The 115343-nt window shown below is 46.3% G+C and carries 76 protein-coding genes, 1 tRNA gene, 7 pseudogenes and 1 CRISPR repeat array (2 of these 85 cut by a window edge); of the genes and pseudogenes, 45 read left to right on the forward strand and 39 right to left on the reverse strand.

Features of this window, described 5'->3' with window-relative positions:
- On the forward strand, positions 1-551 hold the 3' end of the coding sequence (locus tag D0A34_08175; GenBank protein UNU18853.1) for a CTP synthase. The gene continues 1108 nt to the left of window position 1, outside the view; 551 of the gene's 1659 nt are visible here — the last part of the coding sequence; the start codon falls outside the window, past its left edge; its stop codon occupies positions 549-551.
- 479 nt (positions 552-1030) lie between these two features.
- Positions 1031-1453 (forward strand): hypothetical protein, encoded by a 423-nt coding sequence (locus tag D0A34_08180; protein UNU18854.1) that lies wholly within the window; start codon positions 1031-1033, stop codon positions 1451-1453.
- 149 nt (positions 1454-1602) lie between these two features.
- Here the strand turns inward: D0A34_08180 and D0A34_08185 are convergent, their stop codons facing one another.
- The 4 genes from D0A34_08185 to D0A34_08200 form a co-directional block, all read right to left on the reverse strand.
- Entirely contained in the window at positions 1603-2490 is an 888-nt protein-coding gene (locus tag D0A34_08185; protein UNU18855.1) for an ROK family protein, read from the reverse strand.
- 224 nt (positions 2491-2714) lie between these two features.
- Positions 2715-3419, reverse strand: coding sequence for a tetratricopeptide repeat protein (locus D0A34_08190; GenBank protein UNU18856.1), 705 nt, complete (start codon positions 3417-3419; stop codon positions 2715-2717).
- Between the two features lie 142 nt (positions 3420-3561).
- Entirely contained in the window at positions 3562-4785 is a 1224-nt protein-coding gene (locus D0A34_08195) for a murein transglycosylase (GenBank protein ID UNU18857.1), read from the reverse strand.
- A complete protein-coding gene (locus D0A34_08200; GenBank protein UNU18858.1) occupies positions 4778-5032 on the reverse strand; it encodes a hypothetical protein in 255 nt (84 codons plus the stop codon). The genes D0A34_08195 and D0A34_08200 overlap by 8 nt, the downstream gene beginning before the upstream one ends.
- A gap of 230 nt (positions 5033-5262) precedes the next feature.
- Here D0A34_08200 and D0A34_08205 point away from each other — a divergent pair, with 230 nt between their 5' ends.
- The 3 genes from D0A34_08205 to D0A34_08215 all read left to right on the forward strand — a co-directional run bounded on the left by D0A34_08205 (position 5263) and on the right by D0A34_08215 (position 9893).
- Positions 5263-5457, forward strand: a complete 195-nt coding sequence (locus D0A34_08205; protein ID UNU18859.1) for a hypothetical protein — start codon at positions 5263-5265, stop codon at positions 5455-5457.
- 136 nt (positions 5458-5593) lie between these two features.
- Entirely contained in the window at positions 5594-5833 is a 240-nt protein-coding gene (locus tag D0A34_08210) for a hypothetical protein (GenBank protein ID UNU18860.1), read from the forward strand.
- 748 nt (positions 5834-6581) lie between these two features.
- Entirely contained in the window at positions 6582-9893 is a 3312-nt protein-coding gene (locus tag D0A34_08215; GenBank protein UNU18861.1) for a carbamoyl-phosphate synthase large subunit, read from the forward strand.
- Between the two features lie 100 nt (positions 9894-9993).
- Here the strand turns inward: D0A34_08215 and D0A34_08220 are convergent, their stop codons facing one another.
- Complete coding sequence (locus D0A34_08220) at positions 9994-10233, reverse strand: hypothetical protein (protein UNU18862.1); 240 nt, start codon at positions 10231-10233, stop codon at positions 9994-9996.
- Positions 10234-10540: 307 nt separating this feature from the next.
- Between D0A34_08220 and D0A34_08225 the strand changes: the two genes are divergently transcribed.
- From D0A34_08225 to D0A34_08260, 8 genes are all read left to right on the forward strand, one after another.
- Positions 10541-11203, forward strand: a complete 663-nt coding sequence (locus D0A34_08225; GenBank protein UNU18863.1) for a VWA domain-containing protein — start codon at positions 10541-10543, stop codon at positions 11201-11203.
- Between the two features lie 183 nt (positions 11204-11386).
- The gene (locus tag D0A34_08230) at positions 11387-12160 is read left to right on the forward strand and encodes a protein phosphatase 2C domain-containing protein (GenBank protein ID UNU18864.1); all 774 of its coding nucleotides are present in this window, start codon (positions 11387-11389) and stop codon (positions 12158-12160) included.
- Positions 12161-12198: 38 nt separating this feature from the next.
- Positions 12199-12957 (forward strand): hypothetical protein, encoded by a 759-nt coding sequence (locus tag D0A34_08235; protein UNU18865.1) that lies wholly within the window; start codon positions 12199-12201, stop codon positions 12955-12957.
- 149 nt (positions 12958-13106) lie between these two features.
- A complete protein-coding gene (locus D0A34_08240) occupies positions 13107-13799 on the forward strand; it encodes a hypothetical protein (protein ID UNU18866.1) in 693 nt (230 codons plus the stop codon).
- Between the two features lie 353 nt (positions 13800-14152).
- The gene (locus tag D0A34_08245; protein UNU18867.1) at positions 14153-15919 is read left to right on the forward strand and encodes a ribonuclease III; all 1767 of its coding nucleotides are present in this window, start codon (positions 14153-14155) and stop codon (positions 15917-15919) included.
- A 264-nt stretch (positions 15920-16183) separates the two neighbouring features.
- Positions 16184-18298: a DNA-binding protein gene (locus tag D0A34_08250; protein UNU18868.1), complete on the forward strand. Its 2115-nt coding sequence runs from the start codon at positions 16184-16186 to the stop codon at positions 18296-18298.
- Positions 18299-18690: 392 nt separating this feature from the next.
- A complete protein-coding gene (locus D0A34_08255) occupies positions 18691-19089 on the forward strand; it encodes a transposase (GenBank protein UNU18869.1) in 399 nt (132 codons plus the stop codon).
- Positions 18975-19637 carry an IS630 family transposase gene (locus tag D0A34_08260; protein UNU18870.1) on the forward strand — a complete coding sequence of 221 codons (663 nt, stop codon included), beginning with the start codon at positions 18975-18977 and terminating at the stop codon, positions 19635-19637. Before D0A34_08255 ends, D0A34_08260 begins: the two co-directional genes overlap by 115 nt.
- 31 nt (positions 19638-19668) lie before the next feature.
- Positions 19669-21531: direct repeats of the CRISPR family, unit length 37 nt; unit sequence GCCGCAATTAACCTAACTCCCTATCAGGGATTGAAAC.
- Between the two features lie 51 nt (positions 21532-21582).
- Here D0A34_08260 and D0A34_08265 read toward each other — a convergent pair.
- On the reverse strand, positions 21583-22683 hold the full coding sequence (locus D0A34_08265; GenBank protein ID UNU18871.1) for a MerR family transcriptional regulator: 1101 nt from the start codon (positions 22681-22683) through the stop codon (positions 21583-21585).
- 436 nt (positions 22684-23119) lie between these two features.
- Here D0A34_08265 and D0A34_08270 point away from each other — a divergent pair, with 436 nt between their 5' ends.
- From D0A34_08270 to D0A34_08280, 3 genes and pseudogenes are all read left to right on the forward strand, one after another.
- Positions 23120-25054, forward strand: a complete 1935-nt coding sequence (locus D0A34_08270; GenBank protein UNU18872.1) for a heavy metal translocating P-type ATPase — start codon at positions 23120-23122, stop codon at positions 25052-25054.
- Between the two features lie 499 nt (positions 25055-25553).
- The gene (locus tag D0A34_08275; protein ID UNU22219.1) at positions 25554-27620 is read left to right on the forward strand and encodes an elongation factor G; all 2067 of its coding nucleotides are present in this window, start codon (positions 25554-25556) and stop codon (positions 27618-27620) included.
- 89 nt (positions 27621-27709) lie between these two features.
- Positions 27710-27832, forward strand: a pseudogene (locus tag D0A34_08280) (LysR family transcriptional regulator).
- Positions 27833-27842: 10 nt separating this feature from the next.
- Here the strand turns inward: D0A34_08280 and D0A34_08285 are convergent.
- The 5 genes from D0A34_08285 to D0A34_08305 all read right to left on the reverse strand — a co-directional run bounded on the left by D0A34_08285 (position 27843) and on the right by D0A34_08305 (position 33991).
- Entirely contained in the window at positions 27843-28247 is a 405-nt protein-coding gene (locus D0A34_08285; GenBank protein ID UNU18873.1) for a HEPN domain-containing protein, read from the reverse strand.
- A 1-nt stretch (position 28248) separates the two neighbouring features.
- The gene (locus tag D0A34_08290) at positions 28249-28620 is read right to left on the reverse strand and encodes a peptidase (GenBank protein UNU22220.1); all 372 of its coding nucleotides are present in this window, start codon (positions 28618-28620) and stop codon (positions 28249-28251) included.
- Positions 28621-28934: 314 nt separating this feature from the next.
- The gene (locus D0A34_08295; GenBank protein UNU22221.1) at positions 28935-32033 is read right to left on the reverse strand and encodes a tetratricopeptide repeat protein; all 3099 of its coding nucleotides are present in this window, start codon (positions 32031-32033) and stop codon (positions 28935-28937) included.
- Between the two features lie 477 nt (positions 32034-32510).
- On the reverse strand, positions 32511-33605 hold the full coding sequence (locus tag D0A34_08300) for an ArsA family ATPase (protein UNU18874.1): 1095 nt from the start codon (positions 33603-33605) through the stop codon (positions 32511-32513).
- 185 nt (positions 33606-33790) lie between these two features.
- A complete protein-coding gene (locus tag D0A34_08305; GenBank protein ID UNU18875.1) occupies positions 33791-33991 on the reverse strand; it encodes a DUF2862 domain-containing protein in 201 nt (66 codons plus the stop codon).
- A 208-nt stretch (positions 33992-34199) separates the two neighbouring features.
- Here D0A34_08305 and D0A34_08310 point away from each other — a divergent pair, with 208 nt between their 5' ends.
- The 3 genes from D0A34_08310 to D0A34_08320 all read left to right on the forward strand — a co-directional run bounded on the left by D0A34_08310 (position 34200) and on the right by D0A34_08320 (position 37817).
- Complete coding sequence (locus D0A34_08310) at positions 34200-34472, forward strand: hypothetical protein (GenBank protein UNU18876.1); 273 nt, start codon at positions 34200-34202, stop codon at positions 34470-34472.
- Positions 34473-34660: 188 nt separating this feature from the next.
- Positions 34661-35767 (forward strand): iron dicitrate transport regulator FecR, encoded by a 1107-nt coding sequence (locus D0A34_08315; GenBank protein ID UNU18877.1) that lies wholly within the window; start codon positions 34661-34663, stop codon positions 35765-35767.
- A 235-nt stretch (positions 35768-36002) separates the two neighbouring features.
- Complete coding sequence (locus D0A34_08320) at positions 36003-37817, forward strand: adenylate/guanylate cyclase domain-containing protein (GenBank protein ID UNU18878.1); 1815 nt, start codon at positions 36003-36005, stop codon at positions 37815-37817.
- Positions 37818-37960: 143 nt separating this feature from the next.
- Here D0A34_08320 and glsA read toward each other — a convergent pair whose 3' ends face one another.
- Positions 37961-38887 carry a glutaminase A gene (glsA, locus tag D0A34_08325; protein UNU18879.1) on the reverse strand — a complete coding sequence of 309 codons (927 nt, stop codon included), beginning with the start codon at positions 38885-38887 and terminating at the stop codon, positions 37961-37963.
- A gap of 525 nt (positions 38888-39412) precedes the next feature.
- Here glsA and D0A34_08330 point away from each other — a divergent pair.
- Positions 39413-39754 (forward strand): hypothetical protein, encoded by a 342-nt coding sequence (locus D0A34_08330; protein ID UNU18880.1) that lies wholly within the window; start codon positions 39413-39415, stop codon positions 39752-39754.
- Here the strand turns inward: D0A34_08330 and D0A34_08335 are convergent.
- Together D0A34_08335 and pap are read right to left on the reverse strand one after the other, a co-directional pair.
- Positions 39751-40743 (reverse strand): YdcF family protein, encoded by a 993-nt coding sequence (locus D0A34_08335; GenBank protein UNU18881.1) that lies wholly within the window; start codon positions 40741-40743, stop codon positions 39751-39753. The two genes, D0A34_08330 and D0A34_08335, sit on opposite strands and share 4 nt — an antisense overlap.
- Positions 40744-41096: 353 nt before the next feature.
- Positions 41097-42584 (reverse strand): polyphosphate:AMP phosphotransferase, encoded by a 1488-nt coding sequence (gene pap / locus D0A34_08340; GenBank protein UNU18882.1) that lies wholly within the window; start codon positions 42582-42584, stop codon positions 41097-41099.
- A 705-nt stretch (positions 42585-43289) separates the two neighbouring features.
- Here pap and D0A34_08345 point away from each other — a divergent pair.
- Both D0A34_08345 and D0A34_08350 read left to right on the forward strand, forming a co-directional pair.
- The gene (locus tag D0A34_08345; protein ID UNU18883.1) at positions 43290-44249 is read left to right on the forward strand and encodes a GNAT family N-acetyltransferase; all 960 of its coding nucleotides are present in this window, start codon (positions 43290-43292) and stop codon (positions 44247-44249) included.
- Positions 44250-44490: 241 nt separating this feature from the next.
- Positions 44491-44715, forward strand: a pseudogene (locus D0A34_08350) (IS630 family transposase).
- 261 nt (positions 44716-44976) lie between these two features.
- Here D0A34_08350 and D0A34_08355 read toward each other — a convergent pair.
- From D0A34_08355 to D0A34_08390, 8 genes and pseudogenes are all read right to left on the reverse strand, one after another.
- Positions 44977-51987: a DUF4347 domain-containing protein gene (locus D0A34_08355; GenBank protein ID UNU18884.1), complete on the reverse strand. Its 7011-nt coding sequence runs from the start codon at positions 51985-51987 to the stop codon at positions 44977-44979.
- A gap of 128 nt (positions 51988-52115) precedes the next feature.
- Positions 52116-52536 (reverse strand): annotated as a pseudogene (locus D0A34_08360) (sulfotransferase).
- Positions 52537-52837: 301 nt separating this feature from the next.
- On the reverse strand, positions 52838-53737 hold the full coding sequence (locus tag D0A34_08365) for an ABC transporter ATP-binding protein (protein ID UNU18885.1): 900 nt from the start codon (positions 53735-53737) through the stop codon (positions 52838-52840).
- 125 nt (positions 53738-53862) lie between these two features.
- On the reverse strand, positions 53863-54636 hold the full coding sequence (locus tag D0A34_08370) for an ABC transporter permease (protein ID UNU18886.1): 774 nt from the start codon (positions 54634-54636) through the stop codon (positions 53863-53865).
- 250 nt (positions 54637-54886) lie between these two features.
- Positions 54887-55930 (reverse strand): hypothetical protein, encoded by a 1044-nt coding sequence (locus tag D0A34_08375; GenBank protein ID UNU18887.1) that lies wholly within the window; start codon positions 55928-55930, stop codon positions 54887-54889.
- Positions 55931-56436: 506 nt separating this feature from the next.
- Positions 56437-57306: a hypothetical protein gene (locus D0A34_08380; GenBank protein UNU18888.1), complete on the reverse strand. Its 870-nt coding sequence runs from the start codon at positions 57304-57306 to the stop codon at positions 56437-56439.
- Between the two features lie 208 nt (positions 57307-57514).
- A complete protein-coding gene (locus D0A34_08385; protein UNU18889.1) occupies positions 57515-58540 on the reverse strand; it encodes an ABC transporter permease in 1026 nt (341 codons plus the stop codon).
- 208 nt (positions 58541-58748) lie between these two features.
- Positions 58749-59093 carry a hypothetical protein gene (locus D0A34_08390; GenBank protein UNU18890.1) on the reverse strand — a complete coding sequence of 115 codons (345 nt, stop codon included), beginning with the start codon at positions 59091-59093 and terminating at the stop codon, positions 58749-58751.
- A 602-nt stretch (positions 59094-59695) separates the two neighbouring features.
- Between D0A34_08390 and D0A34_08395 the strand changes: the two genes are divergently transcribed.
- Positions 59696-63148, forward strand: coding sequence for a PAS domain S-box protein (locus D0A34_08395; protein ID UNU18891.1), 3453 nt, complete (start codon positions 59696-59698; stop codon positions 63146-63148).
- Positions 63149-63194: 46 nt separating this feature from the next.
- On the opposite strand, the gene D0A34_08400 is transcribed toward D0A34_08395, so the two are convergent.
- Both D0A34_08400 and D0A34_08405 read right to left on the reverse strand, forming a co-directional pair.
- The gene (locus D0A34_08400) at positions 63195-64262 is read right to left on the reverse strand and encodes an ABC transporter permease (GenBank protein ID UNU18892.1); all 1068 of its coding nucleotides are present in this window, start codon (positions 64260-64262) and stop codon (positions 63195-63197) included.
- Positions 64263-64415: 153 nt separating this feature from the next.
- Positions 64416-65549 carry an AI-2E family transporter gene (locus D0A34_08405; GenBank protein ID UNU18893.1) on the reverse strand — a complete coding sequence of 378 codons (1134 nt, stop codon included), beginning with the start codon at positions 65547-65549 and terminating at the stop codon, positions 64416-64418.
- 424 nt (positions 65550-65973) lie between these two features.
- Between D0A34_08405 and D0A34_08410 the strand changes: the two genes are divergently transcribed.
- Positions 65974-67761, forward strand: a complete 1788-nt coding sequence (locus D0A34_08410; protein ID UNU18894.1) for an efflux RND transporter periplasmic adaptor subunit — start codon at positions 65974-65976, stop codon at positions 67759-67761.
- 442 nt (positions 67762-68203) lie between these two features.
- On the opposite strand, the pseudogene D0A34_08415 reads toward D0A34_08410, so the two are convergent.
- Positions 68204-71945: pseudogene (locus D0A34_08415) on the reverse strand (ATPase).
- A 777-nt stretch (positions 71946-72722) separates the two neighbouring features.
- Here D0A34_08415 and D0A34_08420 point away from each other — a divergent pair.
- The 5 genes and pseudogenes from D0A34_08420 (at position 72723) to D0A34_08440 (ending at position 78762) form a co-directional block, all read left to right on the forward strand.
- A pseudogene (locus D0A34_08420) lies at positions 72723-73105 on the forward strand (HEAT repeat domain-containing protein).
- A gap of 135 nt (positions 73106-73240) precedes the next feature.
- Positions 73241-73312 (forward strand) — tRNA-Gly (locus D0A34_08425).
- Positions 73313-73366: 54 nt separating this feature from the next.
- Positions 73367-74314 (forward strand): rhodanese-related sulfurtransferase, encoded by a 948-nt coding sequence (locus D0A34_08430; protein ID UNU18895.1) that lies wholly within the window; start codon positions 73367-73369, stop codon positions 74312-74314.
- Positions 74315-74572: 258 nt separating this feature from the next.
- Complete coding sequence (locus D0A34_08435) at positions 74573-75229, forward strand: glutathione S-transferase (GenBank protein UNU18896.1); 657 nt, start codon at positions 74573-74575, stop codon at positions 75227-75229.
- A gap of 197 nt (positions 75230-75426) precedes the next feature.
- The gene (locus D0A34_08440; GenBank protein ID UNU18897.1) at positions 75427-78762 is read left to right on the forward strand and encodes a helicase; all 3336 of its coding nucleotides are present in this window, start codon (positions 75427-75429) and stop codon (positions 78760-78762) included.
- A gap of 160 nt (positions 78763-78922) precedes the next feature.
- Here the strand turns inward: D0A34_08440 and D0A34_08445 are convergent, their stop codons facing one another.
- The 5 genes and pseudogenes from D0A34_08445 to gatB all read right to left on the reverse strand — a co-directional run bounded on the left by D0A34_08445 (position 78923) and on the right by gatB (position 84632).
- Positions 78923-80155, reverse strand: coding sequence for a pentapeptide repeat-containing protein (locus tag D0A34_08445; GenBank protein UNU18898.1), 1233 nt, complete (start codon positions 80153-80155; stop codon positions 78923-78925).
- Positions 80156-80271: 116 nt separating this feature from the next.
- A pseudogene (locus D0A34_08450) lies at positions 80272-80901 on the reverse strand (Uma2 family endonuclease).
- Positions 80902-80981: 80 nt separating this feature from the next.
- A complete protein-coding gene (locus D0A34_08455) occupies positions 80982-81557 on the reverse strand; it encodes a Uma2 family endonuclease (protein ID UNU18899.1) in 576 nt (191 codons plus the stop codon).
- A gap of 43 nt (positions 81558-81600) precedes the next feature.
- Complete coding sequence (locus D0A34_08460; protein ID UNU18900.1) at positions 81601-82767, reverse strand: tetratricopeptide repeat protein; 1167 nt, start codon at positions 82765-82767, stop codon at positions 81601-81603.
- A gap of 374 nt (positions 82768-83141) precedes the next feature.
- Positions 83142-84632, reverse strand: coding sequence for an Asp-tRNA(Asn)/Glu-tRNA(Gln) amidotransferase subunit GatB (gene gatB, locus D0A34_08465; GenBank protein UNU18901.1), 1491 nt, complete (start codon positions 84630-84632; stop codon positions 83142-83144).
- A gap of 542 nt (positions 84633-85174) precedes the next feature.
- Between gatB and D0A34_08470 the strand changes: the two genes are divergently transcribed.
- The 7 genes from D0A34_08470 to D0A34_08500 all read left to right on the forward strand — a co-directional run bounded on the left by D0A34_08470 (position 85175) and on the right by D0A34_08500 (position 99862).
- A complete protein-coding gene (locus D0A34_08470; protein UNU18902.1) occupies positions 85175-88450 on the forward strand; it encodes a PAS domain-containing sensor histidine kinase in 3276 nt (1091 codons plus the stop codon).
- Positions 88451-88821: 371 nt separating this feature from the next.
- Complete coding sequence (locus D0A34_08475; GenBank protein ID UNU18903.1) at positions 88822-92031, forward strand: EAL domain-containing protein; 3210 nt, start codon at positions 88822-88824, stop codon at positions 92029-92031.
- An 887-nt stretch (positions 92032-92918) separates the two neighbouring features.
- Positions 92919-94577 carry a group II intron reverse transcriptase/maturase gene (gene ltrA, locus D0A34_08480; protein UNU18904.1) on the forward strand — a complete coding sequence of 553 codons (1659 nt, stop codon included), beginning with the start codon at positions 92919-92921 and terminating at the stop codon, positions 94575-94577.
- A 338-nt stretch (positions 94578-94915) separates the two neighbouring features.
- Complete coding sequence (locus tag D0A34_08485; GenBank protein ID UNU18905.1) at positions 94916-96505, forward strand: glycoside hydrolase family 57 protein; 1590 nt, start codon at positions 94916-94918, stop codon at positions 96503-96505.
- Positions 96506-97169: 664 nt separating this feature from the next.
- Entirely contained in the window at positions 97170-97952 is a 783-nt protein-coding gene (locus D0A34_08490) for an ABC transporter permease (protein UNU18906.1), read from the forward strand.
- A gap of 225 nt (positions 97953-98177) precedes the next feature.
- On the forward strand, positions 98178-99041 hold the full coding sequence (locus tag D0A34_08495; GenBank protein ID UNU18907.1) for an aldo/keto reductase: 864 nt from the start codon (positions 98178-98180) through the stop codon (positions 99039-99041).
- A 158-nt stretch (positions 99042-99199) separates the two neighbouring features.
- Complete coding sequence (locus D0A34_08500) at positions 99200-99862, forward strand: GIY-YIG nuclease family protein (GenBank protein ID UNU22222.1); 663 nt, start codon at positions 99200-99202, stop codon at positions 99860-99862.
- A gap of 96 nt (positions 99863-99958) precedes the next feature.
- Here D0A34_08500 and D0A34_08505 read toward each other — a convergent pair whose 3' ends face one another.
- The gene (locus tag D0A34_08505) at positions 99959-100807 is read right to left on the reverse strand and encodes a DUF3598 family protein (GenBank protein UNU18908.1); all 849 of its coding nucleotides are present in this window, start codon (positions 100805-100807) and stop codon (positions 99959-99961) included.
- 18 nt (positions 100808-100825) lie between these two features.
- Here D0A34_08505 and D0A34_08510 point away from each other — a divergent pair, with 18 nt between their 5' ends.
- The gene (locus tag D0A34_08510; GenBank protein ID UNU18909.1) at positions 100826-101635 is read left to right on the forward strand and encodes a hypothetical protein; all 810 of its coding nucleotides are present in this window, start codon (positions 100826-100828) and stop codon (positions 101633-101635) included.
- 206 nt (positions 101636-101841) lie between these two features.
- Here D0A34_08510 and leuS read toward each other — a convergent pair whose 3' ends face one another.
- Entirely contained in the window at positions 101842-104400 is a 2559-nt protein-coding gene (gene leuS / locus D0A34_08515) for a leucine--tRNA ligase (protein ID UNU18910.1), read from the reverse strand.
- Between the two features lie 27 nt (positions 104401-104427).
- Between leuS and D0A34_08520 the strand changes: the two genes are divergently transcribed.
- Positions 104428-104634 carry a hypothetical protein gene (locus D0A34_08520; GenBank protein UNU18911.1) on the forward strand — a complete coding sequence of 69 codons (207 nt, stop codon included), beginning with the start codon at positions 104428-104430 and terminating at the stop codon, positions 104632-104634.
- Between the two features lie 16 nt (positions 104635-104650).
- On the opposite strand, the gene D0A34_08525 is transcribed toward D0A34_08520, so the two are convergent.
- Together D0A34_08525 and D0A34_08530 are read right to left on the reverse strand one after the other, a co-directional pair.
- The gene (locus D0A34_08525; protein UNU18912.1) at positions 104651-105415 is read right to left on the reverse strand and encodes a Uma2 family endonuclease; all 765 of its coding nucleotides are present in this window, start codon (positions 105413-105415) and stop codon (positions 104651-104653) included.
- Positions 105416-105515: 100 nt separating this feature from the next.
- Entirely contained in the window at positions 105516-106112 is a 597-nt protein-coding gene (locus D0A34_08530) for a leucyl/phenylalanyl-tRNA--protein transferase (GenBank protein ID UNU18913.1), read from the reverse strand.
- A 46-nt stretch (positions 106113-106158) separates the two neighbouring features.
- On the opposite strand from D0A34_08530, the gene D0A34_08535 reads away from it, so the two are divergent.
- Positions 106159-106488, forward strand: coding sequence for a hypothetical protein (locus tag D0A34_08535; GenBank protein ID UNU18914.1), 330 nt, complete (start codon positions 106159-106161; stop codon positions 106486-106488).
- Positions 106489-106627: 139 nt separating this feature from the next.
- On the opposite strand, the gene D0A34_08540 is transcribed toward D0A34_08535, so the two are convergent.
- From D0A34_08540 to rseP, 5 genes are all read right to left on the reverse strand, one after another.
- Positions 106628-106930 carry a 30S ribosomal protein S14 gene (locus tag D0A34_08540; protein ID UNU18915.1) on the reverse strand — a complete coding sequence of 101 codons (303 nt, stop codon included), beginning with the start codon at positions 106928-106930 and terminating at the stop codon, positions 106628-106630.
- Between the two features lie 180 nt (positions 106931-107110).
- Positions 107111-107443 carry a type II toxin-antitoxin system RelE/ParE family toxin gene (locus tag D0A34_08545; GenBank protein ID UNU18916.1) on the reverse strand — a complete coding sequence of 111 codons (333 nt, stop codon included), beginning with the start codon at positions 107441-107443 and terminating at the stop codon, positions 107111-107113.
- Positions 107443-107694 (reverse strand): hypothetical protein, encoded by a 252-nt coding sequence (locus tag D0A34_08550; protein ID UNU18917.1) that lies wholly within the window; start codon positions 107692-107694, stop codon positions 107443-107445. The genes D0A34_08545 and D0A34_08550 overlap by 1 nt, the downstream gene beginning before the upstream one ends.
- Before the next feature lie 131 nt (positions 107695-107825).
- A complete protein-coding gene (gene nth, locus D0A34_08555; GenBank protein UNU18918.1) occupies positions 107826-108503 on the reverse strand; it encodes an endonuclease III in 678 nt (225 codons plus the stop codon).
- Positions 108504-108710: 207 nt separating this feature from the next.
- Positions 108711-109805, reverse strand: a complete 1095-nt coding sequence (gene rseP, locus D0A34_08560) for an RIP metalloprotease RseP (protein UNU18919.1) — start codon at positions 109803-109805, stop codon at positions 108711-108713.
- A 24-nt stretch (positions 109806-109829) separates the two neighbouring features.
- On the opposite strand from rseP, the gene D0A34_08565 reads away from it, so the two are divergent.
- From D0A34_08565 to D0A34_08590, 6 genes and pseudogenes are all read left to right on the forward strand, one after another.
- Positions 109830-110063: a hypothetical protein gene (locus D0A34_08565; GenBank protein ID UNU18920.1), complete on the forward strand. Its 234-nt coding sequence runs from the start codon at positions 109830-109832 to the stop codon at positions 110061-110063.
- A complete protein-coding gene (locus D0A34_08570) occupies positions 110060-110737 on the forward strand; it encodes an ATP-dependent Zn protease (GenBank protein UNU18921.1) in 678 nt (225 codons plus the stop codon). Before D0A34_08565 ends, D0A34_08570 begins: the two co-directional genes overlap by 4 nt.
- Before the next feature lie 115 nt (positions 110738-110852).
- Positions 110853-111407, forward strand: a complete 555-nt coding sequence (locus D0A34_08575) for a hypothetical protein (GenBank protein UNU18922.1) — start codon at positions 110853-110855, stop codon at positions 111405-111407.
- A 59-nt stretch (positions 111408-111466) separates the two neighbouring features.
- Positions 111467-112025: pseudogene (locus tag D0A34_08580) on the forward strand (Uma2 family endonuclease).
- 213 nt (positions 112026-112238) lie between these two features.
- Positions 112239-113669, forward strand: coding sequence for an MFS transporter (locus D0A34_08585; protein ID UNU18923.1), 1431 nt, complete (start codon positions 112239-112241; stop codon positions 113667-113669).
- 1037 nt (positions 113670-114706) lie between these two features.
- Positions 114707-115343, forward strand: the 5' end (the start) of a protein-coding gene (locus D0A34_08590) for a polysaccharide biosynthesis tyrosine autokinase (protein ID UNU18924.1). It continues 1721 nt past the right edge of the window; only the first 637 of its 2358 coding nucleotides appear in the window; it begins with the start codon at positions 114707-114709; its stop codon lies off the right edge, out of view.

Raw genomic sequence — 115343 nt, forward strand, 5'->3', positions numbered from 1 at the left:
CCAAACACCATAAAATACCCTTTTTGGGATTGTGTTTGGGGATGCAGTGTGCTGTGATTGAATGGGCGCGCAACATCGCCCAACTAGAGGATGCCAACAGCGCTGAATTTAACCCAGATACCGCAAATCCGGTAATTAATTTATTGCCAGAACAGCTAGATGTAGTTGATTTGGGCGGTACAATGCGACTGGGTTTATATCCGTGCCGTGTCAACCCAGACACCCTCGCTTTCAAACTTTATCAGAAAGAAGTGATTTATGAGCGGCACCGCCATCGGTACGAATTTAACAACGCCTACCGCAATCTTTTCTTAGAATCAGGTTATGCAGTCTCTGGGACATCTCCCGACGGCCGATTGGTAGAAATGATCGAATTGCCCAACCATCCCTTTTTCATAGCCTGTCAATTTCACCCCGAATTCCAATCTCGACCTAGCGCCCCCCACCCCTTGTTTCAGGGGTTTATCGAGGCGGCGAGCGTGCAGGGAAATCAGGATTTTTTAGAAGCTCCGGGGCGCGACTTGGTGGCCGGGAAACTTGCAGGAAACTGATCTCATCTCATGTTCGAGCGATTAGTTCTGATATATTAGATGTCTGTAGGGGCGGGTGAGAGTACACAATATTCAAATCAGGCAGACAATGGATCGTACTCTCACCCGCCCAACCCAACAATCGGATTTGATTGGGGTCGCACTTACCGGACATGATATCGGGCAGCATTCTCAACCAGTGAAAAATCTCACCCCTGAGCCCTAGCATAGGGGTTGGGAGAGAGTACCCGAAGGGAGAAGGCAAAAGGCACAAGGTAGAAGGCAGAAGGCAGAGGGTAAAAATGCTCATATTTTTACTTAACTTTTTAGCTTTGATTTCAAAGGTGATACCAGTTAAAAAAAAATGCAACTTTAGGCAAGTTCCAAACCCTGATAGTCATCAGTCATGCCCAATCTAAAATCTACAATCTAAAATCTAAAATGGTATGAGTTGTCAAACTATCCTAAAATACCAGGAAACACAGGTTTGAGGAGGCTTTGTGGCTTATTGGAGCAAAATTACTTATGAGAAAAGTACATACATAATTGACCTTGACACTATTAGTGCTTTTTCTAGCGAACTGGATAACAAGCGTCTCACATTTTGGCTGCCTAATAGCAGTCAGCCGATTATCCTCAATCCCCAAGGGAATTATGAGGCTTACAAGCAAGTTCTCGATTACCTCAAAAAAACCCTTGATCGCAATTCAAGAGGATCGTGGATTAAAATTCATTATGACCGCAAAGAATTTGCGATCGATATGAGTCGAATTAGCTCTTTTGCTTGCGAACAAAACGGTCGGCTAAGCTTTTGCCTGCCTGACAGCGCAACTAATATTGTTATCCTCCGCCAAAGCAACCCGGAGGCTTATCAAGAAATTCAGGAATACATTAAAAAGACGACTGGGCAATCTCTGCCATGAAAAGTCATTAGTCATTGAAGGATAAAGGGAGACTCTGTTTAGTAACTTCTCACATTCATTTAATTTTTTTTAGGTAAAATGCTTAGGTTGCACCGTAAGTTTAGATATGAAAAAAGCGCAGTAAAATGCGCTGCCTTTTTAAATTTTAACTATTGAGCAAGCTGCCAAGCTAATTTGGCTGCCCCTACCATGCCTGCTTGATTGCCCAATTCAGCAACCAATAACTGCAAATCTTCGCGAGAACTCGGCAGAACCCGCCGCTCAATTTCTTCTCGAACCTGCGGCAAGAAAAATTCAGAACCTGCACTAATTCCACCGCCGATAATAATAGCTTCCGGCGTCAAAATATAAATGAGACTTGCCAAACCGATACCCAGATAGCGCCCGTAATTTTGCCAATATTCTAAAGCTTTGGCATCTCCCGACTTGGCTAAATTTGCTAATTCTACAGGTTCCAAACCCGTTTCCCGGCGAATTGCTTGCACCGAAACGTACTGTTCTAAAGAACCGCGATTGCCACTGTTGCACTCCGGGCCGTCGGGATTTATAGTAATCAATCCTAGTTCTCCGGCCGCGCCTTGATGACCTACAAATAGTTTGCCGTCTAGGATAACTGCACCGCCGACTCCTGTACCTAAAGTTATTAAAATTAGGTCTTTAAAGTGCCTTCCTGCGCCCAACCAAGCTTCTCCCAATCCGGCACAGTTGGCATCATTTGCTAACATGGTCGGCAGTCCGGTTTTAGCTTCCACCCAGTCAGCGAGGGGGACGTTATGCCAGTTTTTGAGGTTAATTGCTACTCTCGCTATTCTGCCAGCGGCGTCTGCGGGGCCGGGAGTGCCGATGCCGATCGCACTTACAGCATTTTCCACCGGATTCAGTTGTAAAATAGCATCGGTCATTGTAGCTAAAACGGCTTCTGGCGTTGCCGGTTGAGGAGTTGGGACAGTTAAGGATTGATGACAAATGCCGTCTTCGCTAAATCTGCCGAGTTTAATTGCGGTTCCGCCTAAGTCAATGCCGATTACTTGTGTCATTCGATGTGGGTTTTGGATGCAATAAGGTGGGACTAACTTTAATAGTATAAACCTATTGTATGTGCGCCTAGCACAGCTTATAAATTAAGTTTGTAGTGAGGACTGAAGTCCTCAAACTTCTCTTTTAAATGTATGATAATTAGCCACGCAAACGATCATTAATTATTAATAGTATCATGTCGAGCGCAATACCTCGTAAAAATTGTATATAAAAGCGAGTTCGCCTATTTAATTTCGCCTAACTTACGTTGCGCTACCTCTCGGTTGTGCAAAGCATCGTGGTAGTCTGGTTTGAGAGCAATTGCCTGGTTATAAGATGCGATCGCTTCTTCAAACCGTCCTAAATTATACTGCTCATTACCTCGATCGCACCACGCCTCAGCCTCTATATTAACTTCCGATTCTGCCTCCGCACCCTCAGCGCCTCTGCGGTTCACTTCCCCAGAAAAACCCAAACCATCCCCAACAAACACCGCCTCAATCACCTTCCCCTTTGTATCCTCCTCCTCAACCTCCGGCAGCGGAAACCGTGTCAATATCTCCCGCCCAATTTGCCTCGCAACCTCTGACAATTCCCCGCTGCCAATTCTACCTAACAATACCAGCCGCTGCGCCAATTCCTGAAGCGATGCCACGGCATCTGTAGCAGCGGTGTCATCATGTTCGCCCTCTAACAATCTTTTCCCAAACCGTCGCAACCAAGCAGCCAATTCACCATCTTTAAGGCGTTTTGCGATCAAGAATCCCGCTACATCCCCTCGACTCCAGCCGGCATTCACCCCTTCCAGGATTTCCATGAATTTCGACTCGTATTCCGCGTCAGTTAAGGTTGGGCGGATGGTGGTATTTTCTGGCGGGGTGGGTGGGGTTTGGGTTCCCAATATTCGCTGAATTAGTCGTTTGAAGAATTGCCAAATTTTGTTTAGCATTTGTGCGGTTTGGAGGGTGGCTATGGTCTATTTTATAGCAATTTACATAGAGATTGTCGGCGATAATATCTGTAGGGACACGGCGCCTTGCCGTGTCCGGGATTGCGACGCACAGCAAACAATCACATGAAGTAGAATTAATCTACTTTAAAAGCGGATAATACAGTTCTCCTGTTGAGTTGATATAACCGGCCCTATCGCCCGCTAAATCCCCCGTTCCCATAAATACGTCAACTCTCCCCGCACCTTTGATTGCACCGCCAGTATCTTGATCCAAAACGTACCGATTCACGGCATTTTGTTCGAGTTGTCCCGCCGCATTCGGATAAGGGAGTTTTGTACTAATTAATGCTAGTGCGCCGGGGGGCATTAAAGCTTTATCGGTGGCGATCGACCTTTCGGCAGTTACTGGCACTCCAATGCTTCCTGTGGCTGGAACTCCGTTAGTATCCCGGAAGAATACAAAGCTTTCATTTTTCGGCAAATATTTGTTCATATCTGCGGGAAAGTTGGTGAAATATTCCCTTAGTTTCGGCAAATTTAACTCTTCTAAAGTAAACTTTCCGTCTTTAACTAATTCTCGCCCGACTCCTGTATAACTGTGACTGGTTTTGCCTGCAAAACCGACTGTCATGACGCTACCATCTGTTAGCTGCAATCTCGCCGAACCTTGGACATGCACGAGAAATGCTTGGAAGCGATCGCGCAACCAAACTAATTCTAATCCCCGCAGCAATCCTTTACTTGCCTGCAAAGCATCTTCGCCTTCTAATTGCAATCTTGTCGGGTGAGGTTTCGGCCAAGATGCCATGTTTGGCGGCATCCGGTACAGGGGATAACGGTATTCGGAATTAGGCGTGCGAGAGGCTGCATAAGTCGGCTCGAAATAACCTGTAAATGCAACTGTTCCTTTGCCATCTTTGCCCGTGGATTTGTAAAATACAAATTCGCGCTTGACCGATTCCTGAAGTTGTGCAGGAGTGGTGGAACTGACAACTAATTGGCGAAATCGATCGAGGGAACGGCGGACTCGATCGCGCGTAACTCCTGCTACTGGATAGCGGCTGTAAGCAGTGGCGGCGGCCGATGTATTGAGATAGCGGAGGCTGTTGTCGATCGACCTTAACAGCAATTCCCGATCGCCCGGTTTGCCATTTTCGCCCCAGATTTGAGCGTCAAACGCGATCGACTCCAATTCACTCGCTTGTAACTGATTTACACTAATGGGTTGCAGCGACGGAACTGCAACGGCGGGCACCGAAAAAGCGATCGCCAAAACGCAACAGGCGATGGCTAATAGCTGATAGCGAAAAATCTTGCTCAATTTCCAATCTTTCCTACTCAATTGATACTTTTCCTTATTCATCGTATCGTTCGACGCTAGAAGTAAATACCGGTTCTACCCGAATTGCGAGAACGCTGGTAGGCCGAACTACCATGTATTCGCCTTGAATATTTTTGATCGGGACATTAACAAATTCTGACGAATCTTGTTTGGGAACCAGAGTTTTATACCACTGTTGAAAATCTTGCAGCGTTGAAAAACGGATTTCTTCGCGGTGGCCGCCTTCAAGCAGCAGGTGCACGGAATATTCGCTGGGAGTTCTAGGCATAGGAGATAGGGAGAGTTGTTGGAGTACAATCTAAAATCTAAAATCTAAAATTGATGTGGTTGCCCTCAAGCAACAGGTGCAGGGAATATTCGCACTTGTGTTCTAGGCATATCTTTATTTTTGATTTTTGATTTTAAACTTTTGGAACGATTCCATATTTTACCTCTTCCTCGGCGCATTCCCTCATCTAGTAGGTTGGATTGAAGGAGAGGGGGAGAGTGGGACAGTTGTTGGAGAAAAATCTCAATCTAAAATCTAAAATCCAAAATCTTAAATCGATTGACGGCGGCCCCCCTATGCGGCTACGCTGTGAAATTAAGGTTGCTTTGCTTGCAGAGGAGGCAGCCCGCGTCGCTCAAAAATCTAGTTGCACTCCCTCCGCTTTGCTCCGCCCAAAGCTGCTACCAACAGCAATGGACAGCTAACCGCCAAACTGAGTAAGCAGTATGGAGGCTAATTGAGAATCTTAACATTCTCTGTAGCCGCCCTGCTCTGTGTTAACGTGCGGGGCGGCTGGGTTTTTGGGTTTTCCTAGAAAACCAAAAACCAGGAGACCATATTATGTCACAGGAATTCGTACCTGACGATAACTTGTCCGATCGTCCAAATGACGACTCAGCAGTATCCGAACAGGAAGTCGTGCGGATAACGGTTGTCGGTTCCCGCGCCGCCGTGTTAGAAACCATCCACACCTTGGACCGACTGGGATTTGCCCAAGTCGGCGATTGGAGCCCGCCGCAGCGAGGTGCAAAGCCGGGACAAGTGATTAGCGTACTCATTCGCCGATCGCGCAAAGCCTAAAAATAGGCTGAAATACGCTAGGGAAACGACACCGTGCCTTTCCTCCTGTCAACAAACACGTTAAACCCTCAGTCCGAGAGGGGTTGAAACCCCTTCCTCAAAACTCAAGTCCTCGCTATGAGGACTCAGAAGAACACTTTTAAACTCATTAGTCCTCTTGAGAGGACTTTAGCTATGAGACAGGGAATTCATTCCCTGGCGGACTGACGGGCGGGTGGGAGGACTGGCGGACGATGGGCTTAAGTTGACACGCTTTGGATACGGCCCGGCCGTGTCCTCCATCGCCGCGTCTACATGGCTGGATCTCTGATTGTCACCTCTTCGGAGGGCGATGGCGTCCCGCCCCGCAAGCTACGGGAAATTTCATCATCCAACCCGGTTAATTCTACCCGTTCCCCACAGTCAAGACAGGCCTTGGCTGAAGTCTCTACAATGATTAATCAGGCGGAATACAGGGATTGTGTATTTTAGAACACGATTTGACTGCAACACTTAAAATAGTCTTGATTTACCGATCGACCGCACCCTTTTCTCATCAATATTTCTGGTTAGCTGGGGGTGTCTGTCAGCCGGAGTTGCGAGGTTCTGCTTCCAAAATGCTGAGAATGGTGCACAATTTCAAATTAACAACAAAACTTGCACTATTTTGAGTAAGCTTTGGGGGGAACAGCTCAGAAAGCCTGTTTCTAAGACTGAGGCAAAATATCAAATTAATCCTCCACTTTGTCCAATTACTAATTACGAACCTATGCCCCGTCGTCAAGACTTAAAAAAGATTCTTCTCATTGGTTCCGGCCCAATTGTTATCGGTCAAGCGTGCGAATTTGACTATTCAGGAACACAAGCTTGCAAAGCTTTGCGAGAAGAAGGTTTTGAAGTAGTGTTGGTCAATTCCAACCCTGCAACGATTATGACCGATCCGGAAACTGCCGATCGCATTTACATCGAACCTCTAACGCCAGCCATCCTCGAACAAATCATCGCTAAAGAAAGACCTCAAGCAATTTTACCGACAATGGGCGGTCAAACGGCGCTAAATTTAGCAGTTGCCGTGGCTAAAAATGGCGTCTTAGAAAAGTACAACGTCGAGTTGATTGGTGCTAAGTTGCCAGCAATTGAAATGGCAGAAGATCGGCTATTATTTAAGGAAGCGATGGCGCGAATTGGGGTCGCCGTTTGCCCTTCGGGAATTGCCAACACTCTCGACGAAGCCAAAGCCATTGGTCACCAAATCGGCAGTTATCCGTTAATTATTCGTCCTGCTTTTACAATGGGAGGCACGGGAGGCGGCATTTCTTACAATCAAGAAGAGTTTGAAGAAATGGCCCAAGGCGGGATTGATGCCAGTCCAGTATCGCAAATTTTGATCGAACAATCTTTGATTGGTTGGAAAGAGTACGAACTGGAAGTAATGCGGGATTTGGCAGATAATGTGGTGATTATTTGTTCGATCGAGAATCTCGACCCGATGGGCGTCCACACCGGCGATTCTATCACCGTCGCCCCGGCGCAAACTCTTACAGACAAAGAATATCAGCGCCTACGGGATGCTTCGGTGAAAATTATTCGCGAAATCGGAGTTGAAACCGGCGGTTCCAATATTCAATTTGCCGTCAATCCTGTCAACGGAGATTTCATCGTTATTGAAATGAATCCTCGGGTTTCCCGTTCCTCCGCCTTGGCCTCGAAAGCAACTGGTTTCCCCATTGCAAAAATGGCGGCAAAATTAGCGGTAGGTTACAGCCTAGACGAAATTTCCAACGATATCACCAAGAAAACTCCGGCGTCTTTTGAACCGACAATTGACTACGTAGTGACGAAGATTCCCCGATTTGCCTTTGAAAAGTTCCCTGGTTCCGAACCGACTCTGACAACGCAAATGAAGTCTGTTGGGGAGGTAATGGCGATCGGGCGCAGCTTCAACGAATCCTTCCAAAAAGCGCTGCGGGGATTGGAAACAGGCCGCGCAGGTTTCGGGTGCGACAAACCGGAAAAGTTGCCGAGTTTGGAACAAATTCGCGCCGGATTGCGGACGCCAAATCCCGATCGCATTTTTACAGTTCGCCACGCGATGATGATGGGAATGTCGGTGGAAGATATCTTCGAGTTCACAGGAATCGATCCTTGGTTTTTGGATAAAATGCAGGAATTGCTGGAAACTGAGAAGTTCTTGAAACGAACCCGGTTGGATCAGTTGACAAAAGAGACAATGTTTGAAGTAAAGCAGTTGGGATTTAGCGATCGCCAAATTGCTTACGCCACCAAAACATCGGAAGATCAAGTCCGCGCTTACCGCAAACAGTTAGGCGTAGTGCCGATTTACAAAACAGTCGATACCTGTGCCGCTGAATTTGAAGCGTTTACACCGTATTATTATTCCACCTACGAAGCGGGAGCGGCAATTTGGGACTTGGGCGATGAAGAAAAGAAGATTTCGCCTGTGGGCCACAGTCTGGCGCCGGAGTCGGAAGTTTTGTCTTCTACCAAGCGAAAAGTGATGATTTTAGGTGGCGGGCCGAACCGGATCGGCCAGGGAATTGAGTTTGATTACTGCTGCTGTCACGCTTCCTATTCCCTAGGAGAAGACGGCTTTGAGACAATTATGGTCAACTCAAACCCCGAGACGGTTTCGACGGATTATGATACGAGCGATCGCCTGTATTTTGAACCGCTAACAAAAGAAGATGTTCTCAACATCATCGAAGCCGAAAATCCAGAGGGAATAATTATCCAGTTTGGCGGCCAAACGCCGCTGAAATTAGCGCTTCCTTTACAAAAAGCTCTGGAAAATCACCCCGATGTACAAACAAAAATCTGGGGAACTTCGCCGGATTCCATTGATACTGCAGAAGACAGGGAGCGATTTGAAAAGATTCTGCGGGAGTTGGATATTCAGCAAGCTGCTAACGGTTTAGCCCGTAGTTTTGAGGATGCTTTAATAGTAGCTCAACGGATCGGTTATCCGGTAGTGGTGCGGCCGAGTTACGTGTTGGGCGGGCGAGCAATGGAAATTGTTTATTCCGATACGGAATTGGAACGTTACATGACCTATGCCGTCCTAGTAGAACCCGATCATCCGATTTTAATTGATAAGTTTTTGGAGAATGCGATCGAGGTGGATGTCGATGCGATCGCCGATGTTACTGGCAATGTGACGATCGGCGGTATTATGGAGCACATCGAGGAAGCGGGAATCCACTCCGGCGACTCTGCTTGTTCTATCCCTTACCAAACGCTTTCTGATGCAGCTTTGGCAACTATCCGCCGCTGGACAGTAGAATTAGCAAAATCCCTGAAAGTAATCGGGTTGATGAATATTCAATTTGCTGTTCAAGGGGAACAAGTTTTCATCTTGGAAGCTAATCCGCGAGCTTCTCGAACAGTGCCTTTTGTGTCCAAGGCGATCGGGGTTCCCTTAGCAAAAATGGCGTCGCGAGTCATGTCTGGCAAAACTCTAGAAGCTTTGGGTTTTACTGAAGAGATTATACCCATTCATGTTTCGGTAAAAGAAGCAGTATTGCCCTTTGCGAAGTTCCCGGGAGCTGATACCTTGTTAGGGCCAGAAATGCGCTCAACCGGCGAAGTAATGGGAATTGACACCGATTTTGGCAAAGCCTTTGCCAAAGCTCAACTCGGCGCGGGGCAAATGATGCCGCTGTTTGGAACCGTGCTGGTTTCGATGCGCGATCGCGACAAACTAGCAGTTGTACCCGTTGTCAAGGAATTCTTAGAATTGGGTTTCAAAGTAGTCGCAACTCACGGGACACGCAAAGTTTTGCAAGAGCAAGGTTTAGAGGTAGATTTGGAATTGAAAATGCACGAAGGGCGGCCGAATTTGTTGGATTCGATCAAGAATGAGAAAATTCAACTAATTATCACCACACCTTCGGGCGAAGAATCCCGAGCCGACGGAATCTTTATCCGCCGCACAGCTTTGACTTACAAAATCCCGATTATTACGACAATAGCCGGTGCCAAAGCGACAGCAGCGGGAATTCGATCGCTCAAATCCAACCCGATGGAAGTAAAAGCAATTCAAGACTATTACCCGCAAATCTAGACTGCGAAACACTCAAATGTAGGGTGTGCACCGCGCACCTTACCCACAACGTAGGGTGCGCACCACCAAAACCTAAACGTAGGGTGCGCACCACCACAACCTAATCTGCATCAGAATCTAAAGCTCCGCTAGACAGCATCAACCTCGGCCAAACTAACAAGAAAAAACTCATCCAAGCTAATAAAGGAATCGCGACTAAAACAGTTATCCAAACAGTTTTAAATAAAAACCAACTACCGCTAATCAGACTCGTGCCAGTCAAAAGAATCGACCAAGGCTGACACCACCAAGGTTTGTAATTCCAAGGATTAATAGCTTTTTTTTCAGAAACAGATTTCATATTTTAAGTTAGCTTTATTGAACAAAAAAAAGGCTCGAAGGTGAATTATTGCCTGACTGTGGGAATTATAAGATTGAACCTGACTTGGCAGTTCGGCGATTTGTCGATCGTACCACGGCAAGCAGCTACTTTCTGTTTTTTGACCGCAGGTATCCTATTCTTTAATCAAAAAGAGAAAATCGAAAATCGATTGAGGTAAATGGTAAAATGCGATCGCCCTAGCAATTTGCACTTAAATTTGTTACTGACTTGATAGAGTAAAGTAACAAACCTAGAAATCGAGCCATTCCCAGGTCAACCCCGAACCATGAGACTAGACGAAGCCGTAGAATTTGCCGAAAACCCAGAGCCACGCTGTCCCTGCGTCCTTCTGCTGGACACCTCCGGCTCCATGCAAGGCGCACCCATAGATGCCTTGAATGAGGGGCTGGAAATCTTTAGGAATGACCTAATTAAAGATGAACTAGCTAAAAAGCGAGTCGAAGTCGCGATTATTTCATTTGACAATCATATCAAAGTCGTGCAAGACTTCGTGACCGCCGACCAGTTCGAGACGCCACTGCTGACAGCTCAAGGACAAACCCACATGGGCGCCGGCATTCAGCAAGCGCTAGACACCATTGCCGCCCGCAAATCCGAATACCGCAACAACGGCATTACCTACTACCGCCCGTGGGTATTTATGATTACCGACGGCGAACCTCAAGGCGAATCCGACGATGTTGTGGAAATAGCAGCACAGCGGATTAAAGAGGAAGAAACTAACAAGCGCGTGGCATTTTTTGCAGTCGGAGTGGAAGGTGCTAATATCCCCCGTCTCGCGCAAATTGTCGAGCGCACGCCTGTAAAATTGAAAGGATTAGACTTTAGAGAGATGTTCATCTGGCTGTCGGCTAGTATGCAGAGAGTTTCTCACTCAAAAATTGATGAACAAGTAGCACTGCCGCCACCCGGATGGGGAACAGTTTAGTCATTAGTCATTAGTCCTTAGTCATTGGTCATTAGTAAGTGACAAGCGGTAAGGTGTGGTGTGCATCGCCCTACATAATAAGTAAGGTGTGGTGTGCATCGCACTACATAATTAGGGATAAATAAACCCGCCCTGACTTTGCATAGTTGTGAATTTACGAAGTTTTGAATTAAAGAGTTATAAATGCAGAATTCATCCTTTAATTGGCAAGTTGTAGCGGCATCGGTGATAGGTACGAGCCACGAAAAAAGATCGCAGCCCTGTCAAGATGCCCACTGCTGGCGTCTCTTGCCGAACGGTGTTTTGGTAGCCGCAGTTGCCGACGGCGCGGGCTCGGCAGCACTCGCAGAAGTTGGGGCGAAAATTGCTGTGGAAGCGGTTGTAGAAACGATTTGCGGGCAACAGGAAAGGCTGCCTCAAAATGACGACGAATGGCAGGTATTCTTAACAGCATCACTGCAAGTCGCGCGGACACAGGTGGAAGCAGAAGCGGCAGTGCGGGAAGTGGCTGCGAGAGATTTAGCCTGCACTTTAATTGCTGTTGTTGCTACGCCGGAATTAATCGCAGTTGCTCAAATCGGCGACGGTGCGGCGGTAGCAGGTGACAGTGCAGGAAATGCGATCGGCCTGACTGTACCTCCCTGCGGCGAATACATCAACGAAACCATTTTTTTGATTTCGCCGAATGCAATAGAAACAGCGCAATTTCAGGTACTGCGGGAAAAACTGCGACACTTGGCCGTGTTTTCCGACGGCTTGCAAATGCTAGCTCTCAAAATTCCGGAAGGCACGCCGCACGGGCCGTTTTTTGCGCCTTTGTTTCGGTTTTCTGGCGAGTGGAAAGAAGAAGAAGATGCGAAACAGCAGTTAGAGTCATTTTTGCGATCGCCCCGCGTTTCCGAACGCACCGATGATGACTTAACATTATTGTTAGCAACTTTTTCGAGTAATGTCTGATTTGTTCAAATCCACTTACAAAAGCCGGATAACAAATTATGACTACTCAACGAATTAGTGCCATAAACTTGTTGCGAGACACCTTTGCTCTTGTGGGCGCTATATACCCAGCCCTGTTCAGGATAAACTCTCCCCATTTGATATATTTCGTGGTGAATACTTTTGGCGGAGATGCCATGCTGAATATTTATGGTATGACTCAACATGAACTAGAGGCAGCAAGTGTTTGTTGGGGCATTTTTTACTGGTTTTTGGCAGTTCCTTTCTTGTTTGGAGCTACTACTTTCTACACTTATCGAAGTTTTACTGGAAATCAAGTAACTGTGATTGCTGCTTTTATTCAAGCAAAAAAAAGATTGCTAAAACTTGTTGAGGTTTATTTATTGTCTGTGGTGCTGATTTTTACAGTCATTACGTGGTGTCTGCGGGGTTTTCCTTTGGTATGGTTAATAATTATACAAATAATACTAATTCCGGGGCTTTATGTGTCATACCGCTTAATGTTTTTATTATATGCTATCGTCATTAATAACAATTCGGTGCTGGAAAGTTTTAAGAGCAGTTGGCAATTAACTAAAAGGCGCTGGTGGTTGGTATTTCGCTCGATGTTACTGATATATTTGGTATTTTTGGTGCCAGTAAGATGGATTTCTGAATTAATCGGTTTAAGATGGCCAAATTTGCTAGGAACTCAGCTTGTCGGTAATGTACTGGGATTTATAGCCGGACTACTGATTAATGTTTATTTGGTTTTATTGTACCAGCGCCTGCGGGAATCAGCAGCAGCTACTCAATAGACATCTCCTCAAATAAAGTTAAGGGCTGGCAGGATACTTACCCACAAAAATTTTGCGATATGTCTAATGAGCGGTGAAAATTTGGCGCGGTTCTATAATAAAATCGAGGTGTCAACAATTCTGGTTTAGTTTGTACAGTAGGTCGTCATTTGCAAGCACAAGAGATTAAGGATCAGCTCAACTCCCTAATTAGCGACGCAGATCTAATAGATCCGAGTTTAGCGAGAAGATTGGATGAAATCAATCGCTGGGTGAAAGATGTTAAACCCGGTTCGCTAACTGCTAAGAAATTTGTGATGGCTTTTTTGCTGCAGCTTATCCGAGATTCTCAGGTTTGGCTGGCCGTTCAATCTCTACCTTCGGAAAGAGAACAAAAAGCCGCGTTTGAGTTAATGACGCCGGGGGAAAGGTATTGGTACAGCTATCTATTTCCTAAATGGCTGAGCGAAACCGATCGCAAATTTTACATCTGGAAACAAAAACTGAAAGCTGGTAAATTCGATCCGGCTGACGATCTCGTCATTCGAGCGATCGCAGCCCGAATTGTCGATCGCCAAGGCACTGTTTTTTATCGATATGTTGCCGATCTTTCTATGGCAACCGATTCCATCGTTAGCAACCGCCAACAGCAGCCCCTCTGCATTCAAGTGACTACTCTTTCGGATGAGTTCTCTGAACAAAAATATCACAATTGGCAACAAACTCTTCAAGATTGGGGGATTGACAGAGGATTATTTTTAAGTTATGATAAAAATGATGCAAATTTCTTGAACCAGTTAGTTAACATTGCATTATATAATAGTGATAATTTGCCTGCAGGTCGTTACCTCAAGTTCCCGTAAATCAAGCAGATATGCTGCTGAGAATACTTCGACTGCTCCCAACTCGGTGAAAAAGAAATTTTGACTAACTCACATATTGCACCATTCTCGACAATGCCAAAAAGCTAGTACCCAGCCAGATTCCCGCACAAGGGAAAACAGACTAAAATTATTCCTCCCCCTTTTCTGGTTCCGGGAGGGGTCTGCCAGACGGTGGCAACAGGTGCTTGATACGAAGGCTAAGCAACGGGAAGATTTACCGCAGCAATAAATCTTGTGAAATAACTAGCAACTCGGCCTAAATTGAATTGAGATTTGATTTAATCGCCGTGAATAGTTGGAAATAAAATCAAATTACATCAAAATCAAATACTATGACTGTACAAGGTACGAACGCAGTTGAAAATAACTTGCAGAAAGTCTGGGAAGAATTGGAAGCCGCCAGAATAATGCAGGATGACTGGATGAATTACGGGGTAGATTTTGTAGATTTGTATGTGGAAGATGCTGGCGGTGATTGGTTGGAAAAGTGGGGAAAATGTGAAGAAGAATTAGAGCTAATAAAAATTAAAAAGGTAGATATTGAAGCAGTCAAGACAGCGATCGACATTTCCAGCTTTCAGCAGACAAAATTGCTGGAAATCGCCTTGAATTGCCGTTACAATACCAGCGATTACCCCGATCGCCCCGAGGAGTCTCCCGCTTGGCAAGAGGTTAAGTACAAACGGCTGTCACTCTTAGGCGGAGCGATTTTCGGTGCAGTTGTTACCGATTACCTGTACCGCGAATATCCAGAACTCGCTCCCGATGCTATCTCAACTTTAAAAGCTCGTTTAGCAGACCCGAAAAAGCTGGCGGAATTTGCACAAAATTTGAAATTAAACCAACTAGATTGGCGCGTCTGGAATCGGAAAAAAACAGACGAAAGCGAGTACAATAGATTGCTTTCGGAGACTTTTGAGGCTTTGTTTGGCGCGATTTACTTGGAGTTAGACCGCGATTTTTTCCGTGGGGAAAACTGGCTGATTCAGCACTTGATTGAACCAAATGTTAGCCAGCATCTGGATCTAACTCAGCGGCGACAAATGGGGCTAGAAAACGAGGTGAAACGGCGGGAAATCCTGGGTGCGGATATTCTAGATGCGATCGCGATCGACTATTTGTATCACCGCTTTCCCGAACGCAACAGCAGCCAGCTAACTCGCTGGAAAAATATGTTAGTGGCCAAAGAGATTTTCCCCAAAGACTTTAAGGCCAAATTAGGCAGTCATTACCTAGAGTTGGAGAGCAATTTCTCGCGTACCCGCGACTGGTTGGTGGATAACTTTATCAAAAGCGCAGTTGACGAACTGCTAGAGGAAAGCGACACTCAACCCGAATATCTGATTGATAGTGCCAACCCTGACTCGCTGCCAGAATTGGTCAGCCGGATTACCGACAAAAAGTGGAAAAATGAATTTGTGAGAGTTGTCAGCATTTTGCAACCGGCTGACGAAATTTTGCTGCTGATGCAACAAAAATTAGACAGTATGGCGGCTAAAGATGAAACCTTGCAGCAGTTGCTAATCTGGGCAAATCACAAGTCTCAGTTAGTGCAAAGGAATTTTAAACCAGTCGAAATTCGCGCTTTTTATGTTGCCTTAGTTTGCGTCCTCGATTTGGCTTTGACTCGCGTCCTCGATCCGAGTTTGAAGTTTGATAGATCGAAAGTTCGCAAGTTTCGGAATTGTTTGGCAAAAGCTGGAAAAAAGGTAGAATTTGCGGATGTTAACGAGTGTCTGAAATTTGCTTGTGATAATGATGTGGCGAGTATGTTGGTTGGCATTTTGGCGCTGGATATTGAACCAGAACTTAAACAAATGCTGGCACAATTTCAGACTCAGATGCCTGATTTGCAAAACTGGAAAAAGTGGCGCAAAGAGTGCGGTTGCAGTTGGCTGGCAAAATTCAAAACAGCGATCGGCTACAATCGAGACTTTCGCCCCCAACAGAAAACTTTGCTGAAACAGTATTACTATGCCCAAAACTTGCTGGTGGAATGCCTCAACAGCGATAATTGTCAGGTGACACCGGCCGTCAGACAAAAAATTGAGGATAAAATGTTGTTATTGTCGGTGGATTTGAAGCTGGTTCACATTTAATTTTGATAGCGCGGACGGGCGGGGCGCCCATCCCACCAATGGACGGACGGGCGGGACGCCCATCCCACCAATGGAAACAGGGCTTACCCACTCCCACCCAAGAAACCGGGTTTTTTACCGAATCTGCGGGCTGCAACGCGTCTTTTGGTGAAAAACCCGGTTTCGACGCACCGGTGCCTAAGTCCTAACAAAGGTAAGATTTAATGGGCAAGTCAAGTTTATTGAGTGATGGCTTCCAAATCCTGTATCCCATAACGGAATTCTATGCAGTTGCAGCGCCAATTTAGCGGACAACTGATTGCGATCGACACCAAAACCGCGATCGCCAGTGGCGGTGAAGGTCGCATCTACCCGATCGCCCAAGACTCGTCCCTTGTAGCAAAAATCTACCACAAACCGACAGACGAAGACGGCGACAAACTCACAGTCATGTTCAGTATGCCGCCGGATGCGCCGATCGCCGAACCCGGGCACGCTTCCATTGCTTGGCCGATCGATTTGCTGCATACTGTCGGCGGGCGAGAAAAAATCGTCGGTTTTGTGATGCCGCGCGTCAACAAAGTGATGCCGGTACACACTTTCTACACTCCCAAAACCAGGCGCGAACAAAAACCGCTATTTAGCTATCTTTACCTCCACCGTACCGCCAGAAATCTCGCCTCGGCTGTAAACGCCCTCCACGTCAGGGGTTACGTCATCGGCGACGTGAACGAGTCGAACATTCTCGTGACGGATACGGCGTTGGTAACGCTGGTAGACACGGATTCGTTTCAAGTCCGCGATCCTTATACGGGTTACGTTTATCGGTGTCCCGTGGGGAAACCGGAGTTTACGCCCCCGGAGTTGCAGGGGCAGACTTTCCGCGATATCGATCGAGCTCCAGAGCACGATTTGTTCGGTTTAGCGGTATTAATTTTTCAATTGCTGATGGAAGGTACGCACCCGTTTTCGGGAGTTTATCTCGGTAGCGATGAACCACCGCCTTTGGAAGCGAGAATTCGATCGGGCCATTTCCCCACAGGTACGAAGCGGATTCCCTACCGCCCGATGCCGGCTGCGCCTCCTTTTGAGATGCTGCATCCGCGGCTGCGGCAGATGTTTATCCGCTGTTTTGAGGAAGGGCACGGCAATCCTTCGGCGCGCCCGGATGCGAAAACTTGGGTGAATGCGATTCGGGAAGCGGAAGATGCTTTGGTAACTTGCAGCAAAAACACTCAGCATAAATACGGAAATCATCTCAGTCGGTGCCCTTGGTGCGATCGGGCAAAACTCCTCAAAGGGCGCGATCCGTTTCCTTCGCGGCAAGCAGTCAGCAACGGATTGCACTTGCAGCCCGCGAAAACCAAGCGTAAAAAGCCCCAACCGCCCGTCGTGACGCAGCCTGCGGTGCGCCGGCAACAGCCCTCCACGGGGCTGCCGCGCCCCCTCGGCCAGTACGCAGTGCCCTTGCTGCCGATGCCGATGTCTCCTCGGAGTCGGACTCCGGCGCCTCGGGTTCCTGTGGGCAAGTTTGAGCGCATTTTTCAGGATGCTGCTTGGGGAGGTGTTTGGGGCAGTTTGTGTTTGGCGGCGATCGGGGGGATTTATTCGGTAATAGCTGAGGGCGGCGGCGCTATTTTGGGGGCGATTTTTGTTGGTACGATTTGGGGCTGTTTTTTTGGGATGATGTGGGGGGTTTTTACTTTGGCGCCGAATCAGATGTGGCGGAAGTGGGGCGGAGTTTTGGTGGGGGCGGCTTGGGGCGCTTTTTTGTTGGCGGCGATCGGCGGTGCGGTGTTTGGCGCGATTAATAGCACTCCGGGAATCGGGGAGAGGATTTTGGCTGGGGCGGGGGTTGGTGCTGTCTGGGGCTGTGTTTGGGCGAGTTTTCGGCCTCCTCTGGCGCTGCCGGCAGGGAGGGTGTGGGGCCGGCGCGGAGGGTATTTGGGGGCGGTCTGGGGCTCGTTTGTGGGGACTCTGGCTGGTGTTTTGTTGGGGGCTGGGTTGGTGGTTTGGCAGCAGTACGGTGTCCAGATGCGGCCGGTGAATGAGTTTGCGGGTTTGTTGCTGGGTGTGGCGATCGTGGCGGCTGGTGTGGGTTCTGTTGGAGGTGTGCTTTCTGGGGGTTTGTTGGGTTTGTGCGGGTTTTCGCCGAAGCTGCCGATTTCGTTTCAGCCTTCGGGGGTGAAGGGTGGGACTTTGGGGGCGATTTGGGGCAGTTTTTTGGGGACTTTTGCGGGTGCTGTGTTGGGGGCGGTGGTGTCTGCGATGTTTCCGGCTGTTAGCGCTGGGGTGCCGGTGCAGTTGGGGCCCGTGGCGGGGGCGATCGTGGGGGCTGGCTTGGGGGCGATTTGGGGGGTGGTTTCGGGTACTGTTTGGGGGGCTTTGGGCAAGTGGTGATCGGGTTGATGTGTGTTTTTGGGTGGAAAATGCGTCTATGCGTAGGTGTAAAAATCGAGGTGTTAAATTTGGGGACTATAATGTAAATCCTGTAAGGGTTAGAGGCACTTCAACCAATAAGATGGTGGTAGACGCAATCGCTGAAATTTATGCAGGATAAGGGTTTGATGACTGTCTGAAAATTCTGGTATTGACAAGTCGAAGGCTGAAATGGTACTTTTGTTTTACGTAGACGTAACTGAACCTTGAAAACCAAATACAGCAAAGCTTCTGGAACGGGCGGCCGCAATTAACCTAACTCCCTATCAGGGATTGAAACTTTAAGATGGAATCACATACAGCACTTTGCTTAACAGTTAGGTACAATAGTAGAGGTGGTAAGAAAGAAAAAAATGAAACCCTACTCCCTAGATATGCGTCAAAAGATTGTTGACACTTACGAGGCAGGTAACACCTCTATTCGGCAAGTAGCAGAAAGATTTCAAGTCAGTAAAAGTACCGTACAAGCCCTACTAAAGCGAAAAAAAGAGACAGGAAGATTACTCCCTAGTCAGGCAAAGGGCGGTAAACCGAGTTTACTGTTTGGTCACGAACAACAGATTGAAGAGATGGTAGCCCAGTATCCAGATTACACACTAGCGGAATACTGTGAGTATTGGCACGAAAAAACAGGAGTATGGTTGAGCGAGAGTGCGATGTGCCGATTCCTAAAAAAGCAGCAACTCACTTTGAAAAAAAAACACTACGCAGCAGTCAAGCCCATAAAGAAATTAATCAAAATCAGCGAATAGAATATTGGAAAAAAATCCGAGATGTCGCACCAAAAGATCTGATATTTTTGGACGAAATGGGCGTATTGCTAGGGATAATGAGATCCAGAGCTAGAAGTAAAAAGGGAGAAAGAAGCTACGATATCAAGCCATTTTATAGAGGAAGTAGGGTGACAGTAATTGGTGCAATAACCAACAAGAAGGTCATCGCCATGAAAACAATGAAACAATCAATGAATGGAGAAGAGTTCAAGAAATTTGTGCAAGAACAATTGGTTCCCAAATTATGGAAAGGAGCGGTATTAGTTATGGATAATTTGAAGGCACACAAGGTAGAAGGTGTGGAAAAAATGATCGAAGCAGTGGGAGCAAGAGTAGTGTATTTGTCACCGTACTCACCTGAGTTTAACCCCATCGAACATTTATGGTGGGAATTAAAGGCATGGCTCAGGAGATTTGTACCTCGAAGTGTACAGATTGTGGAAAAACTATTGGAATTGGGTGTGAAATTATGTTCAAGTAAGCAAATCGAAAATTATTTTGCTCACTGCTGTTACTGTACCTCTTAGTCACGCAAAGTGCTGTAATGGTAGTGATTTTGCCGCAATTAACCTAACTCCCTATCAGGGATTGAAACCAAATGCAATTTGTGCAATCTCAATGTCATCCAAGCCGCAATTAACCTAACTCCCTATCAGGGATTGAAACCCACCCCAAAGCTTTGATTCTACTAACTGGAGAAGCCGCAATTAACCTAACTCCCTATCAGGGATTGAAACGGAAAAAATTTCAAGGTAGTCTCTCAGATATCGAGCCGCAATTAACCTAACTCCCTATCAGGGATTGAAACAAGAGCCGTCAAAGGAGCTAGCCACAAAACTAAAGCCGCAATTAACCTAACTCCCTATCAGGGATTGAAACGCGCAATTGCTTAGCCAGTGGCGGATCTCTAAGAGCCGCAATTAACCTAACTCCCTATCAGGGATTGAAACCTAGCAGATCAAAGGCTTGCTGGGATTTGTCCACGCCGCAATTAACCTAACTCCCTATCAGGGATTGAAACAAGCAATTTTCGGATGTGCCCAGGGGAACGATTCAAGCCGCAATTAACCTAACTCCCTATCAGGGATTGAAACGCGCCCGTGGCAACACCACCCAAACCAAAAGCGGCAACGCAAGCCGCAATTAACCTAACTCCCTATCAGGGATTGAAACTTGAAAGAGGCTAGCGGTTTCAGCTTCGACGGCTCTAGCCGCAATTAACCTAACTCCCTATCAGGGATTGAAACATGTGGAAAAAATCGCCCTCTACGCCGCGAGTTTCGCCGCAATTAACCTAACTCCCTATCAGGGATTGAAACGTACCTTCATTTGACTCCCTCTTCGCTTTTATAAAAGCCGCAATTAACCTAACTCCCTATCAGGGATTGAAACAGTATCCTCCAGCGGGGCGATCGCCTTTACCTTCGCCGCAATTAACCTAACTCCCTATCAGGGATTGAAACAAAAAATAAGTACATTAATGAGTCGGCTGATCTATTGCCGCAATTAACCTAACTCCCTATCAGGGATTGAAACCCATACTTTGGCGACAATTTTGTTGTGGCGGTAGTTGGCCGCAATTAACCTAACTCCCTATCAGGGATTGAAACAGCAGGCCTAGAACTGGTTGTAGACACGATCAAGCGCCGCAATTAACCTAACTCCCTATCAGGGATTGAAACAACAGGAATTTGCAAGATGGTCCTGGTATTGAGCGCCGCAATTAACCTAACTCCCTATCAGGGATTGAAACCGAAATTTCGGACACTTTCGAGAGGCTCATGGGGCCGCAATTAACCTAACTCCCTATCAGGGATTGAAACGCGCAACTGCAGCTCGAACTTGCAAAAAAGCCTGAGGCCGCAATTAACCTAACTCCCTATCAGGGATTGAAACATTGACTCTCAAGTTGCCTGGAACAAAGCGGTGGCAGCCGCAATTAACCTAAGCCGCAATTAACCTAACTCCCTATCAGGGATTGAAACAAAATTCGCAGCGGTCGGCGATCGGGCAAACCTACAGCCGCAATTAACCTAACTCCCTATCAGGGATTGAAACCGAATCAGTCAGCGGGTTGCGCGGGGCGAAAATTGCCGCAATTAACCTAACTCCCTATCAGGGATTGAAACTTAAATGGGGGGCGGTTTGCAACCAAGAGTAATTGCCGCAATTAACCTAACTCCCTATCAGGGATTGAAACGTAAGTCAGGCGATCGCGGCAACCGTAAGCTCGGATAGCCGCAATTAACCTAACTCCCTATCAGGGATTGAAACTCTGGTGCTACTGTCGCACCCGCAGAAGGCGATATTGCCGCAATTAACCTAACTCCCTATCAGGGATTGAAACCGTCGGTGTCGTTTCGGCGATCGCACCAAGCGTCAAAGCCGCAATTAACCTAACTCCCTATCAGGGATTGAAACGAATAAAAGAGTAAAAAACAAATTAAGCCACGATAAACCTAAATTCCATCTTCACTTAAGATGACAGTGACAATTCGGCTTTTCAATCAAAGACTCAACCAAAGCATTCAAAGCAACCGCCGCCAACAACCCGCCGCCAAAAGTCCCCACAGTCGTAATATAAGCAACGCCCGATCGCACTAACCGCCGTTTCGCCACCGGAGAATGACTAAAACCGATCGGCATACCAATTACCAAAGCCGGTTGCAGTTGCCCACTCTCGATCGCCTCGCAAACCGCCATCAGCACAGACGGCGCATATCCTATCACCAATATACATCCTTTTTCCAGTTTCAACAACTTTTTAAACCACTCACCCTGCTGCCAGAATTCCTGTTCCGCTTCCGCCGCAGCATTGATGTGCGGGTCATCAATTAAAGTTGCAATACTTGTTCCCAAATGCGCCAATCTTGTCCCATCCAAAGCCGCAAAAACAGGCGGCACATCAGCCACAATTTGACACTGATTTTTCAAAGCTTCCCGCGCGGATTTAATCGCCGTTTCGCTCAACTTCACAAACGGCAGCAGCGAACAATCTCCGCAAGCTAACACCAGTTTAGAAAGCAAGTCTACCTCAATTTCCGAGCGATCGGCCAAATCCGGCAACAAATGCTGCAACGACTCCCCAAAATCCTCCGGGTGAGTGTGCGCCCCCGCATCCCAACCCTCCCAAAGTTGTTCCAACTCATCCAACCCCCCCTCAGTTTCCGCCTGCAACAGCCTTAATTGCGCCAGGGCGTCCGCTTGCACCGCTTGACAGGAAATATCCCGTCCCAGCAATCCTTCCAGCGCCGAAGCCGTTTCTCTGAGGCGAACAATTTGCTGAATAACCGACAGATATTGCCGTTGCAGAGTCGCCATCAGCGCGTCAGGCGAAGCATCCGCGTCTGTTTCTAATAGTTTGCGGATGTGAGACAGTTGAAAGCCTTGCTGCTTGAGTGCGACTATTCTTTGCAGTCTTTGCACATCGCTGCGGGTATACAATCTGTAGTTAGAGGTCGATCGTACCGCCGGAGATAGCAGCCCCAAAGCGTGATAATGTCGCACCATCCGAGGGGTAATTGTGCCTTTTACCGCTTCTGTAAGTTGTTTGATTGTCAGGTATTCTTGCATTGAATTTTTGGATTTTGGAATTGTATATTTGCTTCTCGAATTCACCCAGAGTCCTAGGAGTGAATCAATTCCCCGTCTCATAGCAGAAGTCGGTTTTAACTCACATTTTGCACCAATATCAATTACTTGTTTAGGAACAGGCAAGATGCCTGTTCCCCAAGAGATCAATTTTATTGTGGAACAGGCATCTTGCCTGTTCTTGAGAATGGTGCAACATCTCAGTTAAAACCGACTAAAACATTAAATTCAATTCTCAGCTATCTTCAGTCCTCTTTCAGAGGACTTGCGCTATGAGACAGGGAATTCATTCCCTGTCGGACTCTGGGACTCAACGAGGGGCGAGTTGATGCTGGATTTATTTGGGTTTCACTCTTGACATTGACATTAATGTCAAGGTTTAGGGTAAAGGAGTCATCTACCAAATCAAATTTCCCCAATGACTCCCAATTCCCTCCCAATCTCTCGCCTCTGGCGCGTCGCCGCAGAACATCCCGACGCTTTAACAGCCGCCCTGTGCGGAATTCTAGTAATCTTGGGTTCGCTAGCCCTGCAATTCGGCTGGCTGGGTGTAGCCGTATTAATCTTGCCCGCAGCTTATGTTATCGGCGGCTATTCCAGTACCCGCGAAGGCTTAACTACGCTTTTTCAAGAACGCGAATTAGATGTAGATTTGTTAATGATTGTGGCTGCTTTGGGCGCCGCCGGTTTGGGGCTATGGCGGCAAGAATATCATTTAATTGTTGACGGTGCGGTGTTGATTTTAATCTTTGCAATTAGCGGCGCGCTTGAAGGTTATGCTATGCAGCGGACTGAACGCAGCATCCGCAGTTTGATGAGCTTGACTGCGGATACAGCTAGGGTGGTAATGTACGGCGGGGAACGGGAAGTTGCGATCGACAAATTGGAAATTGGCGATTACATTTTAGTCAAGCCCGGAGAAATCATCCCCACAGATGCGATAATTATTGAAGGCTACAGTGCGATCGATCAAGCCTCGATTACCGGCGAATCGATGCCCGTGGAAAAAACCAGGGGCGATGAAGTCTATGCAGGTACAATTAACGGTGTCGGCGCGCTGAAACTCGAAGTTCATAAAACTCCAGAAAGCAGCTTGATTCAGCGAGTAATTCGCCTGGTTCAAGAAGCGCAAACAGCAGCGCCGCCTTCTCAAATGTTTGTGGAAAAATTCGAGCGCGGTTATGCTAAATTAATTGTCGGTTTAGGCTTGCTTCTGGCAACTTTGCCGCCCTTTGTTTTGGGCTGGAATTGGGAAGAGACAATCTATCGGGCGCTGATTTTCCTAGTAGTCGCGTCCCCCTGCGCGCTGATGGCTTCGATTATGCCGGCGCTGCTTTCGGGAATTGCTAACGGGGCGAGACAGGGGATTTTGTTTAAAAGTGGCGCGCAATTAGAGATGATTGGTAAAGTCAGGGCGATCGCCTTTGACAAAACCGGAACTCTCACCAGGGGAAAACCTGAAGTTATCCAAATTGTACCAGCAGCCGGATATACTGAAACAGAAGTTCTGCAATTGGCTGCTGCTTTGGAAGCTCATTCCGAACACGCGATCGCCTCTGCAATTGTCAGCGCCGCCCAGCAGCAACAGTTACAATTGTCAACCGCTACCGATGTACAAGCAAAAATCGGTCAAGGAATTGTCGGCAAAGTCAACAATCAAATCATTGCCATTGGTAAAGCCGAATTTGTCGAAGCAACTTCCGAATTGACTCAAATCAGCCAGCAGTTGCAAGCCGAAGGTAAAACCGTTGTTTGGGTGGCAAAAGGCGATGGCTTACGCCCCGCTACGCTACGACTTTTAGGAATCATTGCAGTAGCAGATACCCTCCGCCCCGAAGCAGCAGCAACGGTAAAACGCTTGCAAAAATTAGGTGTAGAACATATAATTATGCTAACTGGCGACAACGAGCAAACAGCTCAACACATTGCCCGCCAATTAGGCATCACTGAAGTGTACGCCGAACTTTTGCCAGAAGACAAAGTGCAGGCAATTAAACAACTGCAAACCCAGTATCAAACTGTAGCAATGGTGGGAGACGGCATCAACGACGCCCCCGCCCTCGCTCAAGCTTCGGTGGGAATTGCGATGGGTATTTCCGGGAGTGATGTTGCTTTAGAAACTGCTGATATCGTATTAATGGCAGATAAGTTAGAGCAACTAGCTAAAGCAATTAGCTTGGGCCGCCGCGCTCAAAATGTTGTCAAACAAAACATTGTTTTTGCACTCAGTTGCATTGTGCTGTTATTAGCGGCTAATTTTTTCGGAAATATGACCATGCCTTTCGGCGTCATCGGTCACGAAGGCTCTACAGTAATAGTAACCTTAAGCGGTTTGCGACTGCTGAGAAATTAGCCACGAAAAACCGCTAAAATCGAGGCAGAGCAAGAGTGAAATGCGTTCTCAGGCAGAGTCCATTGGTGACACTTTAACGTTAAACTAACCGTCTCTCTTGTTTATATCGAAGCCTAGATCCCCCCTAACCCCCCTTCTTAAGGGGGGGACAAGATTCTTCTCAAAGTCCCCCTTCTTAAGGGGGATTTAGGGGGATCGAGACTCAACAACAAGCGACATTTATTATGAGCTTCAGTCTTAAGCTGTTACCAATTGGCAGAGCCTGGGAACGAGAATCCGATCCGCGTTCATCTGCGGTTAAAACTTCAAAATATTAAGAAAAAATACAATTGTGTTTTTGTCACTCAAAATACGCTAGCGTCAAAAGTATTGAATCATACCAAAATCTGAAATTGCTCGAACCTGCAATAAAAATTAACCTCGAAAAAGTCTAGAAAATGGTATAGAACTGATTGCACCAAGAGCAATGGAAAACCAGTTTTCTGTTGGAGGCAAAGATATGAACGAAAAAGTCATTGGGGCCACGCGGAACGTTGCAATTGTTGGCCCTTATTTAAGCGGTAAAACCGCACTGCTCGAAAGTTTGCTGTCGGTGACAGGGACAATTACCCGCAAAGGAAATGTCAAAGATGGCAACACAATAGGTGATAGTTCGCCGGAAGCGCGCGATCGCCAAATGAGCGTAGAAGTAAACGCCGCCACCGCTGAATATGAAGGCGTCCGCTTCACATTTCTCGACTGTCCGGGCTCTGTAGAATTTGCCCAAGAAACTTACAATGCGCTGATTGGTGTGGATGCGGCGATAATTGTTTGCGAACCCGTTGCCGATCGCACTTTAACCCTCGCACCCCTGTTTAAATTCCTCGATGATTGGGAAATTCCCCACCTAGTTTTCATCAACAAGATCGATCGAGCTTACACAGACGAAACTACTTGCGGCAGCAACTTCACCGAGGTGATCGACGCGCTCAAATCCGTTTCCAGTAGACCGATCGTACCTCACCAATATCCGATCGGCAAAAACGAACAAATCATCGGTTTTATCGACTTAGTAACCGAACAAGCTTACCACTACCATCCGGGCGCCGCCGCAGATCCCGTCCCGCTTCCAGAACACCTCAAAGCACAAGAAAGCGCAGCGCGGCAGCAAATGCTCGAAGAATTGGCGAATTTTGACGACCATTTACTCGAAGAATTGCTCGAAGAAATCAATCCCGACGCCGAAGAAATTACCCGCGATTTAAAGATGGAATTAGGCGCAGATTTAATTGTGCCAGTATTCATCGGCATCGCCGAACAAGATTTCGGCGTGCGGCCTCTGCTGGAAGCTTTGCTGAGGGAAGCGCCGACACCGGAAACTACAGCCGATCGCCGCGGTCTTATACAAAGTGAAAACAAAGTTCTGGCTCAAATCCTCAAAACCTATTACACGCCCCAAGGAGGCAAACTATCGTTAGTGAGAATGTGGCGGGGGACGCTGGCAGACGGAGCAATTTTGAACGGCGTTCGAGTTAACGGTTTGTACCGCTTGACCGGCCAGCAAACGCAAAGTTTGCAGTCTGTCAGCGCCGGGGAAATTGTGGCTGTGGGAAGGCTAGAAGGCGTGAAAACAGGCGATACGCTGGCGATCGACCGATCGGAAGAATTGCCAAAAGCCGAAATCATCCCACCTGTCTACGCACTGGCGATCGTCCCAGAAAAGCGCAACGATGAAGTTAAGCTGAGCTCGGCTTTAGCTAAATTGCTAGAAGAAGACCCATCTTTAGTCTGGGAACAGCACGGCGACACTCACGAAATTATACTTTGGGGTCAAGGCGAAATCCACCTGAAAGTAGCTTTAGACAGGTTGCGCCGCAAGTATAACTTGCCGATGGTAACTCACTTACCGCAAGTGCCGTACAAAGAAACCATCCGCAAACCAGCATCTTCCATCCACGGGCGCTACAAACACCAAAGCGGCGGGCACGGACAGTTTGGCGACGTGTACCTCGACATTCAACCGCAGCCCCGCGGAGAAGGTTTCACCTTTAGCGACAAAATAGTCGGCGGCGTCGTCCCAAAACAGTATATTCCCGGCGTGGAAGTGGGAGTGCGCGAGTATTTGGACCGCGGCCCGCTGGGTTTCCCGGTGGTAGACGTAGCGGTGACGCTGACGAACGGTTCCTACCATTCAGTGGACAGTTCCGAACAAGCTTTCAAGCAAGCCGCGCGTTTGGCGATGCAGGAGGGAATGACCAAGTGCGAACCGGCATTGCTGGAGCCGATCGCCAAAGTTGAAATTTGCGCTCCGAACGAGTGTACATCAAAGGTGTTGCAGTTGGTCAGCGGACACCGCGGCCAAATTCTCGGCTACGAAGGTAAACAAGACTGGAAGGGATGGGATGCAGTTTCTGCTTATTTGCCGATCGCCGAAATGCAGAATTTGATCGTTGAATTGCGATCGCAGACAATGGGAGTCGGATTTTTTAATTGGGAGTTCGATCGATTGCAAGAAGTGCCGGAACCTTTAGCTAAGCGGGTTTTGCTAACGACTGGCGGCAATGGAAACGGTAACGGTAAAAGTTAAGTAATTGTCTTAAAAAACCCGGTTTCTTGAAGAAACCGGGTTTTTGCACGAGTTGCCATTAAAATTTATTGGGAGCAATTCCCATTTACCTCACATCTTGCACCATTCTCAAGAAAAGGCAAGATGCCTGTTCCACAAAGAGTGAATTTTCTTGTGGAACAGGCATCTTGCCTTTTCATAAAAAGCTTATTGAGAAGGGTGCAACATCTCAGATTTACCGGATTATTGAGTTAACTTACTTAACGCTGTAATAATATTCTCAGCTAGCATTAACGCAGTTCTCGCTTCTCTTTGTAAGTTAAACATAGTATCTTCATAATCAGCTTTATTCCTAAGTTCTCTCAATCTGCTTAAATTTTCACCTATTTTGACCATATTTTTCAGTTGAGTGGGGTGGTATATAAATTCTTTTGCTACATATTGATGTTCGTTGATATCGCGATTCTTACGAAAAAGTCTTGGGTCTTTTTCAATGTCGCGCAAGTAATTTCGCGCTAGGCAAAATGTCGAATAGTATGCTCTACTTATCGCCGATCGCAACTTGGCTTCCCTGTTACCTGAACAGTCACTATTTGTGGCAGCTAATTCTTGAGCTAAATTCAAATATTCAGACCAATCAAATCTCATTTTATTCCCATTCAAGCCTAATATGTAAATCATTTTTGGGGGCAGCTCTTTTAGCTTCGAGCCACCAACTATCATCAAGGATGTTTAACTTTGCAAAAGCTTCCTCGACTTCGAGTTTGGTGTAAATGGTAATCCACAGCGATCGCCAGTTTGCAATTTCTGGATCTGTTTTCACTTCCAAGCCTAATCTTGCCGTAGGAAATATCGCTAGAATGCGATCGTAACCTTCCAAAATCAAAGGTGCGATCGCTTCTTGTTCCATGATGATTTGAAAACTTTCTATAGGGTTTTCAACCGCGTACAGGCTTTTGATTTTATTAAAAGATGCAATTAAATTGTCAAAGGCTTTAGCTATTTCAGAGGGATTTTCCATTTCTTCAGGCGGCTGAGAAAAGGAAGGGCTTAAATTTGCAGCATTGGTGCTGTAAATGCTGTCACTTGTCTCGTTGTAGCGTTTGTCTTTTGATTTTGCTTGGTACTGCTCTTTTAAGTCGAGGCGTTCTTTTGTGTAAATTTCGTTCAGAGTGTTGTTTTGTTCTGCTAATTTTTCTAAAGCCAATATCTGACGACTTATATTCTCTTCCAACTCGCCAAGCTGGACAGATGAATCTAGTTTAGCTAAAGCAGCGCCAAGGGCTTGCAGACTAATAATATCTCTTGCTTTCATAATAATCGATGGTTTGGAAGTTAGGGATTAACTTTACCAGTAATTGTGAAACCTGCCCAGTGGTAGAGATCGGCATAAGGAGGTTTGTCAGATTCAATTTTAGCACGCTCTCTGCGGATGAGGTTAGCTTCGTCTCTCAAATCTTGACTGCAACCGGAATTGTCTTTAATTATTTCAGACAATTCGAGATACCAGTTGGATAGTTCGCTGTAAGTAATAGTTCGGAGCCATTTTTGCGCTTGTTTAAGGGCTAGTGCCGGATGCAACTTATTTTGGCAACGCTGTTCGTTGAGAATTTGATAGAACCGAATCATCATTAAAGCGCTAGATATCTCATCAACTATCCAAAGAGTGCTGAGGGCGTAAACAGCACCCGCAGCTAAAAAGCTGCTGGCTAAACCGACAAATTCATCTATCAGTTCTTCTTTTCCTGTTATGCCAGTTTCGCAAGCGGAAAGGCAGACTAGATAATAGCTTTTCAAATCGAATTTGGCGATTTCTTGTGAAGTTAGGGGCTGTTTGTTTTTCAGGATTAGCGCTGACTGGGACGGCTGTTTTGTGTTGTGGTAGGCGTGACCTGTAAAATGGAATATGTCAGCAGTTTGTTGCAGAGCTTCTTTAAGATTGTCTGTGGTAGCTTGTGAACTGGAGATGGTATTGCAGTTAAGGTGAAAATTCGCGATCGCGGGCGCTTCTATTTCAGCAAAAAGTAATGGATCTGGGCTTTCTACCAACAGCAGAGACATTGAATGTGAGGGTTGTCTGTCTAGTCTGTCTATCCCAACTTGGATGCTGGGCAGATAAGTGATAGTGAAAAGATTATCGGAGAATAAAATGTGCAGTGGCAGCAGGTGCAAGTCGCGGTGGGGAATTAAGATTAAGTGTTGGATATTGGTGAGGTGCGTACAAATTTCGGGAATTTTGAGGATGTCAGCGAGTTGTTGCAATTGCGCTGTCATTGACTCGCGCCAGGGATGGGATTCTTTGTTTTGCTGTTTGCTGGTAGTTTTGCCGTAATTTTGATAGCTGGTTTTCCACTTTTTCAGCCATTTTTCTAAACTCTGACTGTTGTCCTTTGGGAATAAGTCGCACAGAGGTGTGGCGAGCACTTCAAACTTTTCTAGGGTAATGATAAAAGCAGTCAGGGAAACTGGGCTCAGATGCCAGTAAATAATCGCCGTTTCGGTGGTGTTTGCCAGGAAGTCTCGGATTTGGGGATAAGTCGGGCTTTCGGTGCGGTTTTGCCAACCTGCGCGCATCCATTGCAGGCAAAAGTTTTTCCGCAATTCGGCTTTTTCCAGTGCATTTACCTTGTCGCCAGACTGAACGAGGGTATCGACTTCTAACTGGTAAAGTCCGGCAAATTTGCGCTGGAGTCGCAGTTTTATGTCCGGGTGAGTGTCATCGTCTAAAATTAATTGTTCTAGCAGGATAGTAGCTTCGTTAAGGTACTCGCTAGCTTTGGGATCTCCCAAACTACGACAGACGGTAATTAAGTCTTGCAATACTTCTAAATAAGTTTCTGGGATCAGGGGTGATTTCAAGAAGTCGCGGGCTTGTTCGTAGCTGGCTTTGGCTTTGTGGAAAGATTCAAAATAAGTGGCTGTTTGTTTGCCATGTTGGTAATGTGCCTGGCCTTTTCGTTGGTGCAATGTGCCACAAGCGAAACGATAGTCACGGTTGCTAGGCTGATATTTCTGTAAGCCTTCATCCCAGTTTTGAATAGCTTCACTGTAGCGCCCTAAGTAGAACAATGCCGAACCTCGATTGGCCCAAGCTTGCCAGAATTGATTGCCTGTAATTTCTAAGGCTTTGTCGAAGGCTGCGATCGCCTCACTGTTGCGGCCCAAACCTCTTCGGGCACTGCCCAGCCCGTTCCAGGCAATGTGGAATTTGGGATCAATTTCTAAGGCTTTCTCGTAGGCTGCGATCGCCTCACTGTAGCGGCCCAACTCTCCTAGGGCATTGCCCAGCCCGTTCCAGGCAAAGTGGAATTTGGGATCAATTTCTAAGGCTTTCTCGTAGACTGCGATCGCCTCACTGTAGCGGCCCAAAGCATTTAGGACATTGCCCAGCCCGTGCCAGGCAAAGTGGAATTTGGGATCAATTTCTAAGGCTTTCTCGAAGGCTGCGATCGCCTCACTGTAGCGGCCCAAATCATTTAGGGGAGCGCCCAGCCCGTTCCAGGCATGGTGGAATTTGGGGTCAATTTCTAAGGCTTTCTTGAAGGCTGCGATCGCCTCACTGTTGCGGCCCAAAGCATTTAGGGCATTGCCCAGCCCCTTCCAGGCAATGTGCGCTTTGGGGTCAATTTCTAAGGCTTTCTCGAAGGCTGCGATCGCCTCACTGTTGCGGCCCAAAGCATTTAGGGTAATGCCCAGCCCGTGCCAGGCAATGTGCTCTTTGGGGTCAATTTCTAAGGCTTTCTCGAAGGCTGCGATCGCCTCACTGTTGCGGCCCAAAGCATTTAGGGTAATGCCCAGCCCGTGCCAGGCAATGTGCTCTTTGGGGTCAATTTCTAAGGCTTTCTCGAAGGCTGCGATCGCCTCACTGTTGCGGCCCAAATCATTTAGGGGAGCACCCAGCCCGTTCCAGGCATGGTGGAATTTGGGGTCAATTTCTAAGGCTTTCTCGAAGGCTGCGATTGCCCCTTTTAAATTTCCTGCATAATAGCGCTCGACTCCTTGGTTATATAATTCTATAGCCTCTTGACTGATTTCTATTTCTATTGATTCTGACTCCGAGGTTAAATCCGATTGATTAGCATCCAATGAATTATCTGTAGAAGAAACACTGACACCCTCCCTTCCCAACAATCGAGAAACAATATTTTCACTTATCTCCGAGCGCCCTTCCTCATCCTTCCGAATCAAACTCTCCCCAGCTAACAATTGCCTGCCGATAGTGCCAGCTACCTGACTAATTTTCCCGCAATTAATCTCACCCAGCCGCACCATCCGCCCACCCAATTCTAAATTCGTTTCCGGGGATACCAGCAATCTTTCTCCAAATTCTTGCAGCCAGTTTACCCACTCAGCATCTTTGATTTTGCAGCCGATTAAAAAGCCTTTGATTTCGCCCCGACTCCAGCCTTGTGCAACACCCTCTAACAGTTGCATGAATTTCTGTTCGTATTCCCCAAAAGTGCGAATCGGAGTTGGCTTTGGCGGTGGGGGTGCTCCTTTGCGGAAATGTCGCTGAATTTGCCGCCACAGGTTGAGGATGCTTTGCCAAATTTGTCGGAACATTGGCTGGGTGGGTGAGATGTTGCTGGAGATTGTAGCAGATTTTGAGGTTGAATGTACGTTGCGGTAGGGGCGGGTTTTACGAATAATATATAACGATGACCCACAATCTATAAAAACCCGCCCCCACCCACGGTAAATCTGAATGTACATTTCGATTGTTTGTTGGGTTGGGCGGGTTTTTGAGATTGTTTTTTTCAGGCGATTATGGTTGGTGATACCCGCCCTTACGATCGCACAAATTATACGATCGCGAATCAACGACACATGATACTCGTGCCGTAGGGACACGGCAATGCCGTGTCCCTACCTCTGCTAAAGTCCTTACTACAAAAGATATTCTTCCTTACCCTAAAAAGAAATAATCAAGTAACCATTCTGGAACTTAGCACCAGTAACAGACTTCCCAGTTAGCGCCGGAGGCAGCAAAATATTGCGCCGCTGATCGCCCGCTTCGATCGTCACTTCCGGCCCGGATTGAATCAATTTAATTTCTTTCTTGTCAAACCCAGGCAAAAACAAACTAACTTGACGCTGTGCAATGTTTATGTTAATCGGTTTAGGAGCTTTTGCCCCCTCAGAAAAATCTGGCAAAGCATCAATTAGCGGCTGCCAATTATTGTCACTGTGCGCCGGAACCGAAACAGCCGTCAAAGGATCAAACTCGGCAGTAATAGCTTCTGTAACTGGTGCTTGATTGACAATGACACCGCCCACAGTCAAGCCAACTTGTTGAGAACTTCCCCAAAGATAGCGAGCAGTTGCGATCGCACTTGCATCCCCAGTCGTCACCAAAAAAGCCGCCGTGCGGTTCGGATCTGCCAGCGCTTCCTTACCCTTATCCAAAAGATTATCGACTTGCTTAGTAGATTGAAAAGCATTGTCTCCCGACAAATCCACAGTCAACACGGTACTCACAACCGGTTGAATAAAAGGTGAAAGCGCTTTCCCCAAATCCGAATCTACCAAAGCTTGGCGGAACCTGCGGATGTACCAACTCAGAATTTCCGGCATTCCCAGCATCCGCAGCGTATCCATGCCGCCATTGCCGTCATAAACAATTACATCGTATTGTTTGCTGTCCTCGTATTCCCGAAGTTCGTTCAACGCCAGCGCGCTGTCCATTCCCGGCAACACTCCTAATTCTTGACCGTAAATCTGCTTGAAAAAGGGAGTACGGACATATTGAGCTTCTAGTTGTTTAATTTCGTCCCACCTGCGTTCTAGCAGCGGCGCGCTTTGCACCTGAACTGCTTTGAGGTTGGGGGCGATTTCCTGGGGGCTGAGAGTCAGGGGAACCCCTAGCAGAATACCCAATGCAGGGCCTGGATCTTGGCCGAGCAGCAGAACTCGCTTGCCTTGAGCCGCGTATTTTTTAGCTGTTGCGATCGCGATCGTGCTGCGGCCAGTGCCGCCTTTGCCCAAAAATGTCAAAATCAAAGCCATTTTCTGTTCTCACTCCCAAAGCTTACTCTTTAACATTTAAGCGCAACCTTCAGCCAGAGTGGGGGAGGGGGGAGAGTGGAGGAAGAGGAGAGTCGGCAAGTGGGAGAGTGGGAAAGGGGAAGAATTGGGAAAATTTTTCCTCTTCCTTCTTCCTTCTTCCTTCTTCCTTCTTCCTTCTACATCTGTTAAACGGGTTCTAGCTCATCTTCAAAGAACCAAGTCGAAAAACCGTCAAACTTGACAACCACGCCTACTCCGCTACCGTCAACCATTTTGAATCCGTCAACAGTCCCTACTGGATTCTCCTTTATCTTGCCCACCATATTGGGAGGTATCCGATCTCTGAGACGGCGCACCTTAACTCTCTGACCTACTTCTATTGCCACGGAAATTGTTCTCCTGCTCTATATAACCTATATACAACCGTCCATTTTACAGTTTGGCGTCTACTTCGGAACAGCAACAGCAGCAGGCGATCGCTCGCTATGATTTTCCATCGAAATTTCGACCAACTTTCCCTAAAAAACGCTATTCTAGTCAGAGTTGGTCGATCGTGTACCCTGATTCCCTTAGGTTTGCCTCATCAGGTTCCACATGGGCAAGTTCCACTCCCAGAGCCGGGCGCATCACTTAGATAATTATTTTTTATCGCTTAGCAAAAAGAATCTTTTTATTAATTGGCACAACTACAGGAGTTCTCCCCAGTTAGTCATCCTTCCGGCCGAAGCCAAAAGGCATTCAGAAGTTGTAATTAATTTTATGTTTGCTATATATAACTCGGCGCTCTCTAAGGTTGAGATCGGCGAAATTACTGCTGCAAAGCAGTTTGAGTCTGGTTGGCAAAATTTTCCGAAGGTCATATTTTAGTAAATTGCCCTGTTGTAACAGTTTACTAAAATATGACAATAAAAAGAAGATTTAATGCTAAAATTTAATGCTGAGAAAGTTGATTAGGGCTGCGGTCTTACGGCATAAAAAGTGGAACGATTGCCGGATTTAGGGAGTTTAATAGAGGAAATGAAGTCAAGGAACTTCAACATCACAAAATTGAAATAATGAATAAAATTTTTACGTGCTGGCGATCGACGAAAATTCCGCTCCTAAGTTTGTCGTTAGCTGTGTTCGCCTGTCTGCCGCTTGGTCGTGGGACGATCGCCAGTCCGCTCTCTCCATCCCCCAAACAGCCGTCGAACGCTACTAAAATTGTCTCGGTCGATCGACCGCCAGCACTACCAATCGGCTCAAAATCTCTAACAAATCCGGCAACGGTGGCGGCGAATCCATCCCCAGCACACACGATAAACGCCCAGGGAACAGCGGCCGGACGATCGCTCGAAATAGAAGAAATTCGCGGTACAGTCAGCTTTAAAGGGCGGCCAGCGGTTGTGGGCGATCGGCTTCTCGCCCCCGGAGACGAAATCATCACCGGCCCCAATTCCACAGCCCGTTTAGGCATCGACAACAACATCGGCATCGTGGAAGTTGCCGAAAAAACCGCAGTCAGAATATCCAATTTGTCAAGCAGTGCAGGTGGGGAAAAAGACACAGCGATTTTTGTCAGCAGGGGGCGAGTCAGGTTGTCGATCGGCAAAACTGCTGCGGCAACTCCCGCAGCCAACACCTCAACAATTATCCCGCCAAACCAAATAGCTGCCCTCAATACCTTCAGCGGACTTGGCAAATCCAGTCAAATTGCCCAACAAAAAAGGTCTGCCAGAACCGCCCCAGTCAGGGTTGAAACCCCAGAAGGCGTTGCCGGAGTCCGCGGCACCTCCTTTGGCGTCAGCGTCGGTGGGGGCAAAACCGCAGTCGAAACTATTGAAGGTGCAGTCGTAGTATCAGACAGCGCCGACTCAGAAGTAGTTGTCAACAGCGGCAACTCCACGGCAATTTTCCCTCAAACCTCGCCCGTGGCGCCCTCAGCGAGTCCTCGCCTAGCTCAACTCAAAGTCCGCAGTTTGTTGAGACTCAGCGCCAATATCTATCGCCTCAGCGGTCAAATTAACCCGCTCGACACAGTTTATGTTAACAACGAAGAGATTAAGAGCGATCGAAAGGGCAACTTCAAAATCCAAGGAATTTTACCTCCAAGCCGCCGCCTCAAAATCGTAGTGCGAGGCCCGTCAGTCACAGAAAGGCATTACAGCCTCGCAGTTCGCTAAACAACCTATCTAAGAGTAAAGTGCGCGGGCAGTCTCTGAAGACGTGAGTTAGAGCCTAAGTTTTATCTGGGTTGATTATTTTGTGTAGGTGCGAAGCATTTCGCGGTGAATCTCGGTAGTCAAAATAAAGAAATTTTGCGCCAACCCTTCGCCCTTACGGTATTGTAAAACTTCATGACTCGCACTCCTGTCGAAAGTCGGACTCGAATGTCAATTATTTCGTCAAATTAATTGCATGAAGTTCAAACAATGGATGGATCATCTCAAACACAATCAACTGATCGGCCTGCGGCAATATATAATTTCAAACCCTCCCTGGATGACAGGCGCCCTAGCAGGGCTAATGTCTGTAGCCATGCTGCAAGTGGGAATATGGAAACCCCTTGAATATTTGGGATACAAAACGCTATTTCAAATTCGAGAATCGGGTATATTACCAAATCCCGGATGGGATCAGAGAATTGCAGTAATTGCGATCGAACCGCATTCCTTGCAAGAATACGGTCAATTTCCTTGGCCCCGCAACCGCTATGCCGAACTGCTAGAATCACTGAAACAATCTCCCCCTACAGCAGTTGGTTTTGACATTCTTTTCCTCGATCCGAGTCCGAAAGATGAGATTTTAGCTGCGGCAATTGCCGCCAACGGCAAAGTTGTACTCCCTAGAACCCCCAAAGAAGAACCCGTAGCATCTTTAAAAGCAGTCGCCGCAGGTGTCGGCCACATCAGCCAAGAAGCCGATAGCGACGGTATTACCCGCGAGTCAAAAATCTTTCTCAACGGGATTCCTAATTTCGGTTTAGCAATGACTCACAGGTACAATGCTGCTAATCCCCAAGATCCAGTATTGCTCCCAAAGTCAAAAAATAAGCAGGAAAAAAAAGTCTGGGTTAACTGGCCGGGGAAAACTGAAAATCTACCTACCTATGCTTTTGTTGATGTCGTAGAAGGTAGAATTCCCGCAGATGCTCTGACCAATAAGTTAGTTTTAGTGGGCATAGTTGCTACCGGTTTCGACCCGATATCTTCACCTCTCAACAAGACTACGGGTGGGGTTTATTTATATGCAGCTTTGGTTGACAATTTGCTCAATCAACGCTTGCTGCAGCGGCTGCCGGTACTCGTAGAAATTTTGTTATTGTTGGGGATTGGTCCGCTTACCGCTTTGGTTCTGGGCCAGCGAGGTGTTAAGGAGAGAATGGCCATCGCTCTCGGTTTGCCTATAATTTGGATTGCGGCTGCTGCTTTGTTATTTGGCTTCTTTTTTTGGTGGGTTCCGATTGCCGCACCTATCGGCACCCTCATTTTATCGGGCACTGCTTTGCAACTGCGGGAACAGTACGAAAAGCAGCAGTTGATGAGGTTATTTGAAAAGCACGTCGCTCCGGAGACAGCTCAGCTTATTTGGGAACGCAAAGCTGAGATATTTGAACAAGGAGAACTCGAACCTCAAGAACTTACAGCAACGGTGCTGTTTATGGATATTCGTAGTTTTACTTCGATTTCAGAAAAAATGCCGCCGCGGGATTTGCTCACCTGGCTGAACAATTATTTGGAAGCGATGACCAACTGTATTATGGATCACGGCGGCGTTGTAGATAAATACATCGGTGATGCAATTATGGCAGTTTTTGGGGTGCCTTTTTGCCATACCGAATATCGACAAATCCAACAAGATGCTTTGAATGCAGTTGCCGCTTGCATTGCGATGCACGAACGGCTGCACCAACTTAACCAGCAGCTTAGAATTGAACGCAAACCTTTAATTAAATTTGGCATCGGTTTGCATACCGGACAGTTAGTTGCTGGTAGCGTGGGCGGTTCCCGACGTTTGAATTATTCTGTGATCGGCGATGCTGTCAACGTTGCTGCTAGATTGGAGGCGATGAATAAGGAAATTGTTTCTGACAGTCCTTTTAATTTGTTGGTGACGGGGAGGACTTTTGCTTACGTGCGCGATCGCTACGAAGGTCAAAAAGTAGGGTCGATTCAATTGCGCGGCAAAAAAGAACAGACTGTGGTTTATGCTATTTTGGGCGAAAAGCATTAGTCATCGGCCATTGGGCATCAGTCAGTAGTGATTAATTCTGATCTTATGTCGGATTTATTAGATGCCATTACCAATTCCTAATTCCCAATTATTTTACCCACTACTTCGTGGAAATTAAAGGGGTAATTCAACTGCAATACAATTTAATCAAATACGCTCAGCCGCAGAGTTTTAGCTATTTGTTCTAACAGAAATAAGCCACCGACAGAGTTTCCCTCTTTATCCAGGGGCGGACTGTAAAAGCCGATCGCACCTTGACCCGGAATTACCGAGAGCATTGCCCCGCTAACTCCCGACTTGGCAGGCAGTCCCACCCGCAGCGCAAACCGGCCGGATGCTTCATACAAACCGCAAGTTGCCATCAGTGCTTTGACAGTGCGACAGTTTTCCCCGATTGCTCGATCGCCACTATTTACCAAAACCATACCCAGTTTAGCTAAATCCTCCACAGTTCCCGACAAACAGCAAACGCGATTGTAGGTTTCTAAAGCAATTTGTGCATTTTGAATATAACCCGATTCTACCATTTTCAAGGCGAGATTCCAATTATTTTGATTCGGATTTGTCTTCACTGAATCGAGCATTAACTCGTCAACAAATAACTGACTGTTGGCCTGTTGATTCAGCCAATCGAGCAAGTTTTGAGAGCGCGACACAGCATTTTGACCGGGCATCAAAGACGCTAGGGCGATCGCCCCGCTATTAATCATCGGGTTTCTCGGCTTCCCTTGGTCGATTTCGAGTTGAGTTAAGGAATTGAAAGGCAGCTCCGAGGGCTCGCAGCCAACGCAGTCAAATACCCTTTTTTCGCCCAATTTGCACAGCAAATAAAGCAGGACAAAGGGCTTGACTACACTCATCAGCGGGAATGTTTGAGCAATGCTACCCCAGCTCACAATTTGACCATCAATTGCCCGAATTTGCACGGCAAGCCCTTGTCGATCGGCTTGCGCTAGCAGAGGTATGTACGCAGGGATTTGACCCGATTTACTGCGATTAATTGCCTCTTTTGCCCAAACTTCCAGTTGTTCCGGTTGCAAGGAAGATAGTTTGCTGGTGGATATTTTCACTCTCGATTATTTAGATTATTTGAGATTTTAGATTGGCATTCCTGGCGCTATATTGAGCCATAAACCCGGTTTGTTAACCGAATTGCGTTACTTGGCCTCTTTGCTGGCAGAAACCGGGTTTCTTAGGTGAGATAAGGCAAGCTCATAATTTGATGAAATTTTTGTGTGGTGTCCCGCCTGCCCGAACAATACAACGCAAGATGCGGGACAGCTTATTTAAGGCGGTTGACGTTTGAGTTCGGAGGGAGCAAATAAATTTGACAATTTTTCATAAAAAACCTGTACTTTGCATAAAAACCTCCCCTTCACCCAGATAGGTAATTAGCAGCTTCAAGGCAACGCTGCTAGCCAAAACAAACAAGCACTAGCTTGAAATGCCTTCAGATTCTTATGTTTAAGCCCCAGCAAGGGGCGGGGTGCATATTTAACTTAATTCTTTCAGAGTTCGACAAATCCTTTCCGGAAAACCCCCGAACCTCTGAGAATGTACTATCCAACCGGATCTACTAAAACCAGGATAAAAAAATGGCAGAAGCTAAAGCAGAAGCACCAAAACCCGCTCCAATGATTTTTAAGGGTGTATGCAGCGACGGAGTTCTCAAAGGCAAAGAAATTGAAGGCAAACTAGATATCAAAGTCAACGTCGAATCTGTCAAAACCCCAGAACAACCGAAAAAAGCAGCCCCTGCGTCGGAGACAGCTTTCTTTTGGGCGCTGTTTTTATTAATGGCAAGCATGGTCGTCGGCAACCCCGCCGAAATGAGAAAAAACAGCTCCCCACAAAGGTCTTCTTCTCATCAGATTTTAAACCAATCTGGGGAGCAGTCGCTGTTGCCTAAGAAAAACACCAGCAACTTGCCACTTTAGGCCCTGGGAGCCTGCCAGCCACGCAAATAGTAATAAAAAGACCCGAAATATTCATCGAATACTCGCGTCGTAGTTACCAAAGCTTCTGCACTAGGCAAAAAATCTCCCGCGTCTAAACGCAGTCTGGAGCTTCCTCTTGAGGTGGATTGAAAAGTGTAGAAGTCGGTAGCCCTAGGAATCACCTGGATTCCCATATTCGCAAAAGCGAGGCTGGCACGGCGCATCTGAATCGCAGATGTTACCAGGATTACTTTGCGCGGGGCGCCACGGCTGTCGAGTATCTTTCTCACCTCTTCAGCGCTGGTGCGTATGTTGCTGCCGTTATTGTCGAGAACGATACTGCTGCGCGGCACGCCCATGTTGTTTGCCAGCAAAGTCTCGATATCCTTAGCTTCACCAACATAACCCTCCAACTCGTGTCTTGGGCCAGCGGTAACGATGACCATCGGTGCGAGTTGTTTTCTGTACAAAACGGCAGCATAGGGCAAGCGATTGCCTGTATCTGTCAGTTGAATCGCTACTCGGTTGGGGATGTGAGGCTGAGTGGTTCCCTTGCCCAGCAGGACGATCGCCGCTGCGGTTTCGTCGCAGCAAACTGTCCGGACGGCGGCAGCGGCGTCCCGTTCTGCTTGCTCGGCGAACCAGTAAGCGACAACTGGCATACTCGAAAGGATCAAAACTAGCAGCGCTGCCAGGATCATTCTCGGCGCCGGGTTGCGGATGCCCCCGTTCGTGATCAGCGCGGATGCAATCACCAGCAGCGTGATGGAAAAACCCAGCGGCTTAAAGAAGAAGGCTATTAGCCCGAAAATCGCTGCTCCGACCGGGGTGTCTGGCGCAAAAAAAGCTAGGATCAAAAGGCTGATCAGCAGCAAAACGCGCAGCCGATCTAATAACGGATTGTCTTTGCCTCCTGATTGATCCCACCACGATTTGAGCAGTGAGAACAGGAGGAATAGAAATAGAATGCGAGCTAACAGTTCTGGCATCTTGCAATATTCTGTGTCTTCATAAATTAGTACGGAAGTGTGGAAACGAGCGCGACTTTAGCTGCGGGAGGAAATACGGGCATCGGTGGGTTTTTAACTTTCGCCAATAACGCAGTCCGATCGCATTTATCCTGATGCTCGATTCCAGTCAGCTATCAACTATTGGTTGCAGGGTGCAAGCCCGCTACTTCCAGTCACAGATTGCTGACAGTTAATTGGTAATTGATAACTGGTAATAGTTGATTGGTAATTGGTAATGGATCGAGCACAGGCAGGTAGAATTGACTATTGAAGCCTGCTTTCTTCTGCCTACTTTTTTCCCCATTACCTGTTACCGATTCACCAATCCCAATTTATCGGCGCTTCAGTTGATTCCGAATTGCCTGCGTTACCGTTTGAATTACTTTAACACGAGCATAATACTTGTTATCGGCCGCAATTAGCGTCCAGGGAGCAGCCGGCGTGCTGGTGCGCTGAATCATTTGATTCACCGCTACTTCATAATAATTCCACTTTTCCCGATTCCGCCAATCTTCCTCGGTGAGTTTGTATTGTTTAAATGAATTGTTTTGCCGCTCTGTAAACCGCTTTAGTTGCTCGTCAGGACTGATGTGCAGCCAGAATTTAACTAATACACAACCGAAACTGGTGAGTTGCTCCTCAAATTCGTTAATTTCCTGATAAGCTCGGCGCCATTCGGGTTCGGTGGCAAATCCTTCGACTCGCTCGACCAGAACTCTACCATACCAACTGCGATCGCAAATGCTGATTTTACCAGCCGTTGGCAGCCGCTGCCAGAAGCGCCAGAGGTAGTGATGCGCTTTTTCTTCGTCTGTCGGGACCCCAAAGGCATTAACAGTGTAACTGCGGGGGTCTAATACGTCCGTCAAGCGTTTGATTGCTCCTCCTTTACCGGCGGCGTCCCAACCTTCAAACAGCACTAATACGGGGATTTCCTCTTCGTAGATGCTTTGTTGTAGTTTGCCAAAACGGGTTTGTTCTTCGCGAAGTTGCTGTTTGTATTCGTCGGGCGACAGCGATTGAGTTAAATCTACTTGGGCCAGCAAGTCGGGTTCGATGGGTTGCAACCTTTCTTGAGGTGGCAATTTCACGGGTGCAGATTGCATGGGCAGTCTGTCTAAGGCTTCTGTAATTGTCGCTGCCATTTGCGTTAAAACTTTGACTCTGGCCCACCGTTGACAATCGCCTTCTACTAACGTCCAATGTGCGGGGCCCGTGCCGGTTTGGGCTACCATTTCTTCGGCAAAAGTTGTGTATTCTTCGTATTTTTTGGCTTGTTTCCAATCTTCGGGTCGCACTCGCCAAGCTTGTAAGGTGTCGTCTTCTAGTTTTTTGAGTCGGTGCTTGAGTTCTTTTTTGCTCAGGTGAATCCAAAATTTGGCAATTGCCGCGCCGTCATCTACCATCTGCCGCTCGAAGGCGTTGATTTGCCTGATGGCTGTCGGTACTTGTGCGTCAGAGACTCGATCGAACAATCGGTCTTCTAAAATGTGAGTGTACCAACTGTGGTAGAAAAAACCCATTTTGCCGCGGGCGGGGAGTTTCTGCCAAAACCGCCATAGGAAAGGATAGCCCATTTCTGCATCTGACGGCGGCCAAATCGGGTGGACGGCAAACCCCCGCGGGTCCATGTACCCTACCATTTGTTTGACTAAAGCGCCTTTGCCGGCGGCGGCCCAACCTTCGAGGACGATAATTGCGGGCATTTTTTTTTGCCGACAAGCCAGTTGGAGCGATCGCAACTGCTGCATTAAAACTTCTATCTTGGCATCGTAGGTTTCTTTATCTAGGGAAATGTTTAAATCCAGGTTGTCAAGCATATTTACCTTCTACCAATCCGAAATCTAGTTTAATGTTAGTTTAACGTTTGGATAAATCCCACCTAAAATCCGGTAAAAAAGTGATGAAAGCTACTGTTACGGTCGGTTAAAACTGCGATGCTTGTGCCATCAAAAACCTGCTCCCGTCCATACTAACAAAACTCTCCTCACCTCAAACTTGCAAAAAAAAACAGCTCAGGTTATAGTTGAGATAGGGAACTTTTAAATAAGTTCAACTTCTCCCCTCCCCCGATCGGGCGAGTTAACAGGAGGAGCAAGAAATCCCTGAAAAAGGATTTATTGTAAAAGAGAGCAAAAGTAAAAATCAACTACCCACTGGGGGTGACCACTTCTTTACTTAGCTGTAGAAACTTTATTCAAACAATAGTTACTTAGGCACCAAGCTTGGTAACGAAAGAGAGCGCGACTCATCGACATCCAGCGATAAACTCACCTACAAAATTAGCCCCAAAGGGCCAAACAATTTTTATGATTGCCTAATTAGATAAAACCTGAAAGCCTGGGTGATATAAACAGGTTTCTGAGTTTTATCGACACCACAATAAATCTGCATTACATCCGCGTTTATCCGCGTTCATCTGCGGTTAATCATCAAAAACTCGGAGTTTTGCAAGAAATTCACTGTACTTGTTTGCCAATACCACTTAAGAGGAACAGTCCGAAATTACGGATTGCAAGTTTTCTATGAATATCTTGACAACACGCTCGTACAAGGGCGAAACTGACTGGTGCGCGATCGCAAATTTAATCGATGCTTGCGAAACAGTCGATCGACTCGGTGAAGAAGTCTCAGCAACTGAACTTAAGCTAATACTTGATGCACCCAAACTCGACAAAGCCCGCGACGTGCAATTGTGGGAAGATGGGAACTACAAACTAATCGGTTTGGCACTCCTAGATATGCCCGATTCGCCAGAGGAAATAGACGCTTGTCTCTGGTTTTACGTGCATCCAAACGTGCGCGGCGCAGGTTTGGAAAAAGATATCATTAAATGGGGCGAAAAGCGGCTGGGCGAAGTCGCGAAAGAACGGAATTTGCCCGCGAAATTGCGTACATACAGCCGCGAGGACAAAACCGATGAGATGCGGCTGTTAGAAAAACAGGGCTTTGAGGTCGATCGCTATTTTTGGACAATGGCCCGATCCCTCGCCGAACCGATTCCCGCGCCGGAATTCCCCGCAGATTTTGCACTGACACACGTATCGGGAGAACAAGACATCCAACCCTGGGTAGAGATGTTCAACCAGTCATTTATCGATCACTGGAATCACCACGATTTAACTGCGGAAACCGTGCGCTACTGGATGCAAGATCCGAATTATCAGCCGGAATTAGACTTGATTGCTGTTTCGGGCGATCGTAAATTTGCTGCTTTCTGCGACTGTCAAATCAAACCCCAAAAAAACGCCCGCAGCGCCACAAAAGACGGCTGGATTGAATTGTTGGGTACGCGGCGCGACTTTCGGAAAATGGGTTTAGGAAAAGCGATGCTATTAGCTGGCCTGCATAAGTTGAAAGCAGCGGGTGCAAACACAGCTAAACTCAGCGTTGATGCGGACAGTTTGACAGGGGCGACAAAGCTTTACAAATCAGTGGGTTTCCGCCCGATGGAAACTTGGATCGAGTGGGCTAAGACAGTTTAAAAAAAAGGTTTGAAGTTTAGTTGTAGGGTGCGTGAGAGCTAAAAATCTGGGCTAGGAGGAAAACATTAACACTCACGCACCTTCCAAGCAACTCTGGACACGGCAATGCCCATTGGTGTCAACAATCGCCTGAAACCCATGAAAACTCTCGCTTTTAACCCAGTTTCGAGCCCCCTAAATCCCCCTTAATAAGCTTGTGTGTACACGGTAGGGCAGGTCAACATGATAGCTGAGAAAGTCCAACCAAAAACTGATAGCTCCTTTTACAGTGGAAGGAGCCTGTAATCGAACAGTGTTTGAACTGTGGCTGGAAACAAGTTTACTTCCAACTCTCGAACCGGGACAGGTTTTAGGCATGGATAATGCCACATTTCATAAAGGGGGTCGCATCTTCCAACTGATACAGGATGCAGGCTGTCAATTGCTTTACTTACCCCCTTATTCCCCAGACCTCAACTTGCATTGAACAGTGCTGGTCTTGGTTAAAAAGTCGCATCCGCAAACAACTCGAGCGGTTTAATTGTTTACTCCATGCGCTCGAAGATGTATTGCGCTTTTCGTCCTAACACGGGCGGTTGCTATACATTAAATTGCCGTCAAGCAAACCACATATTTTTATCGGGGTGAAGACCATTCACCCCTGTTTTTTGTGGTTCTCTCGCAATTTTCTGTAAGCTCAAGTTACTGATTTTTTTGAGGTCTAACCCTCTAAAATTAACTCAATAACCTACAAGAAAGAGTTGCTAGTCAGCGCAGTCCGATCAACACCATAAACCACCCCTAAGTAATTCTCGCCTAACTTTAACGCCGTTGACATGACTGGGGAAGCATTATCTAACTTAATATCCACCGATTGAAACTCCAGTAACTGAATATTGACTGACTCAAATTGCAGTTGGTCAAAAGTGACACCTTCTGGTAAATCAATCCAATCACCGACTTGCCAATCAAGGATCTGATCGGCTGACTTAACATCAGTAGGGTTATTGTCACTCACTGATAAAGCAAAGACATCATTACCTGCGCCACCATAGAGGACATCATAACCTTTGTCACCGGTCAGGATATCATCACCACCATTACCAATCAAGACATCGTTCCCTTGACCACCATAGAGGACATCCTTGCCATCACCACCTGTTAGGTAGTCATTATCATTGTTGCCACTTAACAAGTTATTACCAGTAGTCGCACTGATCTTGTCAGAACCTTTACCACCGTAAATATCATCATCACCGCCACCGCCGTCAATTTGATCGGCACCCTGGTTAGCAAAGATGACATCTTTAGAGACAGTACCCGTCAGAGAGTCATTACCTGATAAAGCATAGACTTTCTTTCCAGATGCTTCCCCTGGGATAGTTGTATCATCCTCATCAGTTAATAAGTAACGTTCTTCTAAGGCTTGGTTATTCGGTAAACCCGTCAGGTTGCCTTTGCCCATGGCTTCTAATTCGGGTTTATTGATGGCAATGATCCCTAAATTATCCGCTGAGGTTGATGTGTTAGTTGATGACTCGCTGGCCAAACTCGGTAGTAATGGTTGTTCATTGTTCGGAGTTGGGTTAGTAGTAGTTGGTTCTTCACTACCATAGATTAGGTCAATCAACTTTTCTTCCGTTATGGAGTTTCCAGACTGATCCTCGAAGAGTTCTGCCAATTCTTTACTATCGTCAAGGCTATCTTTCCAAGCTTCTTGCGTTATGAGGTTTCCATCGTCATTCAGGAAAGATAGTTCTGGTAAATCCTCCAGAGTAACATTAAGATTGGCATCTTCGAGTGCTTCTTCTAGCGGATCGATTTCGGTACTCTTGATATCCTTTGATTCGACCTTTTCTGGCTCAGCAGCATCTGACGGATCGCTAACCGCCTTGGCTTCATCCATTCGTTCTTTAATCTCAGCCTCAGTGTTATCGGCTAAGAATTCTTCCGGTGTCTTAGTCCCATTTACCAAATCTTCTAGTTTCACGTCTCCTAGAGAAAATGAGACTGTCTGCAATTCATTAATATCGAGAGTACCGGCTTCCAATGATAATGCTACACCGTTGTCAACGAGATCGTCACCGATATCATCGGCAACGTCATTACTCGTTGCCATTGCTTGAGATACAGTCGTCACAACATTATTCAATTGCTCTCTGTTTAACGTTGGTTCCTGTACGGCCACAGTAGAGATCGCCTCATTTAATACCTTAGCAACAGTCTCCGCCTTACTCAAGTCAAACTCTTCTCCGTTGACTATTTGTTCAGCGATAATTTCCTCTACAGTCACTCCCAATTGCTCCTTCGACAAATTACTCTTAACGTCAAGGAATTGAGCTGCGTTGACGATCGTATTTTGCACCTGAACCATTTCGCTAAATACCTTTAAACCATCTGGATTTTTCTTAGCGATGGCTTCCAGTGGATCAAAAGTATTGATATCAACACCTGTGGGAAGTCCTAAATTTGTTTTCACCTTATTAGTAATGGTGACTAAATCCTTTTCGGGAGAGTCTGCCGCTTTTGCAATTAAGGTGGTTAGAGGTGTCACTACGGAAGCTTCGGGAGTAGAAACTAAGGGAATATCTAAAGGCAGACCAGTAGAATAATCAAATCCACCGCTAACAATAATTTGCCCATCTGCCTTATCCAGTTGACCATTAGCATTGCGATCGTACTTAGCTAAATCGTACTCTAACTCAAAGCTACCATCGGAATTGGTTACTGAGGACGGTTCATCTTCATCTTGGGTACCATTAAAGTTGGTATCTAAGAATACGTTAGAAGCAGCCATATAACCATCGATTGCTCGTGATTTTTTCACATTCCCTGAGCCAATACGGAAATCAGCTAATTTGTAAGTAGCCAGATTATCGTTCCATTCTACACTAAAAGGGCCTTTTCCAGCCTTAGCATAAGCTGACAAAAACGCACTAATGTCTCCATTAATCTCAAATGAATCAAGCACCGGACGTGAGAACATTTCTGATACCCGAAGTTTGCCATCTCCAGTACCAATAACATTTGATTCTTTATTGTTAGCTATGGACGTACTCAACAGAGGGAGGAACGCATCAATCTGCTCGTTTGTTGGGTAATCAGTTGTAAATGAAGCTTCCTTTCTCAAAGACTCAATCCTGGGCTTCGCTGCGTTTATTACCTCAGAAACTGCTTGATCAACTTGGGTACTCCTGTCTTTTACAGAACCCTTTAATGGTTTCAGCTTGTCAACTAAATTACCAATGTTAGCATCCTCATCAAAAATTTTCTTTACGGCCTTAATTCCAGTGAAATTATTAGGGAACAGTTTGTTCGCCGCATCACTAACAGAATCTTGAACTAATTTTTTAAGATCGCCAACAGTTCCAAAATCAAAATTGTCCGTAGGGGTTCCTTCTCCCACATCAATCAAATCCACTTTAGCATTAGCGCTTAACCCACCGTTGATACCAGCTTTGGCTGCAAAAAGATTGACATTTGCACCAACCAATATTTTACCATTGAGCTTGATTTCATTGACATCAGAACCAGTCCCATCAGCGTTTTGCCGATCGCTGACATAGAAACCATCTAAAACTTTGGCGGCATCCCCCAAATTAAATCCACTTTTTTTCCAGTCAAACAATCCTTGGGTATCAAAGCCAAAGCCCAGATTACCTTCAGCGTTAAATGTAGCACCCACTTCACCATTGATTCCGAATCCCGCTAGAGAGTAGATAGGAAAATCTTTCTTAATATTCCAGTTATAACTGAGATTTGGCACTTGATAGCTCACCAAAGTTACATCAGTTTTCTCCCCCAGCAACATACTTAAAACAGTCTTAGGATCGTTAAGAATGGGAATTTGTAACCCTTCCATACTGTTCAACGTATCCATCAGTGATTTGGTTTTGCCAGAAGATTTATTCGCTTGATCTTTAGCACTAGGAGCCACTGTCACAGGTTTGGCGTTGTTAACATTTGGTTTAGAGTCTTTATTCATCCCGTCAAAACCAGTTAGTTCATAATCACCAAAGTCAATCTTGATATTCCCCTCATTCGCTGCCATTTGCGAGACAATATCGCTGGCTTTGACAATTTTATTAATCCCATCCACGAACTTTGTATTCACTGGAGTTTTAGTTAAAACTGAACCCACTTCGATGATGTTTACTTGACCATCCTTGTTTTGATCAAAAACGTTGCGGATCTTCTCAAATTTACTTAATGGTTTGATATCAGTCGTTAACGCCTTAGCAATAGGCTGGATTGGTTTGACAACCTCTGCCATCTTAGTTACTACAGGCTTGATAAATTGATTCGCAAAAGTTCCCAAATCTAGCTGCATATTTTTGAAAGCCAGTTTTGGTGTTTGTGGACCACTCCATTGCCCATTCTTGTAAGACAACAGAGGAAAAGACCCATTTAGATCAAAATTAAATGATGGAATCGCTGCATTACCTTGAATGCTTGTCACTGCACTTAAACCCAGATTTCCCTCAGCACTAAAGGTCGGATTAATTATCTGATTTTTTGGGGTTTTCTTGAGTTCGTCCAACGTCAACCGTCCATCCTTCTCAGCCCCTTGACCCGGATCCAGAAGTTCCAAGTCCAACTTTGCTTCTACTTTCGTAGGAGATTTCGAGTCATCTTGCAAATCTAGCTGGAATAAGCCTAATTCTCCTTTAGCATTAAAACCATCTAAACCTGCTGAAGCGGCTAACTTGACTCCTGTTGAACCAGTATCAAAGAAAAATCCATTAGTCTTATTGTACCCTAACCCCAAGGTAATATCGTATTTACCCGAACCCTCACCATTACCTGAACTTTTAATTCCTAAACCAGGTAGCCCCAAATCAGCTTCTAAGGGAACATTACCGTTGTAAGACTTACTGAAACTAAGAGTATAAAGGGTATCATCGCCCTTAGAATTATTCGTTACCTTGATATCGGGATAATCTCCACGTAAAGATTTCTCAAAAACGATATTACTGTCTTCCGAAGGATTACTTGTCAGACCCGTTACTAATTTATCTTTCAAACCAGCAAAGAAACCATTAGGAATTAGAGTTGTCAGTTTATTTCCAAATACCGGAACACCTGCTTTGAGATTATCTTGCACAAAGCTATCAAACTCGCCGACCAACTTACTTAGTCCATCTGCAAAACCCTTGTTAATTGTGCTGCTATCAAGCACGACATTGGCGCTCTCAGTGGTGAAATTCCAAGCAGTTGCACCTGTAGTACCGGCATAATTGTTGCCTGCTAAGTCTTGAATCGCACCGGTGGCAATTTCTACGTAGTAATCTGTGCTTGGCCCTAAATCTGCCACTGGGTTAATGGTGACGCTACTGTCAGTAACGGTGACATTGGCGGATGTGACATCAATGGTTTCAACAACTGAGTTGTCAGAAACTTTCTTGATGACAATATTGCCAGTGCCTTTTTGGACTGCTTCGCTCAAGTTGACAACTAAATTAGCAGCAACTGCAACATTAGTGGCGTTATCTGCGGGGGTGAAAGTTGCCGCTGTAGGCGGTGTGGTATCAGTGGCACTATCAGTGGCACTATCAGTGGTGAAATTCCAAGCAGTTGCACCTGTAGTACCGGCATAATTGTTGCCTGCTAAGTCTTGAATCGCACCGGCGGCAATTTCTACGTAGTAATCTGTGCTTGGCCCTAAATCTGCCACTGGGTTAATGGTGACGCTACTGCCAGTAACGGTGACATTGGCGGATGTGACATCAATGGTTTCAACAACTGAGTTGTCAGAAACTTTCTTGATGACAATATTGCCAGTGCCTTTTTGGACTGCTTCGCTCAAGTTGACAACTAAATTAGCAGCAACTGCAACATTAGTGGCGTTATCTGCGGGGGTGAAAGTTGCCGCTGTAGGCGGTGTGGTATCAGTGGCACTATCAGTGGCACTATCAGTGGTGAAATTCCAAGCAGTTGCACCTGTAGTACCGGCATAATTGTTGCCTGCTAAGTCTTGAATCGCACCGGCGGCAATTTCTAGGTAGTAATCGGTGCTTGGCCCTAAATCTGCCACTGGGTTAATGGTGACGCTACTGTCAGTAACGGTGACATTGGCGGATGTGACATCAATGGTTTCAACAACTGAGTTGTCAGAAACTTTCTTGATGACAATATTGCCAGTGCCTTTTTGGACTGCTTCGCTCAAGTTGACAACTAAATTAGCAGCAACTGCAACATTAGTGGCGTTATCTGCGGGGGTGAAAGTTGTCGCTGTAGGCGGTGTGGTATCAGTGGCGATGTCAGTGGTGAAATTCCAAGCAGTTGCACCTGTAGTACCGGCATAATTGTTGCCTGCTAAGTCTTGAATCGCACCGGCGGCAATTTCTACGTAGTAATCTGTGCTTGGCCCTAAATCTGCCACTGGGTTAATGGTGACGCTACTGTCAGTAACGGTGACATTGGCGGATGTGACATCAATGGTTTCAACAACTGAGTTGTCAGAAACTTTCTTGATGACAATATTGCCAGTGCCTTTTTGGACTGCTTCGCTCAAGTTGACAACTAAATTAGCAGCAACTGCAACATTAGTGGCGTTATCTGCGGGGGTGAAAGTTGTCGCTGTAGGCGGTGTGGTTTCTAAAACACCTGTGGCTCCGAAAACTCCCAGATAATTATCAACGGTGGTACCGCTTGTTTTACTGACGGTAATGCTCTGCAGCGTTTTGGCTGGGTTGGGATTGAACATGAACCCGAATATGGCGGGATCGTTGACATCGGTATAAGCTGTTCCAGTTGTATCAGTGTTCCCATCCATTCCGTCGATCAGATAGTAACTGGACGATGTTTCGGTAAAGTCATTAAGCCAGTCGGTAACAGTGGCTGTGCCTGTCTCAGTAGTGCCATCGCTATAGTTAAATGTCACCTGCACCCCAGCGTCGCCATTTGTACTGGTGGCGAACAGGTGGATTTCTGAATACTGGTTGGGCGTAACTGCGAAGGTAAAGGATGTGTCGTTAGTGGTCAGGACTTTGGCGTTGTTGCCGTTATTGGTGTTGTTGTAGCCTAGCTGAACATCGGGATGGTACGCATTCGTGGCGAAAAAGCCGTTGTCGGGTAAACCGTTCCCATTAGCACCCGCTGTAAATGTGGCAAAGGACTGAGTTATTAGGGTCCCCCCCGAGGAATCCAGTCCGCTCTGTGTGGTGTCTGTGACTCCTCCCGTGTAGTTGATAATGACATCGCGATCGAATACTGATGTGAGATCAAATTGAACGGGTGAGGCTAAAACATCGGCATAGGTTGCCCTTGCTTCGCTGGACAACGCAAGGGAAGTTTCAATTGAACCGGTGATTTTTTCTAATTCCCAGTCGCCACCTAGTGCTGTATTCCCCGTCTTGTCGGTGGATGCTGCCACATCCGCCCCGGTTATTTCACTCAGGCGCTTTACGAAGTTTTCTCCAACTTCTCCGGCTGCTACATCGCAGCCATAAAGTAGGATATCGCCATTTGCTGTCAGGGCATTTCCCCACTGTTTTAGCTGAGTGCTGAAAGTTTCTAGGTTATTGTCATTGAGTACGTCAGCACCGAGTTTTAAACTGCCTTCGCTACCGTGAGAAACTATATGAACTGCTTCAATATCTTTTTGATGTGCCAAGGTGTTAGTAATTTGGTCGATCGCGCTGGAATTTTCATTTAAAATCACAACTTGAGCGGGATCGATGCCTTGGATCAGGCTTTCATAATCTTGTACAGAGGAGTCAACGAAAATAATTTGCTTGTTCATGGTTGGTACGTTCATAATTACTGACACCCTTGATCTCTATCGTTTACATCCAAGTCTGGTCGTGGTTGAAACCCCCGCCTCGTTTAAGTCCTCGCTATGAGGACTTAAGAATTTATTAGTTCTATTTCTTAAATAAATCTGGCGGTAAAATTGTTAGCTCGTTCCGCTGGAGCATTAAATAACCTGGAAACATCAAAGGCGTTACCGCGAAGTAGTAGCTCGATTGCTCTCCATAATCGAAGCGAGGTTTCCGATCGAGAAAATCGCTTTGGTTTCGGGAAATAGTTCCAGGATTAATGACAGTTTGCTGCATCACAGGCGATTGGTGTCGCCGATCACTTCTTTTTCAGCTTGCGGCTGGTAGTAAGCCGCAAAGATACTCATAATCAGCGTCGGTTTTAGTTCAGGGGAAATAAACACGGAACACTGATTGTTTTGGGTCATGGCGGACAACATTCGATCGACTCAACCCCCGACGGGGGAGGTCATGGCAGCGTGAAATCGCGGATTTTGCCGGAGTAATGCTGCCAGTAAAGTAGAGCCCGATCGGAGTAGTCCTGATATGAAGCAGGCTTTGACTGACCTCGCGTGGGAATGGGTTTATATAACTTCCCTGTCACTTAACCATATCCTCCTAAAGACATATCTTTTATAGTAGATTTTTATTTAACAGTTCGCAACACAACAATATCCAGATTTACGAAATCTTTACAATCTAGACATCGTGGGTTGACTTTTTCTATCTCTATAATTGCTTCCGGCCTCTGCCTTTATAAGTCGAAAAAGTTGGCTCTTTGCCATGATTACAGAATTAGTTTGGAACTTTGACCGCAGATGGTGGGGGATATACGCAGATGGATGCAGATTAGGATACAGTTTGTTTAGTCACTTCTACATAAATATGTTCTAATCGCACCGGATACCGAGCGATTGAGTCAATAGAAATCCCGTCGAACAGCAAAATAATCTCTTTTAATTCTAAACGTTCCGGCAGCCAAAAAGCTAAATCGCTACCGTAGCGGCGGGGGATGAAACTGTATTGTTTAGCGCGGGCGATGACTTCAGGTTCTTCGTCGGTTTTTACCACGATAATTTCTTGAGCCGGAATCAGTTTTTGCAACTCTTCTAAACTACCTTCAGCTACAATACTGCCATTTTTCAAAATCCCGATTTTCTGACAAAGACGCTCAGCTTCATCCAACAAGTGAGTGGTCAGCAAAATTGTAATTCCTTCCGATTGCAATCGCTGAATTAACTCCCAAATTTCATAGCGAGCCTCAATATCTAAACCCGTTGTCGGTTCATCTAAAATTACTAATCTAGGTTGGTGCACCAATGCTACCGCAATATTCAAACGGCGCTGCATTCCTCCGCTCAAAGTTTCCACGGGGCTTGTAGCTCTATCTGTCAAATTTACGGCTTTCAAACAGTGTCTTACTTGATAGCGCCGCTGCTTGCGCTCTAAGCCGTAAATTTGAGCAAAAAAGTTTAGGTTTTCCTCGCAGCTAAGGCTTTTGTAAAGCAAATTTTCTTGAGGCGCTACACCTATTAAGGATTTTGTAGAGTCAGAAACAGGTTCGCCATTAATATAAACTTGACCGCTGTCGGCATTTAACAAATTGCATAAAATATTGATAGTTGTAGTTTTGCCCGCCCCGTTGGGCCCGAGCAAACCGTAAATTTCTCCAGATTGAATGTGCAGTGTTAAATCTTTAAGCACTGAACGCTCGCCATAGGACTTATTTAGCTTTTCTATTTGCAGCACTGCTTTAATTCTCCGTATTATTTTATATATTTACGGTTGTTTCTAAACGATTAAACCGCAGAGAGCGCAGAGGGCGCTGAGTCAGAGAAGAGATAGATGAATAATTCCGACATAATGAGATAGTTTTAAAGTCTTCTTTCTACTCTCAGCATCCTGCGGTAAGAAAGCCATCCACCTGCAATCATGGCAATAGAAAATATGAATAAATACCAAAAGTGTTCGGAAATATCAGCCAAATCTTTGCCGTCAGCCCACACGCCCATCAGCGCTTCGTTCATGTGATAAATTGGATTGTACTGGGCGAGTTCCAGCAGACTTTGGGGAAAGAGCGAAGTAGGCAAAAATGCGCCTCCTAAAATCAACAAAGGAACGCCGAAAGCTGCTACTAGGGAGTTGACATCTTCAGTGCGCCTAGCAAACTGGGTGCCAAGAATAAAGCCTACACCTACATAAGATACAATACTGAGCAGAATAATCGCACATCCTAACAGGATAGATCCTTGAAATTGTGCCCCTAAACAAGAGGCGATCGTGTATACTAAAATTACCTGACCGATGCCGATGCAACTATGAGCCAGGAAAATTCCTAAAAAGTAGGAAGTGCCGCTCAGCGGCGAAATAAACAAGCGTTTGAGGGTATGCTGTTCTCGCTCTGCTACTACTGTTGCTACGCTACCACCGAGACAGCTAAAAAATAAAGCTGCTCCTACTAAGCTTGCAGGTGCAGCAACTTCAAAGGCTTTTGCTGTGCTGAGATTAGCGCGTTCTTTTAAAATTAAACCGTTAATTAGCAAGATAGAAACTGGAAAAATACTCCACAATACTAAGCTGCGTCGCCGCCTCCCCAATTCAATTAAAATCCGCTGTGCTACTGCGAGCGTTTCGTACCAGTATTTCATAGCAAATATATTAGTATTGTTAGAATTGGGAATTGGCGATCGCGCCACCGGATATCATACCATAGAGGTGCAAATAAGTTTAACTCTCAATAAAAAACCCGCCGACGCGGGTTTTGTGATTTTAGGGGGATAGGTTTTAACACCAGTAAAAAAAAGCATGGAACTGTAACAAATTCCAAATCCATATCTAATCAGCTATTCCCTATCTAAAATCGAAAATCGTATAACTTATCGCTCTCTGTCGCTGCTGTCAATTAATACTAAAGTTCTTACCTCTGTAGCATCCTTGAAAAGAAGCTAAACTGGTGCGGTTTCTCTGTTCCAATTTAGTCACCAGGGAGGAAGTATTGGAACTCCCAGGGGTAGCATCCCACTTGTAGATAAAGTCGCCGAGATTGTCTCCGGTTTCTTCGTAGCTGTGCTCTTCTACCGGAATTCCCGAAACTCCTGAAACAGTTTGGTTGTGGTATCCGTTAACGATGATTTTTTCGATAACTGCGCCCGGTTCTGCGGTAATGTTCCATTGCACCGGTTCGTAGGCTGAAAGCGCGAGAATTATTGGCTTGTTTCGGCGTTCTACTTTGACTTCGATCGCACTTTTTGATAAATCTCGGTTCTTGTGATCCGCATTGGCTTCGTAAACGCCTATTAAATGAAGTTCTTTGTTTCCGCTTGAGGAACCGATATAAGCTGAAAAATCGTCGGAACCGCCAAGCCCGCAGGTGGCGCCAGAACTAATTGGGGAAATAAAAGCTGTTTTTTGGGCTAGTTTCTGCTGCACCGTTGGCACTACCCACAATCCGGTTCCGATGCCTAAAGCACCTATCAAAGCGGCGGCGATACCGAACGGAAGGGCATTTGTCAGGTGGCGAACAACTGGTTTTGCTGTTAGTTGAGATAGGGTTTGCTGCCAATTTTCACCAGTTTCTTGATCGGCATTCCCGCCATCGAGACAGGCCAATAAACCTAAACTTTCCGGCTGTTCGAGCAGACTTTGAACAGTTTTCCCTTCGCCGACGTAGAGATTTCTAGTTGATGTGTCTAAAAGCAGCCAGTAGCGATCGCCCTCGCCGAGGTTGTACTCTTGTAGCGCAGGATCGACTAAATCGTGCTGCAAAAACACCAGCCAAGCCATATTATTGCCAGTGCCGACTGTTTTGCCGTCGCTGGAAATAAGTTGGTCGATGTCGGGCTCCCAGCGCCAAGCTACCCAGCGACTATCTCCTCGATAGCCGAGGGATTTTTCTAGTTGCGGATGAGCGGTTATTTCTAAGCGTTGAACTAAGTTTGACACTAGATGTCCTCCTCAAGTGCGATCGGGTCTAGAGCAATTTTGTTCCAATTTATTAAAACAAATATTTTGCTCATGAAGAGCCTCCGAATAATCGGGTTAATTTTGTCTGGCTAATGTTATCAGCCGGTACTTTCCAAACCACACGGGCTTAACAAAAATATGCCTGTTGAATGGTTTAGCTTGAGAACTTGGAGCTGGCGAGCACCCGCCTGGTAATAACTTTAACCTTTGCTGATAGCTCATCCTGTTACGGATTAAAGCTGGCTGTCTCTCACTGCTTCTACCTGGTTGTCCAGTTTTGAAAGAGTGCTTGGTCGATAGCGTCTACAAGTTCTTAGCTTAACTTTTATTTCGTTACTCTGCTATCAAATATGCCGATCGCACCTGACATCAATATTACGCAGGCAAATAAATATTCCGGCTTTCTCGCGGGTGAACAATCCCTAAAAAAGAGACGGTTTCAGAGAAACCCGGTTTCTGTGATGAAAGTTCTGACACTTCGCCTATTACTGGCGGGGGCCATCAATCGCATCTCTAGTCGGTGCCACACCTCCAGGGCCAAAGGAACTCGGTGGGACTCTCGGAAGATTGAGATTGCGATTCGGAACTAAATCGCTGTTGCTGTCGCCAGTAGTTCCACCCGTGGGAGACGCACTATTATTGGGACTGGTACTCGGCGAAGTTCCCGGATTGAGATTGTTCTGATTGGTATTGGGCGAAGTTCCCGGATTGGCATTATTGGGAGTAATATAGGGCGAACTTCCCGGATTGAGATTATTCTGATTGGTATTGGGCGAAGTTCCCGGATTGGCATTATTGGGAGTGGTATAGGGCGCACTTCCCGGATTGAGATTATTGGGATTAGTATTCGGCGAAGTCCCCGGATTGGCATTATTCTGATTAGTATTCGGCGAAGTCCCCGGATTGGCATTATTCTGATTAGTATTCGGCGCAGTTCCCGGATTCTGATTATTCTGATTGGTATTCGGCGCAGTTCCCGGATTCTGATTATTCTGATTGTTGGGATTTGCCGTGCCTGTTGGAGTAGTTATCGGGGTGCCGCTACCATCTCTGGTGATGGCGTTGGGGTTCGGGGGAGCAGGCGGAGCACCTCCATTGCGGTTATTTGCAGGAGCATTGGCGGGGTTGCCCGCAACCGGAGCAGTGTTTTGGGGAGCAGCATTGCTGCCGCACAAGCTGACTAAATCAAAAGTTGTGCCGCCTCGGGTTTCGATGAAGCAAACCGGCACATTTACTTGGGGGTTTGAGGCTCTAGGAAAATCGGCTGTTCCCGGCATGGGACGGCTAAAGACAGCTTCAGCCATCAGTGGGGTCAAGGCCGCCGATAGAGCGGCGATTGTTCGCAATAATCTCATCAGCGTTTCCTCAAATGTATAATTTTATTTTCTCCAGTATTGCCCATAAATTGCCAAGTGTCGTCACTCTAAAAGCCGATCGAGCTTTTTGACAACTGCTTCTACAGGGCCACCGCTGGCTGCAACATCTCGCGAACGCAGAAAGTACAGGTAGAAAAAGCCTAGAGTGCCACAGTCGCACATCCGTTGGCCTTGTTCCTTGATATTTTTAGTAGCGAATTCGCGGGTCAATGTAAGCATTCAAAATATCAATTACAATGCTGGCCATTACGACAATTGCCGCAAAAAACACCACAATACCTTGAACAGTTGGATAATCCCGCAAGCTAATTGCTTCGTAAAGGCGATTTGCTAACCCCGGCCAAGAAAAAGTAACCTCTGTTAAAATAGCGCCGCCCAACAGTGCAGCAAAAGTCAATCCTAAGATAGTAATCACCGGAATTAGCGCATTTTTCAGAGCGTGAGCCCATAAAATCTGCACTTCTGGAATGCCTCTGGCTCTAGCTGCTTCGACATAATCTGCTTGCAAAGTTTGCTTGAGATTCACTCTGACAATGCGCTCGAAAATGCCGCTCAAAAGAATCCCCAACGTCAAACTCGGAAGTGCCAAATAATGCAAAGATGTGAGAAACTGACCAGGGTTAGCGCTCAGGAGACTGTCAATCGTGTAGAGTCCTGTGTAGCCTTCGGGGGCCGGGAATGTCACGGGAAAGCGAGTTCCCAAGGGAAACCATCCCAACTGCACTGCGAAAATCAATTGCAAAACCATACCAGCCCAAAAAGCGGGCAGCGAGTAAGTGATAATGCCAAACAAACGGCCGACAGCATCGAAAATTGTGTTGGGGCGGGATGCTGCTAAGGAACCGATACTGATGCCGACAATTAAAGCTATGGCCATGCTACAAACTGCTAATTCCACTGTAGCGGGGAAATAATCTCCGATAATTTGCCACACGGTTTGTCCGCGAGTGGTGATGGAGGTTCCCAAGTCGAAGCTCAACAAGTCTTTTATGTATTTGAGATATTGCTGCCACAGCGGTGCGTCGAGGCCGAGTTGAGTTCGCATTGCTTCTTTGGCGGCTGCGGGAGCTCGTGAGCCGAGAATGGCATCTATGGGGTCGCCCGGAGTGGCCCGCAGTAGCAAAAATACTGCTGTGGTGATTGTCCACAACATTAGCGGTGCGAGGAGCAAGCGGAGAAAAATATAAGATTGCAGGGCTTTGGAACGAGACATAATATTTGGGAATTGCCAATTGCGAAGTCATTAGTCATTAGCCAGATGTTGAAGGCATCAGGCAGATGGAAGATAGAAGCTCGAAGAAACAGATATTTTATATCTGCGACTTCCGTGCCACCAATCAGGGGAATTGGGAATTGCCAATAGACAGTTGAGTTAATTTTTGCGAAAAAGTCGATCGACTTTTTCGCAATTGCCGATTTTCCTATTCGCCCAGCAGCGATTCAAAGGCTGCTTGCAAAGACTTGATATCGCCTACTCTGGCTACTAACAAGTTTTCGCTGCCGGCATCCTCCAGCCTGTGCCTCCAATACTTGATGCTATCGGAGTTGTTCATCCAGAAACTAATCACGGTGTCTACAACTCGATCGACATCCCAGCCCCGGTAAGGAGAAACTGTCTCCACGGATGCCACAAACGCATCGAGAGTACACTTCCAGTTTCCCAAGTATTCTACACCCGACGGCTCCTGTTGTTTCAGCAATTCCTGCTGCTGGTTAAAAAATGTTAAAGTTGGAGATACGCCCAGGATTTCAAATGTATAGTTCATGTCATCCTCCAGAAGTATTATTTTGCCCAAATGTCGAACGTCCAAAAAAGCCAAAAACGCTTTACTTGGCTGGCGTTGATGAAATGCAGATGCTTCAATTATCCTCTTTGTAGTCGCTCGGAATTTGGGCGGCTTATCTTATTAATAGCAAATTTTTTAACACCCGATTGTCACAGAATTTACATTTGTCCTGGCACTGTAGAAAAAATGAAAATCAAATTTTTATTAAGCCGGGGTAAGGTGGGGCATCCGCACCTGGAGGAACTGATACAGTTTTAGATTTGAGATTTTAAATTTTAGATTAAAGAATTGAATAATTGGGAATGACTGATGACAACCATGGTTGGGATTGCGGGTCTACAATGGCATTTGTTCTAACCTGGTGTGACTTTTTGGCCACCAGTCCCCAGAGATATCGCAACATTCACGCAAGTAGTGGCATCATTAATATGACAAGTTTTTACAGTAGCGGTGGAAATCTCAGCCAAGTTTTGAGCAGCCGACCACCCCACTTCACTATTGCGGCACAACTTTGTAAATTATATCTAGGGCATCTTTTAAACGACAAATAATACGCAAACCCCGTAGGTGTCAGAATATTGATGTTATTTAAAAATTTAAGCAGTTGTCTGATGAAAAGCTCCCCCAAGATGTCACTAAGCCTAGTCTTGTTGATACCGCTGGTGGTGCAAATCTCCGTAGCAGTCGGCGTGACTGGATGGCTTTCGTTTCGCAATGGCCAGAAAGCCGTCAATGACCTTGCTACGAGGTTAAGCTTGGAAGTCGCAGCGAGAACCAAAGAAAATTTCCGCAGTTTTGGGGATGTGTCTCATTTATTCCTGCAAATGAATAGTGCTGCGATCGCCTCTGGAAACATAGACCCGGAAGACTTCCCCAACTTAGAGCGCTATTTGTGGAACCAGACCAAGCTGAGCGATCGAACGACAACCATATACTACGGCGACGAACAGGGCAAATTCCTCTTGCTCAGGCGAGAAGCAGAAAACTTAGTATATATCCGAGACGAATCGACCGCTCCAAACCGCCAAATTTATCGCCTAGACAGCCAAGGAAATCGCACTGAGCTAATCAAAACCGCCACGTATGACCCCCGTATCAGACCGTGGTACCAAGCTGCTAAACAGTCAGCAAAAGCCACTTGGTCTCCAATCTACGTTTTCGCCGCCCCGCCAGTTCTCGGCATTACGCCGGTGATGCCTATTTACAATGAAACAGGAAACCTGCGGGGGGTATTGGCAATTGACCTGACTCTTTCTCAAATCAGTGATTTTCTCAAAAGCATCAAAATTAGCCCGTCGGGACAAGTTTTCGCGATCGAACGCAGCGGGGAAATAGTCGCCAGTTCTACAGACGAATTGCCCTTTGTCACCGACAAAGACGGACAAAAACGGCTGTTGGCCACACAGAGCAAAAATTTGCTAATTCGATCGGCCTCCACATATTTGCAAAAACGATTTGGTAGTTTTAAACAAATTGACAGCAAAGGACAGTTTACCTTTGATATAGACGGCAAACGTCAATTCATTACCGTTGCTCCCCTGCAAGACGGTCGTGGCCTCGATTGGCTGATTGTAGTCGCAATCCCGGAAGCAGACTTTATGGAGCAAATTAACGCCAACACTCGCACAACTATTTTATTGTGCTTTTTTGCCTTCGTACTGGCGATCGCACTCGGAATTTTCACCTCTCGCTGGGTTGTCAAACCGATTACCCGATTGTTGCAAGCTTCCAAAGCTTTAACAAAAATGTCCGAATCATCCGACTTCACCTCCGCAGAATTAAACGGCGAAGTCGAAGTTCAAGGAGTAAAAGAACTCGGTCTCCTAGCTCAGTCTTTCAATCAAATGGCCCGACAATTGCGAGCGTCTTTTATTGCCCTAGAACAAACCAACTCTAGTTTAGAACAGCGAGTAGCAGAGCGGACTGGCGAACTCGAAGTCGCCGAAGCAGAATTGCGGGCTTTGTTTGCAGCTATGAACGAATTAATTATAGTTGTGGACGCCAGCGGTCGCTATTTAAAAATCGCGCCCACAAATCTTTCTCTGCTCTACAAACCAGTCGAAGAATTAGTTGGCAAAACAGTCACAGAGGTGTTTCCGCAAGCTACAGCCGACAATTTTCTCAACCACATCCGAGCAGCTTTAGATACTCAGCAAACTGTCAGCATCGAGTACGATTTAACCATTGAAGACCGCGAAGTTTATTTTGCCGCCAGCATTTCACCGCTTTCAGAAGAATCCGTCATTGTGGTAGCCCGCGACATTACCGAACAGAAGCGAGGCGAATCGGCGCGACGCCAAAGGCAAAAACAATTGCTCAAACACAATACGGTTTTGGTAGAATTGGCAAGAAATAAAGCGCTGTATCGAGGCGATTTGCAAGTAGCTTTGAGGAAAATCACCGAAGCGGCGGCTCATACCTTACAGACAGAAAAAGCTGGCGCGTGGCTGTATGATGAGAGTCGAGCGAAACTGCAATGTCTCGACCAATTTAGCCGCAGCAAGCACCAGCATTCCCAAGGTAATGAACTCGCAGCAGCAGACTATCCAGCTTATTTTCAAGCTTTGGAAGAACACCGGACGATCGCAGCCGAGGACGCTCTCTCAGATATTAGAACTAGAGAATTTGCCGAATCTTACTTCTCACAAGCTGGCACTACTTCTACCTTAGACGCGCCAGTGCGCCTCGGCGGACAAACAGTGGGAGTCATCTGTATCGAACAAGTGGGAACTACTCGCAACTGGACATTAGAAGAACAAAATTTTGCTGCTTCCCTGGCAGATTTGGTATCATTGGCGATCGAAGCCAGTGAGCGCGATCGTACACAAATCGCTTTGCGTCAAGCAGAACAAAAATATCGCAGCATCTTTGAAAATGCCGTCGAAGGGATTTTTCAAAGAACCCCCGAAGGCCACTTCTTGAGCGTAAATCCAGCTTTAGCGCGCATCTACGGCTACGCCACTCCCGAAGAATTAACATTAAATCTCACAAACATCAGACAGCAAGCTTACGTCAATCCTCAGCAGCGCGACAAGTTTATCCAGGCGATGGAAGAATTCGGAGAAATTTCCGGGTTTGAGTCAGAAGTTTACCGCGTTGACGGCAGTGTAATTTGGATTTCTGAAAGCGCGCGTGCAGTGTGCGACGCCGACGGCAAGGTACTCTACTATGAAGGCAGCGTCGAGGATATTAGCGATCGCAAAGTCTTTGAATCCGCCTTGCAACTCGCCCTAGAAGCAGCCGAAGCCGCTTCCACCGCAAAAAGCGCATTTTTGGCAAACATGAGCCACGAACTGCGAACACCTCTGAATGCGATCATCGGCTACAGCGAAATGCTCCAAGAAGAAACCGCAGAATTGGGTTACGATGAACTCACCCCAGATTTAGACAAAATTCGCACTTCCGGCCGACACTTGCTATCGCTAATTAACGACATTCTCGACATTTCTAAAATCGAAGCCGGCCGCATGGATCTTTACTTAGAAACCTTCGACATCGCCGCCTTGATTCAAGATGTCGCCTCCACCGCCGCGCCACTAATTGAGAAAAACGGCAATACTCTAAACTTGCACCAAATTACGAATATCGGCACTATGCACGGTGACATTACCAAAGTGCAGCAGATTTTATTAAATTTGCTGAGCAATGCCGCCAAATTCACTCAAAACGGTACAATTACCCTCACAGCCAGCCGAGAAAAAATTGCGGGCGACAGCAGCGAAGCAAAACAAGAAAACAGTTCTGAACCTGTGGCAAGTTCTCAATATTCAATTGCTAGTAAAGAATTTTTAGTTGTTAATTGTACAGATACAGGAATTGGGATGACTCCCGACCAGTTGCAGCAAATTTTCCAACCCTTTACCCAAGCAGATGCTTCCACCACCCGCAAGTACGGCGGCACCGGTTTGGGACTGGCAATCAGCCAGCGTTTTTGCCTAATGATGGGTGGCAATATTTCAGTAAAAAGTCAGGAGGGAGTGGGTTCTACTTTTACCATTCGCTTGCCGGTTAATCTGCAAAATTACGGGGCGTAACTGTTACACCGACTCTGCCTGGAAACTAGAAATTACTAACTTTCAATTACCTTTGAATGCTTCTCGGATCGAGAGCATCCCGCAACCCATCCCCCAATAAATTAAACGCCAAAACAGTCAAAATAATCAGTATCGCCGGAGGCCAAACCAACCAAGGCTGCAACACTAAAATTGAAGCATTAGTAGACAGAGATAGTAAATTTCCCCAAGAAGGATCGGGCTGTTGAATTCCCAAGCCAATTAAACTCAAAACCGACTCCGCCACAATAAAACCCGGAACAGACAAAGTAGCAGAAATAATTACATAAGTAGCAGTTTGTGGCAAAACGTGGCGGACAATAATATAAATTGGATTGGCGCCCATTGCCCGCGCCGCTTGCACGAATTCTAGCTGTTTAATTGACAGTACCTGACCGCGAATCACCCGCGCTAAACTCGCCCAACTGATAAATGAAGTAATCAGCACAATCAATATAAATCGCTGAGCACTTGTCAATCCCGGTGGCAATACTGCTGCTAGCGCTACTAATAAATAAAGACCGGGAATCGTCATCAATACTTCGGCGAAACGCATTAAAATACTATCAATCCAACTGCCGAAATAACCAGATATGCCTCCGATAAACAATCCCAATGGAAAAGAAATTGCTATTCCTACTAAACCGATGCTGAGGCTAATTCTGCTGCCGTGTACTAAGCGACTGAATTGATCGCGAGCTTGTTCATCCGTGCCTAAAAGATTAATTTGGCCTTCTCCTGTAGTGCCAAACAGGTGCCTGTCGAAAGGCAAAAATCCTAAAAATTTATAGGGGGAACCTTTGACAAACAAACCGAGAACAGAGGGTTTTTGCCAGTCTACAATTATCTCACGAGCACCGGTATTAGCATCCACCGGGCCCTGAGTAGTCGGATAAACGTGGGGCCCGATAAAGCGCCCGTCTTGGGTGCTTAAATAAATCTGAGTCGGTGGCAGCAATGAACCGTTTAATTGAGAGTCGTAGGGGTCGTAAGGTGCCACAAATTCGGCAAAAAGCGCGACTGTATAAAAAATTAACAGTAGCACGGCTCCCAACCGAGCTAGAGGATTGTTTCTAAGATTTTGCCACCAGTTCATAAGTTTTTAGGTTTGAGATTTTAAGTGGGTTAGTAATAAAGACTAAAGTTCTTTGTAGAAACTTTAGTCTTTTCTTAATTGATTCAGTAGCCAAAAGTAAATTCCTGACTTATAAAAGTTTTCCTAATTGAATTACTTACTACAACAATTAGACTACTTTTGTTCATCTGCGACCAAGATTATTCTAGTTTCCTCTTCTGGTATTTTTCCCAATTCCTCGCCGCTAAAAGGATTGTAGAAAAACGAGCCTGTCTGGGGCGGCAATTTGGGATTGAGTACAATTTCTACTATACTTTTTACTACCCCAGTGAGCGGAATTGCCAGGATAACTCCCAACAATCCTCCCACTCTACCTCCTAACAGCAAAGCTGTGAAAATAACTACCGGGCTCAATCCGGTGAGATTGCCCATGATTCGGGGAGCTACTAAATTATCCTTGATTTGCTGGAGACCGATCGCCACTACCAACACTTGCAGCGCCAGCCACCAATCAATAAACGCTACAATTATACTAACAGTGCCAATTCCCAAGGTTGCTCCAATAAACGGAATTATTTCCGTCAATCCTATAAACACGGCAAACAACAGAAAAAACGGAACTTGCAGCCACCAAAAAGCCATAGTTAGCGAGATGGCCATAAATAGTCCCAGCAATAACTGTCCCGATACAAATCGCTGGAGGTTTCGCTCCAAAGTCTCTGTTAAAACATAGCGAATGTCTGGGGAAAAAATGCTGGTCAAACCCTGCCACACTCTTTGCCCGTCTAGGAGCATATAAAAGGAAATCACGACAATAAAAATTAAGTCCAAAAACCAGTTAAAAGTACCGACAACTAAGCCTAAACCCGTACCGGCGATCGCCTGGACTTCTCCCTGGACTCTAGCTGACAGTTGCTGCTCCAATATTTGCACGTCAAACGGTAAATTGCGCTCGGCACTCCAGGCTTGAAATTCAGCTAGCTGCAGCCGCCCCGACTCCAGCAATTCCGGGAACCTGACCCCCAACTGCCTCGCTTGGCTGAACACCGGCGGCACAATAGTTACACCGATTACTACTACTATCACACCCGCAGTTAAATAAACCAGCCCCGCAGCTAATCCCCGGGGCAAAAATACTTGCAGTCTTTTTACTGCATAATTTAATAAAAATGCAACGAGTCCCGCAGTTACTAAAATACTGACCAGTTCCCCAACATAACTGACAGCAGTCAGGGTAAACCATCCTGTCACTAGCACTAGCAGCCAAGTAATTAGAAACTGTTGGAGGGGAGAAAAGAGACTATTCATTTTGATTTTTTTTAAATAAAGTGGCACAACTTTTTCAGCAGATGTGCCGTATTATACAGTAAACACATGACAGTATAGATTAGGAATAATCAGTTCAAGATTAGACTGACTTTTGTGAGCATTGATAGATAGGTGACGGCTAAGCCACTTGGGGAGAGACACTGCCAGCCCGATCGCCCCCACGATCGCCAATCACGCTAATATTCAGTATCCCCCAGAGGCAGATCAAATTAAATCTCGATCGAACAAACTTCGATCAAAGTTAATCAAAATCGCCATTGTAGGGTGAAACGGCGCCACACTCACCCAAAAGGAGGAAGCGTTACTCCAGAGGCCCTCGGCTAAAATGAACTAAATAATATCGTAATCTTTCTTTACAATATAAAAAAAAAAGGAAAGGCTCATACTGGCGAGAGGAACTACCGTGACTAATAAAGTTTTTTCAGAAGCCGAAGAAAAGCAACCCCTTTCCCCCGTAGAGAGCGGGCGCGACAGGAACTCAGCAGTGGATGTAGCTGAAAGTGAAGTCTCGGACAACTCTCGCTGGCAATTCTCCGCTGAGGAAGATGAACGAGAAGTTGCGCTGGAAGTTCCAGAAATCGAGCAGGAAAAGGTTTGGGAACCAGAAGCAACTGAAGTTGGGCCCCGCAAAGAAATCAGGTGGCCGGCCTTGTTGGCGGGCGCAGGGGTTGGGGTGGCTGCAACGCTGCTCGCCGTACAGTTGACTGGGGGCAAGCAGAATGCGCGTCCCGCAGCTCCAATTCCATCGGCAAATCAGCAGGCGACGGCTCAGACTGTGACAGTGGCGCCTGTGGAATCTGCCCAGGTGGGTGAAACTCTGGAAGCGACGGGCACCGTGGCAGCCTATGACTTGCTGCCGGTGCTGCCACAAGCCAACGGTTTGCAAATCAAGCAGGTGTTGGTGAATGAAGGAGAGGCGGTAGAAAAAGGTCAGACGATGGCGGTTTTGGACGATTCGGTATTACGATCGCAAATTGCCGAAGCGCTGGCGGGAGTACAATCGGCCAATTCTACAGTAGAACAAGCCGAAGCTCAGGTACAGCAAGCTCAGTCAGCCCAACAAGAAGCCCAAGCCGGCGTTGCTCAAGCCCAAGCTGGCGTTGAAAAAGCCATCGCTGACGCAGCGCAAGCCAAAACAGGCGTCGGGCAGGCAAGAGCCGGTGTGGAACAAGCTAAAGCCGGTGTCACTCAAGCTAAAGCAGGCATTGCCTCCGCTCAGGCTAAATTAGATCAAGCTCAAAGAGAAGTAAATCGCACCCAAGGTTTGGCTTCTCAGGGAGTAATTAGTCAGCAAGATTTAGAAAGACGCAAGACAGAGCGGCAGACTGCTGTTCAAGAGTTGAACAAAGCTAAAGCTGAGTTGAATACAGCTTTGCAAGAACAGAATAAAGCAGCGGAAGAAGTGCGATCGGCTATTGCTAAAGTAGCTACTGCTGAAGCTAATATCAGCACGGCTAGAGCAGCCCTCGCCAGCGCTCGTGCAAAAGTGAATACGGCCGGAGCGAGTGTCAGCAGTGCCAGAGCAAATGTCGGAAATAACGCAGCAAGTGTCCGCAGCAATGATGCCCAAGTCAAACAGTTACAAACTCAACTAGAACAAACTATTGTTCGAGCGCCGGATAGTGGCACTGTAGCTGAAAGAATTGGTCGAGTTGGCGATGTTTCTTCGGGAAGTCAAAAACTTTTTTCGATTATTCGCGGCAACAAGCTCGAACTGCAATTGAAAGTGCCGGAAACTCAGGTTTCGCAAGTGCGGCCGGGAACTGCAGTGCAAATTACTTCTGACTCTGACAAGCGGATTAAGTTGTCAGGAACTGTGCGAGAGATTTCGCCGCTAGTGGACCCGCAAAATCGGCAAGCTACGGTGAAGATTGATTTGCCGGCAAGCGAGTTTTTGCGATCGGGAATGTTTTTGCGCGCATCCCTTTCGACGGCAACGGCTCAAGGTTTGAAAGTGCCGGCTAAAGCTATTGTGCCGCAAGCTGACGGCAGTTCTATTGTTTACAAACTTGTGGGCGAGGACAAGGTGCAGGCTCAACCGGTGGAAGTTGGGGAAATTTCCGGGGGTGCTGTGGGCGATTTGACTGCTGCTAAGGTACAGATTAAAAAGGGTTTGAAGGCGGGCGATCGGGTGGTTGTTACTGGGGCTGGTTTTCTTAAGGATGGCGCTCAGGTTCAGGTTGGTAAATAGTTATATCGATTCCGGTTGCAGCGGAATCATTGTTGACTGTTGACTGTTGACTGTTGACTGTTGACTGTTGACTCGATTTTATTATTGTGATGCAACCGGAAACAATATTAGATCAGGAGATAAGATTAGAAATAATATCAATTGCGGTTGCGCTGGAATGATATCAAATCCGATCTTCCTCGTCCTCATAAAGTCGAATCAAGCTGCCCACAAATATAGCGCAATTTGCAGTTTTTTTGACTCACAATCCACAGTCAACAATCACGGTCGGTACAAGCGGAATTGATATCAATTATGTCTTGGGTAAATAGACCTCTTTCAAAAATCCTTTTCATCAAGTGATGGGACGGGCAAGATGCCCATCCCACAAGAAAAAATAACTCTTGTGGGACGGGCATCTTGCCCGACCTAATTATTTTTGCAAGAGGTCTAATATTAGCGTTTAACTTTGTGGGACTTCTGTTCGTACCGGCAACCTCACGGTAAACGTTGCCCCTTGTCCCTCACCTGAACTTTCTGCACTAACAGTACCGCCGTGGAGTTCTACTAAATGACGGGCGATCGAGAGTCCTAGCCCCAATCCAGCGTCTCTGCGAGAGTAGCTACTATCCGCCTGACGGAAGCGCTCGAACACATAGGGGAGAAAATTAGGGTGAATGCCTTTACCAGTATCGCTAACTTGGATTTGAGCCATGCCATCAATGTAGTCTAATGCGATTTCAATTTTTCCTCCGGCTGGGGTGAATTTAATCGCGTTTGAAAGTAGATTCCACACTACCTGTTGTAAGCGGGTTGCATCGCCCAACACGCTTGCTTTTAAAGGACTTAGCCGGCATTCAACTTGAAGATTTTTGGCTTCTGCTGCCAAACGAACCATCTCCATCGCATTTTTAACCAGTGGATTGAGCTCCATTGCAATAGCATTGAGCCGAAATTGACCTGTGGTAATCCGCGAAACGTCTAATATGTCATCGATGAGCTGGTTTTGGGCTTTGGCGGCGCGCTCGATCGTTTTTAGCGCTTCCTCGGTTTTAGCCTCGTCAAATTTTTTCAGGCGCAGCAACTGTGCCCAGCCAACCATCGCATTGAGCGGCGTCCCGCAGTTCGTGAGAGAGCACGGACAAAAACTCATCTTTGATGCGGTTGGCATCCTCAGCAGCGACACGAGCCGATTGTTCTAGCATCCGAAGGCTGCGTTCTGTCTCAAACTGTTTTTGCTCCGTGATATCCTCGATCGCCAACAGAATCATCTGTGTATCACCCATCGGAGGCATTTTGCGGGCATTGAGCTGCATTATTTTATGCCCGATATGCTCAAAGTCATGCTCGACCTCAAAATTGTGAAACTCGGTCTTTCCTGCCAGAATTTCTTGGAGGAGCGATCGCAACTTGGGAATATTCCACTGTCTGTTACCGAGATCGAAGATTGAGTGTTGCTCAGTGTCGATCGGCATCACCTGAAACGTCTGGTAGAAAGAACGGTTGGCGGTGATCGCCCGCAGGTTTAGATCCAGCACTAGCAACGGTTCCCTCACGGTTTCTACGATCGTTTCGGCGTAATTTTTCGCTTCCATCAACTGCTGGGCACTGACTTTGAGATCGTTGATATCCACCAACATCACCACAGCCCCATCAATTTTGTGGTCGATCGTCCGATACGGTCGAATATGCAGATCGTACCAACGACCCTCTCGATCTTGAACCTCCTGAACTTTCAAATTGAGGCTACGGATCACGTCTACAATCATTGGCTCTAACTCCGGCATCTTCAACTTGTGAGTGATGTCGCTCACACAGCGCCCGACATCGCTAGAAATCAAGTTGAAGAGGCGTTCGATTGCGGGAGTAAACCGGCGGATTCGCAGGTCGCCTCCCACCATTAGAATCGGAATATTGATGGTGCTGAGCAGATTCTGTAAATCGTTACTCACCTGAGTTGATTCAACATTGCGCCGCTGCAATTCGTCATTAATTGTGTTCAGTTCTTCATTGGTTGCCTGAATCTCTTCTTTTGCGGTTTCGAGTTCCTCATTTGTACTTTGCAACTCTTCGTTGTTCGACAAAATTTCCTCGTTGGCCGCTCTCAAATCTTGGTTAGCGGCTTGATGTTCTAGGATGATCGTTTGCAGGTGGTCTTTTGTAATTTGGAGTTCTTGTTGCAGCCTCGCAATCTCCAAACTTTCACCCTCTAAAACATCGGATTTGACTCTACCATTGTTTACAGCAGCAGGCATTGCAGGGATCGGCGGCTCGTCTTGAAACAAAACTAAAAAATAGTTTTTTGCGGCAGCGCCTGTTGGGAATGGAATCACATTAATTGTGACCTGGCGGACGATCTCGCTTTCTCTAATTGGCACGCCTTCGCGCGCGATCGGCAACTGCTGCTGGGATGCTTGTTCAATTGCAGTGCGGAGTTCGAGGCGCAATCCTTCTTTTGCCATTCTCAGCAAATTCAAGCTAGCCCTACCGGGACACGGTTCTAAGTAGGCATTCGTCTGTCCTCGAAATTGCAGAATGTCCCTGGCTGTGTTAATTACGACGCCGACAGGCGCATACTGATTCAAAACAATGCGATCGGCCTGTTTCTCGATTTCGATTTCGTTTAAGCTTTCCGTCACCAGCGGTGGGTTGAGGAGTGTCACAGGATAGTTGCTAGCAGTTAAATCCATGCTTAGCCAATGCGACAGCAGTTTTTTAGTATAAATTTTGTTCTTTTTGTCTAATACCGTAAACAATTCTGAAAAGTCACCAACCGTTTCCGAAGTGCCTAACAGCAAAAAGCCCGTGGGCCGAAGCCCATAGTGGAAAATTGGCAGCAGCTTTTTCTGCAACGCCGGGCCGAGATAGATCAGCACGTTCCGACAGGTGATCAAATCCATCCGGGAAAACGGCGGATCGCTGATCAGGTTGTGTTTAGCAAAGACGCAGAGTTCGCGCACCGGCTGAGCGATTTGGTATCCGCCCTCGACTTGGACAAAGAACCGATGCAGCCGTTGGGGTGAAATATCCGCGACTTGGGCTGGCGTATAAAAGCCGTGGCGGGCCTGGGCGATCGCATTTTCGCTGATGTCTGTCGCATAAATCTGAATCGGCAGATTAGTAGCTCGATCTCCTAAAAACTCTAACAAGCAGATGGCGATCGAGTAAGCTTCTTCACCGGTTGAACAGCCGGCCACCCAAATTCGGATCGGTGTTTTCGACGATTTATGTTTGACGATTTCGGGAAAAACATTGCTGCTTAAAGCCTCAAAGCTTTCGGGGTCACGGAAAAAGCTGGTGACATGAATGAATATATCGTGATAAAGCGCCGTTACTTCTGTCGGGGTGTCTTGGAGATATTCGGCATAATCCTCGATCCGTTCCAGCTTGTACAGCAACATCCGTCGCTGCATCCGCCGGTTCAAGGTGGTTTGTTTGTAGTGAGTAAAATCAACTCCTGTAGCGGCGCGCAGCAAACTGTAAATGGTGGCGATCGGATCTTTACTTTCGATCGCTTTTTCACTGGTGGTCGATTCTGCCACAGGTTGATCGACCATGTAGGGATGACGGCCGATCTCTGCTATTTTCCTGGCAATTTCTTCCGGTGGCAAGGTAAAGTCTACCTGACCCGTAGCCACCGCAGTGTTCGGCATACTGCTGACTTGTGCCGATTCTTGACATTGGGCAAAAGTAATACCGCCTGCAGCCTTAATCGCTTTTAATCCTTGGGCACCATCGCCGTCGCCCCCGGACAAAACGACGCCGATGGCTTGGTTCCTGCGTTCTGCAGCGAGGGAAACCAGAAAAATATCGACGGACATAAATACCCCGTATGTTTTGGCGCGAGGCGTTAGCTTCAGCACCGCTTGATCGATGGTCATGCTGAAACTCGGGGGGATGACGTAGACCTGATTCGGTTCTATGGGCATCCCATCTTTTACCTGATGCACGGGCATCTGGGTCGATCGAGCCAGAATCTCATCCAACATACTGTCCTGAGTCGGCAACATATGCTGAATTATTACAAACGCCATGCCCGTATCGATCGGCAAATGGCTGAGTAATTGCTTAAAGGCTTCCAATCCACCCGCAGAGGCTCCTATTCCGACGACTGGAAATAACTTGTTTTGATTTTTTTGTTGCTTTTCTTGAGCATCCATATCAGCTTGAGGTTGAGATTTTTTGGAAAACTTTTTCTGACTCATTTTTTCTACCCGATATCTTGCTGGCTGCGTATTATCGTTATAGTGTTAATAATATATATATATATATATATATTAAAATGAATAATAAGTCATCTACCTACCGATATAATATCTAGGCGAAGTCGGCGTGTGTTCTCAAGCGATTTTAAAATCATTATTTTGGAGTTCCCCCTTTCCTAGCGGGGGACAAGATTGAGACGGGAAATCCCTCAAAAATTATACTGTTAAAAATACTGTTAAAAGTTGAGAATCAGTGAATTTTCCCGATTGTGCGATCGTAGGAATTCTATTAAGGTTTGCGAGCGAATGGAGTGATCCTAAATCACCCTACTCATCAATAATAAACTTTCAACCCGAATTTTGTCCGCGCTTATCAAGCAGTGAGACTAGGGAGAATTTGCGGGAAAAAAAAACAGTACAATTAAGTAGATAAACTCAAAAAAACAGCCTCCTCTACAAAACCGCACTTAATCTCATTTTGAGGAAGGTTGTTGCGGTCGCCAATTCGCTAGTGCCCCGTCGATATAAACTATTTCTGGATGATTTTCTAAGTGTCTCATCACGACTTGTTGGGGCATTTTTACCTTTTTAGCCATTTTCAAGATATCGTCGATCGACCCTTGCCAATATTGATCGAACTCAGCAATTATTGGTTAAACTTCTTCTGCTGTTGAAGTTTGAGGCTCTTAATTGGCAGACACAATCTAATAACTGAATTTTTTTAATTTTCCCACAATCCGGCAATCTTTGCTAAACTTTTAAATAAAATTAACAAAAATATATTTTAATTGGCTTCGGGAAATTAGGGAAATCCAAGCAGCGCTGCAAAGTTCGGATTCTCAAGACAGGCTGCCGGAGGTAACGGCTGTGAGAAAGGGCGATTCTGCGGTGGCGCTACCGATGTTGCTGAGGAAAGTGGACGATGGGGAGTCGATGGTGCGATCGTTCGTGGCGATGGGATGGCGGCAGACTGAAACTGCGGACTCAATGGCTGCGCTGTTAAAAATGATGCAGTTCGATCGCGCGATCGGAATGTGCGATCCGAAGCCGCTAACTCTTTGTCAAGGTTCGGAACCGAGGCGATTGCTGATTTAGTGGCAGCTTTTGACCGCGATGACAATTGGCTCGTCTGCTACAGTATCATGGCTCGGCTGTGCGATCGGCGATCGGCCAAAATTGATTGTCAAAATGCTATACTCAAAATCAGAAAATAGTTGTACAATGTTTTTCTAGTCGTTTTTTACCGCTCCGCCTCCACAGTAAAAGAAGGTGAAAGCAAGTAAAAAACACCAAGCGCGGGCGTAATTCAGTGGTAGAATGTCAGCTTCCCATGCTGAACGTCGTGGGTTCGAGTCCCACCGTCCGCTTTGACTGAATTTTCATAGAAGTATGAAAATTAATTAGTGCTATAAATTCAATCTATGGCTTCTTTCTTAACCGCTGCTTTATATAAGTTCGTTGAACTACCCGATTTTGCTGAGCTGAAAGCACCGCTACTCGATTGTTGCAACAACAACAACGTCAAAGGCACTATCTTGCTGGCCCAAGAAGGCATCAATGGCACTATTGCCGGCCCGTCCGAGGGCGTACACGCAGTGCTGGCATTCTTGCGTAGTGACCCGCGTTTTGCGGATCTCGTGCACAAGGAATCTTTCTCGGAAAAAGCACCTTTTTACCGCCTGAAAATACGCTTGAAGCGCGAAATAGTCACGATGGGAGTACCGGACATTAATCCCCGCCTCATGGCTGGCAAATATGTTAAGCCGGAGGAGTGGAATAAGCTACTTGACGATCCCGATGTTGTCGTGGTTGATGTGCGTAACGACTTCGAGGTATCTCTGGGTACTTTTGAAGGTGCTATTAATCCAAAAACAAAAAGCTTTTCCGAATTACCTGAATGGGTGCTGCGGGAAACTGCTTTACGCAATAAACCCAAGGTGGCAATGTTTTGCACGGGTGGTATTCGCTGCGAGAAATCTACTGCTTTTTTGCGTACTCAAGGTTTTGAGGAAGTCTATCATCTCGAAGGCGGAATTTTAAAATATTTGGAAACGGTGCCGGAAGCAGAAAGTCGTTGGGAAGGTGAATGTTTTGTCTTTGATGAACGGGTTTCTGTTGGTCAGGGGTTAAAGCCGGGAAACTATGAACTTTGTCGCGGTTGTCGTCACCCGATTAGTCAGGAAGATAAGGCTTCTGAATTATTTGTACTGGGTGTGAGTTGTCCTCATTGTCATGACTCCAAAACTGAAACCAAAAAACAAGCCTTATCTGAACGTCAACGTCAGATTGAGCTTGCTAAGCGTCGCAACCAAGTACATATAGGCGCGCGCTACGATGCGAAGGAAAAAGTAGATGGGGCGATCGACTAATATTATTATTCACTAAGTTTAAAGAAACCCCGTTTCTACGAAAAATCTTGTTTAGCGACGAGAAATCTACGAAGAAACGGGGTTTCTGACCCGAAAAACCCGATCGTGCGATCGACTAATTATATCGTTTCCGGTTGCATGGGAATCATAAAATCGAGTCAACAGTTAACACTCAACCATTCAGCTTTTCGACCCGCCCGTCAACAGTCAACAGTCAACAGTCAACAATAATTCCGGTGCAACCGGAATTGATATTATATGTCAGCAACATACCCGATTTTGTATTCCTTCCGCCGCTGTCCCTATGCTATGCGCGCGCGCTTGGCCTTGATGGTTAGCAATCGGGTGTGTGAGTTGCGGGAAGTTGTTTTGCGAGACAAACCACCAGAGATGTTGGAGGTATCTGTCAAAGGTACAGTACCAATATTGATTGATGTTGATGGGCGCGTACTGGATCAAAGTATCGATATCATGTTGTGGGCATTGAGACAACACGATCCTGAAAAATGGTTGATGCCACAGCAAGGTTCTGTTACAGAAATGCTGGAACTTATCGCTCTATTTGATGAGGGGTTTAAATATCATCTTGACCGTTATAAGTACCCGGATCGTTATCCAGGTGTTGATGCCCAAGTACATCGGTATGAAGGTTCTTTATATCTGGGCCGACTAAATGCACAGTTAAGCGCGACTAAATATTTGTTTGGTAACAATGTAGCATTGGCTGATATGGCGATCGCACCTTTTGTTCGTCAATTCGCTCATACCGACCAAGCTTGGTTTAACGAACAGCCTTGGCCTCCGCTACAAGCTTGGTTAGCAGGGTTTACAGAGTCGGAAATTTATACCAGTGTTATGCAGAAATATCCGAAATGGGAATCCGGTAATCCAGGCGTTATTTTTCCTGCCTCGTAATTACTTATTCTTATTCGCTGCTAGCATATTTATTCAATTACCAAAATGTTATTTACCATGCTAAACTTATGGTTTTCAGAATACTAGATTGACTGTCACTTGACTAGAAAAGTGACGCAGGCAAAAATCGCATTTTGCTAAAAGTTTTAACTGGAAAAGATTTACTGTATTCTAGTAAGTATTGTCAGGTTGTAATTATGATTGATGTTGGTTCGTTAGTTCGATCGCCCAGAAACGATTTGGGAGTCGGAAAAGTTGTCGAGGTATCGCGTACCGATGCCGTAGTTGAATATTTTTGTTCAGTTAAAAACCGCATCCGCAAAACTGTGCCTTTGGGTTTGCTGCAAGAAGCGAGACTTCAGCGCCAAACCCGCTGCTACCTCTGGAGTACCACTCAGGAAAGATGGATAATTGGGCGAGTTTATGACTGGGATGAAGATAAATTAGAGTACGAAATTGACCTGCCCGACAGCCAAAGTTTGCAAGCTGTTGAAACCGAACTTTACGTTCGCTGCAATATCCCGATCGCCGATCCGATCGACATTTTAGCAGTCAAAGGCCAAGAAACGCCGTATTTTCACGATCGCCGATTGGCATTCGTTCAATCTGCGATCGAACAGCGGGCCGTCAGCCGCGGCATGACGGGTTTAATTTCTGCTAACATAGACCTCTATCCGCACCAAGTAGAAGTCGTCCGGCGCGTCCTAGAAGACCCAATCGTGCGCTATTTATTAGCAGACGAACCAGGACTGGGAAAAACAGTAGAAGCTGGCACAATTCTCCGCCAATTTCTGCTAGATGAACCTCAAGGACGCGCTGTGGTAATTGTTCCCAAATACCTGCTCGAACAGTGGCGCCAGGAGTTAGAAAATAAATTCTATTTGTCTCATTTTGCTGACCGAGTGCAGCTTGTTGCTGTTAGCGAAATCAATCAAATTAGCCGCAACGCCAACCTGGATTTTCTGATTGTTGATGAAGCGCATGATATGGCTGCAATGGCACATTCGAGCGATCGCACTCAGCAGCAGTCCTTTGAACTCTGTCAGAAACTAGCTCAGAAAAGCAAAAATGTATTGTTATTATCTGCAACGCCCGTTCTCGGCCACGAGCAAGATTTTCTAACGATGCTGCACTTGCTAGATCCCACAACTTACCGTCTTGATGACCTGGAAAGCTTCAAAGAACAGGTGCAAAACCGTCAAGAAATCGGTCGCGCTTTGCTGGATTTTCGAGAAAATGCCAAGCCTGCTGTTTTGCAAACAAAACTCGCTCAACTTCGCACTCTTTTTGCCAAAGATGATTATTTAATCGGGTTAGCAACAGAGTTAGAAAGTTGTTTGAAAACTAAAGAAACCGCAGAACAGGCTCGGCTTGTCCGAACTATTCGCACTCACGTTAGCGATACCTACCGCCTGCACCGCCGCATCCTTCGCAACCGCCGCGATGCGGTGGAAGATGTGATTTTTGACCGAGATGCTGTCCCCAAAACTGAGTACGATCTGAATGATGAACAGTGGTCGGAAATTCAAACCGTACTCGATAAATGGCGCACAGCCGCTCCTAAGTCGAGCGAATACCAGAGAATTTTTCTGCTGTTTTTCCGCGCTTCCGGTACTTGGCTGAATGTTTTAGAACGGGTTGTCAAAGCTCGCTTGCAGAAAAAATCGACTCCTGAGCTCGATCGCGAATTTGGACAAAATGACACAGCAATTTTGACCAAAACGGCGCTGTTTCCAGAAGAAAGGGAAATACTAGAAACCTTGCTCAACACCCTGGAAAAGCCCCAGGAAGGACTCGATCGACTGAGTTTGTTACGAATCGCCATTCTCCGATTTCTCGCAGTTGCTTTGAAGGTTCCGCGCGAGTATCACAGCAAACCTCGCGATTTGCTGTCGAGAATTCAACAGCAAATTAAACGGCCGATTCCGGGCGAGCGTTTCCCGAAAATTGTGATTTTTACCAGCTTTACGGCAACTTGTAAAGAGATTGCGGAAAATTTAGCGAAAATCTTTGGTAAAAATGCGATCGCCAGCCATGACACGAGCAAATCGGCTGATGATGTTGAGGCTAGTCTCAAGCGATTTAAGACTGAGCCGCATTGTTTTATCTTAGTGTGCGATCGATCGGCGGAAGTAGGGGTAAATCTACAAGTGACAGATTGGTTGGTTCACTTCGATTTGCCGTGGTTTCCCAACCAGTTAGAACAAAGACTCGGCAGAGTCGATCGCATTGGTAGCAAAATGGGAGTGCAATTTTGTTTGTTTGCAGGCCCGGATTTGCCGGAGAGTCCCCACGAAGCTTGGTTTCAAGTTTTAAAAGATGGGTTTGATATCTTCAACAAATCTATTGCCAGCCTTCAGTTTTATGCTGAGGAAAAACTTCTCAAACTTGAAGAAAAGTTGTTTGCTGAGGGAGGCAAAGGCTTATCCAGCGAAATTGAAGCGATTAAAACTGAAATCGAACAAGAGAAAATCAAAATAGACGAACAGTACGTTCTCGATGAAATTGATACTCTTGATGACAGCGCCTCTCAGTATTTTGAATCTCTCGACAACTGCGACGCTAAGCATAAAGAAATGCAGCGGGCTGCCGAAGGTTGGTTGTGTCAAGCTCTTCACTTCAAACAAATCGAACATCCGAGCGTATCGGGGTTGCTGCGCTATCAACCTACTCAAAAAACGTTGATTCCCTCGAACGATTTGAGAACCAGATTGATTCCTTATTGCCAGCAATATGGCAGTTACAATCGTCGGATTGCTTATCAGAATGCGGATGTCGCTCTTTACCGAATTGGTGAGGGATTGATCGATGCACTTGGCTCTTATATTCGCTGGGACGATCGCGGTCAAGCTTTTGCCATGTGGCGGCATGATGAAAGTTGGGATGCTGCGCCCGGGAAGGAGTGGTTCGGCTTTCAGTTTAATTATTCAATCCAGACTGATGTGCAGCCGGCCGAGCAAGTTTTGCAAGCACAAAACATCGAAAATTACAACTTGAAAGCTTTGCAGCGCCGCGCGGATGCTCTGTTTCTGCCAACTTTTGAAACTGTGTTTGTAGATGCTCGCAGCGAAGAAATGTCTCTGGTGGAGGATGCGGAACTTCTGGCGATTTTGCAGCGGGCTTATAAGGGGAAAGGGGGGCCGAATCGGGATTACAATTTGTCGAAAAATCGCACGTCGCTGATTGACAGTTTTGTCGATCCGCTAGAATGGGATGATTTTTGTCAAAAGGGACGGGTGGTATCGGAGGAATTGCTGCGCGGGCGATCGGCTTTTGTGGAAATGTGCGATAGATCTGCTGTCACTGCTGCAATCCAACTCGAAAACCGGGTAAATCAATTGCAGTTGCGCTTGAATCGACTTTCTAAATCCGAACAACTTTTAGAATCGGTTTTAGCTGATGAAATCAGTACAGAAAGTTTGTTGAGTCAAGCGGTTTTAGCTGGTATTCGCCGCCCAAACCTGACTCTCGAATCTGTTGGATTTATTGTGATTTCTGGCCGTCCTCCTGTAAAGTCGGAGGATGAAGGATAAATTGTTTTTGAGGGCGATCGCTCTTTTTGAGGGCGATTCCCTACCCTTCGGGAACGCTTCGCGAACGGGATAGCTTCGCTTCCCGCTCTTTTTGAACCGCAGATGCAGGCGGATAAACGAGGAGGGACGCAGATGGATGAAAGGGATTCGCACTTACCGACTAAACCTCTTCAAAAATCGCGCCTCGCTGCTGTAGATTCACCTGCATCTCCTCATCCATTCCTGAATTGTTCCCAAACCTCGCTGACTCGACATTCGCACCGCTGAAATTAGTATTTGTTAAATTCACTTCCAGCAGATTTGCGCCACTCAAATTGGCACCGCTGAGGTTAGCTAAAGCTAGACTTGCTTTGTGCAAATCTGCACCGCTTAGATCGGCATTTCCTAAGAAAGCGCCGCTCAAATCTGCACCGCCGAATTTGGCCTTTTGCAGGTTGGCGTCGCTGAAATCGACATCGTTTAAGGTTGCACCCCGGAAATTTACCCGATCGAGATTTGCGCTGCTAAAATCCAGTGCACTTAAAGTCGTTCCGCGCAAGGTGCTACCCGCGAAATCTAGTGCGGGATTGAGATTGGCGATTTTTGCCAACTCCACAAAGTTGTTGGTTTCAGCGGAAATAATGCGATCGACCATTTCCTGCAATTCCGATTCCGCTTCCGGGACAATCTCCACTTCGCCGGGTTCAACCGGAGGCAAATTGTAGGACAATACCGCCCAACTGAGAGCAGGCTGGAGTTTATGTTCTTGCAGGTATATAGTCAGGATTCTTTCTAAAACCGAATGTTGATTTGGCGTGATATCGTGCGGCCACAAACCCTCCGCATCTGTGAGATTAATATCTTCTTTAGCAACTTCAAAAGCCGCTCCCATCCTAAATTCTTTGCCAGCCACTTCTCCCAGCTTAGCACTTTTTAGCAAACCTTTTAATACTGATTTGCCCTGTTCTACTGCAAAAATCCAAGCTGGCGTTGTATCATCGCTTCTTGTGGAAACGTGACAAAATATGCTCTCTGTTTCCTTGATTTTTTCCGCATTCTCGCCGCCCTGAACTCCCCGCTGACTTTCGGTTACTAAAATTTCTGCACTGCTTTGAATCGGCAGGCTTTCTTCAATTGGCAAAAGCTTGAAAGAACCGACTAACTGACGCGATGCTACCGGAATTTCGCAGTTTTCTAGATATAGCTTGAGCGTCCCGCCTTGCAGACCAAATTTGACGCGACCACCTAGCAGGGGTTCCCAATGCTCGTTAAAATTCAGGCTCAAGTGAATGTCGAGCTGCTGGGCTTGGCTTGCAACCGATGGAACTGGAATTGCTTCTAATTGCATCCACAAGCAATCTGGGTATTTGTTGTGAGACTCTAGCGATCGCATATCGGGTAGAATTGCTGGCACTACCAGCCTGTAATTGATATTTAAATTAGTTTATCATCTCTATTTTATCACAATACAGCTTTTTTTTGTGGGTAAAGTTGTAAATTTTGTTTAATTTGATCCGCAACTCCTTGGTTTTGCTGAATTTGGCTTTTTACCCAATTCCGAAATGCTTTCACTAATTCCAAATAGTTCATTGTTTCTGCTTGTTCCAAAAATCTGACAATCTCTAATATCCGTAAGCTGGGAAATGCTAAACTGATCTCGCCCTCAACGTATTCTCCATTTTCTAATCTGTTGATTCTGAGTTGCAGTCCATTATAAATCCAAACTTCCGGCACTCCCAGATCCGCATAAACCTGCAAGCTATTTTCCGAACGGCTGGTAATATCAATTTCCACCACTAAATCCGGCGGCGGATCTTGAGTCAGATCGATTCTTTTTTTGCCTTTAACTGCACTAATATTCTGGATGTAAAAACATTTACCTGGTTCTGCACCGCTAAGTTCAGGACGTTTGAATGTCGTAGAACCAAGAGGCTCAATTCTCACATCTAATTCTTCAGCTAAGGTTTCAACAAATCGACCCAATACTTCTTTGAAACGTTCGTGTTCTGGGGAGGGTACCATAATTTTCAAATTGCCACGATTATATGTCAATCGAATTTGCCTATCGCCGATTTCGGCTAGCAAAGTTTCGTAGGTTTGCCAACTGATACCCGATAGCTCGACAATTTGTTCGGGTGGAGCGAGAGTTTGAGCGGTCATAGGGCTATTTTCGTGAAGAGTTCGTAGGCGCAAGCCGGGGTGTAGCCATCGCACTTTTGCATTATATCATCGAAGGAAGCCTAGACGGGAAATACCGAAGACAAATCCAGAGATAACTCTGGAAAACCCGGAATTACCACGGTCTGATTTGGCAAAACAACTCGTTGCAATTGATAACTATAACTCCCGTTTTGTTTCTGATAAGGTTCGCTGTGCATTTCCAGATGACGAGCGACCAAATTAAATATCCAATAATTAGAAATCCCAGTTTCAGCATAGAGAGACAACTTCGTTCTGCGATCGTACTTCAAAGTAGAATCGGAAACCTCAATTACCAACAAAATATCAGCAGGCTGCGGGTGAGAAGATAAATAATTGTCAGAACGATTGCGGGCAATCACAACATCGGGCTCTGGTTCGCTATCATCCGTCAAAGTAATCGGCTCTTGTGCGCGCACAAGAGCGCGTCTTGCCAGTAAAATGATTAACTCCTGAACTAAAAGACTGTTACAAAAAGAGTGCAGCCTACCTTTAGCAGCCATAATGATAATTTCTCCGCGAATCAATTCAACTCGCTCATCGGGGGCGAAAAATCCCAGTTCTCCCAAACGGTGATATTCTGCGATCGAGAATCGTTTTGCAGTTACGGCAGTCATAGCTTTTATTACCCTCTACAATTACCAACCTTTCCAATTAATTCTACTCAAAAATTCCGCCCCGTGCCCTCAATTCAACCTTCAGGGCATCCGAAATTCCCAAACAACAAAAAAACTTTGCATTGTCAACCACCGTATTTGTCAAATCAGCGCGGCTCAAATCAGCACCATTTAAATTCGCGCCACTCAAATTAACACCACTTAAATCAGCATTTTTAAAATCAGTATTTGTCAAATTGGCATTTACCAAAATAGCATTCGGTAAATAAGCACTACTCAAATTGGCGTTGGTTAAATTTGCACCGCTCAAATTAGCCCGGGGCAGCTTTGTCCGCAAATCTGCACCGCTTAAATTCGCGCTGCTGAGTTCAGCATCCCGCAAATTAGCATTGCACAAATTAGCATCAATTAAAATAGCAGCGCTCAGCAAAGCACCGCTGAGATCGGCCAACGTCAAATCTGCGCCTCGGAGGTTGGTTTCGCGCAAATCCGCACCGTTAAAATCAGCGTAGTGCAAGTCAAAACCGCTTAAATTAGCCCCGGCAAAATCCTCAACCGGATTCAAACCAACTGTTTCTACAAGTTGTACAAAACTCTTATTTTTATCAGTTAAAAATAGTTGCCGGACGATCGCCAATTGCTGCTGTCGGTACTGGTTAGCCTTCTCATAATCTGCTAAATACTTGTAAGCAAGCTTCAAATTCTTGAGAGCATTGCGCTCAATGCGATCATCCTTGCTAGCGCGCGCGATCGACAACTGCTGGTGATAGCATTCGATCGCACCAGGCAAATCTCCCTTAGCATCGTAAGCTAGTGCCAAATTGCCCAAAGTTTCCAACTCAGAGCGCCCGTCGCCAGTGTCCCGCGCGATCGCCAAACGCTGTTGCTGGTAATCAATAGCACCAGAAAAATCCTCCAGAGCACAACAAGCATTGCCCAGATTTCCCAAAGCATTAGCCTCGCCCCGGCGATCGCCAATTTCCCGCGCTAACACCAAATGCTGCTGGTAGCACTCGATCGCCTGAGCATAATTTCCCAGCGCTTCGTAAGCTACGCCCATATTACCCAGCGCCGCACCCGATCGCCGCTTATCGTCCATTGAGCGATACAGCGCCAGCGCTTCCTGCCAAGAACCCAGCGCCGCCTCAAATTGACGCGCCTGATATTGCGAAATCCCCTGCTTGATTAGCTCGCTAGCTTGTTCGCTCATAATGTCAAAATTAGTTAATAACTAAAGTTGATATTAATCGACCCAAAGCGGTAATTGCTAATCGGTAATCGGTAATCGGGAATCGGTATGGCCAATGCCCCTCTTCCCCATCCGTATTTTCACGTCCGTGCAAAAAAAAAGACCAAAAAAAGAGAGAGCTACCTAAGTAACTCTCTCTGCCATCAGGGTGCATCTACATAACACAATATAACATGATCGGCCTGAGGGGTGTCACCCCCAAACGTGAAGATGTTGTAAAGAAATGTAGATTAATTATAAAGTTACGAGCCAGGGAGAAGGGCGATCGCGCGGCGAGCTCGGGAAAAACCGATCGCCCGCCGCTGTATCTGCTACACCACCCCCTTAACAATTGCTTAGCCTGGGCCGTTAAGCTTCGCCGTCAGCAGCTCATTGGTCAGTTTGGGATCAGCCCGGCCGCCCGTTTCCTTCATCACCTTGCCGACAAAAAAGCCCAGCAGCTTAGTTTTACCGGCTCGGTACTGTTCGAGCTCCTTGGGATTGGCAGCTAACACCGCATCGATTGCTTGATCGATCGCCCCAGTATCCGAAATTTGAATCAAACCCTTGCTCTCAACGAACTTCTGAGGCGAACCACCGTTGGCCAGCAACTCCGGCAAAATATCCTTAGCGATTTTGCCGCTGATCGTGCCAGCATCAATCAGCCCCAGCAGTTCGGCTAAATCCTGCGGTTGGAAAGGAATTTCTGCGATCGCCAGTTTTTCATTTTTCAGATAAGCAGTAATATCGCCCATCACCCAATTCGCAGCTTGTTTAGCTACAGCACCAGCGGCGATCGATTTTTCAAAATACTCCGCCACCGCTTTGTCGTCAGTCAGCACCCGCGCGTCGTAGGGAGAAAGACCGAGTTCAGTTTCGTAGCGATTGCGCTTTTGGGCAGGCAATTCCGGCAGTTGAGCTTTCCAATCCTGCAATTGCTCGGCCGAAACTTTGATCGGAGGCAAATCTGGTTCCGGGAAATACCGATAATCGCTTGCACCTTCCTTAACCCGCATACTGAAAGTACACTGCTTGTTTTCATCCCAAAGCCGCGTTTCTTGGATGATGGTTTCGCCATTTTCCACAGCTTGAATTTGCCGCTCGATCTCGTAATCGATCGCCCGTTCGATCGCATTAAAAGAGTTCATATTTTTAATTTCCACCTTCGTGCCGAACTCTTTTCTGCCAACGGGGCGCACCGAAATATTCACGTCGCACCGGAGCGAACCTTCCTGCATATTCCCGTCGCCAACACCGATGTAGCGCACGATCCGGCGCAATTCTTGACCGTATTCGGCAGCTTCCGCGCCCGATCGCAAATCAGGTTCCGAAACAATTTCGATTAGAGGCACACCGGCGCGGTTGTAATCCACCATTGAATAAGTAGAACCGCTCAACCGATCGCTGCCGCCGTGAACCAATTTTCCGGCATCTTCCTCCATGTGCAAGCGAGTGATCCCGATTTTTTTTCTAGTAGAATTTCCCTTCTCGTCCACCAGTTCAATTTCTAGCCAACCGTTAGTAGCGATCGGCAAATCGAACTGAGAAATTTGATAATTTTTCGGCAAATCGGGATAGAAATATTGCTTGCGGTCAAACTTACTGTAAGGTGCGATTTCGCAGTTGAGAGCCAGCCCTGCTTTCACCGCATACTCCAGCACTTTTTGATTTAATACTGGCAACACTCCTGGCATTCCCATACAAATTGGGTCAATGTTAGTATTTGGGGTATTGCCAAATTCTGTAGAAGAACTGGAGAAAATTTTAGTATTCGTACTCAATTGACAATGAGTTTCGAGACCGATAATGGCTTCGTACTGAGTTTTAACTGGTGCAGCAGCAGTCATAAGCGATTTTAAAGACTGAATAACTTTAGATTTTATTTTACCTTTTTATTGACCAAAGTGAGTGGAGATTATTTGTAGGTACCGGCGGTTTCATTGGTGTCAACAAGCGCGTCAAACCCTTAGTTCGGCAGGTTTAAACCCCTGCCGGACTTTGAGAAAGCGTGTTTAGTTGAGACAAATGGGGCTCTGCATAGGCAACGGCCTGCTACAGATGGGCGATCGACCCAAGCCCCCAGCCACGCCGATCTCCTTTTGATCGCCCCCAAACAACAACTCTGTGCAAAAATATACTTAGCGCCTGCTCCTGCCCGCACCCTTGCCTTACCCAGGAGAGTTTTAGATCGATCCACCACAATTGCTGATCAATCTGCACCCCAAATCCTTTTACTTGCAGTCTTTAATAACGCCGCCCGCCTCCCACGATCGGCTCCACGCACCGACTAAAAATTAAAAATGTATAATTTAACAGGAAATTACATATTTTTAATTTTTAAGCTTTAATTTTTAATTCTAAAAGTAACACTTGTCTAAGTGTCAAAACTATGCGTGAATTTCCAGTTGAAAGTGCCACACTCTTTCAGAACAGCATCACTGAGCTAGAGAAGGCGGAATCAGCCCTCGAACTCGCTTGGAACGAACTCGAAAAACAAACAGCAGAAACCATTGCTCACATTGCCAAAGCCGGCTCAGCAAACACACAGGAAATTAGCGATCGCTTTGCCGGGGCGAAGCAACTCCGGCAGCAACTTCAAACTCAAATAAAAAAAGCCAACTCGCGGCGGGAATTTCATCTAGAAAACTCGCCAATGGCAGTTATAGAGTGGGACAGGGAATTTCGGGTAGTGCGGTGGTCGCCAATGGCAGAACAACTATTTGGCTGGAGTGCAGCAGAAGCAATTGGCAAATACTGGCACCAATGGTCAATAGTTTATCAAGAAGACTTCGAGGAAGTGTGCGCCGTCATAAATCAACTGTTAGACAGCAGAGAAACCCGCAACATTTGCCGCAACCGCAACTATACCAAAGATGGCTCGATAATTTACTGCGAATGGTACAATTCTGCACTCATTGATGAATCGGGAACAGTAATTTCAATTCTATCTTTTGGTAGAGACATAACCGATTGCCACCGCATTCAAGAAGAACTGCATGGGCGCGAACAAGCTTTCAGCACCCTAGCGGAAAATGCCACCGATATCATCGCCAGGTTTGATCGAGAATTCCGCCACCTTTACATCAACCACGCAGTAGAATCAGCAACCGGAAAAGCCCCCGCAGAATTGATGGGCAAGAGCAACAGAGAGTCAGGAATGCCACCACACTTGTGCGACCTGTGGGACGAGACTTTTTTGAAAGTTTTTGGCACCGGCAAACAAGAAACCATAGAATTTGAATTCCCCACTCCCGAGGGCATAAAACATTACCACTGTCGAGTCATTCCCGAATTTGCTGAAGACAATTCAGTAGAAACAGTTTTATCCATCGCCCGCGACATTACAGAACTAAAACAAGTCGAATTTCAGTTGCGACAAAGCGAATTCAAATTTAGAGCCATTGTTGATTCTAACATGATAGGCCTAATTTTTTGGGATCTTAACGGCAGCATTACAGATGCCAACGCCGCTTTTTTAAACACGGTAAATTATACGCGGGACGAGCTGCTTGCCGGAAGAGTTAACTGGCAAGAAATGACACCACCAGAATATGTGCGTTTAGATACAGAAAAAGTTGCCGAACTGAAGGCTAGAAATACGGTTGTTCCCTTTGAAAAAGAATTTATACGCTCCGATGGTAGCCGGGTTCCGGTGCTGCTGGGCAGCACATTTTTAGAAGGAACGCAGCAGTTAGGCGTCAGTTTTGTGCTGGACTTAAGCGAGCGCAAACAGGCAGAATCGGCACTGCAAAAACATCAACAACTTTTAGAGAGTATCCTGACAACTATCCCCAACTTTCTTTACATTTACGATGCAGTAGAAAACAAAAATATTTATGCAAATGAATCTGTCACAGCCATACTCGGCTACACTGCCAAAGAATGGCAAGATTTGGGTATAGATGCTGTCGCTAACTTAGTTCATCCCGATGATCGGTTAAAGCTAATTACAGGTATGGAGCGACTAAAATACAGCAGCAATCCCTATGAAACGGATGACAGAGACTACAGAATTAAACACAAAAATGGGGAATGGCGCTGGGTGCACGATCGCTCTACAATCTTCAAAAGAACCCCAGAGGGAAAAATGAGGCAAATTATCGGTTCCGTACTCGACATCAGCGATCGCAAACAAGCCGAAGAATCATTAAAACAGCAAAAAGAACTGCTGCAAACTATATTCGACAACGTGCCGGTCATGGTCGCATTCTTGGGCAGCAGCGGTGAAGTAAACTGGGTAAACCGCCACTGGGAACAAGTGCTCGGCTGGAGTTTGGCAGAAATCAAAAACCGCGATATCTTGGCCGAATTTTATCCGCAGCCAGAATACCGTCAATACGTTTTGGATGAAATCCAAGCAGCAACTCAGAAATGGAGCGACTTCAAAACAAAAGTTAGAGACGGGCGAATTATCGACACTTCTTGGGCAAATGTTCGCCTTTCCGACGGCAGTTGTATCGGAATTGGTCAAGATATCACCGAACGCAAACGAGTAGAATTTGAGCTCAAAGAACTCAACGAAACTTTAGAAGCTCAAGTCGCTCAGCGTACCGCAGAATTAGAAACTTTTTTTGATGCCTTGCCCGATCGCATTTTTGTGGTAGAACGCAAAAATATGCGCCAGCCTTTTGTCAACAAAACTCTTGCCAAGTTTTGCGGTTTCAACAGCAGCAGAGAGATGCAGGGCAAAACAGTTTTTGAATGTTTTTCCCACGAACTCGCCGAACGATTTTGCCGGGAAAATTGGCAGGTATTTGAAACAGGCGAAACTCTGCACTTTCAGGAAAAATTCGTGAGTTCCGGTGGCGCTTCCTACTACGATACTTTTAAAATTCCTCTGAGAAATCTCGACGGCGAGGTTTATGCTTTAATTGGCACTTCTCGCGATATCACTGAGTTGGTAGAGACAAAACAAGCTTTGTCAGAACGCACAGAGCAATTAGAAGCTGCAAATCAAGAGTTAGAATCTTTTTCTTACTCAGTTTCCCACGACTTGCGCGCACCTTTGCGACACATTTCAGGTTTTGTAGAAGCGTTGAAGCAGCGGCTAGAATTAACTGAGGCTTTGAGCGATCGCAAAATAGTTCACTATATGGAAATAATTGAAGACAGCAGCCAAAAAATGAGCCTGTTGATTGACGGTTTGCTCGCCCTGTCGCGGGTGAGTCGCACCGAGTTGAGGCAAATTCCGATCGATCTGAGCCGTTTGGTACAAAATGCGATTAAATTGACTAAACCCCCAACCGTCGCAGATCCGGCCCAAACTCCCCACAGCGTTGAATTTGCCGTCGGAGATTTGCCGACAGTAATGGGAGATCCAACCTTGCTACAACAAGTGTTCAGCAACTTGATTAGCAACGCCGTCAAGTTCAGCCGCGGGCGCACTCCGGCTACAATAGTTATTGAGGGTTTACCTGATGGGACGATTTTTGTCAAGGATAACGGGGTGGGTTTTCCGATGGAATATGCCGAACGCCTGTTTGGAGCCTTTCAAAGGCTGCACTCCCAGAGAGAATTTGAAGGTACGGGCATCGGTTTGGCGATCGTCCAGCGGATTATTCACCGCCACGGCGGCACGGTTTGGGCCGAAAGCCTACCTAGTCAAGGAGCCACCTTTTACTTTAAACTAGGGCAAACAATCTCAAACGGTAATATAGATTCGTAAGTTAAGTGTATAAGAGTTTTAAATTCTGAATTTAAAACTCTTATACACTTAAATAAGTCACAATCGGTGAGAGTCTCCGAATTTTGGTGTGACAGGAGTGTTCACTGTTAGAGATGGAAGCGAAAGATCTAGGCTGGGCTGTGAAAGATGCTCGTACTCCTAAAAAACGCTCTTTTAAAAATTGGGATGATCCCCAATCGGTTCGGTCAGCCCTCGACTGCTGGCGCTAAATAAAGGTCTTGCGAGTAGAGTATATAATTGATTTTGCTAAAAATAACTAAAAATATCGAGATAAAATTAACAAGAAAACTCAGTCTAAAAAATTACTAGCAAAAACACGAATAACCAGTTGAAAACCTCCCGAATACCTTATGTTAGATATAAATCAGACCAACTATCTACTAAAAATGGTAGCGGAATCAACATTAAAATTGTTGATTATCGAAGACATGGCAGAAGATATGGAATTAATAGTGCTCGCCTTAGAATCGGGGGGGGTAAATTTTAAGTGCGACACGGCAGAAACAGCAACCGAGTGCAGAAAACTGCTCGAGAATTGCCAGTACGATGCTGTACTCTCAGATTACCGGCTCCCCGGCTTCAACGGTTTAGAAGTATTGAAATTAATGCAGGAATTAGGGCAAGACATACCCTTGATTTTAGTAACCGGAAGTTTGGGAGAAGAAGCGGCAGTTGAGTGCATCAAAGCCGGAATGACCGATTACGTATTAAAAGGGCGGCTGTTTAGGTTGCCAACAGTCTTAGAACGATCGCTCCAAGAATACAAAATGCGGCGCCAGCAACAAGAAGCGATCGCCCAAATTCAGCGGCAAGCTCAGCGAGAAGCGATCGCCAACCGCATCCTCCAAGCCATGCGCTTCACCCTTGTACTCGACGAAGTGCTGCAAACCACTGCCGATCAACTGCACGAAGCTTTAGACATCAGCGCCTGCGCCATCTTGCAGCCAGATGCTGAAGGCGGCATCAGAATTCGCTACATCAGCAAAGCAGCCGACAGAGAACGGTTTGTCGGGCTAAATTGCAAAGTGGCCGAACACTTCCGCTCCGGGCTAGCGGCCGGGGAAACCCTGATCATCGACGAGTTATCGACACTTTGCCCGTCCCTGCAAGAATCAGCAGAGTTGGTAGGGTTTCGCGGCGTCGCGATCGCGCCACTGCTCTACCAGCGGTCATTTTTGGGAGGAATTAGCCTCTATCAGTGCGATCGGGCGCGCTCTTGGAGCGTCGAAGAACTGTCGCTACTCAAAGCCATAGCCGATCAGTGCGCGATCGCGATCCACCAAGCCGAACTTTACCAACAAGCCCAAACCGAACTCGCAGAACGCAAGCGCGCCGAAGCAGCAGTCTGTGGCATCCAGCAGCAGCTAGCCACAATGGCAGCCAACATTCCCGGCTCAGTCTACCGCACTGTGCTGCATCCAGACGGCACAATTTCCATGCCATACATCAGTCCGGGCGTGCGCGAAGTTACTGGGTTCGGGGCCGAAGAAGTGATTTCGCACCCGGAACTCTTGACCGAAATCATCCATCCAGACGACAAAAGCTCGTTTGACAGCCGCGTAGCAGCATCAAGAGCGACTCTTTTGCCGTGCGATCGGCAGTACCGCATCGTTCTGAGATCTGGGGAGGTCAAGTGGGTGCAAGACAGCGCTAAATTTTCCAAAAACGAAAACGGCGACGTAATTATAGACGGAGTAGCCCTCGACATCAGCGATCGCAAACAAGCAGAATCAGCCCTGCGCCAAAGCGAACAGCGATTTCGCTCGCTGATTGAAAACGCCACAGACATCACGATCATTCTCGACGCCGATGGAATATTCCGCTACATCAGCCCTTCCGTCAAGCGAATTTTAGGATACCCGCCCCACCAGGCGATCGGCCGCAGCGCCTTAGAAATAGTTCACCCCGACGACTGCGCCACGATCACCGAAACCCTCCACAAAGCCATTGAAAACCCCAAAAGAAGCCTGTCCCCAGTTGAGTACCGAGTCCGCCACCGCAACGGTTCCTGGTGTTATGTAGAAGCTGTAGCCACCAACTTGCTGTACGATCCCGCAGTCGAGGGAATTGTGATTAACTGTCACGATATCACTCAGCGCAAACTCGCCGAAGAACAACTGCTGCACGATGCTTTTCACGACGCCCTCACCGGATTGCCTAACCGATCGCTATTTACCGATCGGCTCGAACACGCTCTGAGGATGGCAAAACGGCGCAAAGACTACTTGTTTGCGGTGCTGTTTCTCGATTTAGATAGATTTAAAGTAGTCAACGATTCCCTCGGCCACGCCATCGGCGATCAACTGCTAGTATCGATCGCGCGGCGTCTGGAAGCTTGTCTGAGGGTCGGAGATACAGTGGCCCGCCTCGGAGGAGACGAGTTTGTGCTGTTGTTAGAAGACATCGAGGGCATCAATGAAGCTACCACCCTTGTCAACCGCCTGCAAAAGAAAATCACCTCCCCTATCCTTCTAGACGGACACGAAGTATTTATCACCGCCAGCATCGGCATAGCTTTGAGTTCGGGCGAATACCTGGAACCGACAACCCTGCTGCGCGACGCTGACACAGCAATGTACCGCGCCAAAGAACTCGGCAGAGCCCGACACGAAGTTTTCAACAGTTCCATGCACGCCCACGCTTTGCGGCTGTTGCAGCTAGAAAACGACCTGCGGCGGGCGATCGAATCAATTAGAGAGCCGGCCAGAGAAGAAGAATTTCCCGCATCCTGCGAATCAGTCTTACCTCCCTTATCCGCAGCGCCCCAGTTTATTATTCACTATCAGCCGATCGTGTCGATCGCCACTAACACAATTACCAGTTTTGAGGCCCTAGTGCGCTGGCAGCATCCAGAACGCGGCTTAGTTTCCCCCGGTGAATTCATCACCATCGCCGAAGAAACCGGCTTGATCGTACCCCTCGGCCGCTGGGTACTTCGCACAGCTTGCCACCAAATCCGCCAGTGGCAGCAGCTATTTCCCAGCAACCCCCCCTTAAGCGTTAGCGTCAACATTTCTGTCAAACAGTTTTCTCAACCAGATTTAATCGAATATATCGACCAAGTTCTCGCAGAAACTCACCTCGACGGCAGCAGTTTAAAACTAGAAATTACCGAAAGCGTACTCATAGAAAATTCCGAATCAGTAACAGCAATGCTGGTGCAGCTCAGAACCCGAAACATACACTTGTGCATTGACGACTTCGGCACCGGCTATTCATCGCTTTCCTACCTGCACCGCTTCCCCACCAATACCTTAAAAATAGACCGCTCTTTTGTTAGCAGGATGGGAGGTGAGTTCGATTTCAGTAAAGGAGGCATTGACCCCACAGAAATTGTGCGGTCGATCGTTACTTTGTCCCACAATTTAGGCATGGATGTAGTAGCCGAAGGAGTCGAAGAAGCCTCGCAACTATCTATACTAAAAGGGTTAAAATGTGAGTACGCCCAGGGATTCTTTTTCTCAAAGCCAGTAGACTCTCAAACAGCAGCAACCCTAATCCGACAGCAAGCAGAAAATCAGAATTTGCTGACATTTAGTTTGTTAGAGAAAGGCCATTAAAAAAACACGGCATTTTGTGAGTCCCGTTTCAGCATAAAATCTTAAAATATTTTAAAGCTGTGCCTAAGTGGCGTCAGTTAATAACTACGGCATCCAAATCACTGTCAACGACCCAGGTTTCAAGACACGCTTGCTTCGGCCCTAAGACTTAAACCATAGTTGACCAGAGGCGTACCTGCGTACTACGTTAACGGTAAGAGTTAAAGGCCTACCAGGGAATGCTCTCGCTAGTTCCTTGCCAAGCGAAATTTAGGATTAAACAGACTTATTGGGTTAGCGCGACCTGAAATGGTCGTTTAGTACGGGAAGCCGACTTCCCTGGAGGATTCACACCCTCCACCCTCACGTAAAAGACTCTCAAAGAAGAGTTTGGTCACGACCTAGTAGGTAACGAAACAGTCGGAGTGCAGACCACGAAAGTAGCCGAAGCTAGCAGCCTAAGCTGGTTAGGAGCAAGGGGGAAAATCTCCAATGGTGAAAACAAGTTAACTATCGATTAAACTGCGTCATTAAGCTAAGAGCCAAATAAGGCTGATAGGCTCTAACCAAAAGGTACGTGGAAGGATTCAAGATTTAACCCCTCTCTGAATCGTGTGAACAAAAAACCCACCGCAGAATAGATAGCACCTAAAGGAAGATAGAAAAACTAAATGACACAACAGGGTAAACCCCACAGAGTCTAAAAGAAGTCGATAACTTTTAGTAGGTCTGAGGCAACAAGGACGGAACTCTCTGGAGGGTAAAGGATGGAGGAAAAAGCGAATGCTGGCTTGTAATGAGTCAGATAGGGGTTGAAACATTACTTCTGACCGAAAGGAACAGCAGACTTCCTCTGGGTCTTATGCGGAAGAAACCAGATTAAGGAATCCAATCTAAGGACAAGTTAGATGATGTCTTCTGAGACAACAAACGGACTGAAGAGACGACTTGAAGACTGGAACCAAATCAATTGGTATAAGGTTAACAAGCTCGTTAGAAACCTACGTCAAAGAATCTTTCGTGCGAGAAAACTTGGTGACTTCCGTAAGATACGAAGCTTGCAGAAGTTAATGTTACGAAGCTACGCCAACTTACTGCTGTCAGTTCGACGTATCACCCAGACCAATCAAGGTAAAGCAACGGCAGGAATTGACAAAGAAGTAATCAATACCCCAAAGCAAAGGGTGATTCTGGTAAACAATTGGGATGGGGGCAACCTCAAACCAACTCGTAGGGTGGAAATACCGAAACCTAACGGAAAGAAACGACCGCTCGGCATCCCTACCGTGCGCGACAGAATCGAACAGGCAATAGTAAAGAACGCACTAGAACCCGAATGGGAAGCCGTATTCGAGGCACACTCGTATGGTTTCCGACCGGGAAGAAGCTGTCATGATGCTATAGCCCAATGCTTCAACAGGATAAGAATTGGATATAGAGGCGGTGACACTTGGGTTCTAGAAGCTGACATCAAGGGATTCTTCGACAACATCGCCCATGAATCCATCCTGACTATGGTGAGCAATTTTCCAAAAATAGAACTCATCAAAGGATGGTTAAAAGCGGGTTTTGTGTTCCAAGGGAAATTCAACCCGACAGAACTAGGCACACCACAGGGCGGTGTTATTTCGCCGTTACTTGCCAACATCGGTTTGCATGGCTTAGAAAGCCTTATAAAAGCCACCAATCCGAAGCTTGGAGTGGTACGATACGCCGATGACTTCATCGTTACGGCTAGAGACAAATACAGTCTCGAAACTGCCCAGAACCTAATTCAAGCATGGATGTCTGAACGAGGTCTTGAACTCAGTGCTGAGAAGACGGTCATTACGTCAATGGAAGATGGCTTCGACTTCCTGGGGTTCAACTCCCGGCACTACGATGGAAAACTCCTAATCAAACCGTCCAAAAGGAAGGTGTTAGCCTTCTGTAAACGAATTGGTAAGGAAATCAAAAACCTGAATGGTGTAGAACAGGAAGTTCTAATTAAAAAGCTCAATCCAATTCTCAGGGGTTTTGCGAACTACTATAAAGGTGTAGTAAGCAAAGAAACCTTCTGCTATATCTCACACCGAGTATGGCAATACCTTTGGCGTTGGGCAAAGCGTAGACACCCCAACAAAAGCGCTAAATGGGTAAGAAAGCGCTACTTCAAAACCATTAAAGGCAATAAATGGATGTTCGCCTGCACAACAAGCGACCGCCGAGGGATGGACAAAGAACTTGTCCTTTACCAGATAGCATATACAGCCATTGAGCGCCATATAAAGGTCAAGGGGGACGCAAGTCCCGATAACCCCTCACTAAAAGGATACTGGGAAAAGCGCCACCAGAAGTATGGTAAAACTCGCTTTGAAAAAGGCTCTAAGCTATATAAGATAGCAGAAAACCAGAACTGGAAATGTTCAGAATGTGGCGAACCTTTATTCAACGGAGAGGAAATCGAAACCCATCACATAGTATCTGTGGCAGAAGGTGGAACTGACGACATGGAAAATCTTCTGCACCTGCACTCTTCGTGTCATAAGCAGATGCACAAAACCCAAGGCAAATCTCGCTTGAAGTAAGGCTTGAGCCGTATGAGTGCGAAAGTCTCATGTACGGTTCTTAGGGGAGGGGAGAGTGGCAACACTCGAACCTTACCCGACAATCAGTGTCCTAGATATAGTACCGGCTGTTAACGAAGGCGCAAGCTAACATTACCCCTCTCATAGAGGAGCGAACATTATGCGATCGCCGATTGCGAGGTTGGATGTGGTAATTGTCCCACTGAAAGTACATTACAAAAGTACACTCCCATCTAGCAATCCCCGTGTAATGGAAAGATTCACGGCGGTTCAAACCGCCTAGCCGTTTCCCTCTCAGGTCTAAAGACACGCTCGTTTCCCACTTACCGAATTTTTTTATGACTATTGGCTACCTCGCACTCGTTCTGCACGCCCACCTGCCCTTTGTCCGCCACCCCGAAAGCGACTATGTTTTAGAAGAAGAATGGCTGTTTGAGGCGATCGCGGAAACCTACATTCCCCTGCTGCAGGTCTTTGAAGGGCTCAAACGCGACGGCATCGACTTTAAAATTACCATGAGCATGACGCCGCCCTTGGTGGCAATGCTGCGCGACCCCTTGCTGCAAGACCGCTTCGACGACCACTTGGCTAAACTCGAAGAATTAGCGGATCTCGAAATCGAACACAACAGCGGCAACGGTCACCTCCGGTATTTAGCAGAACATTACGCCGCTCACTTCTCTCAAGTTCGCAACTTTTGGGAAAAGTACGATCGAGATTTAGTCAAAGCCTTCAAAGAACACCAAGATACCAACAACCTCGAAATCATCACCTGCGGTGCCACCCACGGCTACCTACCGCTGATGAAAATGTACCCCGAAGCAGTTTGGGCACAAATTCAAGTAGCTTGCGACAACTACGAAGCAAACTTCGGCCGCAGACCAAAAGGCATTTGGCTGCCCGAATGCGCCTACTATGAAGGCTTAGAGCGGATGTTAGCCGACGCAGGCCTCCGCTACTTTCTCACAGACGGTCACGGCATCCTCTACGCCCGCCCGCGTCCCCGCTACGGCAGCTACGCCCCAATTTTCACCGAATGCGGAGTCGCAGCCTTCGGCCGGGATCACGAATCCTCGCAGCAGGTTTGGTCTTCCGAAGTCGGCTATCCAGGGGCCGCCGAATACCGCGAATTCTACAAAGATTTGGGCTGGGAAGCTGACTACGATTACATTAAGCCCTACATCATGCCCAACGGTCAGCGGAAAAATACCGGGATTAAATATCACAAAATCACCGGTCGTGGATTGGGTTTAGGCGATAAACAGTTGTACGATCCTTACTGGGCAAGGGAAAAAGCAGCCGAACACGCCAGCAACTTTGCTTTCAACCGGGAACGCCAAGTCGAACACCTCAACGGCATTATGCAGCGTCCGCCGATTATTGTTTCGCCTTACGACGCCGAACTTTTCGGTCACTGGTGGTACGAAGGGCCTTGGTTCTTAGATTACCTGTTCCGCAAGAGTTGGTACGACCAAAATACCTACGAGATGACGCACTTAGCCGATTATTTGCGCGGAAATCCGACTCAGCAAGTTTGCCGTCCTTCTCAGTCTAGCTGGGGTTTCCGGGGTTTCCACGAGTATTGGCTCAACGATACCAATGCTTGGATTTACCCGCACTTGCACAAAGCAGCGGAACGGATGATTGAGTTGGGAAGCATGGAACCTGCGGATGAATTGCAGTGGCGGGCTTTGAACCAGGCGGCACGGGAAGTGCTGCTAGCTCAATCTTCTGACTGGGCATTTATCATGCGTACAGGAACGATGGTGCCCTATGCAGTGCGGCGGACTCGATCGCACTTAATGCGCTTTCACAAGCTTTACGATGAAGTGAAAGAAGGCAAAGTCGATTCGGGTTGGTTGGAGAAGGTTGAGGAGATTGATAATATTTTCCCTGAAATTAACTATCGCGTTTATCGACCGCTTTAAGTCTCGTTTCCCCTTTCATCCTGTCCCCCCAGCCCTGCTTAAGGGAGGGACAGGATGTTAATTAAAATTAGGCGCTGCTGAATCAAGGTATGATAAACTTATAATGCGATCGCGGACGCAGAAAATGATTTCTTTGATTTTGATACGGAATTGGAACATCGGCAAATTTTAGATAGTGAATTAGTAATTGAATTGAATATATTAGAAAGTTGTTGTCTAATTTAGAATAACAAGACTTTTTCGTTTTATACGCGCTATCCGGGTGCCTTAATCTTGTATTTTTACCCTCAACTCTTATCATATAGCAATCCTTGCAGGAGTTATAAATTTTAGGATTGCTATATTTGTCAAATATTTATAAGATTAAGAGTTGTAACACATTAGTATTTCCAATCAATGAAGCGATTATTGGTGTAAAAAGATCAATTATTCTTAATAATTGCCAAAAGATATGGGCTTAAAATTGACTTAAATTAATAATTGTAATTTTTGTTTAAATATTGTTAGATAAGTTAATAATGCGTCTTAGTAAAACTACTTAACTAAGCGGCATAAATAATTTAAAATTATAGTGAAAAGAGCAGCCAGTACCGCAGTTAACTTCACACAAGCTTTACAATAGGATGAAATCTAAGTATTTCAACGGCAAAAAATGGCGACAAACATGGGACGATATTTGCACGTACTGAAATTGTTCTGGGGTGCGGCGATCGCAGCGGAACTAGAATACCGAATCAACTTTGTCCTCGCGACTCTCAGCAGTCTCGGAAATCTTGCGGGCAGCTTATTTGGGCTGTTTTTGTTCTACCGTACCGGCTACAGGTTTGCGGGCTATTCATGGGAAGAGGCTTTAGTTGTGCTCGGTATTTTCACGATTTTGCAGGGGTTTTCGTCAACGTTTCTAGCACCTAATCTCAGCCGTATTGTCGATCGAGTGCAGCAAGGTACTCTCGATTTCGTACTCCTCAAACCCATCAGTTCCCAATTCTGGCTATCTGCAAACACAGTTTCGCCTTGGGGAATCCCAGATTTAATCTTCGGCACCGTATTGCTGCTGTATGCTGCCAACAAGTTGGGAGTAGGAATCGGCAACTATTTTTTAACAGCAATACCGCTGTTATTCGGAACTATTACTCTTTACAGTATATGGTTTATGTTAGGGGCCACCAGCATTTGGTTTGTCAAAATTTACAATGTTACCGAAGTCCTCAAAGGATTGTTAGAAGCGGGTAGATTTCCAATGGCAGCTTATCCCGCAGCTTATCGATTTTTCTTCACTTTCGTAGTTCCCGTTGCCTTCTTGACGACTGTGCCTGCAGAAGCCATGCTGGGGAGAGGTGAAATCGTTTGGATCGCAGGGGCGGGAATATTGGCGATCGGGCTGTTATTTTTCTCCCGCTACTTCTGGCAATTTGCACTCCGCTTTTACACCAGCGCTTCCAGCTAGTTAAGTAGGTAGGTAAGCTGCTGCAGATCTAGATTGTCTATTATGTTTGAGAGGGAGAGGATTGGACACGTGGGGAATAGGGACTTGAAATATACATTTTAAATGCCAAACAGCTTATCTAAAAAATATTTCTTTCTATTTACTTAGATAGTTAAATTAATGTAAAATTTCAACCTATCCTTGAAATGTAAACTGGAAATAAACCACGCAAACGAAGGGAAATCAATGAAAAGAAAAAAACTGGGTAACAGTAATTTTACTATCAGCGCGATCGGTCTTGGAGGTATGCCCCTGTCCTTAAGCAGCCGGCCGCCAGAATCGCAATCAATTGCGGTAATTCACCGCGCCCTCGATTTGGGTGTCACCCTAATTGACACCGCAGATTCCTACTGTCAAGATGAATCCGACAAACACCACAACGAGCAACTGATTGCCAAAGCTTTGGAACAGTACACCGGAGATACTCGGGCGGTTACTGTCGCCACTAAAGGCGGCTTAATGCGGCCTCAAGGTGCATGGACGCGCAACGGCAATCCCCATCATTTGCGCCAGACAATTCGCGAAAGTTTTGAAGCATTGGGCGGCCAGAAACCGATCGACCTTTGGCAATATCACTCGCCAGATCCCGCTTATACCATAGAAGCAGCCCTAGCACCTGCAAAAGAAGCAGTAGAAGCAGGAATGATTCGATTTATAGGAGTGTCCAACTTTTCTGTAGAGCAGATCAAACGTGCCCGCGATACAGTAGAAGTTGTCTCCGTGCAGAATCAGTACAATCCGTGGCACAGACAGCCGGAATCAGACGGCGTTCTGGAATATTGCGAAACCGAAAAACTGACATTTTTTCCCTGGAGTCCTTTGGGAGGAAGCCGCCGCGTCACCAGCTTAGAAGATATGCCCGCGATCGCCAAATTAGCCGCAGAAAAAAACGTTTCAGTTTACTGTATAGTATTAGCTTGGTTGATGGCTCAATCGCCCTGCGTCGTTCCGATTCCCGGTGCGACCAAAGTATCGAGTATTGAGGACTCTGTACGGGCGCTCGAAGTTAAATTGACTGACGAGGAATTGCAACAAATTGCCGTAAGTTAAGTATATAAGGGCAAAAAAAACAATAGAACAGGCTTTCCGGCCTGTTCCACAAACAAAACTTTATTTTGGGGTGGACCGGCAAGCCCGCCCCTGAAAGTGGGATTTAATGAGTAAAGTTGACATTTTTTGAGGAATTGGGTTTTATGGAAGCTAATCAAGTGAATGCCGATCGAGACGTAGCAATTGAACATCAAAACGTACCTGTCGCCCATGAAGGACTGCACAACTTTTTATACAGTTCCGACTCTGAACACAGTGCAGCCGCCGCTATTTCTGAATTAGAAAATGACGGCACGCAAGTAATGTCGATCGATACATGGCGCGATTTGGCAACTAACGCGAAAGTCGCCGGCGTTTACGCTGTAATGGACATTTCCCGCAACACTCAGTATGTAGGTTATTCGCGAAATATCCTGCTTTCAATCAACGGTCACATCGCCCAAAATGGCGCAGAAAATTGTGCTTTCCTGCGCGTGCAAACTTTCAAATTCCCGAAGCGGGAAGAAATGGAAAGTTTGCGGGATGCTTGGATAGCATCCATTGGCAGCATTCCGCCTGGAAACGGTGCTGAAAGCGAAATGTGGGCGGCTACGGTAGGCCAAGCAGCGCGATCGGCAATGTCTGCGGAGGAACAAAAAGCTTATGAAGAAAAGAAGCTGAAATTGCGGAAAGCAATGGCAGATTCCACTCTTACCAAAGAGTTAGAAACCGCCGTCCAAAGTGACGGCGAACGCGCTAAGGATTTGGAAGCTGCTGTTAATAATGATGACTGGAGTGCGGTGATTCAATCGCAAACTCAGGAAACAAAGTCCGGCGAATAAAATTCGCTGCTACATAAACTTTCGTCCATAAAGGGGGCGGGTTTATGTAGATTTTTGGTGAAAATTAAAGAGTGTTGGTGAACCAGCCCATACTAATTAATGACTAATTTTGCGTTCAGTAACTAAAGTCAAACTTACCCATTCACCCCGCTCATTGTAACTGCGAATCATCCGAAACCGCAAGTCAGGTTCTACCAACCAACCTGCCTCGAAAAATATAGGTTTTCTCAACTCAATCTTGACAGGTAAAGCGCAAGAACCGCCGTCAGGAAGGAGTACAACTTGTACGGGCGAAGCACCTTCGTTAAAGTGCAGAAGTGAACCGTCAATGGTGGCGCTAGAACTGATAACAGTAGCATTACTGCCAAAAGTCATTTTATGCACTAGGCGATCGCTACTTTCTAAATGCAATTGCATTTTGGTAGAATAAAATTCAGGAGAACGCCCATCTGGATACATTTTCACGGCTTCGCCCTGCCACTCTCCCAGCAAATCGTCAACAGTTAAAGGCGGACGTTCGGGCACATTTTTATCAAGCTGCTTTTCCCGAATTAAGGTAAGTTTGGATAAATTGCCGTCGGTATTGTAGATCTGAATGAAGCGCAATCGGCGATAATTGTAGATGAAACCAAACTCAGCACCGCACTCAGAAAAAGGCGCTAGCTGAATAGTACCCTGAGAAAAAGCTCCATTCTCAAAAAATAGGATATCTCGTCCCAAAGCTTGATATTCTCGAACAAGTTCGCTCACTTCCGGTTCGCCGACACCGCTAGGATTTGGGGAAAAGCGACGGAGTTTCAATCGCACAGTTTTGTTGTCATTTAGACCTTCAAGAGAAATAATGCTAGGAGTATCTTGAAGTACCTCTCCTCGCGGTGATATCTGAGTGAAGGAACCGTGCCATTCTCCCAAGTTTTGCAGAAAGTTTTCCCATTGTGATACCATATTCTTACCTGTGGATATATGTCTAAAAATAGAATTATAACTCTGCTTACTGATTTTGGATTAAGCGATGTTTATGTGGGAGTGATGAAAGGTGCGATCGCCCAAATTAACCCGCAGTTAAAAGTCATTGACATTACGCACCAAATACCATCTCAAAATATTGCGGCGGCGAGGTTTTGTTTGATGACTGCTTTTGCTTATTTTCCGCCGGAAACCGTACACGTTGCTGTCGTCGATCCGGGGGTGGGAAGCAAGAGACGCGGGGTTGCGATTAAATGTGCTAATTGCTTTCTTGTCGGGCCGGATAACGGGTTGTTTAGCGGGGTGTTGAGTCGGGAAAGTGCGATCGCATCTGTCGAACTCACCAACCCCAAATACTGGCGCACACCTCAACCCAGCAGCACTTTCCACGGTCGCGATATTTTCGCTGCTGCGGGCGCTCACTTGGCCAACGGGGTGGCGTTGGAAGACTTGGGAGAGGATCTCGACCCTGCAAGTTTAGTGCAGTTAGAGATACCAAATTGTGCCGTTACAGCCACAGGTATAGAAGGCTGTGTTCAATATGTCGATCGCTTTGGCAACTTAATTACTAATATCCCCAATGATTGCATTATAGGTAACAATTGGTCATTGACAATTAGCAATAGTTCTGATGCAATTCGCGTCCCCAGCGGTAAAACCTACAGCGACAGCGAACCGGGCCATTTAATTGCCATAACTGGTTCTGACGGTTGGCTAGAAATTGCCGTTAATGGCGGCAGCGCTCAATCAGTATTAAAATTGGAATGCGGAGCGATCGTGCAATTGCTTTTTGAAACTAACAATTAAATAGGACTTACGCATGGGTACTCAGAAACCGGATTTTTACGAAAATACTTTGTTGGCATCAGGAGATTGCGTAAAAAACCCGGTTTCTTTGGCGGAGTGGGTAAGTCATAGTCGGGATTTTTTTAGATTACTCATTTGTGGACTGGCTAATTTTTAAATGCAAGTATTAAAAACCCGGTTTCTTCAATAAACCGGGTTTCTCATCTTTATCCCGCTACCACGAAATTAACCAACTTTCCAGGCACCACAATTACCTTTTTAATCTCCTTACCTTCCAGGTGACGCTTGGCCAATTCCGACTCGCGAGCCAACTTTTCCAAAGCAGCTTTATCAGCACCAGAAGGCACTTGAATTGTGCCGCGAGTCTTGCCCATAACTTGAATTACCAGCGTAATTTCATCGGTAACTAATGCAGATGGATCGACAGTCGGCCAAGTTTGCGTATGCACCAATTCACTGTTACCAGTATTGTGCCACAATTCATCAGCAATATGTGGTGCAAAAGGCGCTAACAAGCGAATCAAAGTGTTGATTCCTTCTGCATAAATTGGCGAGTCTTTACACTTAGCATCATTCAAAGCATTGCTGAGTTTCATCATTTCAGAAACAGCAGTATTGAATTGATAATCCCCCTCCAAATCTTCGCTAACTTCCTTAATTGCAGTGTGAATTGCCCGCCGTAAATCCTTCTCAATTTTACTTAATTCAGCATTTTCTCCCCCTTGACCGGGGGTGGCAGGGGGGCGTGCAGCAAACTCTGTCACCACGCGCCAAACGCGATTTAAAAAACGAAATTGCCCTTCCACATCAGCATCATCCCACTCCAAATCCTTCTCGGGCGGCGCTTTGAATAAAATAAACATCCGCGCCGTATCTACCCCATATTTGCCCATAACTTCCAAGGGGTCAACGCCATTGTATTTTGATTTGGACATCTTCTCGTAGAAGACTTCTAAAGCTTCACCAGTTGCAGGATCTTTGGGATTTGCGGGGTCTATATCTGCTGGGGGAACGTATTTGCCAGTAACAGGATTTTTGTAGGCCATTGCTTGTACCATGCCTTGAGTTAACAGGCGTTTAAATGGTTCGTCACAATTGATTAAACCCCGATCGCGCAAAACCTTGGTAAAGAACCGCGAATACAGTAAGTGCAAGATTGCGTGTTCGATGCCGCCGACATATTGGTCTACAGGCATCCAATCATTTGTCTTCGCCGTATCGAAGACTTGCTCTTGATTTTGAGCATCGGGATAGCGCAAGAAATACCACGAGGAATCGATAAAAGTATCCATCGTATCTGTTTCCCGCTTCGCCGGAGTGCCGCAACTCGGACAAGGAACGTTTACCCATTCTTCCATCTTTGCCAAGGGCGAACCTTTGCCCGTAAATTCTACATTTTCCGGCAACAAGACGGGCAAATCCGATGCGGGTACGGGGACTGTTCCGCAGGTGGGACAGTGAATTACGGGAATCGGAGCGCCCCAATAACGCTGTCTAGAAATCAACCAATCTCTCAAACGATATTGCACTCGCGCTTTGCCATAACCTTCATTTTCGGCATATTCAATCACTGCTCCTTTGCCTTTAATTGAATCCATGCCGTTGAAGTTTTCGGAATTAATCATAATTCCGGGTTCTGTGTAAGCTTCGGTCAGCGGAATCTCATCATCATCCACAATTACTACTTTAATTGGCAGTTGATATTGATTGGCAAATTTGAAATCTCGGGTGTCGTGGGCGGGTACTCCCATGACTGCGCCGGTGCCGTATTCGTACAGCACATAATCGGCAATCCAAATGGGGATTTCTTCGCCGTTGAAAGGATTGATTGCTTTGCCGCCTGTGGGGATGCCGCGCTTTGGTTTGTCTTCGGCTGTGCGATCGATCTCGCTTTGCAGTGCAACTTCTTTGATGAAGGTTTCTACGGCGGCTTTTCTGTCTTCGGTAGTCACGCGCTGAGTTAGTGGATGTTCCGGCGCTAAAACAAGGTAACTGACGCCGTAAACTGTATCGGGACGTGTGGTGAAAACGGCGATTTTTTCATCCATTCCGACGATGGGAAATTCTAAGTAAGCGCCGACTGATTTGCCGATCCAGTTGGCTTGCATTAATTTGACTCTTTCTGGCCAATCTGGCAATTTGTCTAAGTCGTTTAATAACTGTTCGGCGTAATCGGTAATTTTGAGGAACCACTGCCGCAATAATTTGCGCTCGACTTTGGCACCGGAACGCCAGGAACGACCTTCGTTATCTACTTGTTCGTTTGCTAAGACTGTTTGGTCTATAGGGTCCCAATTAACTGCGGCTTCTTTTTGATAAGCTAATCCGGCTTCTAAAAATTGCAAGAAAATCCATTGAGTCCACCGATAATAATCGGGAGAACAAGTTGTAACTTCTTTTGTCCAGTCGAAAGAAATACCCAAGCGGCGAAATAAGCCTTTCATTTGGGCAATATTTTCATAAGTCCATTTTGCCGGGGGAATTCCGCGCTCGATGGCGGCATTTTCTGCGGGCAAACCAAAAGCGTCCCATCCCATCGGATTCAATACCCGATAACCTTGCATTCGCTTGAGTCTGGCAATTACATCGATGATTGTGTAGTTGCGGACGTGTCCCATGTGCAGGTTTCCCGATGGATAGGGGAACATGGATAAGGCATAAAATTTAGGCTTTTGGGTATCTTCTGGCATTTGGTCTAAGTTTTGCTCAGCCCATGTCTGCTGCCATTTTTCTTCTATGGATTGGGGGTTATATCTGGAATCCACAACAATTGCTCCGTGCAGGGTTTAGTAATGTTTGCTTCAGTATTTTTACACATTCAAGGGGCTTCGATTCTGATTTTTCTGAGCTCCAAGGATTTTGGCTCAAATCTCTGTATTATATATTGTAGTATAGGTGATTTTAGCTGGGGGGCGATCGACCAAATATCGCCGTTCGCCCTGAAAAAAGTAAATAACTGCAATCCCCAGAAACCCGATTTCTTTGACAAACTGGGTTGATTCTCCTAGTTCGAGCTTAGATGCTATCAGGGTCGATGTTCAATTCGCGCAGTTTGGCTGCTAAACGTTCGGCTTTTTGAGCTTCTTGTTCGGCACGCTGCGAGGCTTCTTCGGCTCGTTGCGTTGCTTCTTCTGCGCGCTGAAATTCTCCTTCTGCGCGCTGAAATTCTCCTTCTGCACGCTGAAATTCTTGTTCGGCACGCCGTCGCTCTAAATCTCGCTGTTCATCTAATTCGGAATAGGAAAGAAACTTTTGTCCATCAGGTCGATAAATCTCTAACCCTTCCGATCCCAACTCAAACCGCACTCCCAATCTTGGACTTATCCAGCCCTCCATGGGTTCAATTACTTCTAACATTCCTTCAATTCTTTGCCAACCAGTCAACTCATTTTGTGCTGGGTCATAAAGGTAATACTCCTCAACTCCGTAGCGATTGTAAAATGAAAATTTCTTGTTCATTTTTATTTGGCTGTCGCTGAAAGAGCGAATTTCAAACACGACTTGGGGAGGAATATTATCTTCACGAAATTGTAGGTAAGAACGCCGATCGCCCTTTGGCTTCCCAAATACCACCATTACATCGGGCGCTTGAGAAATATCTGTTCTACCCTCAACCGGATACCACAGTAAATCGGCGGCTGTAAACACGTTTGGGTCATCTTTCAACAGTGACTCGCAACCTTCTTTGATTGTGACAATTAATTTGTATTGAATTGTGCTATCTGCCATCGGTTGACCGTCGCTGCATGGATAAATAATTTCTTCGGTTGTGACTTGCATTGTGGTTGTCTCCGAGAAGTATCTGAGCTTAATTCGACTCTTGTTTGAAGCAACTATCTGCGCCGAAAATGGCACTGCCCTTTCCCTACTGACCGACTCTTCAAAATAGCGAGCAGCGGCGCTTCAAAGCTGCTTGCAAAAGAGTGTTGTACAGTTTTTCCTTAACAGTATAAGCGCCGAATCTTTCCAAGTGCGGATTGTTCATTTGAGCGTCGAACATCAGATAAGATCGATCGCGCAATCTCTCCACCAACTTCACCATCGCCACCTTAGAACCCTCGGGAATTCGGTAAAACATCGACTCCCCAATAAACGCACCGCCGATCGACAATCCGAGAATACCGCCCGCCAATTCGTCGCCGCACCAAGTCTCGAAGCTGTAAGCCCAACCGGCCTCATACAAACCCCAGTAAATCTTCTTGAGCTCCTTAGAAATCCAAGTCGTTTCGCGATCGGCACAACCCTCAACCACCGCCCCAAAATCGCGGTTCACAGCTACCGAAAATCGATTTTGATTGATTTGGCGACGCAGGGATTTCGGATAGGTAAATCTTTCATCCAGGGGAATCAGCGCCCGCTGCCGGCTCGAATACCACCCCAAACTCTCCTCGCCGTCATTTGCCATCAAGAAATAGCCTTGCGCGTATCCTTGTATAATTGTCGGTATATCATATTGCATATATTTATCAGTTGTCATTTCTCAGTTAACTTTTCAAAGTCAACATTAGCAATTAGGAATAATCATGTCTGAAACCATCGAACCTATTACCTTACCGCCCGCCAAAAACCCTGAGCAAGAAGGCCAATGGCTCCAACAAACGCTGCTGGCATGGCTAGACTCCGAGTTTATCCCAGAAGCCGCCAACCAGCAAATAGCTAAAAGAGCTGCCCAAATCTATGTCCGCCAGCGTATGGAAGGCGAAAACGACTTGGGCAGCCTCGTAATTGCGATCGTCACCGAAATGCAGGCCTATGATTTTTCTAAAAGCTTCTACGGCGAATTTGCGATCGCCAACGCCGTCAGCGACTTGTTACTCGAAAGTCTCGGCATCGATAAATGCTGCGGCCAGTGAAGCAAGAAGGAGGAAAATTTAACTCATAAGTCTGAAACAAAAATCAACCCCAAACATAATCCTGCCGATTAATTGTGAGTTTTTTTCTTCCTTCTTCCTTCTTCCTTCTTCCTTCTTCCTTCTTCCTTCTTCCTTCGTGCTACCAGCTAGACTTCACAACACCGGGCAAAAGACCTTCGTGAGCCATTTCTCGCATCATGTTGCGAGACAGTCCGAAGTCACGATAGTAACCTCTGGGCCGTCCAGTTGCCCAGCAGCGGTTCCGCAAGCGAGTCCGCGAACTGCTGCGGGGTAGCTGTTGCAGTTGGCGGTGAATCGCCATTTTGTCCATCTGATTGTTTGCTTGGTCAAACTGGTCTTTCAGGTCTTCCCGCTTGTCGGCGTACTTGTCTACGAGTCTCTGGCGCTTTTTCTCGCGCTCGACCATGCTCTTCTTAGCCATAATCTGTTGATATCCTTAGATAAATCACAATCTACTATTTTACTATATTTTTGTCTTTTTGGATAACTTTAGTTTTAAATATTTTTATTTACACACAACAACTTATCTCATTTGCAGAGTGCCTCAGCTAATATTGTACGATCGACAGTTGCTCGAATTCGAGCTGACCCACCCTAGGAACTACTCCTGGTTCTCGCCAAGAGTTTGTTGTGCAGCGTGTCGAATGTGGAGGATGCGAACTGCGGACACATCTTCACTTTCGGCAATAGTGAAAAGAATGCGGTATGAGTTGCGCCCTTTACCGTAAAGTAACTGCCTAATTTCTTTACTGAAGTATTGATTTTCCCTGGCGAGAGGACAGCGTTTTGGCATCGCTGATAAAGACTCGATTGCCTTCAACAATCCCTCATACCACTCCCTTGCTTTCTCTGGTGATGTCATCTGAGATAATAGCAGGAATGCACTATCCGCTTGTGCTTCTGCAACGCTAGAAATTTCAATGAGATATCTCATCAGTTTCTTGGAAAACTGTACTTGGTGCGCTGTGATTTAGCAAATTCATCAAAAGAACGGAACCGTCCTAACTCAAAATCATTTAACCCCTCCTGAATACCCTCAATAGCTTCTTCAGAGTCTCGGGCTTCCCATTCTAATATCCGAGTTAGCAATTGGGCAGCAACAAGGCTAATATCTTGTCCTTCCCGATCGGCTTTTTCACGAAGTAGGGCCTCTATTTCTGGACTGAGGGAAATCGCAATACTCATATACTTACTTCCTTAGCATTAAGCTGTTGACAATAATTATAGCAAACTCAAAAAACTATCTACCGATCGAGTTCATTTATAAACTCTTCCTTTCAGCAATTGTAAGGTGCGTCAGATTCTATATTTTAATGCTAGTTGCTAGCCTCGGCACTGACGCACCCGTGCGTAATATTAGCAGAAGGGCACAAATCTGCAAGTTCGCAAATATTGCAAGCCGGATTTCTCGCATTACAAACTGCCCTGCCATGATAAACCAACCGAATCGACCAATTTTCCCAATCCGGCTGCGGCAACAATATCATCAAATCCCGCTCGATCCTTGTAGGATCGGTATGTTCGGTTAATCCCAACCGTTGAGTCAAACGTTTGACGTGAGTGTCTACGGTCACGCCCATATTAATACCAAAAGCGTGAGCGAGAACGACATTAGCCGTTTTGCGGGCAACTCCGGGCAATTCTAGTAGCAGTTCCATCCGCTGCGGCACTTGATTGTTAAATTTATTGACGATCGCCTGACAAGCACCTTTAATGTTTTTAGACTTATTGCGGTAGAAACCAGTCGATCGCACGAGACTTTCGAGTTCTTCTATATCAGCATTTGCCAAAGCAACCGCATCGGGAAAACGCCCAAACAAAGCCGGCGTTACCAAATTTACTCGATCGTCCGTACACTGAGCCGAGAGAATCGTCGCCACCAGCAACTGGACGGGAGTTTCGTAGTTGAGAGTACAAGGAGCTTCTGGATACAGGCGTTTGAGGCGAATCAGAATTTCGAGCGATCGTTGTTTTAAACTTAACTTTTTAGTCATTAGTCATTAGTCATTAGTCATTAGTCATTAGTCATTAGTTATTTGTTTTTAACTGGTTCCCAGGCACGACCGGGCAACCCAGATCCAGAGGCTCTGCCTCGCTTGCGTAGGAAAAAAAGGAGAGGGAAAAATAGGAAAATAGGAAAACGGAAAATCCGACATAATTCTTCCTTCTTCCTTCTTCCTTCTTCCCTCTTTCTTCATTTACTATTGCATCAAAAATCGAAAATCTATCCCAGCCAAATTAGCTGTATCCCGAATAATCAAGAAAATTCCCAAACCCAGCAACAACACCAAACCAGTCTGCATAACATTTTCCTGAATGCGGTTCGGCAGAGGCTTGCCCCGCAGTCCTTCTATCAACAGAAAAGCTAGCTGACCGCCATCCAAAGCAGGTAAAGGCAAGATATTAATCACAGCCAAATTGACGCTAATTAACACCGCATACTGAAACAAACTCGCAGCATCCGATTTTGCAATCCCTGCACCAATCGCCACAATCGCCACAGGCCCGGACAACTTGTCGGCAGTCTGGCTGAAATTGCTAAGTAACTGCCCGAAACCTTGAACCGTCAGCACCACAATCCGCTCAAATTCTTTGGCGGCCTTGCTAAACGCCTCTACAAATCCGGCCCGCTGCCGCACCACAGTGCCGTTAGAAGTTAGCTGCACGCCAATGCGACCTTTGCCGTCGGGCGACTCTTCAGGAGTTACTGTCACCACAAATTTTTGTTCTTGGCGCTGAATTTCCAACGCTAGGGGTTGGTTGGGATGATCTTGGATTGCTGTGACCAATAATTTGATAGCTTCGCGGGAAGCGCCCAATTCCTTGGCGTCAACAGACAGAACAACGTCGCCCGATCGAATTCCCGCTTGTTTGGCGGCCGAACTGACTTCCGCAGCGACTTCCGGGACTTTAACTCCCGGTAGGTAGTTCATTTCTGCCGCGCCGACAGTGCCCAGTTGCACCACCAGCAGGAAATAAGCAAAAATTAAGTTGGCAATTACCCCTGCAATAATGACGATCGCCCGATCGAGCACGGGGCGATTTTTGAGCAAATTCGGGTCATTTGGGGGAATTGTACTCTCGGGATCGTCGTCCGGGAAACCCACGAAACCTCCCAGGGGAAAGGCGCGGAGGGCGTATTCAGTTTCCGGGCCTTGGTACTTCCAGAGGATGGGCCCGAAACCGATAGAGAAGCGGTTGACGTGGATGTGTTGAAGTCTCGCCGCCAGGAAGTGGCCGAGTTCGTGAACGACAATCAAGATACCTAAAACTGCGATCGCTGCCAAAACTGACATGAAGGATTCCACTAACACTTTTACTTGACTTTAATTTATTTTAATATCTTTTTAATATCGGTGGCTTCGGAGCGGCAATTTTCAGTCAAACTGGAAGGTGGAGTTTTTGTCGGAAGTCCCGGGCGCGGAGATCGACCCGACGCTGCCAAACCGATCGCGCGATCGTACCTGAGTTTACCTCTAAAACCAATTCCCATTACCAATTCCCTATTACAAATTCCCCATTACCAATTCCCAGTTACCCATTCCCCATTATGAAAGACACTTCTTTGAATATTATCGCTATTTCTATCTTTGCCATCACCGTTTCAATATTGTTGGGGCCCCTATTCAACTTGCCAGAAGCCGTACCTGCGATCGCCACTTTTTGCCTGTTGGGGCTAGCCACCCTTGACAGTTTCCAGTGGCAAGGTCAAGGCGGTACTATTTTATTAGATTGGCTGGGGGGAAGTTCCAAACAAAAGCGCGATCGTATCCTTCACCACGAAGCCGGACACTTCCTAGTTGCCCACCTGTTGGGAATTCCCGTAACCAGCTACGCCCTCAACGCTTGGGAAGCATTTAAACAAGGTCAAACAGCCCAAGGCGGCGTCCGATTTGAAGACGAACAATTAGCATCTCAACTCCAAAGTGGCACTCTTTCCGCCCAACTTTTAGACCAATACTGCACCGTGTGGATGGCCGGAATAGTCGCCGAAAAATTTGTTTACGGCAGCGCACAAGGAGGAGCAGAAGACCGCACCAAAATTAGTGCAATTTTAACACAACTGCGCCGTCCCAGTTCCGAGATTCAACTCAAACAAAACTGGGGTTTGCTGCGAGCAAAAAACCTGATCGAAAACCACAAATCAGCTTACGAAGCCCTAGTAGCAGCAATGGAAGAAAGAGCAACTGTTGCCGAATGCTGCGACATAATTCAGCAAAATTTATAGAAAAAAAATTACGCACTATTGCCTTATAAACCCGGTTTTTCTGGAGATGTATCACAAAAACCAAAAAAATGCGTAGAAACCGAGTTTAAGAGCGTATTATAGGGATTAAAAATTCATGTCAGAACCAAAAACTTTCCCAACAACACTGCAAACAGCGAACCCAAATACAGAAAAATTGTTGTGGCTGTTCGGTTTCCGGATCGACCCCGGCACCGAAACACCAAATCTATATACTCTAATGGTCTATGGAGAACAAGAGCCACCCTTAGTAGCCGGCGGTCAACTTGTATTTTTTACCCGTCCAGAACTAGCGATTAACGCTCTCCAATTGTGCAATATCGATGTCAGTGAACTGGGAAAGCCGCCCACACAAATAGACGCTATTTGCGACATTGCAGAAACGCTGTACTTGCTCGATGCCGAAGATTTTGACGAGTCAGCTACTATCCTCAACTGTTTGAACGCGCTTTTCGATTTAGTGAAAGCTACTTTAATACCGATGCCAACGGAATACAAGCGCATACTTTATGATTTTGCAGACCATTTGAATATTGAGGAAGAGTTTGCAAGTTTTTTAGACGCAGAAGATATTCAGCGATCGGAAATTGTCAATGCTATTTTGTGGTGTGTGGGAGCAATTACAGCTAAATCTAGATTGTTGACCGAGTAATTTAAGAAAAACTAGAATGTGAATCGATAATACATAATATCGCCCAAGGAAATTGTGCCATGACTGTAACAGATTTACGCTTGTGGACTGTACAGGAATACCGCCGCATGACCGAAACTGGCATTCTCAATCCCGATGAACGAGTCGAATTAATTGACGGGCAAATTATTTCAAGGAGTGCAAAAAATCCTCCCCACGCAGCAACTAATCTCTGTGCAGCCGACTATCTAAGAAGTCTGCTGGCAGGACTTGCTTTAATTCGCATCCAAGACCCGATCGCTCTTTCGTTATAATTCAGAACCAGAATCGGATATTGCTGTGGTGCAAATCGACCCCCGGCTGTACCAAGATTTTCATCCCGCACCGGACAATATTTTTTTATTAGTAGAAATAGCTGACACGACTTTAGAAACAGACCGCAAGCTAAAAGCACCGACTTATGCTAAGGCGGGAATTACTGATTATTGAATACTTGATGTTAACAGGCGGCAAGTTGATGTTTTTCGCGAACCAGGCGAAGCAAACTACCGACAAGAAACAGTATTTAATGAAGATCATGTTTTGTCAATGCTGGCATTTCCAGGAATAGAAGTTCAGATTTCGCAACTGTTTCCTTAAGTAGGGGCAGGTTTTACTAAGAATAATTGCCTAAGACAAATAATCTCCTAAACCTGCCCCCACCAACCTATCAATTACCAATTACCCAATTATAAATTACCAAATCTTCAAGCTTGTCCCGATCGCTACAAAAAATTGAGTATTCGGGTCTAGCGCGAGTTATACTCCTACTACAAAGTCCCCACCTGCAAAAAAATCCCGAAATCAAAGTTTATGAGCAACACTTCCCCGCCTCAACCAGCCGCCGACAACCCCCCAACACAAAAACTCAGCCTCTCAACAAAATTAGCTTACGGTGCCGGCGACCTCGGCCCGGCAATTACCGCTAATGTTTTAGCATTTTACCTGCTAGTTTTCTTTACCAATGTCGCTGGTTTACCTGCCGGCTTAGCCAGCAATATTTTGGTAGTTGGCAAGGTTTGGGATGCCATAAACGACCCGATTGTGGGGGTTTTGAGCGATCGTACTTCTCACCCTTGGGGCCGCCGATATCCTTGGATAATATATGGTGGCATTCCCTTCGGCATATTCTTTTTATTGCAGTGGATTGTACCTAGCACGGATCACACAGTGTTATTTTGGTACTATGTTGCGATCAGCATTTTGTTCAACACCGCCTACACGGCTGTCAATCTTCCCTACACTGCCCTGACTCCAGAACTTACTCAAGACTACAACGAACGCACTAGCCTTAATAGTTTTCGATTTGCTTTCTCCATTGGCGGCAGCATCTTTTCATTAATCTTAGCTCTAATTATCTTTGCTGTATTTCAAAACAACCCGAATCAACAATATTTAGTATTAGGTGCAATCTGTGCAGTTATCTCTGTATTGCCTTTGTACTGGTGCGTTTTGGGAACTCGCAAGCACGTCGCAGCCCAACTATTAGAAAACGCCGAACTAGATAATTCTACATCCTTGCCACTGAAAGAACAGTTGCAGATTGCATTTAGCAATCGCCCTTTTTTGTACGTAATTGGAATTTATCTTTTTTCTTGGCTGGGAGTGCAGTTGACTGCTACTATTATTCCATACTTTGTTGTTAACTGGATGCAACAGCCACAGTACGTTTTTAGCTTGGTTGCGATCGCAGTTCAAGGCACTGCATTAATTATGCTATTTGTTTGGAGTAAAGTCAGCGAGAGATACGGCAAAAAAGCCGTATATTTTATGGGCATGAGTTTGTGGATTATTGCCCAAGCTGGACTGTTTTTCCTCCAACCAGGACAAGTATTGCAGATGTACCTATTAGCAGTCATGGCAGGTGTCGGAGTTTCCACGGCTTATCTAATACCTTGGTCGATGATACCGGATGTGATCGAACTCGACGAACTGCAAACCGGAGAAAGACGCGAAGGCATTTTCTATTCATTCATGGTACTGCTACAAAAAATCGGATTGGCAGGGGGTTTGTGGTTGGTAGGCCAAGCATTAGAAAGAGCTGGATTTCTCTCTACAGTTCCCGGACAGCCGGCACCCGTACAGCCAGATTCTGCACTGTTTGCGATTCGAGTTGCGATCGGGCCGCTGCCCACAATTGCTTTAATTGCTGGCATGATTCTTACATATTTTTATCCCATAACCCGCGAAGTTCATGCAGAAATATTGTTGAAACTTCGAGAAAGAAAAGCACAAAATCAGTAAGCGCTAATAAGGAGTAGTTGGTAATTAGTAAAATCAAAAAACAACAACTACCAATAGCTAATCCCAGCGAGAGCAATAGCAATCCTCTCATCCTGTGCGAACTCTTTTTTGTGTTTGACAATGTGTCATCTTCTTATTGCATCCGTTAATTCAAAAAAAAGCACGTTGCGCGTTTACCGAAAGGATTGCTATAGCTTGCTTGGAGGGCGAATAAAAGCGATAGTTTTAGTAAGAGTCCCGGAACCCAGAAACCTAGTTTTGTTACGAAAAAACATAAATCGCGTAGCACCATCCGCCCCGGTGGCCAGACCCAGAAGGGTTGAGTTTTTTGAGATGTCGATCGATCTTGAAAAAACCAATTATTAAATTTTATGTCTGTCGCGCACTATTGAGAGTAGTGTGTGATATACTGTGGTAGTGAGTAAGTCTCTCAACTTCAACAGTCATCCAGCTACTCAAAAAGTTTATAATTAAAAGAAAAGACAGATTTTTCTCAGAAATTGATTCGATTAGTTGCCGTTCCAAAGATTTGCTGAATGTTAATAATTCTATCTACATGGAAAATGCCAAACGTTTTAGCCTGTCAGTTAACGAGTAAGTTAACATATGCTTCTGCTGTTGACTGCGAAGCGAAAAAGGTCATAGATTACAAAGCAATACCAGCGCAAGCGACGGCTGAGGTGTTACAGTCAATTGTAAAAGTTTGGTAAAGTTATTGCGCCCCTACCGCGAAGCTGAGCGACACCGCAAAAAGTTTGCTTCGTCGCCCGGACACTCTACATACAAGCACAACGCAGCAGACCCAAATGCAGTTTGATACAAGTCTCCAGAAGTTGTAAAATAACTTTTGCCGCCGGCACACCATAGGGATTTAGTGATTTTTGTATACTATGTGAAAAGAGTGAGAACTATTAGAAGGAATTGGGCTCGACCAACCAAGAATCTCGTGTGATATCCTTAAGCCAATGCTCAAAGTATCAACTAGAAGGCTCGCAGAACAAAGCTGATTTTACCCCCAAAATATCAAAGAGGTCAACATGGAAAGAGAACAGGACGCTCATATCGTACCCATTAGCAACCAGAGCAGACAGGTGCAGCAATTTTCCGTTGACGAGGGAGAAGAGTTAAGCGCGCAGCCTCAGAAAGGATTGAATGTAAAACCGTTGTTGAGGACTTTTCAGCGACAAGCCCTCATCATTATTGGGATTATGGGTCTAGTAGGCTTTGGAGCTTTTTATCAGATCAAGGGAGGCAAGAAAACATATCAAGGCGATTTTCGGATGCTAGTGGAACCAGTGACAACGGAGGCCAGAATTGCTGACCCCGCTGCCCTCGCCAATCGCAGCGAGGGGGGAGGAGTACCTAATCGAGATTTTTTTAGTTTGGACTACGCAACTCAACTTGAAATTCTCAAGAGTCCTCAGATGCTTTCTGCTATTACCAAACAAGTCCAAAAACGATATCCAAAAGTTACCGAAAAAATTCTTGAAAAAGAATTAGTCGTTTTGCGGCTGGGAGAAGATCAGACGACGCTCACTAAAATTTTGGAAGTTCGCTTCATGGGGAACGAGCCTGAATTAGTTGAGTTCGTTTTACAAGAAACTAAAAAGAAATATTTAAAGTACAGTCTTGATGAACGCAAGACTCGGATTGGTGAAGGTGTTAAATTTATTG

The sequence above is a fragment of the Microcoleus vaginatus PCC 9802 genome (assembly GCA_022701275.1).
Classification (GTDB): Bacteria; Cyanobacteriota; Cyanobacteriia; order Cyanobacteriales; family Microcoleaceae; genus Microcoleus; species Microcoleus vaginatus_A.

Coding starts and splice junctions, on each gene's coding strand:
- D0A34_08185 (UNU18855.1), bottom strand. CDS start 2,490: ATGACACAAGTAATCGGCATTGACTTAGGCGGAACCGCAATTAAACTC.
- D0A34_08190 (UNU18856.1), bottom strand. CDS start 3,419: ATGCTAAACAAAATTTGGCAATTCTTCAAACGACTAATTCAGCGAATA.
- D0A34_08195 (UNU18857.1), bottom strand. CDS start 4,785: ATGAATAAGGAAAAGTATCAATTGAGTAGGAAAGATTGGAAATTGAGC.
- D0A34_08200 (UNU18858.1), bottom strand. CDS start 5,032: ATGCCTAGAACTCCCAGCGAATATTCCGTGCACCTGCTGCTTGAAGGC.
- D0A34_08210 (UNU18860.1), top strand. CDS start 5,594: ATGTCACAGGAATTCGTACCTGACGATAACTTGTCCGATCGTCCAAAT.
- D0A34_08215 (UNU18861.1), top strand. CDS start 6,582: ATGCCCCGTCGTCAAGACTTAAAAAAGATTCTTCTCATTGGTTCCGGC.
- D0A34_08220 (UNU18862.1), bottom strand. CDS start 10,233: ATGAAATCTGTTTCTGAAAAAAAAGCTATTAATCCTTGGAATTACAAA.
- D0A34_08225 (UNU18863.1), top strand. CDS start 10,541: ATGAGACTAGACGAAGCCGTAGAATTTGCCGAAAACCCAGAGCCACGC.
- D0A34_08230 (UNU18864.1), top strand. CDS start 11,387: ATGCAGAATTCATCCTTTAATTGGCAAGTTGTAGCGGCATCGGTGATA.
- D0A34_08235 (UNU18865.1), top strand. CDS start 12,199: ATGACTACTCAACGAATTAGTGCCATAAACTTGTTGCGAGACACCTTT.
- D0A34_08245 (UNU18867.1), top strand. CDS start 14,153: ATGACTGTACAAGGTACGAACGCAGTTGAAAATAACTTGCAGAAAGTC.
- D0A34_08250 (UNU18868.1), top strand. CDS start 16,184: ATGCAGTTGCAGCGCCAATTTAGCGGACAACTGATTGCGATCGACACC.
- D0A34_08255 (UNU18869.1), top strand. CDS start 18,691: ATGAAACCCTACTCCCTAGATATGCGTCAAAAGATTGTTGACACTTAC.
- D0A34_08260 (UNU18870.1), top strand. CDS start 18,975: ATGGTTGAGCGAGAGTGCGATGTGCCGATTCCTAAAAAAGCAGCAACT.
- D0A34_08265 (UNU18871.1), bottom strand. CDS start 22,683: ATGCAAGAATACCTGACAATCAAACAACTTACAGAAGCGGTAAAAGGC.
- D0A34_08270 (UNU18872.1), top strand. CDS start 23,120: ATGACTCCCAATTCCCTCCCAATCTCTCGCCTCTGGCGCGTCGCCGCA.
- D0A34_08275 (UNU22219.1), top strand. CDS start 25,554: ATGAACGAAAAAGTCATTGGGGCCACGCGGAACGTTGCAATTGTTGGC.
- D0A34_08285 (UNU18873.1), bottom strand. CDS start 28,247: ATGAGATTTGATTGGTCTGAATATTTGAATTTAGCTCAAGAATTAGCT.
- D0A34_08290 (UNU22220.1), bottom strand. CDS start 28,620: ATGGAAAATCCCTCTGAAATAGCTAAAGCCTTTGACAATTTAATTGCA.
- D0A34_08295 (UNU22221.1), bottom strand. CDS start 32,033: ATGCAACTGTTAGAGGGTGTTGCACAAGGCTGGAGTCGGGGCGAAATC.
- D0A34_08300 (UNU18874.1), bottom strand. CDS start 33,605: ATGGCTTTGATTTTGACATTTTTGGGCAAAGGCGGCACTGGCCGCAGC.
- D0A34_08310 (UNU18876.1), top strand. CDS start 34,200: ATGGGCAAGTTCCACTCCCAGAGCCGGGCGCATCACTTAGATAATTAT.
- D0A34_08315 (UNU18877.1), top strand. CDS start 34,661: ATGAATAAAATTTTTACGTGCTGGCGATCGACGAAAATTCCGCTCCTA.
- D0A34_08320 (UNU18878.1), top strand. CDS start 36,003: ATGAAGTTCAAACAATGGATGGATCATCTCAAACACAATCAACTGATC.
- D0A34_08330 (UNU18880.1), top strand. CDS start 39,413: ATGGCAGAAGCTAAAGCAGAAGCACCAAAACCCGCTCCAATGATTTTT.
- D0A34_08335 (UNU18881.1), bottom strand. CDS start 40,743: ATGCCAGAACTGTTAGCTCGCATTCTATTTCTATTCCTCCTGTTCTCA.
- pap (UNU18882.1), bottom strand. CDS start 42,584: ATGCTTGACAACCTGGATTTAAACATTTCCCTAGATAAAGAAACCTAC.
- D0A34_08345 (UNU18883.1), top strand. CDS start 43,290: ATGAATATCTTGACAACACGCTCGTACAAGGGCGAAACTGACTGGTGC.
- D0A34_08355 (UNU18884.1), bottom strand. CDS start 51,987: ATGAACGTACCAACCATGAACAAGCAAATTATTTTCGTTGACTCCTCT.
- D0A34_08370 (UNU18886.1), bottom strand. CDS start 54,636: ATGAAATACTGGTACGAAACGCTCGCAGTAGCACAGCGGATTTTAATT.
- D0A34_08380 (UNU18888.1), bottom strand. CDS start 57,306: ATGAGATTATTGCGAACAATCGCCGCTCTATCGGCGGCCTTGACCCCA.
- D0A34_08385 (UNU18889.1), bottom strand. CDS start 58,540: ATGTCTCGTTCCAAAGCCCTGCAATCTTATATTTTTCTCCGCTTGCTC.
- D0A34_08390 (UNU18890.1), bottom strand. CDS start 59,093: ATGAACTATACATTTGAAATCCTGGGCGTATCTCCAACTTTAACATTT.
- D0A34_08395 (UNU18891.1), top strand. CDS start 59,696: ATGTTATTTAAAAATTTAAGCAGTTGTCTGATGAAAAGCTCCCCCAAG.
- D0A34_08400 (UNU18892.1), bottom strand. CDS start 64,262: ATGAACTGGTGGCAAAATCTTAGAAACAATCCTCTAGCTCGGTTGGGA.
- D0A34_08405 (UNU18893.1), bottom strand. CDS start 65,549: ATGAATAGTCTCTTTTCTCCCCTCCAACAGTTTCTAATTACTTGGCTG.
- D0A34_08430 (UNU18895.1), top strand. CDS start 73,367: ATGGCTTCTTTCTTAACCGCTGCTTTATATAAGTTCGTTGAACTACCC.
- D0A34_08435 (UNU18896.1), top strand. CDS start 74,573: ATGTCAGCAACATACCCGATTTTGTATTCCTTCCGCCGCTGTCCCTAT.
- D0A34_08440 (UNU18897.1), top strand. CDS start 75,427: ATGATTGATGTTGGTTCGTTAGTTCGATCGCCCAGAAACGATTTGGGA.
- D0A34_08455 (UNU18899.1), bottom strand. CDS start 81,557: ATGACTGCCGTAACTGCAAAACGATTCTCGATCGCAGAATATCACCGT.
- D0A34_08460 (UNU18900.1), bottom strand. CDS start 82,767: ATGAGCGAACAAGCTAGCGAGCTAATCAAGCAGGGGATTTCGCAATAT.
- gatB (UNU18901.1), bottom strand. CDS start 84,632: ATGACTGCTGCTGCACCAGTTAAAACTCAGTACGAAGCCATTATCGGT.
- D0A34_08470 (UNU18902.1), top strand. CDS start 85,175: ATGCGTGAATTTCCAGTTGAAAGTGCCACACTCTTTCAGAACAGCATC.
- D0A34_08475 (UNU18903.1), top strand. CDS start 88,822: ATGTTAGATATAAATCAGACCAACTATCTACTAAAAATGGTAGCGGAA.
- ltrA (UNU18904.1), top strand. CDS start 92,919: ATGATGTCTTCTGAGACAACAAACGGACTGAAGAGACGACTTGAAGAC.
- D0A34_08485 (UNU18905.1), top strand. CDS start 94,916: ATGACTATTGGCTACCTCGCACTCGTTCTGCACGCCCACCTGCCCTTT.
- D0A34_08490 (UNU18906.1), top strand. CDS start 97,170: ATGGGACGATATTTGCACGTACTGAAATTGTTCTGGGGTGCGGCGATC.
- D0A34_08495 (UNU18907.1), top strand. CDS start 98,178: ATGAAAAGAAAAAAACTGGGTAACAGTAATTTTACTATCAGCGCGATC.
- D0A34_08505 (UNU18908.1), bottom strand. CDS start 100,807: ATGGTATCACAATGGGAAAACTTTCTGCAAAACTTGGGAGAATGGCAC.
- D0A34_08510 (UNU18909.1), top strand. CDS start 100,826: ATGTCTAAAAATAGAATTATAACTCTGCTTACTGATTTTGGATTAAGC.
- D0A34_08520 (UNU18911.1), top strand. CDS start 104,428: ATGTTTGCTTCAGTATTTTTACACATTCAAGGGGCTTCGATTCTGATT.
- D0A34_08525 (UNU18912.1), bottom strand. CDS start 105,415: ATGCAAGTCACAACCGAAGAAATTATTTATCCATGCAGCGACGGTCAA.
- D0A34_08530 (UNU18913.1), bottom strand. CDS start 106,112: ATGACAACTGATAAATATATGCAATATGATATACCGACAATTATACAA.
- D0A34_08535 (UNU18914.1), top strand. CDS start 106,159: ATGTCTGAAACCATCGAACCTATTACCTTACCGCCCGCCAAAAACCCT.
- D0A34_08540 (UNU18915.1), bottom strand. CDS start 106,930: ATGGCTAAGAAGAGCATGGTCGAGCGCGAGAAAAAGCGCCAGAGACTC.
- D0A34_08545 (UNU18916.1), bottom strand. CDS start 107,443: ATGAGATATCTCATTGAAATTTCTAGCGTTGCAGAAGCACAAGCGGAT.
- D0A34_08550 (UNU18917.1), bottom strand. CDS start 107,694: ATGAGTATTGCGATTTCCCTCAGTCCAGAAATAGAGGCCCTACTTCGT.
- nth (UNU18918.1), bottom strand. CDS start 108,503: ATGACTAAAAAGTTAAGTTTAAAACAACGATCGCTCGAAATTCTGATT.
- rseP (UNU18919.1), bottom strand. CDS start 109,805: ATGTCAGTTTTGGCAGCGATCGCAGTTTTAGGTATCTTGATTGTCGTT.
- D0A34_08570 (UNU18921.1), top strand. CDS start 110,060: ATGAAAGACACTTCTTTGAATATTATCGCTATTTCTATCTTTGCCATC.
- D0A34_08575 (UNU18922.1), top strand. CDS start 110,853: ATGTCAGAACCAAAAACTTTCCCAACAACACTGCAAACAGCGAACCCA.
- D0A34_08585 (UNU18923.1), top strand. CDS start 112,239: ATGAGCAACACTTCCCCGCCTCAACCAGCCGCCGACAACCCCCCAACA.